Genomic DNA, 115343 nt, shown 5'->3' on the forward strand with positions numbered 1-115343 from the left:
TGGATCGGCGACGCCTACTCCTTCGTCCTCGCCGGCCTGCTGGTCTCGATGGGCTCGCTGAGCGACCGGATCGGCCGCAAGAAGCTGCTGCTCATCGGCTCCACCGCGTTCGGCGCCGCGTCCCTGCTCGCCGCCTACGCGCCCAGCGCCGGCTGGCTGATCGTCGCCCGCGCACTGCTCGGCGTCGCCGGTGCCACCATCATGCCGTCCACGCTGTCGCTGATCCGCTCGCTCTTCCCGGACGACCGCGAGCGGGCCACCGCGATCGGCATCTGGGGCGCGGCCGCCACCGCGGGCGCCGCGCTCGGCCCGGTGGTCGGCGGCGTGCTGCTGGAGCACTTCTGGTGGGGCTCGGTCTTCCTGCTCAACATCCCGGTGCTGCTCCTGCTGCTGGTGCTCGGCGCCTGGCTGCTGCCGGAGTCGAAGGACCCGAACCCCGGCCGCTGGGACGTGCTGAGCGTGCTGCTCTCGCTCGTCGGCGTGATAGGCGTGGTCTACGCGATCAAGGAGGCCGCCGCCCACGGCCTCGCCCGCTGGGACGTGCCGGTCACGGCCGTCCTGGGCGCGGCGGCGCTGACCGTCTTCGTCCGCCGGCAGCTGCGGCTGGACACCCCCCTGCTGGACGTCCGGCTCTTCACCGACCGCCGCTTCACCGCCGCCGTGCTGGCCTCGCTGACCGCGCTGATCGGACTCTCCGGCGTCGTCTTCGTGACCTCGCAGTACCTGCAGCTGGTCCGCGGCTACCCGCCGCTGAAGGCCGGACTGGCCGAGCTGCCGGCCTTCGCCGGCGCGGTGGTCGGCGGCCTGCTGACCGCCAGGCTGGTCCGCCGCACCGGCGCCCGCACGGCGCTGACCGCCGGACTGCTGACGATGGGCGCCGGGATCGGCATGCTCGGCTGGATCCAGCAGGACACCACCTACCTGGTGCTGGCCGCCGCCTTCCTGCTGGTGGGCACGGCCGAGGGCGTGGTCTACACGCTCGGCGCCGACCTGGTGCTGAGCGCCTCCCCCGCCGACAAGGCCGGGGCCGCGTCGGCGGTCTCCGAGACCGCCTACGAGCTGGGCACCGCGCTCGGCATCGCGCTGGTCGGCTCGGTGGTCGGTGCGCTGTACACGGGCCGGCTGGTGGTGCCCGCCGGAGCGGACCCGGCGGCCGCCGCGCAGGCCGGGGAGTCCCTGGGCGGCGCGGTGGAGGCCGCGCACGGGCTGCCGGAGACGCTGGCCGGGCCACTGCTGGCGAGCGCCAGGGGCGCCTTCGTGCACGGCGTCAACGTCGCCGCGATCCTGGCCGGCGTGCTGCTGCTGGGTGCGGCCGTGCTGTCCTGGCGGCTGCTGCGGGGGCTGCCCGGCGCGGCCCCGGCCCCGGCCCCGGAGCAGGACCGGCCGGAGGACCGGAAGGAGCGGACCCTGGAGGAGACCGGGGTGCGGTGACGGCAGACCTGCGGGGCCCGGTCCGGTGCGGACCCGGGCCCCGTCGGGCCGGGGATCGTCCGACGGTTCCCGCCGCACGCGCGGCACCGGCTAGCCTGCGCGCCGGGCCCGTTCGAGCACCACCGCGCGGAGGTCGCGCAGCTCGATCAGGTGCCCGCCGTCCGCGGTGAGCAGCTCCAGGCCCACCCGCCGGACCTCCTGCTCCTCCTCGCGGGTCGTCCACCGGTGCGCCCGCCACCGCAGCTCGGACCAGAGGTAGGGTTCGACGCCGCCGTCCCTGAGGAGCACCGCGCCGCGCTCGTAGCAGTACAGCGAGGGCTTCCGGCCGCCCGCCCGGTGGCGCCAGAGCACCAGCGAGACGAGCAGGGCCGGTCCGGCGACCAGGACGGACCCGACCCCGAGGACGCCGTGGGCCAGCTGGAGCACCCCGGGCGGCGACAGCAGGAGCGTCGGCGCCGTCACCACCAGCGCCGAACCGCGCTCGGAACCGCGGTCGGTCTCGCAGGAGAGGAAGCGGCCGTAGCCGCCGCACCAGGCGCGGTCGGCGACCGCGTGCGGAACCCTCGCCATACCCCGCCCCTCCCCCGCCCCGATCCCATCGTGCCCGGCCCAGGCCCCGGCCCCGGCCCAGGCCTGGGCCCCGGCGGCGCCCCGGCCCGCGTCAGACCGTCCCGAACGGGAGCTCCAGCTCCGCCCAGACCACCTTGCCGTCCCTGGTCAGCCGGCTCCCCCAGCGCTGGGCCAGCTCGCTCACCAGGAACATCCCGCGCCCGCCCTCGTCCTGCTCGGCGAAGGGGCGCAGCTGGGGCGTCTGGCCGCCGGCGTCGGCCACCTCCAGGGTGAGCACCCGGTCCCGGAAGAGCCGGAGCCTGCGCGGGGCGTCCGCGTGCAGCAGGGCGTTGGTGACCAGTTCGCTGACCAGCAGCTCGGCGTAGTCGGAGAGGCCGGACAGGCCCCAGGCGTCGAGCGTGGCGCGGGTGAAGCGGCGGGCCTTGCCGGGGAGCCGTCCGCCGCCGGTGAGCGGCAGGGTGGCGACCCGGTCGGCGGGCAGCGGCAGCACCCGGGCCATGATCATCGCGATGTCGTCGTCGGTGCCGTCGGTGACCAGCGCGGCGAGGACGGCGTCGCAGCTCTCCTCCAGGGTGCGCCCGGGGCCGGAGAGGGTGCTGGCGAACAGGTCGATGCCGTCGTCGAGGTCCTGGCCGCGCCGCTCGACCAGGCCGTCGGTGTAGAGCGCGACCATGGCGCCCTCGGGGAGGCTGAACCCGACCGACTCGAAGGCCACGCCGCCGACCCCGAGCGGCACGCCCGGGGGCACCTCGACGCGGCGGGCGGTGCCGTCGGGGCCGACCCAGACGGGCGGCAGGTGGCCCGCCGAGGCGACCTGCACGGTGCGCTCCAGCGGGTCGTAGACGGCGCAGATGCAGGTGGCGAACTGGCCCTCGCCGATGCCGGAGGCGGTCTCGTCCAGCCGGGTGAGCACCTGCTCGGGCGGCATGTCCAGGGTGGCGAGGGTGCGGGCGACGGTGCGCAGCTGGCCCATCGTGGCGGCGGCCCGGATCCCGTGGCCCATCACGTCGCCGACGACCAGGGCGACCCGCCCGCAGGAGAGCGGCACCACGTCGAACCAGTCGCCGCCGACCTCGCTGGTGACGCTGGAGGGCAGGTAGCGGTAGGCGATCTCCAGGCCCAGCGTGCGGTGGATCTCCTGGGGCAGCAGGCTGCGCTGGAGGGTGAGCGCGGTCTCGCGTTCGCGCCGGTAGAGGCGGGCGTTGTCGATGGCGAGCGCGGTGCGGGCGATCAGTTCCTCGGCGAGCGCGAGGTCCGCGGCGGTGAACGGCTCGGGGTTGCGCATCCGGATGAACTCGGCGCCGCCCAGCACCATGCCCCGGGCGATGAGCGGGAGCATCAGGTACGAGTGGATGCCGGCCTCGATGCCGGGGGCGACGCGGTCCTCGGAGGCGACCAGTCCGCGCAGCACCTCCTCGTCGACGTGGGAGCGCAGCAGCGGGCGGCCGCTGCGCAGGGTCTGGTTGTAGCTGCGGCCGGGGGCGTACTCGGTGACCTCGCCGACCGTGTCGACGGCGTGCACCAGGCCCGTCTCGTAGGACTCCCCGACGGCGACGGCGCGCAGCTGGACGGAGCGGTCCTCCGGGATGGGGGTGGGTTCGGCGCCGCGCAGCACCGTTTCGAGCAGGTCCACGGTGGCGAAGTCGGCGAACCGCGGGACGACGGCCTCGATCAGTTCCTCGGCGGTGCGCTGGAGGTCGAGGGTGGTGCCGATCCGGGCGGTGGCCTCGGCGATGGTGGTGAGGCGTTCCTGCGCGCGGGCGGCGCGGGCCTCGGCCTGGAAGCGTTCGGTGACGTCGATGATCGAGGAACAGACGCCGAAGACCCGGCCGGTGGAGTCCTCCAGCCGGAAGTAGGAGGCGGACCAGGCCCGGTCGCGGCGCGGGTCGCCGGGGACGCGGCCGTGCGAGCGGGCGTCGACCACGGGGCGGCCGGTGGCGAGCACCTGGCGCATGATCTGTTCGATCTCGGAGCTGTTGATGCCGGGCAGGACGCTGCTGATCCGGCGTCCGAGGTGGGCGGCGACGGGGACGCCGTTCATCCGGGCCAGCGACTCGTTCAGCCGTACGTACCGCAGATCGGTGTCGTAGACGGCCATCCCGATCGGGGACTGGCCGAAGATGCCGTCGAGGACGGCGAGGTCGGCCTCGACCCGGTGCAGGGCCGTGGTGTCGGAGGCGGTGGCGAGCAGCAGCAGGGTGCCGCCGGGGCCGGCGATCGGGTAGGTGCGGAACTCCAGCTCGACGGTGCGGCCGTCGCGGTGGCGGACCGCGAAGACGCCCGACCAGCCCTTGCCGCCCATGATGCGCTGGAAGAGCTCCAGCACCTCGGGGCGGTCGTCGGCGGCGGTGAGCAGCTGGGCGGCGTAACGGCCGACGGCCTCCTCGGCGGAGTAGCCGAGCAGTTCCTCGGCGTCCTCGCTCCAGTGCAGGATCAGACCGTCGTCCTGGAGCAGGGCGGTGGCGAGCGGAACGAGCCGATGGCCGTCCAGACGTGCGGAGGTGCCGCCCGGATCGTGGCCGGTGGCGTCGGTCGCGTCCCACTCGTGTCTCCGCATTCAGGCAGCACCCCGGTTCGGCTCGTGCCCGGCCGGGCGGGCCTCGCGGTCCGTGCCGGCCGGGGTTCTTCTCCAGACTGCACGGACATCGGCCGCCCGGCGACCCCTTGGTAAGGGGTTCGTCGGTCGATCTGGTGTACGGGCGTCATGGGCGTACCGGCCGCAGCGTACTCTCCAGAACGCCCGCCCACTGCCGGATCACTCCGGATCGTCGTGCACTGTCGTCGGTGAGCAGGTTGGCCAGGCCGAGGCCGCGCGCCATGTCGAGCGTCGCCTGGACGGTCTCGCGGACGCCGGGGACGCTCTCGTCGGCTCCCAGGAACTCGACGGCGGCGCGGTGCGCCTCGCGTCCGACGTGCCCTTCGAGGCCGATGATCCGGTCGCGCAGCGGTTCCTCGGTGGCGGCCGCGACCCACAGGTGGAGGGCGGCGCGGAACAGCGGGCCGGTGTAGAGGCGGACGATCATCCCGACGACGGCCTCGGTGCGGGCCGGGCCGTCGGCGGGCAGCTCGTCCGCGTGGGCGCGGACGGCGGCCAGCCGCTCGGCGGTGACGTGCTCGACGGCCGCGGTGAAGAGGTCCTCGCGGGTCGGGAAGTGGTGCTGGGCCGCGCCCCTGGAGACGCCGGCCCGTTCGGCGACCACGGCGACGGTGGAGCCGTTCCAGCCGAGTTCGGCGAGGCAGTCGACGGCCGCCGCCAGCAGCCGCGCCCGGGTGGCGCGGCTGCGGTCCTGCTGGGGGGCGCGGGCGGCGGGGTGCGTGGTCATCTGCGGTGGCGGTTCCTGTCCGTGCGGCGGTCCGGCGTCGGGGGTGGGCCAGATCCTGCCAGACGGCCGCCCGGAGCGGGGTGACCGGTGGCGGTCCGGGGCGGGGAGCCGGGGGTGCGGGGTGGCCGGGGCGGGACGGTCGCCGGGGGCTCGGGGCGACCGGGGGCTCGGGGCCGTCAGCGGGCGGCCTCCCGGGCGCGCAGCTCGCGGCGGAGGATCTTGCCCGCCGGGGACTTCGGCACGACCTCCAGGAACTCGACCGCGCGGACCTTCTTGTAGGGGGCGACCTTCCCGGCGACGAAGGCCGCCACCTCCTCCTCGGTGAGCGCGCTGCCGGGGGCCCGCACCACGAACGCCTTCGGGCACTCGGTGCCCTCGGCGTTGCGCACGCCGATCACCGCCGCGTCGGCGATCTGCGGGTGGCTGAGCAGCAGCGCCTCCAGTTCGGCGGGCGCGACCTGGTACCCCTTGTACTTGATGAGCTCCTTCACCCGGTCGACGATGTGCAGGTAGCCGCGTTCGTCGACGAAGCCGACGTCGCCGGTGTGCAGCCAGCCGTCGGCGTCGACGGTGGCGGCGGTGTCCGAGGCGCGGCCGAGGTAGCCCTTCATCACCTGCGGGCCGCGGATCAGCAGCTCGCCGCGCTCGCCGGGTCCGAGGTCCGGGTCGCTGCCGTCGAGGGCGGCGACGCGCAGCTCGGTGGAGGGGACCAGCCGGCCGACCGAGCCCGGCACCGGGTCGGTCTCGGTCGGGGAGACCAGGTGGCTGACCGGGGAGAGCTCGGTCATGCCGTAGCCCTGGAGGATGTGCGGCAGACCGAGCCGGCGGGCACAGGCCTCGGCGAGGTCGCCGTCCAGGGGCGCGGCGGCGCAGAGCAGGTACTCCACCGAGGAGAGGTCGTACCGGTCGACCACCGGGTGCCTGGCCAGGGCGAGGGCGATCGGCGGGGCCACGATCAGGGCCTGGACGCGCTGCTCCTCGATGGTGCGGCAGAACTGTTCCAGGTCGAAGCGGGGCAGCACGACGACGGTGGCCCCGCACCGGAGCGGCTGGTTGAGCAGGGCGGCGAGGCCGTAGATGTGGAAGAAGGGGAGGACGGCGAGTACGCGTTCGCCCTCGGCCGGGCGGTAGAGGGCGTCGGTCTGGGCGAGGTTGGTGGCGATCGAGCGGTGGGTGAGCATGACGCCCTTGGGCAGGCCGGTGGTGCCGCTGGAGTAGGGCAGCACGGCGATGTCGGTGGCCGGGTCCAGGCTGATCTCGGGTTCGGGACCGGTGGAGGCGAGCAGGTCGGCGAGCGAGCGGTGGCCGGGTGCGCCGTCCAGGACGACGATCCCGGCGAGCGGACGGCCCTCGGCGGCGAGCTTCCCGGCGGCGGCGCGCGCGGTGGGCAGGAACGGCGAGACGGTGATCAGCCAGCGGGCCTCGCTGTCGGCGAGCTGTCCGGCCAGGTCGGCGGGGGTGGCGAGGGAGGAGACGGTGGTGACGGTGGCACCGGCCCGGGTCGCGCCGTAGCAGGCCATCGGGTAGCCGACGGAGTTGGGGCTGAACAGGGCCACCACGTCGCCCTGGCGGACGCCCGCCTCGGCGAGTCCGGCCGCGACCCGGCGGACGGCGTGTCCGAGCTGGGCGTGGGTGACGGTCTCCCCGGTGACGCCGTCGACCAGGGCGGGCCGGTCACCGAAGCGCCCGGCGTCGCCGAGGACGGCGTCGTGCAGGGGCAGATCGACGATGCCGACGTCCGGGAACTCGCTGTGGAACACCAAGGCGTGCCTCCTGTGCGGTAGTTGGCGCGGGGCAGGGCGGCCGGCGGGAGGTCCTGGACGACCGGCCGTACGGCGCGCACAGGAGCATACGGACAGTGGCCGGGTGATGCGTCGTAGTGACGAACGTTTGGCGGAGCGCGCGGGGCGCAGGAGACGGCGCGGTCCGTGAACGCCGAGGTCGGAGGGGCGGGGGCGCTGCGGGACGGTCAGATGCCAGAACGATGATGCGACGATCCGTTCGAGGCCTCGCGGTGGCTCCGCGGGTGCGCCGCGGGCGGGCCGCCGCGGGCCGGGCGTAGCGGCCGGGACGCGGCGGCGCAGCACGGCGCGCGGGCGGGCCGTCGGCCGCACCGCACGTCGGCAGGGCCTCGGTGGGGCCTCAGCAGGACATCAGTAGGACTTCGGGAGTCCGAGGGTGTGCTGGGCCACGTAGTTGAGCACCATCTCGCGGCTGACCGGGGCGACCCGGCCGACCCGGGTGGCGGCCAGCAGCGCACCGAGGCCGTACTCCTGGGTGAGGCCGTTGCCGCCGAGGGTCTGCACGGCCTGGTCGACCGTCCGGGCGGCCGCCTCGCCCGCCGCGTACTTGGCCATGTTGGCGGCCTCGCCGGCGGCCTGGTCGTCTCCCCCGTCGTAGAGCAGACCGGCCTTCTGGGTCATCAGCCTGGCCAGCTCGATCTCCACCGCGCACTGCGCGAGCGGATGCGCCAGGCCCTGGTGGGCACCGATCGGGGTCGACCAGACCGTGCGGGTCTTCGCGTACTCGACCGCCTTGCCGAGCGCCTGGCGGGCCAGGCCGAGGGAGAAGGCGGCCGTCATGATCCGCTCGGGGTTGAGACCGGCGAAGAGCTGGAGCAGCCCCGCGCTCTCGTCCCCGACCAGGGCGTCGGCGGGCAGCCGCACGTCGTCCAGGAAGACCTGGAACTGCCGCTCGGGCGCGACCAGCTCCATCGGGATCGGCCGGAACGCGAAGCCGGGGGTCTCGCGCGGCACGACGAACAGGGCGGGCCTGAGCTTGCCGGAGCGGGCGTCCTCGGTGCGGGCGACGAACAGGACGGCGTCGGAGTGGTCGATCCCGGAGACGAACACCTTGCGGCCGGTCAGCAGCCAGTCCCCGCCGTCGCGGCGTGCGACGGTGGAGATCCGGTGCGCGTTGGAGCCGGCGTCCGGCTCGGTGATGCCGAAGGCCATCCGGCGGCTGCCGTCGGCCAGCCCGGGCAGCCACCGGAGCTTCTGCTCCCCGGTGCCGTAGCGGGCGATCACGGTGCCGCAGATCGCCGGGGAGACGATCAGCAGCAGCAGGGGGCACCCGGCGGTCCCGAGTTCCTCCAGGACGATGGCGAGGTCGGTGATCCCGCCGCCGCCCCCGCCGTACTCGGCGGGCAGGTTGACGCCGAGGTAACCGGCCTTGCCGGCGTCGGCCCAGAGCTCGTCGGCGGGTTCGCCGGCGCGGGCCTTGGCCAGGTAGTACGCGGAGCCGTAGCGGGCGCCGAGGTCGGCGACGGCGCGGCGCAGCGCCCGGCGTTCGGGGGTCTCGATGAGCGGGCTGCCGGGGGCGGTGGTGCGCGGTGCGGACATGGCCTGGTCCTTCCGGGCGGGGTCGGGGCGGCGGCTCGGGAAGCGGGGCGGCGGGGCTGGGGGGCGGCGGGGCCGGGCGCGGCGGTGCCGGGCCTTCGAACGTCGGGATCGGGGCCTCGGGCCCGGTGACCGATGACCGGTGGCGGGTGGCGGGTGGCCGGTGGCCGGTGCTCAGGTGGCGGGCTGCACGACGGCGAGCAGGGCGCCCAGTTCCACCTGCTGGCCCGGGACGGCGCGGAGCTCGGCGAGCACGCCGTCGGCCGGTGCGGTGACGCGGTGCTCCATCTTCATCGCCTCCAGCCAGAGCAGCGGCTGCCCGGCCGTGACCGTGTCGCCGACGGCGGCGGCGGTCCGTACGACGGTGCCGGGCATCGGGGCGAGCAGCGCCCCCGGGTCCGTCTGCGCGGCGGGGTCGGGGAAGCGGTCCAGCGCGAGGAGCACGGTGGTGCCGGACGGGGTGTCGACGTACACGCGGTCGCCGTGGCGGGTGACGTCGAAGGTGCGGCGGACCGCGCCGGTGAGCAGCGTGACCCGCTCCGGCGAGGAGTCCAGCAGGACCGTGTCCGGGTGGCCCTCCGCCCGCAGGCCGTCGCGGGTGAACCGGTAGCGGACCTCCGACTCGGCGCCGTCGGACGTCCGGTAGCGCTTCACCTGCGGCTGGGAGGGGAGGTTGCGCCACCCCGACGGCAGGGCCGCCCGGCGGCCCGCCGCGTCGGCGAGGGCGGCGGCGAGGGCGGCGGGCGCCGGGTCCGCGGCCTGCGGTGCGGCCAGTGCGGCCTCGTGCTCGGTGAGGAAGGCGGTGTGCAGCCGCCCCGCCAGGAACTCCGGGTGGCGGAGTGCGCGGACCAGCAACTCCCGGTTGGTGACGGGCCCGTGGATGCGGGCCCGGGTGAGCGCGTCCGCCAGCCGCCGGGCCGCGGCCGCCCGGGTCGGCCCCCAGGCGACCACCTTCGCCAGCATCGCGTCGTAGTGCGCGGTGATCTCGTCGCCGTCACCGGCACCGGAGTCGAGTCGCAGCCCGCGTCCGCCGAACTCGCTGTGCGGGACGGTGAGTTCGAACCGGTGGAGGGTTCCGGTCGACGGCCGCCAGGCATGGCCCGGGTCCTCGGCGTAGAGGCGGGCCTCGATCGCGCAGCCGACCGTCTCCGGGGCCGGTCCGGCCAGCCGCCCGCCCTCGGCGACGGTGAGCTGGAGAGCCACCAGGTCGAGGCCGGTGACGGCCTCGGTCACCGGGTGCTCCACCTGGAGGCGGGTGTTCATCTCCAGGAAGTGGAACCGGCCGTCCGGCGCGAGCAGGAACTCCGCCGTCCCCGCGCCGACGTACCCGGTCGCCCGGGCGGCGGCGACGGCGGCCTCGTGCAGGGCGGCGCGCACCTGCGGGTCCAGGCCTGGTGCGGGCGCCTCCTCGATGACCTTCTGGTGCCGCCGCTGCAGGGAGCAGTCCCGGTCGCCGACCGCCCACACCGTCCCGTGCGCGTCGGCGAGCAGCTGGACCTCGACGTGCCGGCCCTCGGGGAGGTAGCGCTCGCAGAACACCTCGTCCGAACCGAAGGCCTTCGCCGCCTCCGCACCGGCCGCGGCCAACTCCCCTTCCAGGTCGGCGAGTCGGCGCACCACCCGCATGCCGCGGCCGCCGCCGCCCGCGGCCGCCTTCACCAGGAGCGGCAGGTCGGCCTCGGTCGGCTCGGCCAGGGCCTCCAGCACGGGCACACCGGCCTTCGCCACCAGCTCCTTGGCGGTCGTCTTGGAGCCCATCGCGGCGATGGCCTCCGGTCCCGGGCCGACCCAGACGAGGCCGGCCGCCAGCACGGCCCGCGCGAACCCGGCGTCCTCGGAGAGGAACCCGTAGCCGGGGTGGACGGCGTCGGCGCCGGTCGCGTGCGCCGCGGCGATCAGGAGGTCGCCGCGCAGGTAGGTGTCGGCGGGCGCCGCACCGGGCAGCCGGACCGCGGCGTCGGCCTCGCGGACGTACGGGGCTCCGGCGTCCGGGTCGGCGTACACGGCGGTGGTGGCGATGCCCAGCTCCCGGCAGGTGCGCAGGATCCGGCGGGCGATCTCGCCGCGGTTGGCCACCAGCAGGTGGGTGATCAGCACGTTGCCCCGCCTCACATTCGGAAGACGCCGTAGCCGGACGCGCCCTCGACCGGCGCGTTGTGGATCGCCGAGAGGCAGAGCCCGAGCACCGTACGGGTGTCGCGCGGGTCGATCACCCCGTCGTCGTAGAGCCGCCCGGAGAGGAATACCGGCAGCGACTCCGCCTCGATCTGCTGCTCCACCATCGCCCGGACCGCCGCGTCCGTGTCCTCGTCGTAGGGCTGCCCCTTGGCGGCGGCGGACTGCCGGGCGACGATCGACAGCACACCGGCCAGCTGCTGCGGCCCCATCACCGCGGACTTGGCGCTCGGCCAGGCGAACAGGAACCGCGGCTCGTACGCCCGGCCGCACATCCCGTAGTGGCCGGCGCCGTAGGAGGCGCCCATCAGCACGGACAGGTGCGGCACCCGGGAGTTGGCGACCGCGTTGATCATCATCGCGCCGTGCTTGATGATGCCGCCCTGCTCGTACGCCCGGCCGACCATGTAGCCGGTGGTGTTGTGCAGGAAGAGCAGCGGGACCGCGCGCTGGTTGGCCAGCTGGATGAACTGCGCGGCCTTCTGGGACTCCTGGCTGAACAGCACGCCCTGCGCGTTGGCGAGGACGCCGACCGGGAATCCGTGCAGCCGGGCCCAGCCGGTGGCCAGGCTGGTGCCGTAGAGCGGCTTGAACTCGTCGAAGTCGGAGCCGTCGACGATCCTCGCGATCACCTCGCGCGGGTCGAAGGGCACCTTGAGGTCCCCGGGGACGACACCCAGCAGCTCCTCCTCGGCGTACCTCGGCGGCTCGGCCGCCGGGTCCGCGCCGGGGCCCGTCCGGCGGTGGTCGAGCCGGGCGACGATCCGGCGGGCCAGGCGCAGCGCGTCCGGCTCGTCCACCGCGAAGTGGTCGGCCAGTCCGGAGGTGCGGGCGTGCATCTCCGCGCCGCCGAGGGACTCGTCGTCCGCCTCCTCGCCGGTGGCCATCCTCACCAGCGGCGGGCCGCCCAGGAACACCTTGGCCCGTTCCTTCACCATCACGGTGTGGTCGGACATCCCGGGCACGTAGGCGCCGCCGGCCGTCGAGTTGCCGAACACCACGGCCACGGTGGGGATCCCGGCGGCGGACAGCCGGGTGAGGTCGCGGAAGAGGGCGCCGCCGGGGATGAAGATCTCCTTCTGGCTGGGCAGGTCGGCGCCGCCGGACTCGACCAGGTTGACCAGCGGGAGGCGGTTGGCGAGGGCGATCTCGTTGGCGCGCAGGGCCTTGCGCAGCGTCCAGGGGTTGGAGGCGCCGCCGCGCACGGTCGGGTCGTTGGCGGTGACCACGCACTCGACGCCCTCGACCACGCCGATCCCGGTGACCAGCGCGGCGCCGACCGGGTGGTCGCTGCCCCACGCGGCGAGCGGGGAGAGCTCCAGGAACGGCGAGTCCTGGTCGACCAGCAGCTCGATCCGCTCGCGCGGCAGCAACTTGCCGCGCCCGCGGTGGCGTTCGACGTACTTGGGTCCGCCGCCGGCCAGCGCCTTGGCGTGTTCGGCGTCCAGGTCGGCGAGCTTGGCGACCATCGCGGCGCGGTGCTCCGCGAAGTCGGCGCCGCCCGGGTCGAGACGGGTGGGCAGGACGGTCACAGCAGTGCCTCCGGGATGTCGAGGTGGCGCGAGCGCAGCCACTCCCCCAGCGCCTTCGCCTGCGGATCGAAGCGGTGCTGGGCCGCCACGCCCTCGCCGAGCAGGCCGGCGATGGTGAAGTTGAGCGCGCGGAGGTTCGGCAGCAGATGCCTGGTGACGACCGACTCGGCTGTCTCGGGGAGGAGTTCGCGCAGCAGGTCGACCGTGAGGGTGTGCGCGAGCCAGCGCCAGCCGGGCTCGTCGCGGGCCCAGACGCCGAGGTTGGCGTCGCCGCCCTTGTCGCCGCTCCGGGCGCCCGCCACCAGGCCGAGCGGCGCCCTGCGGGTGGGACCGCCGGGGAGCGGCTCCGGGAGCGCGGGACCCGGCCCTCCGCCCGGACCGGACGCCGCGGCGGGCGGTGCGGAGGCGGGCGGCGCGGAGGCGGGCCGCTCCTCGGCGGGCAGCGGCGCACCGGGCGGACGGGCACCAGGCGGCGCCGTGGCGGACGGCGCCGTGGCGGACGCGGCCGTGGCCGACGGGGCCGTGGACGTGACGGCCACTCGGCGGCCGTCCGGCAGGACGGCGGTGTGCTCGACCGCCCCCGCCGCCACGGACACGGCCGTGAAAACCCCGTACGGCGCTCCCGGCCCGGGCAGCGCGGCCAGGTGGAAGCCCGGGTAGCCGGCCAGCGCCAGCTCCACCGCCGCCCTGCCGAGGTCCCGGCCGACCCGGCGGGCGTCCTGGTCCCGGGCGGTGAGCCGGAGCAGCGCCGAGGCGGTCTCCTCGGTCGCCGCGTCCGGGTGGTCGGTGCGGGCCAGGGTCCAACGCAGCTCGGCCGGACGGTCCGCGGGCGGCAGCGCGTCCTCCAACTGCCGCCGCGTCAGGGCCGCCTTGGCCTCGACGTCCAGCCCGGTGAGGACGAAGACCACCTCGTTGCGGAACCCGCCCAGCCGGTTGAGCCCGACCTTGAGCGTGGGCGGCGGGGCCTCGCCGCGCACCCCGTCGATCCGGACCCTGTCCGCCCCCTGCCGGGTGAGCCGGACGGTGTCCAGGCGGGCCGTCACGTCCGGCCCCGGGTAGCGCGATCCGGCCGTCTCGTAGAGGAGCTGGGCGGTGACGGTGCCCACGGTGACGGCGCCTCCCGTCCCCGGGTGCTTGGTGATGACGCTGGATCCGTCGGCGTGCAGCTCGGCGATCGGGAATCCGGGCCGGGTGACGTCGTGCTCGCGGAAGAACGCGTAGTTGCCGCCGGTGGCCTGCGCCCCGCACTCCAGCACGTGACCGGCCACGACGGCGCCCGCGAGCGCGTCCAAGTCGCCCGCGCCCCAGCCGAAGTGGGCCGCCGCCGGGCCGACGACCAGTGCGGCGTCGGTGATCCGGCCGGTGACCACCACGTCGGCACCGGCCGTCAGGCACTCCGCGACGCCGAACCCGCCGAGGTAGGCGTTGGCGGCCAGCAGCCCCTCCGGGAGGCCGAGTTCGGCGCGGCGCGCCAGCAGGTCGTCCCCCTCGACGTGCGCGACGGCCGGGTCAAGCCCCTGCTGTTTCGCCAACTCCCTGATCGCGTCGGCCAGTCGGGCCGGATTGAGGCCACCCGCGTTGGTCACGATCCTCACCCCGCGCTCCAGTGCGAGACCGAGGCACTCCTCCATCTGCCGAAGGAAGGTCCTGGCGTAGCCGAGCGAGGGGTCCTTGAGCCGATCGCGGGCCAGGATCAGCATGGTCAGCTCGGCCAGGTAGTCCCCGGTGAGCACGTCCAGCGGCCCGTCGGCGAGCATCTCCCGCACGGCCGAGAAGCGGTCCCCGTAGAACCCCGACGCGTTGCCTATCCGCAGCACCGGACGCTCCGCCGGCCCCGATTCCACCCTCGACTCCACGCGCGCGCCTCCCGACCGGTGGGCCCGATGTTCGCCGTCGGTGAGCAGGTTGGCACCGTGGGACAGAAAAAGCAATCACGCCTGCTTGTTTTCACCGCCTTCGATCCGCCTTCGATCCGCCTTCACTCCCCCATGGGCCGACCGGCGCCGGGTGTCCGTTCGCAGGTGACGTGGCGGATGCACCGCCGGCCTCGACGCCCTGGACCGCTACGGCTCCACTCCGTCCGCTCCGCCTCGGGGGGCTGCGCCCGCCGCGTGACCCGAACGCCCCGAGCTCGACGACCTCGACGAGGACGACGAGGAGTGGACGGCACCGGAAGCCGGACGGCCCCGGCGCCGTCCCGCCGGGGTCCTCCGGGCGGTCCGGCGCCGGAGGGTGGCGCCTCCACCCCCTGGAGCCGCCGCTCGGACCGGGCGGCATCCGGGCCGGTGGCGATCACGCGGTCCGTGTCGCGCGTCAGCCGGTGGATCCCGGCACCACCAGACCCGATTCGTAGGCGATCACCACCGCGTGGGTCCGGTTCTGCGCACCGAGCTTCGTCAGCACGTTCCCGACGTGCGTCTTCACCGTCTCCAGGCCCACCATGAGCGACTGCGCGATCTCCGGGTTGGACAGGCCGGTGGCCACCAGCCGCAGCACCTCCTCCTCCCGCTCCGTCAGCGCCGCGCTCGGCAGCGCCTCGGCGGAGCCCATCGGACGGGCGGCGACCATCCGGCGCAGGGCGGCCGGGAAGAGGATCGCCTCCCCGGCCGCCACCACGCGCACCGCCTCGGCGATCTGCCGGACCGGAAGCCGCTTGAGCACGAACCCGCTGGCCCCCGCGCTGAGCGCCGCCGTGACGTACCCGTCGTTCTCGAAGGTGGTGATCACCACGACCTTCGGCGGTCCGGCCGTCTCGGCCGGCTCGGCAAGGAGCCGACGGGTGGCCTCGATCCCGTTGCACCTCGGCATCCGCACATCCATCAGGACCACGTCCGGCCGCAGTCGCCGCGCCTGCTCGACGGCCTCGACGCCGTCGGCAGCCTCTCCGACCACCGCGATCCCCGGCTGCGCCGCGAGCAGGGTGCGCAGACCACTACGGGTCACCTCGTCGTCGTCCGCGATCAGGAGGGTGACGGGGGCGTGGTCGGGGCCCGCGACGGGGGCACGGTCAGGGCTGGTGGCGGCGGGGCGGGAGCCCGCGCCCGTCACCGCGGCCGTCACCGCGGCCGAGCTCGCGTCGGAGCCGGTCACGCCGGGCCCCGCAGCGGCAGCCGGACCGCCAGCCGCCAGTGCCGCGGCCCGTCCGGACCGACCTCGATCTCACCGTGCAGCAGGCGCACGCGCTCGGCGAGTCCGGGCAGGCCGTGCCCGGACGTCCGGAAGACACCCGCGCCCGTGGGCACGTCGGCGCCCGCCCCGTTGACCACACCGAGTTCGAGGCAGTCCGGCGCCACCGCCACCCGGACGCCGATCGGACCGCCCGCCCCGTGCCGCAGCGCGTTCGTCAGCCCTTCCTGAAGGATCCGGTACGCGGCCCGGGAGAGCGTCCCCTGCACCTGCGCCGGATCGCCGGACAGCTCCACTTCGAGGACCGCGCCCGCGTGCCGCAACCGGTCGAGCAGCTCGGGCAGATCGGCCAGGGTCCGGGTCGGCGCCGTCTCCGCCTTCTCCTCGCGCAGTACGCCCAGGACGTAGTCCAGATCCTCCAGCGCGGCCCTGGACGACTCCTCGATGTTCCGCAGCGCGGCCCGCGCCGCCCCCGGGTCGGCGGAGAGCACCTCGCCCGCGACCGCCGCCTGGATCGTGGTCGCGGTCAGCGTGTGCCCGATCGAGTCGTGCAACTCGTGGGCCAGCCTGTTGCGTTCGGCCAGGCGCTGCTCCCGCTCGGCCAGCAGCGCGAGCCGCTCGGCCGACGAAGGCCCCAGGAGCCCGGGCGCCAGCCGCCGCAGCACGCCCGTCACCAGCACGCACACGACCGCCGCGAGCAGCAGGCAGCAGAACGCCGCCACCCAGCTCTGCCATCCGCCGTCGGACCGCAGCGACCGGCCGAACAGGCTCAGCGCGGCGTCGGCACCGAGCCAGTCCCCGGGGAGGGCGATCCCCATGAGGAGCAGCACGCCGCTCGTCAGCGCCCCCGCCCACCCCAGTGCCACGTGCAGCACCAGCCAGAGGGGGGTCCGCCAGCGGTCGGCGCCGGACGGCACGGCGGCGGGGGTCGGCAACGGCACCCTCAGGAGCGGGCGGGCGAACGCGATCAGCGCCCGCCGCACGGAACGGGCGAGACCGACCGAGCCGATCAGCGCCGCCCAGGCCAGGAGGACCAGGGCGGCCTGCACCCCGAAGGGAGCGGACGGCCGCGCCAGTGTCGGCAGCAGGGCGAAAGGCAGCAGCGGGAGGCTCGCCAACGCGCCGCAATAGGCGAACAGCATGCCCGAATACGTGGAGCCGCGCAGCAGCGGCCGGAGTCCTCTGATCATGGTCGGCCCAGTATGACCGGGCAGGTCACCGGCAACCTCCCCCGATCGGGGGAGCACCGTCTCCCGCCTTTCCGCGATGCGCGTGCGCGGCCCCGGGAGCCAGGATCGTGCCCTCGACAGTCGACCGGAGGACCTTCGATGAACACGCAGGGAACGGAAGTACCGCCGCTTCACACGGCACCGACCAACGGCCTGGCCGGGGCCGCCATGGCGCTCGGGGTCATCGGCTTGAGCACGTCGGTCCTCTTCATCGGCGGCCTGGTCGGCGTCGTCGGCCTGATCCTGGGCATCGCCGCCCTGACGACGGCCAAGCGGACCGGTACCGGCCGGGGCAGGGCCCTCACCGGCGTGGTGACGTCGGCCATCGCGATCGTGGTGTCCGTCCTGGCCGCCGTCCTCCTCGCCTGGTACGCCGACGCGACGCAGGAGTGCTACCAGCCCGACAGCCTCCGGCAGTACACGGAATGCGTCCACCGGGAGCTCACCGGGAACTGACCGGCGACGGGTGATTCCCCTCGACGAGGACGGGAATCACCGTGCGAACGCGTCAATTGCCTCAGGGCGGGGCGGGTGCTCGGATTGCTCGGGGGTGCGGGCTGCCGCGGTGGTGCGCCCCGGGGCCCGGCCTCACGGGCGGACGGTGAGGCCGTCGAGGGTGAGGTCGAGCAGGCGCTCCGCCCGCTGCCGGTGTTCGGCCCCCGCCGAGGTGAGGGCGATGCCTTCGAGGGCGGCGGCGACGTCGGCGGGCCCGATGTCGGTGCGGATCCCCCCGGCCGCCGCGCACGCGTCCATGAGGAGGGCGAGCGCGGCCCGGATCATCTCCCGGCTGTGGCCGTAGGGGCTCGCGCCCGTCGCGGCGATGGAGCGAAGGGCGTCGATCATGCCGTACTTGGCGGTGACGTAGTCCAGGAAGAGGCGCGTCCACGCGCGCAGGGCTTCGGCGGGCGGCTTCTGCGCGAGCAGCGCGGGCGCGGCTTCGCACAACCGGGCCACCTCGTCGCGGTAGACCGCCTCGACCAGGGCCTCCCGGGTGGGGAAGTTGCGGTACAGGGTCGCGCTGCCGACGCCCGCCTCCTTGGCGATGCGTTCCATCTGCGCGTCCAGCCCCTGTGTGGCGAACATCCGCACGGCGGCGGCGAGGATCTTCTCCCTGTTGCGTCGCGCGTCGGCCCGCAGCGGTCGGTTCGCTCCGTCGGCCATCAGTACCCGCCTGCCCTTCCCGGTGCTCTGTCCCGGTGCTCTGTCCCGATGCCCTGTCGGCTTGCCAAGCGGGGGAGTCCCCACTTAGCTTGAAAGAAGTGGGGACTCCCCCGCTTTCACTCTAGGTCAACGCACCGACCGGCGCGCACACCTGCGAAAGGAAGCTGATCATGTCGGGCATCGAGGGCAAGGTCATCGCGATCACGGGCGCCGGGAGCGGCATCGGCGAAGCGACCGCGATCCACCTCGCCGAACGGGGCGCCCGGCTCGTGCTCTGCGCCCGCCGGGAGGACCGGCTGAACGCCGTCGTGGACCGCATCACGGCCGGGGGCGGCACCGCCGTCGGCGTCGTCGTCGACGTCACGCGCCGTGAGGACCTCCGGCGACTGACGGACACGGCCGTCGACCGGTTCGGCCGGCTCGACGTGCTCGTCTCCAACGCGGGCACGATGGCCGTCTCGCCGTTCGACGACCTGCGCCAGGACGACTGGGACGCCATGGTCGCCACCCACATCACCGGTCTGCTCAACGGCATCGGGGCGGCGCTGCCGGTCTTCCGCCGGCAGCGCTCCGGCCAGTTCGTCAACGTCGGCTCCACCGCGGCCTACACCGTCAAGCCCCCGCAGGCCGTGTACGCGGCCACCAAGACGGCGGTGAAGGTGCTCACCGAGGGCCTGCGCCAGGAATCGGGACCGGACCTGCGCGTGACCCTCGTCTCGCCCGGCTTCACCGACACCGAGGGCGTGGGCAAGGGCGCCGCCCCCGAGGTCGCGGCCGCGATGGTCCGCCGGCGCGACGAGATCGCCATGCCGCCCTCCGCCGTCGCCGCCGCCATCGGCTACGCGATCGAGCAGCCCGACGGCGTCGACGTCAGCGAGATCGTCGTCCGCCCCACCGCCCAGGCCTGAGGGCGCAGGACCCGACGGCACCGGAAGCGGCCCGCAGGCCTCCACGGCCCGGACCGTCCGCGCCCGGACCGTCGACGGGCGATCGGCGGTACGGGCGCGGTCATGCGGTCGGCCACGCGGTCAGTCGCGCAGCCGGCCACGCACGTCCGGCCACACACGTCCGGTCACACACGTCCGGTCACACGCAGGCGGTCACGCGACCAGGCGCAGCCAGGCCGAGGCCAGCGCGGCGTGACCGGCCGGGGTCGGGTGGACCCCGTCGGCGGACCAGTGCCCCGCCCCGGACGGCCCGGCCGCAGCGGCGAGTTCGGCGAACATGCCGTCCGCGGCGAGCAGGTGCGCACCGTACGCGCGGGCGAGCTCGCGCACGGCCTGGATCTTAGGGTCTAGATCGGCCCGCCACTCCTTCCGGACCGCGTCGTCGACGACGGTGTCACCGGCCTCGACGGTGCCGCCGACCGGCAGCAGGAACGGTTCGACGAGGATCAGCTCCGTTCCCGCCGCGGCCAGCGGCGCGAGCAGGCGGTCGTAGCCCGCCGCGAAGTCCTCGGCGGGGATCACGTGGCCGTCCGGCGCGAGGGTGTGCCAGCCCGCGTCGTTGACGCCGACGAGGATCGACACCACGTCCGGCCGGGCGTCGAGCACATCCGTCTGCCACCGGGCCTCCAGGTCCATCACCTTGTGGCCCGCGATCCCGGTGTTCAGCCAGGTCACCGGCCGGTCGGGGTGCCGCAGGCCCCACTCGCCCGCGACCCGCAGGGGGTAGCCGAAGCCGAGGCCGTCCGCGCTGTCCAGCCGCAGCCCGTCGGTGATCGAGTCGCCGGTGAACATCACCGTGGCTCCCGGGCGGAGGGTGATCGTCATGTCTGCTCCTCGGGGTGTCCGGACGGGGAGGGGCGGCGGCCGCCGGGGAAGCGGACGGCGGCCCGGGGCCGTCGTCGCCGACCGCCCCGGGTGGGCGGCCGCGCGGGTGCCGGGTCAAGGCGGGCGCACGGGTCAAGCGGGTCAAGCGGGTCGAGCGGGTGGGCCGGGCGCTCACGCCTCATGCCTCGGAGGTCACGTCTGCCCCGGCCGCGCCCACGGATGCCACCGGTTCGGACCGCTCGGACCGCTCGGACCGGCCGGGTGATCCGGCCCCGTCGGTCCGACCGGGCGGGCCGGACCGCCCGGGACGGCCGGGCAGGAACAGGCAGAGCGGGACGGCCGCGGCGGCGAGGACCGCCGACCACCGGAACGCCGTGCCGAAGCCGTCGGCCAGGGCGCCCGGGGTCCGGGCACCGGCGGTGGCGTGCTGGAGGAGCACGGCGAGCAGGGCGATGCCCAGGGAACCGCCGACCTGCTGGGCGACCCGGGTGATGATGCTGGCATCGGGGATCTCCTCCCGTCCCAGCCCGGCGTAGGCGGCGCCGGCGGGCGCGATCATGGCGGCGCCCAGGGCGAGGCCGCGGACGAACAGCGCGGCCGTGAGCGGGACTTCGCCGGATCCGGCGGTGACGAAGGCGAACGGCACGGTGGACACGGCGACGAGCGCGAATGCCGCGAGGGCGACCCTGCGGGGTCCGACGCGGTCGACGTACCCGCCTGCCAGACCGCGCGCGAGGAGCGCGCCGAGACCCTGCGGGACGAGCAGCAGCCCGGCGCCGAGCGCGTCCTCGCCACGGACCTGCTGGAAGTACAGCGGCAGCAGCATCATCGACCCGTACAGCGAGACGCCGCCCAGGAGGAGCAGCGCGGACGAGGAGGCCACCGCGCGGTGGCGGAGGAGCCGCAGGTCGACCAGGGCTCCGGCGGGCCGGCGCAGTGCCCGGGCGGTGAAGCCGCCGACCAGGGCGAGTCCGCCGACCAGGGGGACGAGGACACCGGGGGCGGCGAACCCGGCGGCGCCCCCGACCCGGGAGAGGCCGTAGACGAGGGCCGCGAAGCCCGGGGAGAGCAGGAGCAGTCCGACGACGTCCAGGGCGGCGCGGGGGCGGTCGGGGGCGGGGCGGTCGTCGGGCAGGTTGCGCAGGGCGAGGACGCCGCCGACGGCGCAGAAGGGGATGTTGACGAGGAACAGCCAGCGCCAGTCGGCCAGGTGCAGGATGAGGCCGCCCAGGACGGGGCCGAGGATCGGCCCGAGTGCGGTGGGCACGGTGATGACGGCCATGACCTTGCCGGTGTTGCGGCCCTGCGAGGCCTGCATGAGCAGCGTGGCCATCAGCGGCATCATGATCCCGGCGGCGGCTCCCTGGACGACGCGGAAGGCGATGAGTCCGGCCGTGTCCCACGCCAGCGCGCTGAGGACCGATCCGAGCAGGAACACGCCGAGGGCCGCGATCCACAGCCGCCGGCCGCCGAACCGCGCCTGGGCCCATCCGGCGAGCGGGACGGTGACGAAGACCGCCAGCAGGTAGCCGGTGCCCACCCACTGGACGGTGGACAGCGGGGCGTCGAACTCCTTCGCCAGGCCGTCGAGCGCGACGCTGACGATGGTGGTGTCGAAGACGACGGCGAGGGCGCCCACGATGAGGGTGACCGCCACCTGCCGGACGGCGGGATCCACGCGGTCGGGGTCCGGGGCCGCGCCCACGGGACCGGCTCGGTCGGGAGTACTCACGAACAGCCACCTTAAGATACGGAGGTCTATCTTACGGCCGTCACAGTAGGGCGCTAGGATAAGAAAGACAAGCCTTTCCAATGGAGGACGCGCATGGCCGAGCGACGACGCGGGGCGGCACTGGAGAAGGCACTCCTCGACGCGGCCTGGCAGGAACTCGCGGAGAACGGCTACGCCAGGTTCACCGTGGACGCCGTCGTCAGGCGCGCGGGCACCAGCCCCCCCGTCCTCTACCGGCGCTGGTCCGGTCGCGACGACCTCGTCCGGGCCGCCATCGTCCACACCCTGCAGGAGTCCCGCCTCGATCCCCCCGACACGGGAAGCCTGCGGGAGGACGTCCTCACCCTCATGCGGGAGATCAACTCCACCCGCGTCCCGCTCATCACCGTCATGCACACGCACCTGGCCGACTACCACCGGGCGACCGGCACCAGCCCCGGCGACCTGCGCGACCCCCTGCTGACGGGACGCGCGGAAGCCCTCGACGTACTCTTCGGCCGCGCCGTCGACCGCGGCGAGATCGCACCGGACGCCCTCACCCCGCGTATCAAGTCGCTCCCCTTCGACCTGCTGCGCCACGAGATCCTCACGACGTTCACCCCCGCGCCCGACCACGTCCTGGAGGAGATCGTCGACACGGTCCTCCTCCCCCTGGTGCGCAGGCCGCGCCAGGACTGAGACACCGTCGAACGGTCGGCGCGGGGCCGGGGGTGACCCGCAGGGCGGGAGGCAGGCGGGCGGCGGGCGGCGGGCCGACCTCCCGGGGCGACCCGGCGGGGCGCTCCGGCGCGACGCCCTGGTGAGGACCGGACGCAGAATGTAGTGTCCACGACATGACGACCGCCGGGCGCCGTGCCGCCCTCGCCGTGACCCTCATCGGCGCCCTCGCCGCCGCCGTCCTCCCCGCCGCCACCGCCACCGCGCAGCAGGCCCGCCCCGCCTGCCGGACCGTCGACTCCGCGCCGACGGACCGGGAGCAGGCCCGCACCTCGGACCCGCGGACCGCCGCCCTCACCGAACGCGGCGGCTTCGGCGACTTCGTCCGCCGGTTCCCCGCAGCGCTCTGCACCACCCGCACCGCTGCACAGGCCGAACGGCTGGTCGACGCCTGGGGCGAGGCACTCTGGCGGGCCGGCGTCGACCGCGCCCAGGGCCACCGCCCCGGCGGCGACCTGCCGGCCGCCGACGACCGGCCGCTGTACTGGACCAGGGTCGCCATGACCGTGCAACTCGGCCGCTGGCAGCCGGACTTCACCGTCGACCCGGCCGCCCTGCGGCAGCGCTTCGAGGACGCCTCGCGCGGACTCGCCGACAGCGGGTTCGGCGGCCGCCCGGGCGTGCGCCGGATCTTCGTGAGCGGGTTCGACCCGTTCGGCCTGGACGCCGAGCTGCGCCGCGCCAATCCCTCCGGCTCGGCGGCCCTGCAGCTGGACGGGCGGCGGATCACCCTGGCCGACGGCACCCCCGCCGAGATCCAGGCGGTGCTGTTCCCGGTCCGCTACGGCGACTTCGACCGCGGCATCGTCGAGCGCGCCTTCGCCCCGCGGCTCGCCCCCGGCCACCGCTCCGCGGACCTCGTCACCACGATCAGCCAGGGGTACCCAGGCCTGTTCACGCTGGAGGCCTGGGCCGGACGCTCCCGCTCCGCCGACCCCTACCCCGACAACACGGGCACGCTCTCCGGCGGCACCCGCGAGCACCCCGTCACCGCCCCCGGCCTCGGCCCCGGCGCGGAGTTCATCGCCACCAGCCTGCCCACCGGGCCGATGACCGCCGTCCAGCAGCCGTACCCGCTCAAGGTCAACACCACCGTCACCGAGATCCCGGCCGGGGCCGACCGTCCGGTCGACCGGGCGGACGGCCCGACCCCCGGCTCCCGCGCGGTCGCGGGCGGCGGCGGGGGCTACCTCTCCAACGAGGTCGCCTACCGCACCAACCGGCTGCGGCTGGAACTCGCCCCGCAGCTGCCCGGCGGCCACCTCCACACGCCCGTGCTCACCGGCCTCCCGGAGCAGACCGGGCAGCTCACCGGGCCGGTGTTCGAGCAGAACGAGGCCGCGATCACCGGCGAGGTCCTCGACGTCCTGCGGCACACCGCCGGCTGAGCGTCGTCCGGAACCCCCACGGCCACCGCGCCGGGGCCGGGACCGGACCCCGTGTCCCCCGTACCGGCCGTACCGGCCGCCGGGTGGCCACCGCCCGCCGTCGGCGAGGCCTGGCCACACCCGGCGGCCGGGCTCACTGACCCACGCGGCCGTCGACGCACTCGCGCAGGAGGTCGGCGTGCCCGCAGTGGCGGGCGTACTCGTCGATCCGGTGCACCATCAGCTCCCGCACCGGGATCCCGCCCTCCTTCAGACGCAGGCCCAGGTCCGGGTACGCCGCCAGCGCGGCGTCGGTCCCGGCCTGCTCGCGCTCCAGGTCCGCGTACGCGGCGTCGACCACGGCCCGGTCGGCGACGGCTCCGTCGAAGTCCGCGTCACGCCTGCCGTAGAGCTTCGGGAGCGGCTCGTCGTCGGTCATCCAGTTGCGCCAGTCCCGTTCCACCTCGGCGAGGTGCCGGATCAGGCCGAGCAGCGACATCGTCGACGGCGGGACCGACCGACGGGCCAGCTGCTCCGGGTCCAGGCCCTCGCACTTCATCCGCAGGGTCATGCGGTAGCCCGTCAGGAAGTCCAGCAGCGTCGCGAGCTCGCCCTCGGGACTGGCTCCGCCGAGGTCGCGGGGGTCGTCGTCGGGGTCGGCCCACATGTCGGGGTGGACGGTCGCCTGGGTCCATCGTGCGGGCTCGCCGCTCACGGATGCGTCACTCATGCGTCCGATGATCATGTACAGGCCCCCGGGCCCGCCAGCGGGTTTCTCCGCGGTGATCACGTGCGGGCCGCCGTCGGCGCGGGCACCCGGGCTCGTCGGCTCGTCGCCCCATCAGCCCATCGGCTCATCGGCTCATCGGCTCCTCAGCCCATCGGCTCATCGGCTCATCGCGCTCATCGGCTCGTCAGCCCATCAGCTCCGGTGCGAAGTAGTCGCGCAGCCGCGCGATCCTCCCGTCCCGGATGCGGAAGATCTGCACCAGCGACACGGTCACGTCGTCCCCGTCCCCCTCCCCGTCGAAGACGGTGTCGATCTCGGCGATGAACACGTCCGGGTCGGCGGTCGTGTGCAGGACGTACCCGGACTTCGCCAGGTTCGGCGGACGGACGGCGGCCTCCGCCTGTCGCTCGTAGTACGCCGCCAGCGTGCTGCGGATCTCCTCGCGTCCCACCAGCCGCCCGGGGAAGGCGGCACCGGCGGGCATGAGCGGGGCCTCCAGGACGCCGTCCTCGGTGAAGTTCTCGGCGAGGGCGTCGGCGTTCCGGGTCAGGGACCCCGCGTGGACGTAACTCTCGAAGATCTGCTGGGGCGTTCGGGACACGGCTGCCTCCCTGGACTCGGGCACGGAGGACCACACAATCACAGTGCCGCGCCCGGGCGGACCACTTCCGGTCCGACGCCCGAGCCGGGGCCCGGGCCGCGTCCGACACCGCTCGCGGCGCGGGCTCCGTGGAGGCGCTCCGGAGCCGGCCGGTGCAGGATGGCCCTGTCACGGCCGCACTCGGAGCGGCCGCCGTCGCCCGGGAGAGCGCCATGCCCGTCCGCCGCTCACGGGCCGTCGCCCGCACCGTCGCCCGCGCCGCGACCACGGCCGCACTGACCGCCGCCGCGACCGCCGTGAGCGTCACGTCGGCCCTCGCACACGTCGAGGTCGAGGCGGACGACGCCCGGGCCCTGGCCACGAACGTCACGGTCACCTTCACCGGCGAGGCCGAGTCGGCCACCGCGGGCCTCGCAAAGGTGCAGGTCGTCCTCCCGGAGGGCATCGGGCCCGGCGACGTGGTGCTCGCCGGCGCCCCCGCCGGCTGGACCCTCGCCACCACCGCCGACGGCTACACGGTGGGCGGCCCCGCGCTCCCGGTGGGTCAGGACGCCGTGCACAAGGTCACCATCAGGCAGTTGCCCGATACGGACGCCCTGGTCTTCAGGATCCTGGAGACCTACGGGGACGGGCATGTCGACCGCTGGATCGAGCTCCCGCGGAGCGGCGCCGAGCCCGCCCACCCTGCGCCCGTCCTACGGCTCGCTGCGGCGTCGCCCGGAGCCACGCCGCTCTCCCCCTCCGGCGCCCCGACGAGCGGCGGCCCGGCCGATTCGACCCCCACCGCGACACCGACGGCCACGGCCACCGTCTCCGCCACGGCCACGGCCACGGCCACGGCCACCGCGACAGCCTCCGCGAGCACCGGCGGCGCACCGGCCGCCTCCACCGACGACGGGAGCGGTTCCTCGTCCGCCGTCCCCATCGCCATCGGCGCCGTCATCGGCGCCGGTGTGCTCGCCGCCGCCGTCGTCGGGTGGCGGCGGGCACACCGCCCCGGCCGCTGACCCACTGCCCGCCGCGCCCAACGGCCGTGGCCCGACGGCCCGCCCGGTCGGGGGCGGAGGCGAACGGTGACCGGACCCGCCGCACCGGGAGGCCTCCGTGGACGGCCTCCCCGCGCGTCCACCGGCGGCCCGTCCTACCGTGGAGAGGAACCCGTACGACGCCCACACCGGGTGCGGCGACCGAGCGGAGCAGCCGGGCGCCGGGGCCCGGCCGGGATCGGGCCGTCGACCGGCCGCGCCTGCCAAGGCCGCCGGGACCGCCGCCTCCCGTCCGAACGTCCCGCCGCAGGCGGCCGTCCGGCCGTCCGCCCGGCGGCTCCGCCGGGGCCGGGGTACGGCCGTGGAACGGGGGTTCCCGTGCAAGAGCCCGTGATCGCCACCGCGCTCCTGATCGCCCTGACCGGCTGGTGCGCGGCCCACTGCGCCCTCGTCGTCGGGCGCCGCTGCCCCGACCGCCGGCTGGAACCGACCGAGATCGTGATGGCGCTCGCCATGGTCGCGATGATGGCGCCGGCCTTCGACCCGCTGCCGCGCGTCTCGTGGGCGTGCCTGCTCGCCGCGGCCGCGGCCTGGCCGGCCCTCCTCCTGGCACGACGGGTGGCCCACCGCCCCCGCGCGGCGCTCAACGGCGGCTGGTTCCACTACCCCCACCACATCCTCGGTGCGGCCGCGATGGCCGTCCTGATGGCGGCCACCGCACCGGCGCACCACCACTCCGCCGGCGGCTCCGCCCACAGCGGTGCCCATGCCGCGGTGCCGGAATGGGCCCTGCTCGCCCTGGCCGCGTACTTCCTGGGCCACGCCGTCTGCGGCACCGGTGCGCTGCTGCCGCGCGCGGCCTCCGGCTTCGGGCCCGCAGGGGCGGGGCCCCACGGCGCCCGGTCGGCCCGCGCCCGCGGACCGGCCGCACTCCGCGCGCCCGCGCCTGACCGGACCGGACCGTCCTCGCCCGGCCTGGTCGCCTCGCGGCGCACGGTGATGTCGATCGGCATGGTCTACATGCTGCTCGGCATGAGCTGACGGCGGGCCGTCCGTCGTCCGGGCCATGCGCCTGCGGGCCACCCGCCTTCGGGTCACGCGCCGTGGGGTTCCGCCCTCCTGCGGCCGCCCCGCACCGACACCCCTACACGTCCGGATGGTGCGCGCCGTTCACTCCCCCGAATGTTTGTAGACGAAACACCGTTGGGCTGGGCGTCGCCGCCGGTAGGAATCCGGGGCGCCCGACGAGGGCGTCCCGCCCGAACCGAGGAGAGACATGGCGAACGGTACGTTCGTGCGAAAAGACGCGAGCAGGATGACCGGTTGGGATCCGGTGCTGTACTGGTACGCCCGGGCCGTGGGGCGGATGCAGCAGCGGCCCGCCACCGACCCCACCAGCTGGGTGTTCCAGGGGTGCATCCACGGCATCCCGCCCACCGTCACGGCCACGCACGAGGCCTTCAGCCAGTGTCCGCACGGCGGCTGGTTCTTCCTGCCGTGGCACCGGGGCTACCTCTGGTACTTCGAGCGGATCGTGCGGGCCGCCATCAGCGAGATCGCCGCCGAGGAGGGGATCACCCCCGACCCCTCGCTCACCTGGGCCCTGCCGTACTGGAACTACGCGCTGGACGCGCCCACCGGCACCCCGCCCACGACCTTCACCTCGCGCGCCCTGCCCGCCGCCTTCCGGAGCCCGAAGATGCCGGACCTCCCGGGCGGCAGCACCCTCACGGTCGACAACCCGCTCTTCCTGCGGGACGACCTGGAACCGGCGAACGAGACGGAGTTCTGGCAGACGCCGCACCGCTTCAAGGGGAAGAACCAGGCACAGGAGGTCCTCCCCTACGTCGACCTCAACCCCTTCACCGCGATGAGCCAGACGGTCTTCGCCGCCACGAAGAGCAGGTCGACGGTCCAGCCGACCTTCGGCAGCGAGATCACCTACACCTCCATGCCCCACTTCCAGCGCGCCTTCGGCGACCTGGAGAACGTCCCGCACAACCAGATCCACGGCGGCGTGGGCGGCTGGATGGGCCAGGTCGAGGGATCGGCCCGCGATCCGATCTTCTGGCTGCACCACTCCAACATCGACCGGCTCTGGTCCGCCTGGCTGGCCAAGGGCAACCACAACCCGAACCACACGTCCTGGCTGGACCACACGTTCGTCTTCTTCGACGAGGACGGGCAGGAGCACCAGCCCTCCAGCCAGGTGGTCCTGGACAACGCGCTCGACTACAGGTACCAGTCGCTGACCGACGGGGCGGGCACCCGCCCGTTGATCGTGCCGCCGGCCGAGGCCCCGCTGGCGGGCGAACTGGTCCTGGCTGCGTCCGCCGCCAACCCCCGGCAACCGCTCGACGTCCGGGCGGCGACCACGGTGTCCCTGGAGCCGAGCGGCGTCCGGGGAGCACTGAGCTCGCTCGCCGCCAGGGAGGAGCCGCAGACCAACCTCATCCTCACCGTGCACGACGTGCACACCGACATGCCGCCCGGGACTCCGTTCCACGTCTTCCTCAACGGCCCCAGCGGCGACCTCGACCCGGAAGGCCCCTACTTCGTGGGCTGGATCTCCTTCTTCGGGATGTCCGGTGCCGAAGGCCACGACGCCAGGTACGACGTCACCGAGCAGGTCCAGCGGCTGACGGAACAGGGGCTGCTGCCGGACGGCCCGCTCACCGTCTCGATCGTGCCGTCCATCCCGCAGCCGGCGACGGCCGGCTCGCAGCCCAGTTTCGAGAGCGTCAGCCTCACCAGCATCTGAGGCGCGCCCGGCGCGTCACGGCCCGCCCGGCCGGTCCGGACCGTGCGGAGGCCGGTCCGGGCCGTGCGGCCGGTACGCGAGGCCGGATCCTCCGTCGGCGGAGGCGGCTCCCGGGCCGGACGGCGGCCGACACCCGGCGGACGCGCGTCCGCCCCGCCCACCGGGTGCGGTGGGCGGGGCGGACGGGCACGGCAGGGCACGGCCGGTCAGGGCGCAGATCGGCTCGGGTCAGCACAGGTCAGCGCAGGCCCGGTCGCCGGACTGCCGGGCGGCCGGTTGACCGGGCGACCGGGCGACCGGCCTCGCGGGGTCAGGCGCCGGCGGAGGCCAGGCCCTTGATGTCGTCGTAGCCGAGGCCCAGCTTGTTGTACAGGCGCACCTGGTCCTCGCTCAGCACACCGCCCTTGGTCAGCTCCTTCACCTGGGCGTCGGTGAGCGGCTCGGCGTCGGCGTCCAGGTCGGACGAGTCCGCCGCACCACCGAGGCCGCCGCCACCGAGGCCGCCGCCGACGAGGCCGCCGAAGATGCCCTCGATGTCGGCCGAGGTGATCTCGGCGGCATCGGCGGGCGCCTGGACCGCCGGGGCGTCCTTGCCGAACGCGATCTTCACCGGCAGGGTGGCACCCTCGACCGGCTTCTCCTCCAACTGGGCGAGGTCGAAGCCCACGGCGGAGAGAGCGCCGCCCTCAAGGTAGATGTCCACCGACACCTTGCGGTCCGGCACGTCGGCCGGGAGGGACTTGGGCAGCTTGCCGGCGTTCGGGATCTCCTTGGCCAGCGGCTCGACGGCCTTCAGCAGGTCGTCCGCCAGCTTGCGGCCGGGAGCGCTGAGGGTGATCAGCTCCTTGCCGTCCTTCTTGCCCTTGTCCTCGAAGGAGACGTCGTTGGTGAAGATGTTCTTCAGCGACGAGGCGAGGTTCTCGGACACCTTCGGGTCCAGCGAGGGCACGGCGGAGGGCGAGGCGCCGGCCTTGCCGTCCGCCGACTTTCCGGAGCTCTTCAGCAGCTCCGGGTCGAACGAGACCCACTTGCCGGTCAACCCGCCCTGCACGGCCGGGGGCAGGCCCTCCGTCATCTCCTTGACCTGGGACGGGTCCTCGCCGACCAGCGTGGCGAACCCGGCCAGGTCGGCCTGCGCGTAGGTCTTGCCGCCGACCTGGCGGAGCTCCACGAGCGACTTGCCGCCCTTGCCGGTCAACGCGTACGAGAAGGAGAGCGACTTGTCCGTCAGCGCGTCGGCGGCCTTGCCGTCCGCGCCCTTGCTCGGCGAGATGTCCTTGAGCGGCTTGTCCGCGCTGTAGGAGACCGCCAGGCTCACGGCGGAGAGCGCGGCCGCGGACTCCGCGTCGATCTTCTCGCCGGTGGCGGTGCCGAAGGCCTCGATCTGCGCGGGGGTGGCGTCGACCGAGAGCTTCGCGCTGAACGACTTGCTCGCGCCGATCTTCCCGAAGGCGTCGGAGACCTTCTCGGCGGCAGTGAGCTGCTGGACGGTACCGCACGCGGCGAGCCCGGCGGCGAGAACTGTGCTGCAGGCGGCGGCGGCCAGGGTGGTGCGGACAGTCCTGCGTATCACGGCGTTGATGTGGATCCTCCTGTGGTGCGGCATCGGAATCGTGGAAGCAACCGGTCCGCTGCCTGTGTTCGACAGGACACAGGCAAGCACAGGACCCCTCGCGCGGGCACCTGATTTCCCGGCGGCCTCCCCGGAGCGAGCACAAACTATCGCACCCCTGCGACAGTCCCGGCGCCGTCCGGCCCGGGAACCGGGGGAAGGGCGGCGGGACGGCCGACCTGGAGGACGGCGGGAGGGCGGTGGGAGGGCGGTGGGAGGGCGGTGGAGCCGACGACCGGACGGGCCGCTTCCAGGAGCGGCGGCCCGATCCGGGTGGTCGGTGCCAGGGTGGTCCGCGTCCGGTGGTCAGCGGTAGTACGGCTCGACGACGCTCCGCACCTCGTCGAGCAGTGCGGGCCCCTCCTGCGGGACGGGGAGCCGGCCGCTCCCCGGCCTGATCTCCAGCAGCTGCTCGCCGGACAGGGCGAACACCACCCGCCGCAGGCCCGCCTGGCGGATGACGGCCTCGCACATCCCGCACGGCTCGCAGCTGGTGTACAGGGTGGTCCGCGCCGCCACGGCCGGGTCCAGCTCGCGCGCGGCCCACCGGGCCAGCTTCAGCTCCGGGTGTGCGGTGATGTCCCGGTCGGTGAGGGTCGTGTTGCGTTCCTCGGCGAGGACCGTGCCGTCCGGTAGCGCGAGCAGCGAGCCGAACGGCGGGTTCCCGCCGTCGCGCGCCTCGGCCGCGAGCGCGATGGCGCGTCGGAGGAGGGTGAGGGTGAGGGGGGTGGGGTCGACGGGTGCGGTCATGACGGGTCCGTTCGGTCGCCGTGGTTGGTCGGGTGGTCGTGGTCGCCACGGCGGCGGTGGTCGCCGTCGCCGTGGCCGTCGTGACTGCTCCGGTCCCGGCGGGGGCGGACGTGCGCGGCCACCGCGGCCAGCGCCTGCCAGCCCGTCTCCGGGTGACGGGTCGTCCGGGGGTCGTGGTCGTAGGGGTCGAGGACGACGGTCCCGGCGCCCAGCAGCCGCAGTTCGTCGAGATCCGCCGTGATCTGCTCGATCGTGCCCTCGCCCGCGAGCCGGTCCGGCCCGCCGACGGGTGCCGCGGTCAGCCGGAGGGCGATCCGGGGCGCGAAGGCGGGCACCGGGACCCGCTGCTCGTCGGCGGCGGCCTTCAGCCTGACCGCCGCTTCGCGCAGCCACGGCATGGTGGGGCGCAGCGGATGCCAGGCGTCCCCGAACCGCACGGCGCGCCGCACCCCGGCGTCGCTGTTGCCGCCGACCCAGACCGGGATCCTCCGGCCGCCGGGGCCCTCGGTGCCGGCCGCCCAGGCCTCGCGGACGGCCCGGAGGTGGTCGTCGGTCAGCCGTCCGCGGCGTTCGAACGGGATCCCGAGGGCGGCGAACTCCTGCCGCGCCCAGCCCACCCCCACCCCGAGGACCAGCCGGCCCCCGCTCAGCTGGTCCAGGTTGGCCGCCATCCGGGCGGTGAGCAACGGGTGCCGGTAGGGGGCGATGAGGACGGTGGTGCCGAGCCTGACCCGGGTGGTGACTCCGGCCAGCCAGGACAGGGTGGTGAAGGGCTCGTAGAAGGGTTCCGGGTACCGCACGGCGACGTCGGGCGTGATGGCGATGTGGTCCGAGACCATGAGCAGGTCGAAGCCCAGCCCCTCCACTGTCTGGGCCCAGCTCCGCAGGGCTCCCGGGTCGGTGCCGGGGCCGAAGTTGACGATGTTGACTCCGATCTTCACGACTCGAAGCCTAGCCAGGCGGGACCCTCCGTCAGAAGGGATTCCTGCCTGTTCAGGGGCGGTCCGGCCGTGGATTCAACGGCAGTCCGGGCAGCTGACCGGGAGTCCTGCCGCCGGGGCCCGCACGGTGCCGCGGGAGCCCCGGCGGCCCGCCCGGCAGCCGGGCTGATCACGGTCGCGACGGCGGTCGGCGGCTGCAGCGCGGCGGCGACGGTGAGCAGGCGGTCGGCCGCCCGGGGCCGGTCGCCGGTGGCGGCGGGCCCCGGGGCGGGGCGGTCAGCCCTGCGGGCCCACGGCGAGGGCCATCTCCAGCTCGCGGGCCGCCGGGTCGAGCGCGTACGGCTTGGTGCCGCCGGTGAACTCGAAGCCGCGGCGGCGGTAGAAGGCCGCCGCGCGGTCGTTCTCCTCGTGCACGCTGAGCAGGAGCCGCTCCGCCCCGGCCTCCGCGCGGACCCAGCCGACGACGGCGTCCAGCAGGGCGTCCGTCACACCGCGCTCGCGGCCCCGGTGGTCCGGGTGCACCCAGACGCCGACCAGCTGGGCGGAGCCGGGCTCGGGGGTGAAGCCGATCATCGTGCCGACCCACTCCCCCGACTCGGCGACGGCCGCCAGCCCGACGCTCCCCGGCTCGTTCACCCGCCGCACCCGGGCGTGCCACTCCTCCTCGCCGTGGGCGAGCGCCGTCTCGTAGGTCTCCAGGAAGGCCATCGGGGTGTCGAGCAGTTGCGTCAGGCGCACCTCCCGCAGCCGCTCCCAGTCCGCGAGACCGATCCGTTCGATCCGGTAGGCCATGCCGTCGCCCCTCTCCCGTCGATGATCACCCGTGCGCCCCGGCAGCATAGGACGCCCGCCGAGCCCGACGGCGGGCAGGCCGTGCACGAGGCCCGTCCGGGCCGCCCGCAGGTCGTGCGCGCGCCCTGCACGACCTGTGCGGGAGGCGGCTCCGCTCCGGGTCGGCGCTGGTCAGAGGCGGTCCGTCCGGTGACGGCGGTTAGGGTTCGGTACGGGCCCGGCGTCCTGCCGCCGCCCGCCGCGACCGCCGAAGGAGCCCCGCCATGCCGACCGCACCCGCCGCCTCCGCCGCCTCCGGACCGCCGGTCACCCGGTTCGGCCTGGGCACGGCCGCGGTCGGACGGCCCGGCTACATCACGCTCGGCCGCGACCTCGACCTGCCCGCCGAGCGCACCGTCGAGGCCCTGCGGGCCCGGACCCACGCCCTCCTCGACGCCGCCTACGCGGCGGGCGTCCGGTACTTCGACACCGCCCGCTCCTACGGCCGCGCGGAGGAGTTCCTCGGCGAGTGGCTGGCCGCCCGCCCCCGGGAGGCCCGCGAGGTGACGGTCGGCAGCAAGTGGGGCTACACCTACACCGCCGGCTGGCGGACCTCCGGGGTGCCCGCGCACGAGGTCAAGGAGCACTCGACGGCGGTGTTCGACCGTCAGGTCGAGGAGACCCGGGCCATGCTGGGAACGCGCCCGGACGTCTACCTGGTGCACTCCGTCACCCCCGGGAGCCCGGCCCTCACCGACCCCGCGCTGCACGCGCGGCTGGCGGGACCGGCCGCCGCCGGCGTCCGGGTGGGCCTGTCCACCAGCGGCCCGGCGCAGGCCGCGACCATCCGGGCGGCGCTGGAGGTCCGGGTGGACGGACGGCCGCTGTTCACCGCCGTCCAGTCCACCTGGAACGTCCTGGAGCCGTCCGCCGGACCGGCGCTCGCCGAGGCCCACGCGGCGGGCCTGCTGGTGGTGGTCAAGGAGGGCATGGCCAACGGCCGCCTCGCCGACCGCAACGCCACCGGTCCCGACACCGCCGCACTGCGCGCCCTCGCCGCCGACACCGGCGCGTCCTCGCCGCCGACACCGGCGCGTCCTGCGACGCGCTCGCGCTGGCCGCGGCCGCCGCCCAGCCCTGGGCGGACACCGTGCTCTCCGGCGCGGCCACCTCCGAACAGCTGGCGTCGAACCTCACCGCCGTCGGCCTCGGCCTCACGGAGGCGCAGCTCGCCGGACTGGCCCCGCTCGCCGAGCCGGCCGAGGAGTACTGGCGCACCCGCGCGGCGCTGCCCTGGGCGTGAGGCCTGCGCGCGGCTCGGCGGGGACGGCGGCGGCTTGTGGCAGCGGCTCGGCGGCAGCGGCTCGGCGGCAGGGGCGTCCGGTCCGAATATCGGACCGGACGCCGGCCCGGCCTCTGATACGGTCGACGGGCCGGCCGCGGGACTCCGGTGCGACTTCCGGAACGCGCCTCTACAGCATTGATTCGCAGTTCGTGCCCCCATTCCCCGGCCGGCACCCCCGGGTCCGTGACAAGCCGGATTCCGGGACAGGGGCAGGGGCGGGAACGAGCAGCAGGAGCGGGGGCGGCACGGTGGAGACGTACGGCGACCTCGTCGCCGCCGAGGACGTCCTGCTCTTCGTCAACGCCGCGATCACCGGCACCGGCCAGCACGAGTTCCACGGCGGAGCGGACGAGCAGCGGCTCTCGCTCGACTTCCTGCACGAGTACATGCTCGTCAACTACCGCGAGCCGTACGCCGCCGCGCTCGCCCTCGACATCAACGACCACAACGCCGCGCTGATCGTCCGACGCCTGCTGGAGAACGCCCGCGAGGCCACCCCCGAGCAGCGGGACACCGAGGGCCGGCTGATCGCACGCCGGCTGGCGCTGCTGCCCCCGCAGCGGGTGTACCGGCTGATCGCGGAGCTGCGCCGGGCCAAGGTCAACAACCGCCGCACCCGCGCGATCCTGCGCGACTGGCTCGCCGCGCGCCCGGACCAGGCCTTCGACGCCGTGAAGTACCGCAGCGGCCTCAAGCTCGCACTGCGCCACACCCATCTGCGGCCGCTGGCGGAGGAGACCGGCGACTTCCTGTACGCGCCGCGCCGCCGCGGACGCTTCGAGTCGCCGCTGCTCGACGCCTGGCGCCGCGCCCACCACCAGCAGGCGGCCCTCTACGAACTCCCGTACACCGTCGCCGAGGGCTTCGCCCAGCGGCACGGCATCCCCCGCGCGACCTTCCTGGAGCGCATCGCACCCCGGATGACCACACTGGAGCGGCTGCGCCTCCAGGAGTCCGCCCGCGGCCACGGCGCCACCGCCGTCGGCGCCGACCTGGCCCGGATGCCGCTCACCAGGCTCGCCTCGTACGTCCTCGGCCTGCCGCCCGCCGACCGGACGGCCCGGCGCGCGGAGCTCACCGCGGCCCTGCGCGCCGCCGCCCGCCGGGCGGCGCTCTCCGCCGGTGCGCGGGAGGGCGGTTGGGGACGGGTCACGGCCGTCCTCGACGACAGCTTCTCCTCGTACGGATCGGGCCGCAAGCGACGGCGCCCGCTCGCCACCGCACTGGCGAGCCACTTCCTGCTGGAGGTGCTCGCCGACGAGTACACGGCGCTGTGGACCTCCGGCCGCACCGACGCGCTGCTCGCCCGGCCGACCGGCCCGACCCCGCTCGGCCGGCGGATCCTCGACGCGCTCGACACCGCGCCGCAGCGGCTGCTGATCGTCTCGGACGGCTGGGACAACGCGCCTCCCGGACTGGCCGCCGAGGTGCTGCGGGTGTGGCGCACCCGGCTCGACCCCGACCGGCGGACCAGCGTCGTGCACCTCAACCCGGTGTACGACGCCGAGGACTTCGACGTCCGGCGACTGGCCCCGACGGTGCCCACCGCCGGGCTGCGCGACGCCGAGGACCTGCCCTCGCTGGTCGAGTTCGCCCGGTTCGCGGAGGGCCGCACCGACCTCGCCGAGCTGACGGCACACCTGGCGGCCCGTACGGAGAGCTTCCTGGCAGCCGCCGACACGACCCGGGCCACCGGCACGGCTCAGGCCACCGGCACGGCCCGGGCCGCCGGACACGCGGAGGAGACAGGATGACCGCCGCAGCGCCGACGTTCCGTCCCGACCTGGCCGGCCTCACCGTGCGGCCCGCCCAGGTGTGGGGCGGGGTCCGGCTGGTGCCGCTGGTCCGCGACGAGCCGTTCCACGACCTCCGGCTCCACCAGGAGCTCCACGCGGACGAGTTCGCCGAGCCCACCGCCGTCCAGGCCGACCGCCGGACCACCTACCACGCGTACGTCCCGCACGGCTTCGTCGCCGACTGGAACCGCGACGGCACCCCCGCGGCCGCCTACGGCACCCGGCTCGGCCCCTCCCCGACCGGAACGGGGCCTGGCGGCGGTCCGGCAGCGGGGAACGGGACGGCACCCGGGAGCGGGACCGAGCACGTCCGGCTCCGGATGCCGCACCGGATGGCCAAGCGCGAGAACCGCACCAGGCTGCGCTTCCTCCCCCTCCACCTCGCCCTGGAGGGCTACCTCGCACTGCACTTCGGCGGCCCGTCGATCGCCTGGGAGCAGTGGTCCGAGCTGGCCCTGCGCCGCGGTCTGTCACCACGCGCCGAGGAGGCGTACAGCGGCGCCCAGGTCCGCGGACTGGCCGACGCCCTCCGGGTGTTCGAACTCCACCCCGGCCAGTGCGGCCTCCTGGTGTACGTCGCCGACGCCCTCGCGGCCACCTTCGTGGTGCCGCACCCCGACGACTACCTGGCCCTGCACCGGAGCCTGCTCCTCGACCTCTACGGCGAACTCATCCACCACTACGGCACCCTGTCGGCCCCGGTGCCCGACTTCCGTGCCGACCTGCGCCCCGCCGGGCCGATCCGCTCGCTCGCCGGGCTCCGCGCCGCCGTCGAGGAGGAGGAACGCGCCTGGGCGCGGTTCCACGACCTGACGATGGCCGGCGGCCTGCTGGGCGTGGAGCACCGCCGACAGGTGGTGTACCGGCTCGACCGGTTCACCCTCTCCCGCTTCCTGCCGGACTTCCGCCCCAAGCAGGAGAACCACATCGGCGAGACCATCACCGACGAGACCGGGCGGGTCGCCTACCTCAAGACGTTCCGCCTCTCCGAGAGCCAGGTCCGCCGCGGCCACCTCCTCGACCGTCTCGCCGCCCACGACTGGCACCTCCCGGCCACCGCCGCGTCCCTGGGGATCACCGAGGCCCAGCTCGGCCTCCGTCTGGAGTCCGCCGGATTCGGCGGCCTGCTGCGCCAGGACGTCCTCGACCACTACCGCCGCCAGGCCCGCCGGGGCAACGGGTAGGAGGGGCGTCCCGGCGCCGGCCGGGGCCGTCGCCCAGCGCCGGCGCACCTACGACCTGCGCGGCGCGGTGCGGCTGCGCCGAGGGATCCGCCTGCTGCCCGACGAGCCGGATGCGACCGAGCCGCCACCACGGGGGGCGCGGGTTCCGCCGATGCCCCCGGCACCATCCCGGCCGCCTGTTCCGCCTGTTCCGCCACCCCCGCCCGCGCCACCGGACGCGGGCCGACGCACCCCGTGACACGGCCACGGCGCGCCGCCCGCGGCGGGCCGCACCCCCGCACAAGTCCAGCGCCCGTCGGCGCTCGCCCGGCGAAAAGGGGTGGTGGTTCCCAAGGGTGACGCAGTAGGGTCGCCGCGATGATGACTTCTCCTGACAGATCGGGGGTCCCGTCCGCGCAAGGTGAGTGCTGATGCTCACTCAGGACGCGAACGGGGATTCCCGGCTTTCCTTCTGGCGGCGCGTGCGCGAGTTCGCCGTGCCGCCCACCGTGATCGAGACTGCGACCGCTCGCCGCCGGGTCGGTGACTGGGCGGGGGCCTGTGCTGCCGCAGGTGTCGACGTCGATCTCGACCTGCGGTCCGTCTCCCGTGCCTACGGCCGAGATCTCGCGGCACAAGTCCGCGACGACCTACGGCACTTGGCACCCGATCTGCTGCGCTGGCACCTTCCGAGGACCGCACCCGACGGGCTGCTGCGGCCCGGGCTGACCGTGCCGTTGGCACGGTACGGCTCTGGACCGGTGCAGCTCGTGGTCCGGACGACTCCGGCCTGGGCGGATGCCGGTCAGCGGATCAGCCTCGCGCTGTGGGACGCGTCCCGCGACGACGGGCGCCCGCGTCGGCATCCGCATCCGCATCCGCACCCCGCCCGGCGGTTCCGCCTCGACCTGCACCGCCACCTGTGGGACGCCCGCAGGGCAGGTGAGTTGGGGGTGCGGGCCGGGACCGGCCGACCGTCGGCAGAGGGGTTCCCGGTTCCGCCGGGGTTCAGCTGCGCCGTGGACCGGTGGGCGGCCGAGGCAGGGATCCTGCTCGGTGCCGAGGGCCGGTCCGCCGGGGCCGTGGTGGTCCGGCTCGGGTCCCGCCAGCGGCTGCTCCTCGACGTGCCAACGGACCGGGACGGGGCCGCCGTCACGCGCACGACGGCCGACCGGTCCGCCGGCCTGCCCGTCCTGCCGGACGCGGCGACCTGGGTACTGCCGGACCTGGAACTGCTCCGCGCCGGGCTGATCCGGCCCGACCAGCTCCATCCGCTGGTCGCCTCGGCCTTGGTGCCCGACCACTGGCAGGCCGACCCGGCGAGGGTGCCCGGCCCAGCGGTGGCGGCCGACCCGACAGGGCGGCACCGTGTGGTCGACTGCCGGGGTGAGCTGCACCGGATCGGCTTGGTCGACGGGGTGCTGGCCCCGCTGGACCACGACCCGGCGGAACTCCGGCGCGAGGAGCTGCTGGTCGCCCTGACCGGTACGCCGTTGCCCTGCCTGCAGGTCATCGACGAGGCACACCGCCGTCCGGAGAACCTCGCCGACGTCCGCGCGCGCCTCGACCACGGCGACACCGCCGGAGCGCTGGCCGCCGTCGAGGCCCTGCTGGGTCCCGAGGCGATGCTGCGCGAGGGTGCCTTGCGGGACGACCTGGAGGCGGCCGCCCGACAACGCGTCACCTACGGGCTGTTCAGGGCCGGCCTGGTCGGGCCGCGGATCGAGCACGTCGGCCGACCGGTCCGCCACCGGCGTCCCGCCCGCCGATCACGCCCCCGCCACGCCGACTCCCGCTGACCCGCGCACAGACGCCCTCCCACGCCTGCCACACCGGCCACACACCGACTCGCACCGGCCACACACCGACCCGCACCGAATCGCACCCGAAACGCCGACGGGTGCAGGGGCCACGCCCCGCCCCGAGCGATTCCCCCCGTGACCCACCGAGAACCCGAAGGTGATCCCGCCATGCCCCCGAGCCTTGCCATGCCCACTCGACTCGACGTCGCCGCCGACCTGTTGACCCTCCTGAACGACACCGCCACCGAACCGCGCCCGAACGCCCAGCTGGAGGCCCTGACCCTGGCCGTCGCCGCCGACCTGCCCGTCCTGCTCTGGGGCGAGCCCGGGATCGGCAAGACCGCCGCCCTGAACCAGCTCGCCGAGGCCCTGGACCTGCCGCTGACCACGGTGATCGCCAGCGTGCACGAGCCGTCCGACTTCTCGGGGCTGCCCGTCGTCGGGGACGACCCCGCCGTGCAGGGTGTCCCGATGGCCCCGCCGGACTGGGCGGTGCGCCTGGTCCGGGCCGGCCGGGGGCTGCTCTTCCTGGACGAGCTGTCCACCGCCCCGCCGGCCGTCCAGGCCGCCCTGCTGCGCGTGGTCCTGGAACGGCGGATCGGCGCCCTCCGGCTCCCGCCCGGGGTGCGGATCGTGGCCGCCGCCAATCCGCGTTCCTCGGCGGCGGACGGCTGGGAGCTGAGCCCGCCGCTCGCCAACCGGTTCGTCCATCTCCAGTGGACCCACGACCCCGAGGTGGTGGTCCGCGGCCTCGGCGGGACCTGGCCCCGTGCCACTCTGCCCCTCCTCGATCCGCAACTCCTGACCGGGGCCGTGGACTTCGCCCGCCGCGCGGTGTGCGGGCTGCTGACCGCCCGCCCCACGCTGGTGCACCGGCTGCCCGAGGGCGAGGTTCGGCGGGGCGGTGCCTGGCCGTCGCCCCGGAGCTGGGAGATGGCGCTGCGCCTGATCGCCTTCGCGACCGCCGCGGGCTCCGACCGGGAGGTGCTCTCCCAGTTGGTCCGGGGCACGGTGGGCGACGGTCCGGGGCTGGAGCTGCTGGCCGGCCTGGACCGGATGGACCTCCCCGACCCCGAGGTGCTGCTCGCCGATCCGGCGTCCGCCGTGCTGCCCGAGCGCGGGGACCTCCGGCAGGCCGTGCTGGACGGCGTGGTCGCGGCGGTCCGACGGCGTCCGGAGCGGGCGCGCTGGGACGCCGCCTGGGCCCTGCTGGTCCGGGCGGTGGAGACCGGGGCGCCGGACCTGGTGGTGGTGCCCGCCACCACGCTCGCCACGCTGCGCCGGGAGGACTGGGACGTACCGGCGTCCATCGAGGGGCTCGCCGGGGCGGTGGCCCTGTCCCGGCGGGCGGACCGTGCGGCCGTCATGGCCTCCGCCCGCACCACGAAGGCGGGCCGATGAGCACGCCCATGCGGACCGACGCGCCTGCCGCCGCCGGTGACGGCGACCCCGACACCGCGTGGGACACGGCACCGGACACCGCGTGGGACGGCGACCCCGACACCGCGTGGAGCGCCGCCCCCGGCACCGCACCTCAGGCACCCGCGGCCCGAGTACCCGTCCCCCGGCCCCACCCACCGGCGGCACCCGCACCGGCGGCACCCGCGCCGCTGGACCTCGACAAGCTGTTCGCCGCCCGCCTGCACGCGGCCCGGATCCGCCCCTACCTGGCGACGGCGCTGTTCGCCCTGCACGTCGTCGAGTCACGGCTGGTCCCGACGATGGCCGTCGACCGGCACTGGCGCTGCTACGCCTCCCCCGCGTTCGTGGCCCTCACCCCGGTCGAGGAGCTGGCCGGTGTCTGGGTGCACGAGGTCTCGCACCTGCTGCGCGACCACCACGGGCGCAGCGACCGGGTCGCGCGGGAGCGCGGGCTGACCGGTCCGGGCGAGCGGCTGCGGATGAACATCGCCGCGGACTGCGAGATCAACGACGACGTGTTCGGGGACGGGCTGGTCCGGCCGGAGGGGGCGGTCGAGCCGGCGGCCCTCGGGCTGCCCGAGGGTGAGCTGCTGGAGGACTACCTGCGCCGGTTCCGGCTGGGGCCGCTGACGCAGGGCCTGGTGTGGCTGGACTGCGGGAGCGGCGCGGACGGACTGGAGCGGGGTTGGGACCTCGGCCCGGACGGCGCGCACGGTCTCAGTGCGCAGGAGCGGGACGCGGTGCGGTTCCGGGTGGCACAGGGCATCAACGGCCGTCCGGGGCATGCCCCGAAGGGGTGGGAGCGGTGGGCGGAGGAGGCGTTCCATCCGCCGCGGGCGTGGCGGGAGCTGCTGGGGGCGGCGGTCCGCTCGGCGGTCTGCGGGTCCGGTTCGGGCGACGACTACAGCTACGGGCGGCCGTCGCGGCGTTCGGCGTCGGTGCCCGGTGCCGTGCTGCCGAGCCTGCGGCGCAGGCCGCCCCGGGTCTCGGTGGTGGTCGACACCTCCGGTTCGGTCGCCGACGCCGAGTTGGGCAGCGCGCTCCTGGAGGTGGCGGCGATCTCCCGGGCGGTGGGCGGGCGGCGTGACCTGGTCACGGTGGTGTCGTGTGACGCGGCGGCCCAGGCGGTGCACCCGTTGTGCCGGGCCGAGGGGATCGCGTTGGTGGGCGGTGGGGGGACGGATCTGCGGACGGGTTTCGCGGCGGCGCTGGGGAGGCGGCCGCGTCCGGACGTCGTGGTGGTCCTGACCGACGGGCAGACGGCGTGGCCCGCCGCCCGGCCGCCGTGCCGGACGGTGGTGGGCCTGTTCGGCCGGCCGTGGGCGGGGAGTTCGTGGCGTGAGGACGATCCGGACTACCGGCCGGACGTCCCGCCCGCCTGGGCGCGCGTGGTGGAGATCGGTTCGACCGCCACCGGGTGAAGCGAGCCGGGTGAGGTGAGTCGGATGAGGTGAGCCGGATGAGGTGAGCCGGATGAGGTGAGCCGAGTGAACGGCGGTCGGGCGCCGGCCGGATTCCTCGACACACCCAACTCCTTGACGAATCCATGACATTGACGGACCATCATGCTGGCGCGCGCCGCAGTTCCTCCCCTGTTCCGTCCCTACGGATCCCCCACAGGAGGACAGTCATGCGACTGCCCCGCCGAGGGAAGCCCGCCGCGGTCACCGCCGTCCTGCTGGCCCTCGCACTCGCCTCCCCGCTCACCCTCCAGGCCGCCTCGCACCCGGCCTCGGCCGCCGACACCACCACGGCCGCCGGCGCCACGGCCGACACCGTCCGGCAGTACCGCCTCGACGGGCCCCGCACCGTCGCCGAACGCACGGCCGTCGCCGCCACCGGCGCCTCCGTCGACGCCGTCCTGCCCGACTCGGTCGTCGTCACCGCCACCCCCGCCGAGGCCGCCCGGCTGCGGGCGCTCGGCTGGTCCCCCACCCTGCTGCCCGGCCCCCGGTACGGCGCGGGGGCCGGGGAGGAGGCGGTGGGCGCGTCGGTGTACGACTTCCCGTCCGCCGACTCCGGCTACCACAACTACGCGGAGGCCGCCGCCGACATCGACGCCGTGGTCGCCGCGCACCCCGCCATCATGAGCAAGCGCGTCATCGGCACCTCCTACGAGGGCCGGCCGATCGTCGCCGTCAAGATCAGCGACAACGTCGGCACCGACGAGAACGAACCCGAGGTGCTGTTCACCGCCCACCAGCACGCCCGCGAGCACCTCACCGTCGAGATGGCCCTCTACCTGCTGCACGAGTTCGGCGACAAGTACGCCACCGACAGCAGGATCGCCGGCGCCGTCAACGGGCGCGAGATCTGGGTGATCCCGGACCTCAACCCGGACGGCGGCGAGTACGACATCGCGACCGGCCGCTACCGGAGCTGGCGCAAGGACCGCCAGCCGAACTCCGGCAGCAGCAGCGTCGGCACCGACCTCAACCGCAACTGGAACTACAAGTGGGGCTGCTGCGGCGGTTCCTCCGGATCCACCTCCAGCGAGACCTACCGGGGCAGCGCGCCGGAGTCCGCCAAGGAGACCAAGGTGGTCGCCGACTTCGTCCGCACCCGGGTGGTGGGCGGCAAGCAGCAGATCACCGCCGCCATCGACTTCCACACCTACAGCGAACTGGTGCTCTGGCCGTTCGGCTGGACGACCGCCAACACCGCCACCGGCATGACGGCAGACGAGTACAACACCTTCGCCACCCTGGGCCGGACGATGGCCGGCACCAACGGCTACACGCCCGAGCAGTCGAGCGACCTCTACATCACCGACGGCTCGATCGACGACTGGCTGTGGGGTGCGCAGCGGGTGTTCGCCTACACCTTCGAGATGTACCCCGGGCCGAACGGCGGCAGCGGCTTCTACCCGCCCGACGAGGTCATCGGGCGGGAGACCAGCCGCAACCGCGAGGCGGTGCTGCGGCTGGTCGAGACGGCCGACTGCGTCTACCGCGCGATCGGCAAGCAGCAGCAGTACTGCGGTATCGCGAGCTGACGGCGGTCCGCGCCGGGCGGGATCCCGGGTCGGGCGGGATCCCGAGCCGGGTCCCGCCCGGCGCGGCCGCTCCGGCCGTACGCCGGGGAGCCGGCCGCACGGGGGGCGGACGGTCCGGCGGCGGCGTCGGGCCGGAGCTCGGGGCCTGGTGTCAGGCCGAGGCTCGGGGCCTGGCGTCAGGCCGGGGCCGGGGTGTCGGGCCGGAGCTCGGGGCCTGGCGTCAGGCCGGAGCCGGCAGCGGGGGCCGGGCCGTCAGGCGAGGGCCGTCGCCCCGGGGCGCGCGAACCGCGGGGCCGCCGCACCGGCGGGGGTGCCCACCGGGTCGGTGCCGCAGAACCGGTCGCGCCCGGGCAGGACGCCGTCGGCCAGGAAGCGGTTGGCCGCGGTGACGGCGCAGGACGGGGTGCCGGGGTCGTAGGCCCCGTGGTTGCCGCCGTCGACCGTGACCATCCTGGCGCGCCGGCCGAGCGTGGACCGCATGGCGAGGGCGCCCTCGTACGGGGTCACCGAGTCGCGGGCGGTCTGCAGCAGGAGGACGTTGGCCGGTCCCCGGTCGGTGATCCGGACCTGCGGTTCGAGCGGCTCCGTCCAGAACGCGCAGGGCCAGATGTTGGCGCCCAGGCCGTCCAGGATCGGGTACTCGGCCCGGCCGGCGGTCACGTTCCGCTGGTAGCGGGCGGTGTTGCGCGGGGCCGGGCTGTCGTTGCAGACGACCGCGAAGAGCGCGGCCACGTCGTTGTCGGCGGGGATCCCCGGCGTCGTCCGGTTCAGCCACCAGTACGGGACGGGGGCGTTGCCGTCGGCGGCGAGGTAGGTCCACCAGTCGGCGATCTCCTGGAAGAACATCGTGTGGTAGGCGTCGAAGCGGTAGATCGCGCGCCACAGACCGCCGTTGACCGGCCCGGCCACCGGGTGCACCACCGGGGTGCGGTCGAGCTTCGCGGCGAGGTCGAGGTAGTTCCGGCGCACGGCGGCGGGCGTCGCGCCGAGGTGCAGGTCGGCGTCGCGCGCGGCCGCCCAGGCGGCGAAGTCGCCGAAGCGCGCCTCACTGGCCGGGTCCAGGAGGGCGAAGCGTTCCTGCCAGGTGACGTTGGGGCTGACGTTGGAGTCGAGGACGACCCGGTCGGTGCGCCCGGGGAACAGCTCCGCGTACACGGTGCCCAGGTAGGTGCCGTAGGACGCGCTCAGGTAGGAGATCCGCGGTTCGCCGAGGGCGGCGCGGATCCGGTCGAGGTCGCGCGCCGTGTTGGCCGTGTTCAGGTGCCGGATCAGCTCGCCGCCGTTGGCCAGGCAGTCCCGGGCGACCTCGCGGGCGAACCGCACGTTCGGGGCGATGGAGCCGTCGGGGCCGGGGAACGGGAAGACGAGTTCGTTGGGCAGCTGTGCGGGCGTGAGCCCGCAGGTGACCGGGGTGCTGTAGCCGACGCCGCGCGGGTCGAAGCTGACCAGGTCGTAGCGGTCCAGCACGTCCTGGGGGTAGTCGTTCACGCGGCTGCTCGGGATGTGCAGGCTGGCCGCTCCGGGGCCGCCGCCGTTGTGCACCAGGACGCCCCGGCGCAGTCCCGGCTTGGCGGTGGACAGCCGGGACACCACGATCTCGATGGTCTTCCCGGACGGCGCACGGTAGTCCAGCGGGACACGGAGCCTGGCGCAGCGCAGCCGCGGGTCCACCGGTGCGGAGGAGGGGTCGGGCGGGCAGTCCGTCCAGGTCAGCCGCGGGGTGGACGGGCCGGGTGCGGCCTCGGCCGGCCCTGCGGCGGCGAGGGCGGCGGCGAGCGCCAGGGCCACCGCGCCGCAGACGGATCTCAGTGAATGCTTCAACATGGACTAGACCATAGGGAGACGAGGTCGCCACGTCATCCCCCTGACGGGGTGCGGGATCCGCGTCTCACGATGCGTCAGTCATGCGTGTGCGTCGTAGTCTTGACCCACCTCACCGGCCGGTGGGCGGGCGTCGGAGACCGGATGCCGGAGTCCGGATGCGGCCCCCTCGGCCGTGGGGCCTCGTCTCAGTCCCCGGCCGTCGGCCGTCGGTGGCCGCCGGACGCCACCGGTCACCCGGCGGCGAGCAGTTCGCGGGCCAGGCGGACCAGGGCCGGGATCGCCGGGTGCTCCGGGACGCCGCGCCGCCAGGCGAGCAGCAGGGGCACCGGCGGGGCGTCGGCCAGCGGCCGGTAGGCGAGGGCGGGATGCCGGTGGAGACGGGGTGTCGCCGACGTCGAGACGCCCACCGCCCGGCCCACGGCGATGGCCGTCAGCCACTCGTCCGTGTTGGTGACCTCGATCGTCACCGTCGGGCGCGTGGCGGCGGGCCAGAGGTCCAGGGTGGTGGTGCCCGCCACGGTGTTCAGCACGACCGGCCACGCCGCGAGGTCCGCCAGCGTGAGGACGTCACGGTCGGCCAGGTCGCTGCCGGCCGGCACCACCGCCACCCGGTCCTCCTCCAGCAGGAGTTCCGTCACCAGGTCGGGCGCGGCGACGTCCCCGCGCAGCAGCGCGACGTCGACGCTGCCCCGGGAGAGCCCGGCCGTGCGGTCGTCGATGCGGCGCAGCTCCAGCGGCACGTCGGGGTGCTCTTCGTCCCAGCGGCGCAGCAGCGGGATGGTGTGGTCGCCGAGGGCGGCCCAGGGGTGGCCGAGGCGCAGCGGGAGGACCGTCAGGGAGCGCGGGTCGAGGGCCTCCTCGACGGCGGCGACCGCGGCGGCGGCCCTGTCGCGGAAGGCCCGGCCGGCCGCCGTGAGCTCCAGGTGGTGGGTGGACCTGTCGACCAGCCGCACGCCGAGGTGGTCCTCCAGCCGGCGCAGCGTCCGGGAGAGCGCGGGCTGGCCGACGTGCAGCCGGGCCGCGGCGCGCGTGATGGTGCCCTCCTCGGCGATGGCGAGGAAGGCCCGCAGGTGGCGCAGCTCCATGGTCATGCCCGGAGAGCATAACCACCGCCGGATCGGCATTTCACGCGGAGCACGCGGGTTCCTAGCGTGGAGCCATGACGAACACGAGGTCCCACGCGGTGATGACGGGTGCACGGTCCGGGGCTCCGGCCTGGGCGGGAGCGGCGGCCGGGGCGGCCGCACCCACGACGACGGCGCCCACGGCGACGGCGCCCGGCACGCCCCCGACGCCCGCGTCGGGCGCGGCTCCCTTACCCGGGACGGGGACGGGGACGGCCGCCGCCGGCCGCGGCAGCCTCGGCGGGATCGGGCTGGTGGTGGCCGCCGGCCTCTCCGTCCACTTCGGCTCCGCCGTCGCCGCCCTGCTCTTCCCGCGCGTCGGGGCCCTGGGCGTGGTGACCCTGCGGGTGACGATCGCGGCCGTCCTGCTGCTCGCCGTCTGCCGCCCCCGGCTGCGCGGCCACAGCCGTTCGGACTGGGCGGTCATCGGGGCCTTCGGGGTCGCGCTCGGCGGGATGAACATCCTCTTCTACCAGGCGATCGACCGGATCCCGCTCGGTCCGGCGGTGACCCTGGAGGTCCTCGGCCCGCTCCTGCTGTCGGTGCTCACCGCCCGCCGGGCGGTGAGCCTGCTCTGGGCCGGGCTCGCGCTGGCCGGTGTCTTCCTGCTCGGGCGGGACGGCTTCGACGGGCTCGACCCGGCGGGTGCCGGGTTCGCGCTCGGGGCGGGCGCCCTGTGCGCGGTGTACATCGTCTGCAACGCCCGGGCCGGTGCGCGGTTCCCGCGACTGGACGGACTGGCCCTGGCGATGGCGGTGGCCGCCCTGGTCAGCCTGCCGCTCGGGGTCGGTTCCGCGGGCGGCGCGCTGCTCGACCCGCGGGTGCTGGGGCCCGGGCTCGCGGTGGCGCTGCTGTCCTCGGGGCTGCCGTACACGCTGGAACTGCTGGCCCTGCGCCGGCTCCCCTCCGCGACGTTCGCGGTGCTGATGAGCCTGTCCCCGGCGATCGCGGCGCTGGCCGGGTTCCTGGTCCTGGGCCAGTCGCTGTCGACCGGGCAGTGCCTGGCGGTCGCCCTGGTGGTGGCGGCGGGCGCGGGGGCCGTGCGGACGGGCTCCGCGGGGCGGCGGGAACGCTGAGCGGTGGGTGGTGTCCGAGCATCGGACAAGATCTTCTACACTACTGATCGGTCATCAGTTCGACGGATGGCCGAATCATCAGTGAACACCAGGAAAATCAGGGGGAACCATGCGTCGCCGCATGTCCGCGCTCGCCGCCACCGCCGTGCTCGCGGGAGGCCTGCTCCTCTCCGTCGCACCCGCCCAGTCCGCCTCGGCCGCCGGCTCGATCTCGGTCAACGTCGAGGAGCTCCGGGTCCAGGCGCAGAAGCTCCACACCCAGGCCAACAAGCTGCGCCAGCAGGGTCACTACCAGGAGGCCAACGTCGCCGAGGCCCGGGCGCGGTCGCTGGACGCCTACATCCAGCGGCTCCTCGACTGCGAGCGCAACGTCCGCTGCTGACCGCCTCCGGGTGGGGCCGCCGGACGCCGGGCGGCCCCACCCGGCTCACGTGACGCCGCACCGGTTCCGCGAGGGCCCCGACCGTGTCGGGGCCCTCGTCGCGTTCCCGGGGAGAGCCCCCGGCCCCGGCCCCCGCCTGAGACCGGCCGACCCCGTCCCCGACCCCGCCCCGCCCCGAAGCGTCCCGTTCCACCGTTCCAGGCGGACGCGTTTCCGCAGGCCGGAGGCCCTGAGACGTCCCAGCGTCCCGGATCGGCGACCGGCCCTGGCGGTCGGGACGCGTCGCGGGCCATGGTCGTCCCGGTCCCACCGGACCATGCGTCACCACACCACCGACAGCGGGGATCCAGCATGCGCACCGTCCACCACCGCACCACCGCCCTGGCCGCCGCCGGCACCGCCGTACTCGCCCTCGCGCTGACCGCCTGCGGCGGGAACGGCTCCGGCAGCACGCCCACGGGGGCGGCCGCCGCGCCGACGCGGTCCGCGGCGGGCCCGGGCGGCGGGGCGGCCGCCGGCAGCGGCGACACCGGCGGAAGCGGAAACACGGCGGGCGCCGCCCAGGCCCCCGCCACCGGCACGGGCGGGGGCCCGGACACGGGCGGGACCCCCGGCCCCGCGAAGAGCACCGGCGCGGGGAACGGCCCCGGCCCGACGACCCCCGGCGCGGCCGCACCCGCCTGCACGACGAAGGACGTCGCCGTCACCGCCGCGCTCCAGGGCGGACCGCCCCACACCCACATCGTCCTGACGGCGAGGAACACCTCCGGTCACGGCTGCCGGCTCGTCGACTTCCCGCAGGTCCGGTTCCTCGACGACCGCCGCGGCAACGTCCCCGCCGTCGCCGGGAGCAAGCCCGCCGCACCCGTCACCCTCGACGCCGGCGCCCCCGCCTACGCGGTCGTGAAGCTGTCCGACGGCCGGGCCCACGAGGACACCGAGGCCGTGACGTCGTTCTCCGTCACCCTCGCCGGAGGCGGCGGCCAGGTCACCGTCAAGGCCCCGGGCCCGGCCGGTATCGCCGTCGACCCGGCCGCCTGGGCCACCGGCTACTGGACCCCCGAACTGCGCAACGGCGCCGACGAGTTCTAGATAGGGCGTGTCGGCAAGGTCGCGTCGGACCAGGGCGCGGCGTCGGGCGCCCGGCCGGGCGTGCGCCCAGCAGGGATGCCCGGCGTCGCGGCCCCGGCGGGACTCTGCAGACACGCCCGAGGACTGTCGGCTTCCAGGGCTGTCGGCCCCAGCGCCGGGCCGCGACGCCGAGGGTGCCCGCGGGTGGCCGGGCGGGCGCTCCCCGGCGGCGCCGACGCGGACTCAGCCCTACGGCGTGACCGGGGACGGTGCGCGCCGGCCGAGCCACTGCTCGGCGCCCCAGGCCTCGAACCGCTCCACCTCGACGAACCCCAGCTTCGCCGCGAGACGCATCGAGCCGGCGTTGGCACTCTGGGTGGTGAGCACCACCGGCTCGCCGGGAAGCGCACCGGCCAGCCAGCCGAGTGCCGCCGCGCACGCCTCGGCCGCGTACCCGGCCCCCCACGCCCGGGGCAGGAACAGGTAGCCGAGGTCGAGCCTCCCCGCGGCGGCCGGGCGGCGGTGCCCCGTGGCCCGCCTCAGCAGGACCTGGCCGATCATCTCCCCGTCGAGATCGACGGCGAAGCTCCCGGGCCACCGCTCGGGCACCGCGGGCAGATCGCCCTCGACCTCGTCACGGGGCCGGGGGCCGCCGAGGTAGGTGTGGACCTCCGGTGAGGCGAGCAGCTCGACGAACGCCGCACGGTCCCCGGCCTCGGGCTCGCGGAGCACGAGCCTCTCGGTCCTGATCGGCTCGGGTGGCCAGGGCACTGATCCCAGATCTTCCATCTCCGCAGGCTAACAGTTGGTCAAACCAACCGAATCGCCCGCGCCTGACTCCGCGGGAGTCGTCCGGCGGAGTTCGGAGCCGCCGCGCACCGGCCGGCCGGCGCGCACCGCCCGGTCCGTCCCCGCGTGCGGACCGGGTGAGACCGCGGACCGCCCGGCGGCCACGCGACGCGGCCCCTGCGACGGCGGCCTTGGCGCCCCGGCCACCGGGGCGGCGGTGCACCCCGGCTCCGGCGGTGGACGGCGACCGGAGCGGGGCGGACCGGACCAGGTCAGAGCGAACCGGTCCCGGATCTCGCGCCCACCCGGGAGCCCGTCGCCCCGGGGCGTGAAGGCGGCCCGGGGCGACGGAGATCGTGGGCCGGCCGTGCAAGGCCGGCCGAGACGGACGGGTGGGCGGGTGGGAGGATCAGCAGGTGACGACGGTGGAGGCCGTGGCCGTCGACGGCGGCCAGCCGAACTGGTCGACGCTGAACTCGGCGTTCACCGTGGTGCCGCAGGGCACCGTGAGGGTGATGTCGCCGACGGAGCGGCCACCGACGGGCACCAGGACGGTCGGGGTGATGGGCGGCAGCGGGGGCAGGCCGACGGCGTTGCCGGACAGCCGGAACCCGACGTTCTGGGCCACCCAGCCCGGGTTGGTCGAGTAGGCGGTGCCGTAGAGGCGGACCTGGGTCCCGGTGACCTCGATACAGGCCCTGGTCTGGAGGAATCCGGGCGCACCCGGGCTCCCGCAGGTGATGACGGCCCCGACCGGACCGGCCGGACCTGCGGGGGTGGTGGCGGCCACGGCCTGGGTGCCGGTGAGTGCGGCCAGGGCCGCTACGCCGGCCAGGACGGCGGAAAGACGCTTCATCAGGGGTTCCCTCCCTCGATCGGGGCCCTCGGCGCACGCCGGGAGCACCCTGTGACATGTCACATCGTTCTGGGAGGCAGCATGGCAGTCCTGAGCGGGCCGAGTGCCGGGATCGGGGAAGAAAAGACCACGATCCGCCCTTCCCGGTACCGATTGACCGGCGGGTGACCTTCCGGTGGCCGGAACGGTCTGTCATGTATCCCCGGCATGTGCCACATCGGCCCGCGGCCCGGCGACCTGGCCCGGCCCGCGGCAGGGGGTCGGGCCCGGACCGGCACGACGCATCCGGACCCGGCCGCACACACCGGCCGCACACACCGGCGGCGGGCCCGGAGCGGGGAGCACGGGCACTCCTCGACGGAGCCGGGGCGACGGAGCCGGGGCGACGGGCCCGGGGCAGAGCCGCCGCCCCGGGCTCAGCGACCGCCCTTGGCCTCGAAGCGGACGAAGTCGCGCCCGGCCGGCCCCGCCTGGAGGCCGAGCGACTGACCGACCACCACCGAGGGAGCGCCGACCAGCTCGCAGATCCGGCGCAGGATCTCCTCGGGCCCGATGCGGGTGCCGTCCGGGCCCGGGTCGTTGCGGACCTCGGCGAGAGCGTCCGGCTCGGCCAGGCCCGCCTTGCGGGCGACCTTCCCGCAGAACCCGTCCCACGCCGCCCGGTCGGCGGCCGCCTGGGCCGGGTCGGCCGGCGGCGTCCAGTCGGCCGCCCAGCCCAGCTCGTCGAACCCGCCGCCGGGGAAGCACGCGGTGACGGAGACCCCCCAGTCAGAGCCCTCCAGCAGCCAGACGGCGGTCTTGGTGTCGACGGCGAGCGCCCACGCCGGGTCCATGATCCGGCTGCGGCTGATCCGCCCGAACCGGGGCTTGGGCGGGTCGAAGAGCAGCCCGGTGCCCTGCGGGCCGGGGTAGAGGTAGCCACCGCGCTTCGAACGCTTCAGGGCGTCCAGGACCTGGTCGGACGGGGCAGAGGTGACGGCGGCGTACGTGGGCATGACGGTCTTTCGGTGAGGTGAGGTGAGACGAAGCGCGGTGAGGCGAGGTGAGGCGAGGTGACGCGGGACGGGGCGCCCGGCGGGCGGTCCCGGTCAGTCCGCGGGGCGCAGCGCCGAGGCGTGGTAGACCAGTTCGGCCGGAACGGCGGCGTCGATGGCCCGGACGGCCGGCCCCAGTCCGGCGAACAGGTCGGGCAGGACGGGCACGAAGCAGGTGTCCCGCCCGAAGACCACCCGGCCCGGGCCACGGACCTCCACGGCGACGACCTCGTCGAACGGCACGTGGTGCAGGGCTCCGTCGGGCTCGCGCGCCCACACCCCGGTCCCGGTGACCACGAGGCGGGCGCGGCGGGCCGCCGAGAAGCGCAGCCGGTCGGCCAGCCCGGGCCGGAACACCTGCCCGTCGGAGGGCAGCTCGGTGTGCGCGACGCACCGGTGGCGGGGCAGCGGCGAGCCGTCCGGCTGCACCAGGGCGGCCTCGACGTCGCAGGGCACCACCAGCAGTGCGGTGCGCAGCGCGTCCGCCACGGCCTGCCGGGCCTGTTCCGGCGTCACGGCGGCCAGCGCCGCCGTGCGGGCCGCGACGTCCTGGTACTCCTCGCCGAAGAGGAGCGCGGCGGCGGCGTGCGAGAGCTCGTGGACGACGGCGCGGGGATCGGTCCAGATCTCGCGGAGGCCCTCGCGCTCCTCGGCGAGCTCCTCCTCGGTGACGCCTTCGCGGGCCAGCCGGAGCGCCTCCTCCCAGAGCAGTTCGGTGACGCGCTGCTCCTGGCCCTCGCGGGCGTCGAGGCCGATGACGCGCTCTCCGCTGCTGCGGCCGGCGAGGGCGGCACCCTCGGAGACGTCGTAGGAGAGGCCGTGGCGGTGGCGGGCGGTCTCCCGCAGGCGGTGCACGAGCACCTTGACGGCGAGGAACAGGGCGAAGTCGTTCACGTCCCCGTGCAGGGCGAGTCCGGGGCCGGGCACGTCCTCCTCCCGCCAGGACGGGGTGTCGAGCAGGACGGGCTGGGCGGTGCTGCGGTCGGGCCGCGTCCCGGCGGGCAGCGGCAGCCGGAGCCCCTCGGGCGGCGGGCCGGTGAGGACCAGGACGGCGTTGCCGGCGTGGAAGTGGCGGGCGGCGGCGTCCCGGACGGCCTCGACGGTGATCCGGTCCGCGCCGGGGCCGCTGTAGGAGGCCAGGCCGAGGCCCTGGACGCCGTAGCGATGGGAGAGCAGTTCGGCGGTCTGCGGGTCGGCGGCCCGGCCGCCCTCGGCCGCCAGGACCCCGGCCTCCTGGTCGATCCGGTCGAGCGGGAGGTCGCCGAGGGCGGCGCAGACGCCCGCCAGGTACTCGACGACCTGCTCGGGCCGTCCGGAGCAGGTGAACTCGGTGACGGTCAGGTCGACCGAGGCGTTGTGGTCGTGGTGCAGCCGGGGCAGGGTGCTCATCGCCAGGTGCTCGACGAGGTGGGTCACCCCGAGCGTCCGGAACGTCTCGTCCCGCGCGCCGCAGCCGAAGACCAGGGCTGCCTCCAGTGGGCCGGGCGCGGGGGCCCACAGGACAGGGATTCCATCGATGACCTCGTGATTCACCTGGCGATCATAGGTGCGTTTTCGGCCATTCCCGCAATCGGTTTCAGCCGACGGCCCGTTCCGTGACCCCTCTTCCGCACGCGCCCGACCGGAGGCGGCACCGACACCCCCCGGCACTGGCCCCTCGGCACTGCCCGGCCCGACGCGAACCGGCCACCGGCCACCGGCCACCCGGAAGCCGGCACCCGGTAGCCGGTTCGGCGGTACCCCGCTGCCGCCCCGCCGCAGGTTCGTGCACGCTGGATCCAGGATGCGGACGGGCGGCCCCCGCCGGACCACCGGCAGGCCCCCGCACTGACGGGAGCACAGCATGATCGGAACCCCCGGCACCCCTGGCACCCCCGACGGGGTCCCCGGCCCCGGGCGGCCGGACCTGCCCGACTGCACCGACGACCCCGTCGCCGCGCTCCGGGACATGTTCGTGGACATGACCCAGGGCGCACGCATCACCCGCGGTCAGGACCCCGCCCGGCGGCCGGTGTTCCTCAAGCCGCACGGCGTCGCCCGCGGCGTGCTCACCGTCGCCCCCGACCTCCCGCCCGAGCTGCGCGTCGGCTTCCTGCAGACCGCCCACGAGCGGGCCGACGGCCTGGACGCCTGGGTCCGGTTCTCCAGCGACACCGTGCCCGCCCGGCCCGACCTGCGCACCACCGTCGGCATCGGCGTCAAGCTGTTCGGGGTCCCCGGCCCCAAGCTGCTGGAGGGCGCGACCGAGGCCGGGACCCAGGACCTGCTGCTGCAGAACCACGACGTCTTCTTCGTCGACACCGCGCAGGACATGTGCGAGTTCACCCGGGCCGGCGTCGTCGACGGCGACTACGAGACGTACCTGCGGGCGCACCCCGTCACCCGGGAGGTCCTCGACGCGATGGCCAAGGTCGAGGAGAGCGCCCTGACCGCCACGTACTGGAGCGTCCTGCCCTACTCCTTCGGCCCCGAGCGCTTCGTCAAGTACAAGCTGGTCCCCGCCGGCTGCGAGCCGGGCGACCCGGCGGCGGTCCCGGCCGACGAGGACCCCGGCTACCTGGGTGTCGACCTGCACCACCGGCTCGCGGCCGGCCCGGCCGCCTTCGACCTGCTGCTCCAGTTCCGCGACGACCCGCCGAACATGCCGCTGGACCGCGCCACCGTCCGCTGGGAGGAGTCCGCCGGCGCACCGGTGCGGGTGGCCCGGCTGACCCTCCGCAAGCAGGACGTCCGCGCCCGCGGCCAGGCCGCCTACGGGGAGAACCTCGCCTTCAACCCCTGGCACGGCCTCGCCGAGCACCGCCCGGTCGGCAGCATCTCCGACGCCCGCAGGGCCGTCTACCTCGCCTCGGCCGCGCAGCGACGCGACGTGAACGGCGTCCCCGCGACCGAGCCCGGCCCCGCCCGGCCGCAGATCACCCCGCCGCCCGGCCGCGACACCCGGATCGTCCGGGCCGCCGTGCACCCGGCGATCGGCGTGGCGCGGGTCGGCGACAGCACCGACGGGTTCTTCCTCGCCCCGGAGACCGAGGACGAGCCCGCGCTGCCCGCCGGCAGCTACAAGGACGCCACCGGCGCCCTCAAGCGCCAGGCCGTCCGCTTCCGCGTCTACGGCTACAACGCCGCCGGCGAGCCGGTCGCCGAACTGACCGCGGACAACGCGGACCTGCGGTGGACGGTCCACGTCGTCAACTCGAAGGCCGCCTGGTACCAGTTCCAGCTGGCCCTCGACATCCCGGAGGCGGAGCGGACCGACGACAGCCTGCTGCGCAACCCGAAGGTCCCGGCCGCCCAGCGCGACCGGCTCGTCATCGACCCCGGGGAGCGCTCGGTGCGCGGCCGCGACCGCTCCGACCGGCCCGAGTACCGCTTCGACACCGGCACCTTCCTGGACCGGCCCGTCTACCTCGGCGAGCTGCGCACCGACGGGAGCGGACGGCTGATCTTCCTCGGCGGGCGGGGCGTCTCCGCCTCGATCACCGACACCCCCGCCGACACCTTCGCCAACAACGACGGCTGGCACGACGACGTCTCCGACGGCCCGGTCACCGCCGAGGTCCGCATCGACGGGCGGGCGGTACCGGTCGAACCCGCCTGGGTGGTCACCACGCCGCCCAACTACGCGCCCGAGCTCACCTCGGTCCGCACCATGTACGACCTGGTGCGCGACTCCTTCGTCACCGCCGGTCTGGTCCCCGCACCGCAGGAGGTGTCGTTCACCCGCGAGGTGCTGCCCGTGCTGCGCCGCCTCTGCGGCCTGCAGTGGGTCAACCACGGGCTGGCCGCCCAGTTCGGGCACGGCGGGCGGGTGGACTTCCTCGACCCCGGCCTGCTCGCCCGGCTCGCCGACCCCTCACCCGTCCACCGCGAGCTGCGCCGGCAGGTCTGGGCCACCATGCGCGACTACGAACGGGACGGCATGTCGCCCGTGCCGTGGCCGGCGATCTACGGCGACGCGATGAACCTGCCGCCCGACTCCGCGCGCCAGCACGTGACGCTCTCCGCGCTCCAGTACCGCCTGCTGGACCGCTGGGCCGACGGGGACTTCACCGCCGACCACGACCCGCAGGCGCCGCCGCCGCCGTCCCTCGACGCGCTCCCGCTCGCCCGGCGCCCCGAGGCCCTCGACCGGGCGGCCCTGTCGTTCTGCCTCGCCGACGCCTTCCACCCCGGCTGCGAACTGACCTGGCCGATGCGGCACACCACCCTGTACAGCCGCCCGTTCCGGGTGCGCCGCCGCGATCCGAAGGGGCCGCGGCCGCCGTCCTACGGCCCGAAGCTCACCCCGGAGATCGCGCTCTCCTTCGACGGGCCGCTCTACGGGCAGTGCCCGGGCGACCTGACGCGCTGGATGGCGGTGCCGTGGCAGACCGACACGGCCAGCTGCCTCTCCGGCTACGGCTACGGCCTGCCGGGCTACGGCCCCAAGTACGACCCGTTCCTGCCCACCTTCTGGCCGGCCCGGGTGCCCAACCACGTGCTGGCCGAGGAGGACTACGACGTCGTCGTCGACACCTCGCGTCCGGTCGAGGAGCGCCTGGCGGCCTTCGAGAAGCGGCGCACCTGGCTCCGCTGGCTGCCCTCCGGCTACCTCAACACCATCAACGCCATGGTGAAGGACTTCGGCAGGCTCGGGCTCGTCGAACGCCGGCCCGGTGTCGAGGACGACCCACGGTTCCCGGCGGAGATGCTGGTCGAGTCGGAGGTCTCGTTCCCCCGCGAGCCCGCGCCGCCGGCCTCCCGCAACCTGGTCACCCTGCACGTGCCGCTGGGCGCCGATCCCGTCCTCGGCGAGTCCGCGCTGGCCACCGCCGTCACCATGGCGGAGCAGCCCGACGAGGAGGTGTCGGCGGGCTTCATCGACAAGGTCGTACGCCTGCACCGCCGGTGACCGCGGCGCCGGGCGGTTCCGGGGACGGCGGTTCGCGGGAGGACGGTTCGCGGGGCGGCGCACCCCGGGGAGTCGAGGCCCCGGAGGTCGACGCGGCCGTGGCCGGCGGCGGCCCGGCGGGCGCGGTGGCCGCGCTGGTCCTGGCCTGCGCCGGCCACCGGGTCCTGCTCCTCGACGACGGCGGGGGCGCGGGTGCGGGTGCGGCCGGCGGCACCGGCGGGCCCCGGAACGACGCGTCCAGGACCGACACCTCCAGGACCGACGCGCCCCGGATCGGTGGGTTCCGGATCGGCGAGTTCCTGCCGCCCGCCGCGCGTCCGCTGCTGCGCGACCTCGGACTGCTCGACGCCTTCCTGGCCGCCGGGCACCCGCGATCCACCGGGACCCTCACCGCCTGGGGCTCGGCGGCGCTGCACGGCCGCAGCCACCTCTTCGACCCGTACGGCCACGGCTGGCACCTCGACCGGGTCCGCTTCGACGCGTTCCTCCGCGACGCGGCCGTCGCGGCCGGCGCCGAACTCCGGCCGTCCACCGTGCTGCGTAGGCACGCCGACGGCCGCCTGGTCGTCCGCGACCGCGCCACCGGCGCCGTGCGGGAACTGCGCAGCCGCTGGACGGTGGACGCCACCGGCCGCCGCTGCGTCATCGGCCGCCGGCACGGCCTGCGCCACCGGCAGGACCGCCTGGTCGCCGCCTACGCCGTCTTCGACGTCCGCCGCCCCGGCGACGGCACGGACGGCAGGGCGGACGGCGGCACGGACGGCGGGGCGGCGCAGGAGGCGGACGGCGGCGGCGGGGACCGGGAGGCGCGGACGCTCGTCGAGGCGGTGCCCCACGGCTGGTGGTACACCACCCTGGTCCCGGCCGGACGCCTCGTCGCCCATCTGACCGACCCCGACCTGGCGGACCCCGCGCTCCGGACCCCCGAGGGCTTCTGGCACGGCATCACCCGCACCGGCCACGTGCGCCGGCGGCTGGCCGGGTACGACCCCGCCGCCACCCCGCTCCCCCGGTGGACGCCGGCCCACGGCCTGCGGCTGGACCCGGTCGCCGGCCCGGGCTGGGTGGCCGCGGGGGACGCCGCGCTCGCCTTCGACCCGCTCTCCTCGCAGGGCATCCTCACCGCCCTGCACACCGGCGCCCGGGCCGGACGGGCGGTGGCCGCCTGCCTGGCCGCGCCGGGCCGGACGGTGGCCGCACTCGCGGACTACACCGCGTTCCTGGACGGCATCGCCGCCGCGTACGCGGGGAACCACGCGCTCTCCTACCGGCAGGAGCAGCGCTGGCCGGACCACCCCTTCTGGCGGCGGCGCCACACGCCCCGGCCCCCGGCCCTGACCGCTGACCGCTGACCACTGACCACTGACCACTGACCGCGACGGTCCTCCGCCGGCCCGGCGACTGCGGCGCGCACCCGGCCGGACACCCACCGCGTCGCCGCGTCACCCACCGCGGCACTCACCGCGTCACCGTGCCGTCACCCGTGACGGCACGAAGGTGCACGCCGGCCGGAATGCTCCTAGGGTCGAACTACAGGGGGCACGATACGGCGGAAATCGCGTACTCCCCACGACCGCCCGCGTCGGCTCCCGATCCCCCAGGAGATGACCCGGCATGACGACATCCTCCGAAACCCCCGTCCTGGACACCCTCGCCGCGATGACCCTCGACTCGATCGAGCGCTGCGGGCTGCCCACCGAGACGCTCATCCTCACCCGCATCGCCGCGCTCGTCGCCATGGACGCGCCGCCGATGTCCTACCTCGCCCACCTCGGCCCGGCCATGGAGTCCGACGTGACCCCCGACCAGGTCCAGGACGTCCTGGTGGCCATCGCCCCGGTGGTGGGCACCGCACGGGTGATGTCGGCGGCCACCCACATCACCGAGGCACTGGGCTTCGCCATCGCGGTGGCCGAGATCGACGCCGCCTCCTCGGGCTGACCCCCGGCCGGCCCGACCGCCCGGCTGCTTCGGCACCGGCCACCGGCCACCGACCGACCCCGACACCGACCCCGATCCCGATCCCGGTCCCCGTCCGCATCCACCCGGCTCCCCGGCCACGGGCGCGGCACCGCCACCCGGCTCCCGCGGCAGCCCGCCCGGGCCCGGACGGCGCGTCCCCCGGACCCGTCACCGGCTCCACACCGCCGGATCCCTCCGCAACCGCCCGCGGAGGACCGGAAGGCACGAATCGAGGCACCTCATGTCCTCAGCCACCAGAAGCGCTCCCGCCGGCACCGGCGGCCCGTCCGGCTTCGCGGGCGGCGTCACCGCCTTCGCCGCCGTGATGCTCCTGCTCGCAGGCTGTCTGAGCATCTTCCGAGGGATCATGGCGATCGCCGAGGACGACGTCTTCGTGCGGACCCCCAACTACATCTTCAAGTTCGACCTGACCAGTTGGGGCTGGATCCACCTGATCCTCGGCATCATCGCCATCTGCATCGGCCTCGGACTGTTCAGGGTCTCGCTCTGGGCCCGGATCCTCGGTGTGGCCCTGGCGGCGCTGCTCATCATCGCCAACTTCCTCTCCCTCCCCTACTACCCGCTGTGGTCCGTCGTCGTGATCGCCATCAGCGGCTTCGTGATCTGGGGCCTCTGCGCGGTCCACCGCGACGACGCCCCGATCGTCTGAACAACAGGGTGGCCACCGGGGCGCCCGAGGCCGGCACGGCCGAGGAGCCCCGGACGCCCCGTGAGGCACCAGAGGCCGGTCGGAGGAGGTGAGGGCGATGGCGGCACCTCCCCCGACCGTGCTCCGGCGCGCCCGGCGGTCGGCCCGGCTGGCCGTGCTCTGCGCCCTCGGCGCCCTGGTGGTGCTGGTGGCCGGGAGCGGCCCCGGCGGGCTGCTGATCCTCGCCACCGCGCTGATCGGCTCGGCACTCACCGCGGCCGGCACCTGGTGGGCGGTGTCCCACCGCGGGGCCGTCCGCGCACTCGGGTTCCTGCTGATGGTGGGCGCGCCCGCGGCCGTCGTGGTGCTCTACGCCCGGGCCGGGCTCTGGCCGGAGGCGCTGGCCGCCACCGTGCTGTGGGCGGCCGCGGCGGCGAGCGCGCGGTCGGCGGTGCGCCTGGTGCGCCGGCCGGACGGCATGCGCGCGGTCGCCGGGCAGCGCCCCAGCCGGCCGTTCCTGATCATGAATCCGAAGTCGGGCGGCGGCAAGGTCGGCCGGTTCGGTCTGGTCGAGAAGGCCGAGGCGCTGGGCGCCCGGGTGGCGCTCCTGGACACGTCGGCCACGGTGGACGTCGCCGCGCTGGCCCGGCAGGCGGTGGCCGAGGGGGCGGACCTGCTCGGGGTGGCGGGCGGGGACGGCACCCAGGCCAGGGTGGCCGAGGTGGCCGCCGAGCACGACCTGCCGTTCCTGGTGATCTCGGCGGGGACTCGGAACCACTTCGCGATGGACCTCGGCCTGGACCGCACGGACCCGGCCCGCTGCCTCGACGCGCTGACCGACGGGGAGGAACTGCGCGTCGACCTGGGCACGGTGGGCGGCCTCACCTTCGTCAACACGGCGTCCTTCGGGGTGTACGCGCAGATCGTGCAGCGCCCCGAGTACCGCGACGCCAAGGCGGGCGCCGCCCTCGACGCGCTGCCCGACCTGCTGCTCGGCTACGGCGGGCACCTCGTCGACGCCCGCACGGAGGAGGAGGACGCCCGGCTGGACGCCCAGCAGGCGCTCCTGATCAGCAACAACCCCTACACCGGCACCGAACCGGTCTCCGGGGGCGGCCGCCGGCCGCGGCTGGACCTCGGTGTGCTGGGCGTGGTCGGGATCCGGGTGACCAACGCGGCCCAGGCCACCCGGCTGGCGCTCCGCGGCGGCAGGGCGGCGGGCCTGCGGGTGCTGACCTGCCGCCAGGTCGTGGTCGGGTCGGACACGGACCGCATCCCGGTCGCCGTGGACGGGGAGGCGCTGTACCTGCCCGCGCCCGTCGTCTGCGGCATCCGCCCGGGCGCCCTGCGCGTCCTGGTGCCCCGGGGCCGCCCCGGTCCCCCGCCCGTCCGGCCGACCCCGGAGTGGCGCGAGATCCTCTCGCTGGCCTTCACCCGCTCCGGCTCCGGGGCCGTGGCCGGAGCCAGGGCCGCCGAGCAGGCACCGGCACAGGCACCGGGACCGGGCGCAGCGCCGCCCACGGACCGGACGGGGTGACCCGGACCGCCCGAGGTGGCACGGGCGGGCCGGGGCGCGCAGGCTGGAGGGAGGAGGTGCCTCCTCGGACGCCGTGACCGGCGCTTGCCGCCGGTCCGACGGCCCCGTGTCCGAGGGCGGCGCCTGCCCCGGCACCTCCGGTCCGTCGCACCGGATGGGAGAGACCCGTGAAGGACCTCAAGTTCGAGCAGAAGCGTTCGCTGACCCGCCTGGAAGCCGCCGATCTGCTCTCCGCCCTCGCGGCCGCGCTGCGGCACGGCGGCAACGCCGAGATCGAACTCGGCCCCGGGACGATGACCCTGCGCGTCCCCGACGAGCTCCGCAGCGAGGTCGAGGTCGAGGTGGGCGACGGCGAGATCGAGATCGAGGTCGAGCTCAAGTGGCCGACCGCGCAGAACCGTCCGGCGCCCTCGCAGCCGTCGGCCGGGAGCGACGGCGGCTGACGCGCGCGTCCGGTACGCCCGACCCGGCCGGTGCACCGGTCCCGGCCGCACCGCCCTGGGACCTGCCGTCCCGTCAGGTCCCCTTCGGCGGGCCCGCGGGACCGGACGAGGCCGACGAGCCCGGTTGGGTCGCCGGGCCCGGTGAACCCGGTTGGGTCGCCGGGATCCGCCGGGTGAAGAACAGTGCGAGGAGCGCGGTGAGCGCCAGGACCGCCAGCGCGGCGCGCAGGCCGTCCAGCCGGGCGGCGGCGTTCGCGTCCAGCGCCGCCTGGGTGGCCTCCGAGTCCGCCCCCGCGGTGTCGAGGGCCTCCGTGAGCTGGGCGTCCGACAGGAACGGCACGCCGCTCTCCAGTTTCACCACCGCCTGGCTCTGGACCTCGTCCGGGAAGGCCGGGTTCCCCTCGACGTGGGCCAGGAACGACGAGGTGAGCGCGCCGATCAGGATCGACCCGGCCAGGGCCGTCCCGATCGAGGCGCCCAGGTTGGTGACGGCGTTCTGGACGCCGCCGACCTCCGCGCTCTTCTCGTCCGGCACCGCGGACACCGTGACGGCCCCGAGCTGGGAGGCCAGCGCGCCCATGCCGAGCCCGATCAGCAGGAGCGGCAGGGTGACGATCTCCGCGCCGGCGTCGGCGTCGAGCGCGGCCAGCAGCGCCACCGCGCCCGCGAACAGCGCGAGGACGCCGAGCCGCACCACCCGGCGCGGTGAGACGTCCGGGAGCAGCCGCGGGATCAGGATCGCGGCGGCCAGCAGGGTCAGCGACAGCGGCAGGATGCGGGCGCCGGTCTGGAGCGCGGACAGGCCCAGCGCGACCGAGAGGTAGAGCGGGACGACGAAGAACACGCCCATCTGGACGAGGTACTGGAAGAAGAACATCGTCAGGCCGCCGGTGAGCTGCCGGTTGCGCAGCAGGGCCGGGTCCACCAGCGGCTCCCCGCCGCGCTCGACCAGCCGGTTCTCCCAGGCGAGGAAGACCCGGATCAGGAGCAGGCCGGCGAGGATCAGCCACACCACCAGGGAGACCCCCAGCCAGGCGGGGGCGTCGGGCTTGGGCAGGAACCAGCCCCACGCGCCCGAGCGGAGCACGCCGTAGACGAACACGCCGAGCCCGAGGGCGCAGAGCGCGGCCCCGACGAGGTCGATCGGCGGGCTCTGGTCGGCGGGGGCGTCGGCGATGCGGCGGGCGAGGACGAGGATGCCGAGCACGATGACGACCTCGCCGGCGAAGACCCAGCGCCAGGAGAAGTAGGTGGTGGCGATGCCGCCGATCAGCGGCCCGACGGCGATCGCGGCGGCGCCCGCGGCCGCGACGAGCCCGTAGGCGGCGGAGCGGCGTTCGACTCCGAAGTTCCCGGCGACCAGTGCCACGATCGCGGGCAGGATGAGGGCCGCGCCGATGCCTTCGAGGAAGGACCAGCCGACCAGGAGCACCGGCAGGTTCGGGGCGAGGGCGGTCGTCAGGGAGCCGCAGCCGTAGATGACGCAGCCGACCAGGAAGGCGCGTTTGCGGCCGATCAGCGCGCCGACCTTGCCCCCGGGGATCATGAACATCGCCATGACGAGGGTGTAGGCGGTGATGGCGCCCTGGATCCCGCTCACCGTCGTGCCGACGTCCTCGGCGACCGTCGCGATCGAGACGTTCATGACGGAGCTGTCCAGCGTCATCAGGAACTGCCCGGACGCGAGCGTCAGCAGGACGAGCCCGGCCTTCGACGACCTGCCGGACGCGCCCGCCCCCGAAGTCCCGGGTGTCCCGGATGTTCCCGACGTACCGGATGCCCTGGATGCCATGGGCGTCATGGTCCCAGCGGGCCCGGTGGGCGGCGCCCCGACCCGCCACGGATGTCAGCCGGTCGGCGGCGCCGCCGTGCCGGGCCGACCGGTCCGGCCGTCACGGCCCGTCAGCGGGGCCGGTGGTGTGCGGGTCGGCCCGGCGTCCTCAGGAGCGCAGTTCGAGGGTGCAGCACTTGACGCTGCCGCCCGCGTGGAGGAGTTCGGTCAGGTCGACGCCGATCGGCTCGAAGCCGCGGTCGCGGAGCTTGCGCTGGAGCCCGGCGGCCGCCTCGGGGAGCAGCACGTGGCGCCCGTCCGAGAGCGCGTTGAGGCCGAACACCGCGGCGTCCCGGTCGTCCGCGAGGATCGCGTCGGGGAACAGCTCCCGCAGGACGGCCCGGCTGCCCGCGCTGAAGGCGGCCGGGTAGTACATGACCTCGTCGTCGGAGAGGACGGCGAGCGCGGTGTCGAGGTGGTAGAACCTCGGGTCCACGAGGGTCAGGCCGATGACCGGCAGTCCGAAGAACTCCTGCGCCTCCGCGTGGGAGCGCGGGTCGGTGCGGAAGCCGGTGCCCGCCAGGATCGTGCGCCCCACCACCAGGTAGTCGCCCTCGCCCTCGTTGATGTGCTCGGGCCAGTGCACGTCGCGGTACCCCCGGGAGGTGAACCAGGAGAGGTAGGCCGGTCCTTCGGCGGTCCGCTCGACGTGCCGGAACCGGGCGCCGAGGACGCGGCCGTCCACGACGGTGGCCCCGTTGGCGGCGAAGACCATGTCGGGCAGGCCGGGGACGGGGGTGATGACGTCGACGGTGTGGCCCAGGCTCCGGTACAGGTCGCGCAGCGCGGTCCACTGGGCGAGGGCGAGTTCGGCGTCGACCGGCTTGCCGGGGTCCATCCACGGGTTGATGGAGTACGTGACGTCGAAGTGGCGCGGCTCGCACATCAGGAAGCGTCGCGGTGTGGCGACGCGGGCCCGACGGGAGGGGAAGTGGTCCGGCATGGGGATGGTGTCCGTGGCAGGCATGGAGTCCTCTGGTCGAACGTGGCGGGCCCGCGGGCGTGGTGGCACCGCGCGGCGGGATGGCTGGGCGGACGGGGTCGCCGTCGGCCCGGACGGGAGCCGGAAGAGCAGCGGAGCGGGGGCCGGGGAGCAGCGGAGCAGAGGCCGGGGGGAGGATCCCGGGACGTGTGGGACGGTCCCTGACGTACCCCCGATGCGGTTAGGCTAACCTTACCTCACCGCTTCGCAAGCCTGTCCGACAGCCGCTTCGCTCCGACCCCAGGGAGAAGGTCCATGCCGCCCACCACCAGCCGTGTTCCCAGACCGCGCCGCACCGGCCGGGACACCGGCAAGTCGGCCGCCACGGCGGTGCGCTGACCGATGGCACCGATATCCACCGACGAGTTCGCAGGCCGGACCGCCCTGGTCACCGGCGCCGCCCAGGGCATCGGAGCCGCCGTCGCCCGCCTGCTCACCGCGAGCGGCGCCCGGGTCGTCGCCTGCGACCGCTCCCCGTCCGACCCCTCGGTGCACCGGCTCGACGTCACGGACGCCGCCGCGGTCGAGGAGCTGGTCGACCGGGCCGAGGACGAGTACGGGCCGATCGACGTCCTGGTCAACGTCGCGGGGGTGCTCCACGCCGGTCCGGTCCTGAGCACGAGCGACGAGGACTGGCAGCACACCTTCGCCGTCAACACCACCGGGGTGTTCCACACCTGCCGTTCCGTCGGCCGCCGGATGGCCGACCGCGGGCGGGGCAGCATCGTCACGGTCGGCTCCAACGCCGCCGGCGTGCCCCGGATGAACATGGCGGCGTACGCGGCCTCCAAGGCGGCCACCACGATGTTCATGCGCTGCCTGGGCCTGGAACTGGCCGGCTCCGGCGTGCGCTGCAACCTGGTCTCGCCCGGATCGACCGACACCCCCATGCAGCGCGCGCTGTGGACCGACGACGAGGACGAGAGCGAGCGCCGGGTCATCGAGGGCGACCTCGCCAGCTTCCGGGCCGGGATCCCGCTCGGCCGGATCGCCGCCCCCGAGGACGTCGCCGAGGCCGTCCTCTTCCTCGCCGGGGACCGCGCGCGGCACATCACGATGCACGACCTCTACGTCGACGGCGGCGCCACGCTGCGGGCCTGACGCCGAACCGGGCGGTCCCGGAACCGCCCGTCCCCTTCGAGTCCCACCCCCGGTGCCCCCGGCACCGGCAGAACGGAGCACCATGACCACGGCTTCCGAAGCCCGGTCCCCCGTCGTGACCCCGGTGGACGGCAGCGAGCTCCTGGCCGCCTACCGGCCGGGCCCCGACCGCGCCTTCCTCGCCGGCCCCACCCGGACCCTGCTCGCCGAAGGCGTGCACCGGACCGTGCCCGACCCGGCCGACGCCGGCCGGCTGCTGGCGGCGGCCCGGGCCGAGGGCCGCGACCCGGTGGTCGTCGGGGCGATCCCCTTCTCCCCGGGCCGGCCCGCCGAACTGTTCATCCCCGAGCGGGTGCACCGCGCCGCGCCGCTGCGCGCCGGCCTCCCCGCCGCGGCCGCGCCCGCCCGGCCCGCGGAGACCGCGTGGACCCGGCGGCCCGTCCCCGCACCCGAGGGCTACCGCGACGCGGTCGCCCGGGCCGTCCGGCTCATGAACGAGGACCCGACCCTCGCCAAGGTCGTGCTCGCCCGCACCCTGGAGCTCACCGCCCCCGGCGGCACCGACATCCCCGCCATGGTCGGCCGGCTGCTCGACCGGGACCCGCACGGCTACACCTTCGCCGTGCCGGCCGGCGGGACCGCCACCCTGGTCGGGGCCAGCCCCGAACTGCTGCTCTCCCGCCGGGGTCCGCACGTGGTGTCGAACCCGCTCGCCGGGTCCGCCGCCCGCAGCGCCGACCCGGTGGAGGACCGGCGCCGGGCCGAGGCGCTGACCCGCTCCCCCAAGGACCTCGCCGAGCACGCCTTCGTGGTCGACGCCGTCCGCCGGGCGCTCGCGCCCCACTGCGAGGACCTCGTCGTCCCCGAGCGCCCGTCGCTGATCCGCACCGCGGCCATGTGGCACCTGTCCACCACCGTCACCGGGACGCTGCGCGACCCGTCCACCAGCGCGCTGGACCTCGCGCTGGCCCTGCACCCCACCCCGGCCGTCTGCGGCACCCCGACCGACCGGGCCCGGGACCTGATCGGCACACTGGAGCCGTTCGACCGCGGCCTCTACACGGGCGTGGTCGGCTGGGGCGACGCCTCGGGCGACGGCGAATGGGTCGTCACCCTCCGCTGCGCCGAGGCCGACGGAGACCTGCTGCGGCTGTTCGCCGGAGCCGGTGTGGTCGCCGCCTCCGTCCCGGAACACGAACTGGCCGAGACGGCCGCGAAGTTCCGGACCTTCCTGCACGCCGTCGGACTGGAGAACGCCGAATGAGCCTCTACCCCGAGGACGCCGCCGCCCGCTACCGGGCGGCCGGCCACTGGACCGGCGAGACCCTCGACGCCATGATCCGCCGGCACGCCGCCTCGGCCCCGGAGCGGATCGCCGTCACCGACGGGGACCGGCACTGGAGCTACGCCGAACTCGACGCGCGCGCCGACCGGCTCGCCGCCGGGATGCTCGCCCGCGGGCTGCGCAAGGGCGACCGCGTCGTCCTCCAGCTCCCCAACGTGGCCGAGTTCTTCGAGGTGTTCTTCGGCGCGATGCGGGCCGGCGTCGTCCCGGTGATGGGCCTCCCGGCGCACCGCCGGGCCGAGATCTCGTACTTCTGCGAGTTCGCCGAGGCCAAGGCCCTGTTCATCGCCGACCGCCACGAGGGCTTCGACCACCGCGAGCTGGCCGCCGAGGTGTGCGCGGCCGTCCCCGGCCTCGGGGAGGTCTTCGTCGTCGGCGACCCCGGGCGGTTCACCCCGCTCGCCGAGCTGCGCGCCGACGCGCCCGTCCCGCCGGCCGACCCGCCGCACTCCGGCGACCTGGCCTTCCTCCAGCTGTCCGGCGGCAGCACCGGGCTGCCCAAGCTCATCCCCCGCAGCCACGACGACTACCTGTACAGCGTGCGCGAGTCGGCCGTCATCTGCGAACTGTCGCCCGCGACGGTGTACCTGTGCGCGCTGCCCGCGGCCCACAACTTCCCGCTCAGCTCGCCGGGCACCCTCGGCGCCTTCCACGCCGGCGGCCGCGTCGTGCTGGCGCCCGAGCCGAGCCCGGGCACCGCGCTCGCCCTGATCGCCCGCGAGGGCGTCACCATCACCGGTGTGGTGCCGCCGCTGGCCCTCGCCTGGGCGCAGGCCGCCCCCGGCAGCGGCCACGATCTGTCCAGCCTCGAACTGATCCAGGTCGGCGGCGCCAAGCTCAGCGAGCAGGCCGCCCGCCGGCTGGGCCCGGCGCTCGGCTGCCGGCTCCAGCAGGTCTTCGGGATGGCCGAGGGGCTGGTCAACTACACCCGCCCCGAGGACTCGGAGGAGACCGTCCTCACCACGCAGGGCCGTCCGATCTCGCCCGACGACGAGATCCGGATCGTCGACGACGAGGACGTCGACCTGCCCGAGGGGACCACGGGCCACCTGCTGACCCGCGGGCCCTACACCATCCGCGGCTACTGGCGGGCGCCCGAGCACAACGCGCGCTCCTTCACCGCCGACGGCTTCTACCGCACCGGCGACCTCGTCCGCCGCACGCCCACCGGCCACCTGGTCGTCGAGGGCCGGGCCAAGGACCAGATCAACCGGGGCGGCGAGAAGGTCGCCGCCGAGGAGGTCGAGAACGTCCTGCTCGCCCACCCCGCGGTGCACGACGTGTCGGTCGTCGCCGTCCCGGACGAGTACCTGGGCGAGCGCAGCTGCGCGTACGTGATCCTGCGGCCCGACGCCGAGCGGCCCCGCGCGCTCGACCTGAAGGCGTTCGTCCGCGCGGCCGGGCTCGCCGGCTACAAGGTCCCGGACCGCGTCGAGTTCGTCGACGCCTTCCCCAGCACCGGCGTCGGCAAGGTCAGCAAGAAGGACCTCCGCACCACCTCCCGCTAGCCCAGAAAGGCCCCCCTCGAATGGCACTGCCTGCCATCGCCCCCTACGAACTGCCCGGCCCCGCGGACCTCCCGCCGCGCAAGGTGCCGTGGCAGGTCGACCCGGCGCGGGCCGCGGTACTCGTCCACGACCTGCAGAACTACTTCCTCGGCGCGTTCCCGGCCGAGGGCCCCCCGCTGGCCCCCGCCCTGGCCAACACCGCGCGGATCCTGGAGCGGGCCCGGGCGCAGGGCGTGCCGGTGATCTACTCCCACCAGCGCGGCGGCCAGACCCCCGGGGAACGCGGCCTCCAGCTCGACTTCTGGGGGCCGGGGCTGCCCGCCGACGCGCAGGCCCAGGGCGTGCCGGACGTCGTCGCACCCGCCGAGCAGGACGTCATGCTGCTCAAGTGGAAGTACAGCGCGTTCGCCCGCACCGAGCTCGCCGGGCTGCTGGAGGAGTCCGGCCGCGACCAGCTGGTGATCGTCGGCGTCTACGCCCACATCGGCGTCATGATGACCGCGGCCGACGCGTGGTCGCGCGACGTCCAGGCCTTCGTGGTGGGCGACGCCGTCGCCGACTTCTCCGCCGAGAAGCACGCCGAGGCGCTGCGCTGGGCCGCCGAGAAGTGCGCCGTCGTCCTCAGCACCGCCGAACTCCTGGAGGAGAAGTGACCACCACCGGCGAGCGGCTGCACACCGAGAAGGTGACGCTGCGGTACGGCGACCGCGCCATCGCCACCGACCTGTCGGTGGCGGTGCCGGACGACTCGTTCACCGTGATCGTCGGCCCCAACGCCTGCGGCAAGTCGACCCTGCTGCGGGCGTTCGCCCGGCTGCTCAAGCCCGCCTCGGGGCGGGTGCTCCTGGACGGCGAGCAGATCGGGGCGCTGCCCGCCAAGGAGCTGGCCCGCCGGCTCGGCCTGCTCCCGCAGAGCTCCACCGCCCCGGACGGCATCACCGTCGCCGACCTCGTCGCCCGCGGCCGGTACCCCCACCAGGGCCTGTTCCGGCAGTGGTCGCAGGAGGACGAGCGGATCGTCGCCGAGTCGATGGCGGCCACCAACGTCGACGCCCTCGCCGACCGCTTCGTGGACGAGCTCTCCGGCGGCCAGCGCCAGCGGGTGTGGCTCGCCATGGCGATCGCGCAGCAGACCCCGCTGCTGCTGCTCGACGAGCCGACCACCTTCCTGGACATCGCGCACCAGGTCGAGGTGCTCGACCTCTGCGCGCGCCTGCACCAGGAGCAGGGCCGCACCCTGGTCGCCGTCCTGCACGACCTCAACCAGGCCACCCGGTACGCCACCCACCTGATCGCCATGCGCGACGGCGCGGTGGTCGCGGAGGGCGTGCCCTCCGAGATCATCACCGCCGACCTGGTCGAGCGGGTCTTCGACCTGCCCTGCCAGATCATCGAGGACCCGCAGACCGGCACCCCGCTGGTCGTCCCGCTGGCCCCCGTACGCCGCGGCCCGGTCCGGTGACAGCGGCGCTGAGGCCGTCCGCGGTCCTGCGGGCGGTCCGCGCCGCGGGGGCGGACGCACCGGCGCTGTACGCGCTGTCCGCCCCGTTCATGCGCTCCGGCGCGCTGCGCGAGCGCGCGCCGGAGGCGTACCGGAGGCCCGGCGACACCTTCCTGATGGTCCGCGCCGAGGACGACGGGCCCGGCGCGGGCGCGCACGGCCGGCTCGACGCCTGTGTCGCGCTGCGCGCGCTGGCGCCCGAGGCCGGCCGGCCCTCGACCGGGCTGCTGCACAACCTCTGCGTCCGGACCGGCCGTCAGGGCGCGGGCCTCGGCTCGCTCCTGGTGACGGCCGTCCTCGCCGAGGCCCGCCGCCGGGGCCTGCGCGCCCTGGTGACCGCCACCACCGGCGGCGGCGAGCTGTTCCTCCGGCACGGCTTCACGGAGATCCCGGCCTCGGCCGCCCCGCGCGAGTGGGCGGCCGGCCTCGACCCGGCCCGCAACTCCCGGGTCTTCACCCGGGAGCTCTGAGCCCGGCACGACCACGACGGCGGGCCCGGTGGACACTCCACCGGGCCCGCCGCGTTCGTTCAGATCAGCTCGCTTCGAGACGTTCCAGGAACTCCGGCACTCCGTCCACCTGTCGGTAGGCCTCGAAAGCAGGCGCGAGGTCACGGACGAGAGTGACACACCGTTCGGCACCGATACGGGTAGCGAGGTCGAGGGATTCATTGGTGACAGCGAGGGCCCGTTCGACCTCTCGGGCCTTGAGGAGGCTACGGGCCTCGTAGGTGAGGAAGATCCCACGCGTCTTGTCCCGGGCGCGCGGCAGGAGGCTCATTCCCTCCGTGATGCGAGCGTGCGCGAGGCTGGTCTGTCCAAGGTCCAGCATGCACTGCCCGGAGTCGACGGCGAGGTCCGCCGGACTCATCCACGCACACCAGCCAGGGGGCGAATCCGAGGTAGCGACCGATAGCACGTTCTCGGCAGCCGTCAAGTCGCGATAGCAGGCGGAACCTCTACCGAGCGCCGCATGCGCCCGAGCACGGCGGAGGAACAGGAGGGACCGGGCGGTGGGATGCTCAGTGCGGGAAAGTGCGTTACCCAGGAGATTCACGGAGATGTCGGGCTTGCCGAGCCAGGTCGCCTGATACGCGATGTCGGAGAGGATTCCGGCTCCGAAGTCGCGTGCGCCTGCCGCGTGCGCACTGTGCAGGGCCGACGTCCACAATCGACCCGCCGCCGAGTGCCGGCCCTGGTCGAAGCGATACCAGCCGCACGTGGTGGCCAGCGAGGCGGCGAGGAGGTACAGGCGCTTGCCGTTCGGCTCGGTGTACCGACCGTCGGCGATCAGGTCGGTGACGGTGGCGAGGTGGGCGTCCATCAACCGGGCGGCATGCTGGCGCTGCTCGGTCGGCAGGGCCGTCAGCCTCGCGCTGGTGTCCTCCAGCCAGTCGACCAACTCCGTGTCCACGCGCTTGCCGTGCAGAGCTGTGGTCAGGCGGTCAGGCTCGATGCGGGCCCACTGTGCCGCGAGGCCGGCCAGCGACACCGCGCTGAGAGTCATGAAGTTGCGGCGGTCCATCGCGGTTCTCTGGGCCTCTCGAAGAGCTTGGACGGCGTATGCGGAGCCCAACGGCAGAGGGATGTCGTGACCAGGTAGCCAGTCCGGCCAGCCGAACGCTTCCAGCTCCTCCGACGGGACTTCAAAGGCCGCGGCGATCCAGACCTGGGTCTCCGCACTCGGGCCCTTACGCCAGTTCTCCCACTTGCTGACAGCGGCCTTGTCCGCGCCGGACCGCAGCCCGTGCCTCCTAGCCGCCCGGTCCATATGCAGGGCGAGATCTGACTGCGACCAACCACGCAGGTCGCGCGCGTAAGCGAGGGGGTGCCGGATCGCGTCGTCCACGGGCCCAATTCCATCATCGACAGTGACGGCAAGCCTACTGCCAGCGAACGCGAGACCACCCCCGGACTACAGACAGCGCCTTTCCGGTGACCTTCCGTTCAGCTCTACTCGACGTGCATCGACAAGTTCCCGCACGAAGCGGAAGGAGTCTGCTCATGAAACGTCGAGCCGCCGTCATCGGTCTCGGCCACCAAGCGACCGAGGACCACCTGCCCGGCCTGCTCGGGTCCGGCAGGGCCGAGCTGGTCGCGGTCTGCGACAGCGACCCGAATGCTCTGCGGGCCCGACAGGACACCCTGCAGGTGCCCGGGTTCACCCGCGCCGCCGACCTCCTGGACTCGGTCGAGCCGGACTTCGCGATTGTCGCGGTCCCGCACCACGCAGGGCGGACCGTGATCCGGGAGTGCGCGGCCAGAGGCGTGCACGTCCTCAAGGAGAAGCCGTTCGCCACCTCCCCGTCCGAAGCCCGCGAACTCGCGGGAATCTGCGAGGCAGGCCGGGTGGAGCTGATGGTGACCCTCCAGCGGCGCTTCAACCCGCTCTACACGTCGGTACCGCAGCTGCTGGACCAGATCGGTACCCCGTTCCTGATCGACGGCCAGTACACCTTTCACACCGATGATCCCGGCGGCGGGTGGCGGGGGAACGTCAGCCAGGCCGGTGGCGGCTGCATCATCGACATGGGCTACCACCTGGTCGACCTGCTGCTCTGGTACTTCGGCATGCCCGCCCGGGTACTCGCCGAACTCTCGGCCTCCGCCGTACCGGGGGGTGGCTACGACGCCGAGGACACCGCCGTCATCCAGCTCGGCTACGAGTCCGACCTCTACGGCTCCGTTCTGCTCTCGCGCTGGATGGCTCCCAAGACCGAGAGGTTGCACGTCGTCGGCACGCGCGGGTCGGTCCTCCTGACCAGGGGCCAGGTCCAGCGTCTGGCACTGGACGGTTCGGTGGTCGAGGAGTTGTCCCGGCCTCAAGCCCCGGCGAGCGCCGCCACCGCCCAGATCGACCACTTCTGCCGAGTCCTGGACGGTGAGCGTCCCAACACCTCCGGGCCCGACCAGCACCTCGCCCATGCCGCCTTCATCGCGTCCTGCTACGCGTCGAAGAAGGCAGGGCGCTACATCGACCCGAAGGAGATGCTGTGAGCGCCCTCGCCCTACTCGGCGGCGACGCCGTCCTGACCGGCTCCGCCCCGCACTTCGTGTGGCCGCCCGTCGACGACGTCACCCGTGCCAGGGTCGCCGCCCAGCTCGACACCGCTGTCTCCGTTCCCGGTAGGTCCGGCATCGTGGCCGAGCTGGAGGACGCCCTCCAGGAGTACTTCGGGGTCCGGCACGCGATCACCCTCAGCTCCGGCACGGCCGCTCTGCACGCCGTCTACTGGGCCGCGCGTGTCAACGCCGGGGACGAGGTGATCGTCCCTGCCTGGACCTTCCACGCCACCGCCTCCCCGTTGTTCCACCTTCGCGCCGTTCCGGTGCTCTGTGAGACCGGCCCGGACGGAAACATCGACCCGACTCGCGTGGAGGAGTTGATCACGCCCAGGACCCGGGCCATCATGGTCACCCATCTGTGGGGCAGACCGGCGGCGATGCTCGCGCTGCAGGCCATCGCCAAGAGCCACGAGCTGGCTTTGCTGGAGGACGGCTCCCACGCCCACGGCGCTTCGCACGGCGGGCAGAAGGTCGGCACGTTCGGGCTCGCCGGAGCGTTCTCCCTCAACGGCCCCAAGCCGCTGTCCGGCGGAGAGGGCGGCTTCGTCCTCACGGACGACGACGACACGTACTACCGGGTGCTGACCTTCGCGCACTACAACAAGCGCGCCGAGTCGGAGATCCCGAAGAGTCATCCTCTCGCGCGGTACGCGGTGACGGGCTCCGGCCTCAAGCTCCGCATCCACCCGTTGGCAGCCGCCCTCGCCCTCGACCAGCTCGGCCGCCTCGACGGCTACCTCGCCGGCCGGGCCGAAGTCGCCCATCACCTCAGTGAACAGTTCGCCGGCATGCCCGGCTTGGACGTCATCCCCATGCCCGACGGTGTGATCCCGTCGTGGTACGGGTTGACGATCACCTACCGGCCGGAGGAGTTCGGCGGGCTGAGCATCGAGCGATTCCACCAGGCGCTCGTGGCGGAAGGCGCCACCGGGTTCGACCGGCCCGGCTCGACCCGCCCGATGAACCAGCTGCCGCTGTACCGACAGCCCGGCCCCCTCTTTCCCGGTCATCCGCACTCCCACCGTCGTTATGCGGACGGAGACTTCCCCGTCGCCGAGCACACCTACCGGCACACAATCAAGCTGCCGGTCTGGCATCGTGGGGAGGATCTTCCCCTGGCCGGGCGGTACGTCCGTGCGGCCCGCAAGGTGATCGACCACCACAAGGAGCTGCTGTGACCTCCCTCTTCGTCACCGAACCCGGCCTCGCCCCCGGTCTCCTGGCCGAGGCGGCGGAGGCGGGTGTCGCGAAGTTCGTGGTCGGTGCGCTGATCCACGACCGGGACGGCCGGGTGCTGCTGCTGCGGCGGAGGCCCGAGGACTTCCTCGGCGGCCTGTGGGAGCTGCCCGGCGGCGGTGTGGAGCCGGGCGAGGAGCTGGGGCAGGCGCTGGAGCGGGAGGTCCTGGAGGAGACCGGCCTCACCGTCGACGAGGTCACCGGCTACGTCGGAGCCTTCGACTACACGTCCGGCAGCGGCCGGCCAACCCGGCAGTTCACCTTCGCGGTCACGGTCGGGCGGCACGGGCCGGTCGTCCTCTCCGAGCACGGCGACTGGACCTGGGCGGACCGGGGCCGGCTGCCCGAGGTGAGCGACGAGACACGGGCGCTGCTCGGCGGCTGACATCCGGAGTGCCGCCTCGTCCCGCCGAGCTGCTCCTCGGCGGGACGAGGGACGGAAGTCCTGAGCGGTGGTGCATCCGGTCCGCGCGGGCCTCAGCGTGCGGCGGCCACGGCGTCGGTGTACTGCTCCGTCGTCAGATCGTCCTCCGCGATCCCGAGACCGGCCAGCACCGTGCGGACGACACGGAGGGCGGGAAGCAGGTCGTCGTCCGCCTTCGCGATGGTCTCCAACTCGATGAATGTGCCGTCGATCTCGGGTACTCGGACGAGGGTGGCGAGGAGCTGCCGTCCGTCAGCGGTGAACGAGTAGTTCCTGCACCGCTTCTCGAACGCGATGCGCGGGACGAATCCGAGGCCACGAACGATCTCGTGGGCGGCCTCCGCGTCCTCCACCCTCGTCTCGGCCTCGGGTTTCGAGGCGGACGCCTCATCCACCCGGGCGCTCTTGTAGGTCAGGACGGTCCGGGTGTCGTCCGGGCTGTGCACGGTACGGATCCGCAGTTCCCGGTCCGCTCCCATGAGCGATCCGTCGGGTGCGTCGAAATAGGTGTCGCGATAGACCTCCGCACGCCCGGGCCCGTACCGGTCTTCGAGCAGCCGGAGAATCCCCTCGGGGTCCCGCACTACGGCCTTCAGCTCCGCCTCGATCACCACCGTCGTCCCTCCGTCAGATCACGCGCTCGGCGTCGGCCACCATAGCGTCGAACATCCGGCGCCACCCTCGGTACAGCGGACCGTACGGCGTAGCCAGCACCTTGTAGGTCGCCGACTCGTGGCCCTCCCAGTCCGCGTCGAACGCGCTGACGTAGAGCGTCCTGTCCAGCCGGATCACGCGCCACACCGGCAGGGACCGGTAGTGGTAGACCTCGACGTGGCCGACCTCCGCGAGCTCACGAAGACGGGCCTCGGCGAGCCGGACACCACTGGCCAGCGACTCCGGGGACTCTCCGATCTCGGCCGCCCTGCGGACGAGGGCCGGTGACTCCGGGTCCAGCAGGAGCACACGGAGACGGGGCGGCAGGTCGCCGTCACGGTCGAGGTGCGGACGGAGCAGCGAGTCCCGAAGGCCCAGGAGACCCAGGCCGCGGACGGCAAGGACGTCGAGTTCACCGGCGGACCGGGCGGACCGCCCGATCTCCGCAGCGGCGGACGACTGGTCGGAGTAGACGCGGACGATCTCGGGGAACGCGGCGAGGTCGAATGCCGCTCCGGGTGCCCGTCTCTCCCTGCGCGGGGCCAGACCGAGCTGACGACGGGCGTCGTCCGGCATGTTCAAGCCGTCCGCGATGCGCTCGAAGACGTCCAGACGGACGACCTCACGGCGCCCGTTGATGATCTCGTTGACCCGGGCCTGCGTCATATCGACCTGGACGGCGATGCGGGCCTGGCTGGCCCCGCTGTGGTGCTGCACGTACCGGAACAGACTTCCGACGTCGCGGTCGCGGAGTGCAGCGCTGATCTGGCCGGTCTGCCACGAGGCGTCGGGCAGCATGATCGGTTCGAGTGCGGTGGCCATGGCAATCCCGTCCTCGGGAGCTATCTCACCGTGAGATTACCCTCTGGATATCGCCCTTGACCGCCGGTCACCGGGACGCTGTGAGAATGGAAGACCCTCCAACGCCGAAGCCGCCTCCGTCAGGAGCCCAACTCCAGGGCAGAGCCTGCATCCGCTGCAACCTCGGTGGTGGCGAGCTCGTGCGAGCCGGCCACGTCTACACCCCGACCGGCCCCGACCTGGCTCCTCTGGGCTGGGCAGTCGTCGCGCACACCTTCCCGTGTCCGGCTCCCGGGGAGACCCGGTGATCACCGTCGCCGCACGGCCTGACGAACCCGCCGACATCGTGGTCCGTCTCGACACCAGGCAGGGGGGCCGCTACATCTCGGCGGAATGCCTGTTCGGTGCCCACCACGGGTGCCCCGGTGGGATTCGGGACGAGGCGCGTGCGGTGGTGCTGGTGTGCCTCTGCGGTGACACCTCATGCGTGTGCAGCCGTCACCTACCGGGAGGGAACCGGTGAGCGCCGCCGATCGGGGGCCGGGCCTTCACCGGCGGACCGGGCCGCTGCGGGAGCGGGCCCGGTGGATCGTCCACCGGGCCCGTCGCAATTCACCGCGTGTTCCGCGGTCCCTTGGGGGTCAGCCGCGTTTGGCGCGCCACTGGCCGAGGATCAGCCAGACCAGGTAGCAGCCGCCGACGACGCCGGTGAGGACGCCGACGGGCAGCTGGGTGGGGGCCAGCAGGCGCTGGGCCGAGACGTCGCTGACGGCCAGCAGGAGGGCGCCGAGGAGGGTGGAGCCGAGCAGGTTGGGGCCGGTGGCCCGGGTGAGGCGGCGGACGGCCTGCGGGGCGATCAGGGCGACGAAGGGGATCGGGCCGGCGGCGGCGGTGGCCGCGGCGGTCAGGCCGACGCCGATCAGGACCAGCCAGACCCGGGCGCCCTCGGTCCGGACGCCGAGCGAGGAGGCGGCGTCGTCGCCCATCTCCAGCATCCGCAGCGGGCGGCCGAGCAGCACGGCGGCGGGCAGCAGCACGGCGACGGCGACGGCCATCGGGACGACGTGCTCCCAGCCGCGGGCGTTGAGGCTGCCGGTGAGCCAGACCGCGGCGCTCTGGGCGTCGCTGAAGGAGGCGCGGGCGATCAGGTAGGCGTTGAGCGAGGACAGCAGCGAGCTGACGCCGATGCCGACCAGCACCAGCCGGTAGCCCTGGGTCCCACCGCGCCGGGCGAGCAGGTAGACGGCGACGGAGGTGAGCATGCCGCCGACCACCGCTCCGCCGGCCACCGTGGCGGCGCTGCCGCCGATCACCAGGATGACGGCGAGGGCCCCGGTGGCGGAGCCGACGGTGAAGCCGATGACGTCCGGGCTGCCGAGCGGGTTGCGGGCGAGGGTCTGGAAGAGGGCGCCCGCGAGCCCCAGGGCGGCGCCGACCAGCAGGGCGGTGAGCAGCCGCGGCAGCCGGACCTCCATCACGATGTAGCGGTCGGCGCGCCGGCCGCCGCCGGTGAGCACCTCGACCACGTCGGAGACGGGCAGCGGGTAGTCACCGGCGGTCAGGGACCAGACGACCGCTCCGCACAGCGCGGCGAGGACGAGCAGGCCGACGACGGTGGCGCGGGCGTGCCAGCGCAGCGAGAGGCCGCCGGGGAGCCGGACCGCGCGCAGCGGGACGGCGGTGCGGGGGGCGGGCGGTGCGGGTGCGGGCGCGGCGTCGGCGGGCCGCTCGACCGTGGTGGGGCTTTTCACAGTTGGGCGATCCTCCGGCCGCGTACCAGGGCGATGAAGAGCGGGGCCCCGATGAACGCGGTGACGACACCGACCTGGAGTTCGGCGGGGTGCAGGGCGAGCCGGCCGACGATGTCCGAGCCGAGCAGCAGCACCGGGGCGAGGACGGCCGACAGCAGCATGATCCAGCGCTGGTCCGGTCCGCAGATGTGGCGGGCGAGGTGCGGGACGGCGAGGCCGATGAAGGCGATCGGGCCGACCGCGGCGGTCGCGGCCCCGCAGAGCAGGGTGATCGCGAGCAGGCTGAGGATCCGGGTGCGGGTGGGGTTGGCGCCGAGGGCGTGCCCGGCGTCGTCGCCGAGGGCGAGGGCGTTCAGCGGCCGGCCGAGGAAGAGGGCGAGGACGGCGCCGGCCGCGAGGAACGGGATGACCTGGCCGAGTACCGCGGAGTCGACGCCGGCGAGGGTGCCGACCTGCCAGAACCGGAAGCGGTTGAGGGTGAGCGGGTCGAGCAGGATGAGCCCGTTGACGAAGGCGGTGAGCACGGCCGTGACGGCGGTGCCGGCGAGGGCGAGCCTGGCCGGGGTGGCCGAGGCGCGTCCTCCGCCGCCGAGGATCTGGACGACGAGGGCGGCGACGGCGGCGCCCGCGAGGGCGAACCAGACGAAGGAGCCGAAGGTGCGCAGGTCGAACAGCGCGGTGCCGGCGGCGACGGCCGCCGCGGCGCCGCCGTTGATGCCGAGCAGGCCGGGGTCGGCGAGCGGGTTGCGGGTGAGCGCCTGCATCATGGCCCCGGAGATGCCGAGGGCGGCGCCGACGGCGATGCCCAGCAGGGTGCGGGGGATGCGGGAGTGGTGGACCACGATCCAGTCCTCGGACGTGGGTTCGCGGTTGAGCAGGACGTGCAGGACCTGGCCGGGGGCGATCGAGCGGGCGCCGATCGCGATGCCGGCGACGGCGAGGACCGCGAGCAGGGCGAGCGCCCCGAGCAGCCAGGCGGTCCGGCGGGCGGTGCCGGCCCGGCCGCGCGGCGCGGGCGCCTTGCGGGCCGGGGCCGGCTTGCGGAGGGTGTCGGTGCTCATGCGTGCGGCTGGTGGTCGTCCTCGTGGTGGTCGTGGTTGGCCACCCCGCGCTTCCAGTAGCCGTCCACGTCGACCTGGTTCTTGGTCAGGCCGCACTCGTTGCGCAGGTAGCGGCGGATCGGCTTGAGGGTGTTGGCCTCGCCGGCGACCCAGGCGAAGCCCATGCCCTCGGGCAGTTCCGCGGCGCGGATGGCCTGCTCCAGCAGGTCGGTGCCGCCGGATCCGGCGTCGCCGCGGTGCACCCAGGTGACGGTGGCGTCGGTGGCGGTGGCCAGGACCTGCTCGTGCTCGGGGCCGGGGACCTCGGCGAAGGCGAGGACCTTGACGCCGGCGGGGAGCATCTCCAGCCAGCGGGCGAGGGCGGGCAGGGCGGTCTCGTCGGCGCCGAGGAGGTACCAGTCGTGGACGAAGGGGATCTCCTCGGAGCCGCGGGGGCCGAAGACGCCGAGCTTCATGCCGGGTTCGGCCGCGGCGGCCCAGCTGGAGCCGACGCCGGTCCCGTGCAGGACCATGTCGATGTCCAGCTCCTTGGCCTCCCGCCGGTAGTGGCGGATGGTGTAGTCGCGGGTCAGCGGCTCGGACATGCCCTCGGGGGCGTCCATCCAGGTGTCGTTCTCGACGATGGGCTCGACCGGGAGCTCGTCGCCGGGGAAGGCGAAGCAGAGCTTGACGTGGTCGGTGGGGGCCTGCTCGCAGAAGCCGTCGAGGGCGTCGCCGGCGAAGGTCACCCGTACCGTGCCCGGGGTGACCCGGACGACCTGCTTGACCTCCAGCAGGCGGTACTTGAGCGGGTGGCGGACGATCCGCATGCGCGGCGGTGCCGTGTCGGTGTTCATCGGTCAGCCCATTCCGTGGAGGTGTCTGCAGGCCCGGACAGTCCCGTGCCGCCGTCCCGGAGCGGTTCCGGGGCGGCGGCACGGGGCGATCGTTCGATTAGGTTAGCCTAACCTCGGACTTCAAGACCAGCCGGGGTGCCGGATCCACGGCTCCCACCTGCCGTTTCGTCACCGGCCAGCCGTCCGCCGTCCAGTCGGACCACCCGGGGCAGCCGGGCGATGGTGGCCGGCCGGTGGGCGATGACCACCAGGGTGCAGTCGGAGCGCAGCTCGTCGAGCGCGTGCTCCAGCCGGGCCGCCGTCACCGGGTCGATGTCCGCGGTCGCCTCGTCCAGCACCAGGACGGCCGGGTCCGCCAGCACCGCCCGGACGACGCCGAGGATCTGGCGCTCCCCCGCGGACAGGTTGCCGCCGCGCTGGCCCACCTCGGCGTCCAGGCCGCCGGGGAGGTCCTCCAGCCATTCCCGCAGGCCGAGTTCGTCGACGGTCTTCTCGATCCGCGCCCGGTCGGGCGCGCCCTGGACGAGGGCGAGGTTGTCGGCGATCGTGCCGGAGACCAGGCGGACCTCCTGCGGCACCAGGACGATCCGGCGGCGCAGCTGCTCCTCCGGGATGTCCGCGAGGTCGGTGCCGGCGAAGGTCACCGCGCCGCCGTCGGGCCGGTAGAGGCCGCAGAGCAGCTTGGAGAGCGTGGTCTTGCCGGAGCCGGTCTCGCCGACGACGCCGGTGCGGCTGCCCTCGGGGAAGTCCAGCGTCAGGCCGTGCAGGTCGAGGCCCTCGGCGCGGTAGCCGAAGTCGACGGCGGTGCAGCGCAGGTCGCCGCGGGCGGGCAGGCCCTCCGCGCGGGCGGGGCGGCGCTCCGGGGTGGTGGCGGCCAGCAGGTCGAGCAGCCGGGCGAGGCCGGTGCGGGCGGTCTGCACCTCGCCGACGAGCTGGGAGATGTCGGCGAAGGAGTCGAAGAGGTTGCGGCTGGCGACGACGAAGACGACGACGGTGCCGACGCTGACGCTGTCCCGGGTGACGAGCCAGCCGCCGACCAGCAGCAGCACCACGAGGGCGGCGCCTTCGATCAGGCTGACCAGGTCGATCCGGTTCTCGACCCGCAGGGCGCGGCGGGCGGCGTGCACCGCGTGCCGGTTCTCGCGGTCGAAGCGCCTGGTCCAGCCGGCGAGGCCGCGGGAGGTCTGCAGGGCCTCACGGGCGGTCAGCGTCTCGGAGAAGGTGGCGGCGACCGTCGCCTCGGCGGTGGCCTTGCCGCCGAACGCCGAGGCGGCGTCCCGCTGGAACCAGCGGGTCACCAGCAGGGTGAGCGGCAGGAAGACGGCGAGCTGGACGAGCAGCAGCAGCCAGGAGTAGCCGGCGAGCACGACCAGGGTGAACGCCAGTGTGGCGACCGAGGAGACCAGGTTGCGCAGGTGCATGCGGACGAACGCGGCGAGCGCGGCGACCTCGCCGGTGGCGCGGCGCAGCAGTTCGCCGCTCCGGTGGGTCTCCAGGAAGCGCAGCGGGGCGGTGGCGAGGTTCTCCACGGCCTGCTCGCGCAGGGTGCGGACGACGGACTCGCCGCCCTTGATGAGCAGCAGTTCGCCGACCCGGGCGAGCACCAGCTGGGCGATCGCGAGGACTGCCAGCAGGGCGACGGCGAGGCCGAGGCCGCCGCGGTCGCCGCTGTTCAGGGAGTTGGCGGCGAGGCCGATCAGGGGGGCGACGGCGACGAGGGCGGCGGAGTCGGCGAGGCCGACGCCGAGTGCGACGCCGAGGCGGGCGCGGTGCGGGCGCAGGTAGGGCCAGGCGCGGCGGAGCACCGCGCGCTCGTCGGCCTCGTCCTTGAGCAGGGGCTGCTCAGCCACGGGCCACCTCCATGGCGTCCGGGGTGGTCACGGCGTCGGGCCCTTCGGGAGTGGCGGTGCTGTCGCCCGTGGTGCCGCCGCGCGGGGATTCCAGCGTCACGACGCGGTCGGCGGTGTCCAGGACGGCGGAGCGGTGGGTGGTGAACAGGACGGTGCGGTCGGGGCCGGCCCAGGTGCGCAGCCGGTCGAGGACGAGCTTCTCGGTGGTGGTGTCCAGCGCGGAGGTGGAGTCGTCGAGCAGCAGGACGGCGGGGTCGCCGAGCAGGGCGCGGGCGATGGCGAGGCGCTGGACCTGGCCGCCGGACAGGGCGGTGCCGCCCTCGCCGAGTTCGGTGTCGTAGCCGTCGGGCATGGCGGCCAGCTGGTCGTGGATGCCGGCGGTGCGGCACACCTCGTGCAGGGTCTCCTGGTCGATGTCGCGGCCGAGGCGCAGGTTGTCGGCGACGGTGCCGGAGAGCAGGACGGGTCGCTGGGCGACGTAGGCGATGCGCTCGCGGACCTGGTCGAGGCGGGCCTCGCGCAGGTCGGTGCCGCCGTAGGTGACGGCGCCGCCGTCGGGGTCGTCCAGGCGGACGGCGAGGCGCAGCAGGGTGCTCTTGCCGGAGCCGGTGGCGCCGGAGACGGCGACGAACTCGCCGTGCCGGACGGTGAGGTCGACCGGTCCGAGGACGGTGCGGCCGTCGCGGACGGCGGTGACGCCGGTGAACGCCAGTTCGCCGTGCGCGGGGAGGGCCCGGGCCTTGTCGGCGGGCGGTTCGGCGACGACGGGGCTGATGGAGAGGGCCTCGTCGATGCGGGCGGCGGCGACGTCGGCCTGGCCGCGTTCCAGGAGGCGGTCGACCAGGACGCGGGTGGCGAGGGTGACGATGGCCATCCAGGAGGTGAAGGCGGTGAGTCCGCCGATGGTCAGCCGGCCGTCGAGGACGGCGAGGCCGCCGAAGCCGACGCCGGCGGCGACCGCGAGGCGGGGGACGAACGGTCCGACGGCGGCCCAGCCGGCCTCGATGCGGGCGGCGACGACCGTCCGGACGGTGACCTCGGCGCTGGCGCCGTGGTGGCGGTCGACCAGCGGCCGGTGGCCGCCGGTGCCGCGCAGGCCGGTGCCGATCTGGAGGAGGTCGGCGACGGCGTCGGCGCGGTCGCCGTGGGCCTTGGCGAGTTCGCCGCTGGCGGCGGCGAAGCGGCGCGGGAAGTGCACGTTGACCCAGACCAGGAAGGGCAGGGTGCCGAGGGCGACCAGCAGCAGGCTGAGGTCGAGGGCGGCGATGAGGGGCAGCACGGTGAGGAAGGTGACGCCGAGGACGACCCAGACGGCGAGGCCGTGCACCCACTCGCGGACCAGGTCGGTGTCGCGGGTGGCGCGCATGGCGAGGTCGCCGTGGCCGCGGGAGGCGAGGGCGGCCCGGTCGAGGCCGGAGAGCCGGTGCAGCAGGCGGGCGCGGAGGTCGGCGCCGACCTTGGCGTCGGCGTAGCCGGCCCAGTACTGCCAGCCGTAGAGGCCGGCGAACTGGACGAGGGCGGCGAGCGCGGTGGCGCCGGCCCAGGTGAGGACGGCGCCGCTGTCGTGCTTCTGGATGCCGTCGTCGAGTGCCTTCTGGACGCACCAGGGTACGGCGAGCAGGGCGAGCTGGCGGATCGCCGCGGCGGTCATGGCGGCGGCCACGGTGGCCCGGTGGGGCCGGAGCGAGCCGCGGAGCAGGGCGCGGGCCCGGCGGCGGCGTTCGGCCGAGAGGGCACCGGGCTCCAGTTCCTCGTCGGCGAGTTGCTCGGCGGTCAGGCCGTCGGACGGGCCGGCGGCGGGTTCTGGCTGATGGGTGCTCACGCGATGGCCATCCGTCGGGTGTGTGCGGGGGGAGACAGGACGGGAGGGGACGGCGCGCGGCCGTCCCCTCCCGGGGCGGTCAGGAGGAGGCGGCCTCGGTCCGGGCGATCAGGCTGGCCGGGCGGAGGTCCGTCCAGTTGGCGTCGATGTACTCGGTGCACGCCTGGCGGGTGTCCTCACCGAAGACGGTGGTCCAGCCGGCCGGGACCTCGGCGAACGCGGGCCACAGGGAGTGCTGGTTCTCCTCGTTGACGAGCACGAGGTAGCGGGCGTCGTCGTCCTCGAAGGGGTTGGTGGCGCTCATCTGGTTCTCCTTGTGATTCGTGGGGAAGGGGACGGTGACGGTCAGCCGGAGCAGGCGGTGCCGTCGCCCGGTTCCGTTCCGAGGGCGTCGTGGACCAGCCGGTCCACCAGGAAGTCGGCCAGGGCCGCGACGGTCGGCCTGGCGAGCAGGTCGGCCAGGCAGATGTCGCCCTCGAACTCCGCGCGCAGCCGCTGGAGCAGCGACATCGCGAGCAGCGAGTGGCCGCCGAGGTCGAAGAAGTTCTCGTCGATGCCGAGCGCCGGCATGCCCAGCACCTGTGCGAACGCCGCGTGCACCGCCTTCTCGCTCGGGTACCGGGGTTCGCGCTGTGATCCCGAGGACGTGTAGTCCTCGGCACCGGGCTCCGGCAGGGCCTTGCGGTCGAGCTTGCCGTTGACGGTCAGCGGCAGCGCGTCGAGGACGACGAACGCCGACGGCACCATGTACTCGGGCAGCCGGGACGCCAGCATACGCCGGATCTCGGTGGCCTCGATAAGGGTACCCTCACCTGGCACCAGGTAGGCGGCGAGTCGCTTGACCCCGGGGGTGTCCTCACGGACCACCACGGCCGCCTGGGCGACGTCCTGGTGGGCGGCGACGGCGTCCTCGATCTCGCCGGGCTCGACCCGGTAGCCGCGGATCTTCACCTGGTCGTCGGCCCGGCCGAGGAAGTCGAGCAGGCCGTCGGCCCGCCAGCGGACCACGTCACCGGTGCGGTACATCCGCCCGCCGGGCTCGCCGAACGGGTCGGCGACGAACCGCTCGGCCGTCAGGCCGGGGCGCTTCAGGTAGCCGCGGGCCAGACCCACCCCGGAGACGTACAGCTCGCCGGGGACGCCGACCGGGACCGGGCGCAGGTGGCCGTCCAGGACGTGCGCGACGGTGTTCCAGATCGGCCGGCCGACGGTGGCGGTGTCCGAGTCCAGGGTGCCGCCGCCGAGGGTGTTGATGGTGTACTCGGTCGGCCCGTACAGGTTGTAGCCCATCACACCGGGGGTGTCGCGGAGCCTGGACCAGAGGGTCTCGGCGACGGCCTCGCCGCCGAGCAGGACCAGCACCGGGCGGTGCCGGCCCTCGTCCAGCAGGCCCCGGTCGACGAGCGCCTGGGCGTAGGAGGGCGTCACGTTGATGACGTCCACGGCGTGCTCGGCGCAGTAGGCCGCGAGGGCCTCGGCGTCGCGGCGCAGGGCCTCGTCCAGGACGTGCACCTCGTGGCCCTCGACCAGCCAGAGCAGTTCCTCCCACGACATGTCGAAGGAGAACGACACGGTGTGGGCGATCCGCAGCCTGCGCCCGCCGGCGGAGGCCACCACCGGGTCGAAGATCTCCTGCCGGTGGTTCAGCTGCATGTTGGTCAGACCGCGGTACGGCGTCACCACGCCCTTCGGACGCCCGGTGGACCCCGAGGTGAAGATCACGTACGCGGCCGCGTCCATGTCGACGGTGAGGCCGAGCGGGGTGGCGGGCAGGGCGGCGAGTTCGGCCTCGGTCTCCGGGGAGTCCAGCAGCAGTCGCTCGACGCCGGGCGCCTCGGGCATCCGGTCCACGGCGGCGGAGCTGGTCACCAGGCAGACCGGGGCGGTGTCCTCGACCATGAAGGCCAGCCGCTCGACCGGGTAGTCCAGCTCCAGCGGCAGGTACGCCGCACCGGAGCGCAGCACCGCGAACAGCGACGCCACCATCTCCAGCGAACGCGGCAGACCCAGCGCCACCACCTTCTCCGGACCGGCACCGCGCGCCGTGAACAGCCGCGCCAGCCGGTTCACCCGCGCGTCCAGCTCCGCGTACGTCCACGACGACGCACCGAACACCAGCGCCACCTCGTCCGGCACCGACGCCGCACGCTCCGCCAACAGGTCCGCCACCGACGCCGCCGGCAGCTCACGACCCGTCGCCGCCCACTCCCCCAGCAGCCCCCGCTCACCCGACGTCAGCACGTCCAGCGCGCCGATCCGGCGGTGCGGGTCCGCGGCGACCTGCTCCAGGACGGCGAGCAGGCGCTCGACCAGGCCCTCGGCGGTGGTCCGCTCGTAGAGGTCGGTGGCGTACTCGAAGGCGATGTCGATCTCCTCGGCCGAGGAGGTCTCCTCGAAGTTGAAGTCGAGTTCGAACTTCGCGGCGCCCAGCTCGAACGGCAGGATGCGGCTCTCCAGGCCGAGCAGCCGGCCGCCCTGTCCGTCGTTGTGCTGGTAGCCGAGCATCACCTGGAAGAGCGGGTGGCGGCCGGGCACGCGCGGCGGGTTGACCGCCTCGACCAGCCGGTCGAAGGGCAGGTCCTGGTGGGCGAAGGCGGCCAGGTCGGTGTCCCGGGTGCGGACCAGCAGGTCGGCGAAGGTCGGGTCGCCGGAGAGGTCGTTGCGCAGCACCAGGGTGTTGACGAAGAAGCCGACCAGGGCGTCGAGCCCGGCGTCGGAGCGGCCGGCCACCGGGGCGCCGAGCGGGATGTCGGTGCCGGCGCCGAGGCGGTGCAGCAGGGTCGCGACGGCGGCCTGGAGCACCATGAAGGTGGTGGTGCCGGTCGCCCGGGCGGCCTCCCGCAGCCCCCGGTAGACGGCGGGCGGCACCTGGGCGTGCACGGTGTCGCCGCGGTGGCCGGCCACCGGCAGGCGCGGGTGGTCGGTCGGCAGCGGCAGTTCCTCGGGCAGCCCGGCCAGCGCCTGGCGCCAGTAGGCGACCTGGCGGGTGTGCAGGCTCTGCGGGTCGTCGGCGTCGCCGAGCAGCTCCTGCTGCCACAGGGTGTAGTCGGCGTACTGGACCGGCAGCGGCGCCCAGGCCGGGGAGGTGCCGGCGGCGTGCGCGGTGTAGGCGGCCGTCAGGTCGTCGATGAAGGGGAGCATCGACCACTCGTCACCGGCGATGTGGTGGAAGAGCAGGACCACCGCGTGGTCGCCGGGGGCGATCTCCAGCAGGGTGACGCGCAGCGGCGCCTCGGCCGAGAGGTCGAAGCCGTAGCGGACGGCGGCCTCGACGTCGGCGGCGAGGGTCTGCTCGCCGGAGCGGACGACGTGGACGGCGTCCGCGAGGGCGGGGGCGTCCAGGACCCGCTGGAAGACGGAGCCGTCGCGCTCGGTGAAGACGGTGCGCAGGCTCTCGTGGCGGTCGGTCACCGAGCGGACGGCGGCGCGCAGGGCGTCGGTGTCCAGGGCGCCGGTGACCCGGACGACGAGCGGCACGTTGTAGGTGGCCCCGGAGTCGTCGAGGTTCTGCAGGAACCACATCCGGCGCTGGGCGTGCGAGAGCGGCAGGTCCCGGGGCCGCTCGCGGCGGCCGAGGGCCGGGCGCTGCTCGCCGTCGCCGCCGGCCCGGTGGGCCAGGCCGGCCGGGGTGGGCGCCTCGAAGAGGTCGCGGACCGTGAGGCGGCCGCCGAGCAGGGTGCGGATCCGGGTGACCAGGCGGGTGGCGAGCAGGGAGTGGCCGCCGAGGTCGAAGAAGTGGTCCTCGGGGCCGACCTCGCCGAGGCCGAGCACCTCGCCGAAGGCGCCGCAGAGGATCTCCTCGCGGGCGTCGCGCGGGGCGCGGCCAGCGGAGGCGGTGTCGGGGACGGGCAGGGCGGCCCGGTCGAGCTTGCCGTTGACGGTCAGCGGCAGGGCGTCCAGGACGACGAACGCCGAGGGGACCATGTACTCGGGCAGGCGCTGGGCGAGGCCGTTGCGCACCTCGGCGACGTCGATGCCGGAGCCGGCGGGGACGAGGTAGGCGGCGAGTCGCTTGACTCCGGGGGCGTCCTCACGGACCACCACGGCCGCCTGGGCGACGTCCTGGTGGGCGGCGACGGCGTCCTCGATCTCGCCGGGCTCGACCCGGTAGCCGCGGATCTTCACCTGGTCGTCGGCCCGGCCCAGGAAGTCGAGCAGGCCGTCGGCCCGCCAGCGGACCACGTCACCGGTGCGGTACATCCGCCCGCCGGGCTCGCCGAACGGGTCGGCGACGAACCGCTCGGCCGTCAGGCCGGGGCGCTTCAGGTAGCCGCGGGCCAGACCCACGCCGGAGACGTACAGCTCGCCGGGGACGCCGACCGGGACCGGGCGCAGGTGGCCGTCCAGGACGTGCGCGACGGTGTTCCAGATCGGCCGGCCGACGGTGGCGGTGTCCGAGTCCAGGGTGCCGCCGCCGAGGGTGTTGATGGTGTACTCGGTCGGCCCGTACAGGTTGTAGCCCATCACACCGGGGGTGTCGCGGAGCTTGGACCAGAGGGTCTCGGCGACGGCCTCGCCGCCGAGCAGGACCAGCACCGGGCGGTGCCGCCCCTCGTCCAGCAGGCCGCACTCCACCAGGGCCTGCGCGTAGGACGGGGTGACGTTGACGACGTCGACGGCGTGCTCGGCGCAGTAGTCGGCCAGGCGCTGGGTGTCGCGGCGCAGGGCCTCGTCCAGGACGTGCACCTCGTGGCCCTCGACCAGCCAGAGCAGTTCCTCCCACGACATGTCGAAGGAGAACGACACGGTGTGGGCGATCCGCAGCCTGCGTCCGCCGGCGGAGGCGACCACCGGGTCGAAGATCTCCTGCCGGTGGTTCAGCTGCATGTTGGTCAGACCGCGGTAGGGCGTCACCACGCCCTTCGGACGCCCGGTGGACCCCGAGGTGAAGATCACGTACGCGGCCGCGTCCGGGTCGTAGGGGGTCCGGTACGGCTCGCCGGAGAGGCCGGCCAGTTCGGCCCGGACGGACTCGTCGTCGAGGAGGACGGTGTTGTCGTGGGCCGGCATCAGGGCGGCCGCGGTGGAGTCGGTGATCAGGCAGGCCGGGGCGGTGTCCTCGACCATGAAGGCGAGCCGCTCGACCGGGTAGTCCAGCTCCAGCGGCAGGTACGCCGCACCGGAGCGCAGCACCGCGAACAGCGACGCCACCATCTCCAGCGAACGCGGCAGACCCAGCGCCACCACCTTCTCCGGACCGGCACCGCGCGCCGTGAACAGCCGCGCCAGCCGGTTCACCCGCGCGTCCAGCTCCGCGTACGTCCACGACGACGCACCGAACACCAGCGCCACCTCGTCCGGCACCGACGCCGCACGCTCCGCCAGCAGGTCCGCCACCGACGCCGCCGGCAGCTCACGACCCGTCGCCGCCCACTCCCCCAGCAGCCCCCGCTCACCCGACGTCAGCACGTCCAGCGCGCGGACGGGGCGGTCGGGGTGGTCGACGATCTGGTGCAGCAGGGCGACCAGGCGCTCGGCGTGCGCCTCGACGGTGGCGCGCTCGAAGACGTCCGGGCGGAACTTCCACTCGAAGGAGAGCGCCTCGCCCGGGTTGGTGATGAAGATCAGCGGGAAGTGCGTGGCGTCGACGTCGACGACGTCCTGGACGCCGAGGCTCTCCCGGATGCGGTCGCGGACGCCCTGGTCGGCGGGCGTGTTGCGGAGCACCTGGAGGGTGTCGAAGAGCCGGCCGAACCCGGTGCCGCGCTGGATCTCGCCGAGACCGATCTGGTGGTGCGCCAGCAGGCCGGTCTGCTCCTCCTGGAGGCGGCCGAGGAAGGCCGCGACGCTCTCGGCGCCGTCCAGCCGCGCCCGGACGGGCACGGTGTTGAGGAACATGCCGATGGTGGCGTCGATGCCGGCCAGCTCGGCCGGGCGGCCGGAGACGGTCGCGCCGAACACGACGTCCTCGCGGGCGGTCAGGCCGGACAGCAGCAGGCCCCACGCGCCGGAGAGCACGGTGTTGAGGGTCAGGCCGCGCTCACGGGCGAAGGCGGCGATCCGCGCGGTCAGCTCGGCGGAGATCCCGGCGGTGACCTCCTGCGGGAGCAGCGCGGCCCGCTCGCGGGCCTGCGGCGCCAGCAGGGTGGGCTCGGCCAGGCCGGCCAGCGCCTCGCGCCAGGCGGTCCGGCCCTGCTCGGCGTCCTGGGCGGTCAGCCAGCGCAGGAAGTCCCGGTAGGGCAGGCCGAGTTCGGGGGCGGGGGCGCCCGCGCAGCCGGTCAGCAGCTCCTGCAGGAACAGGCCGGCCGACCAGCCGTCCCAGAGCAGGGCGTGGTTGGTGATCAGGATGCGCTGCCCGCCGCCCGGGGCGAGCACCGAGACCAGGCGCAGCAGCGGCGGGGCGGCCAGGTCGAAGCGGGTGGCGGCCTCGCGCTCGGTCAGCCGGCCCAGCTCGGCGTCGAACTCGGCCGGGGTGAGCGCGGAGAGGTCGGTCTCGGTCAGCGGCACGTCGACGGCGCGCGGCACGAACTGCACCGGGTGCTGCGGGCCGTCCTGGAGGAAGCCGGCCCGCAGGTTGGGGTGGCGCTCCAGCACGGCGGCGACGGCGGCGCGCAGCGTCTCCAGCGGCACCCGGCGGGTCAGCGTGACGAGGTCGCGGGAGGTGTAGACGTCCAGCGCCTGGTCGTCGTAGCCGGCCTCGAAGAGCAGGCCCTCCTGGAGCGGGGAGACCGGCCAGACCTCCTCGATCTCCAGCTTGGGGGCGGCGGCGCGGACGGCGGCGAGCTCGGCCTCGGTGGCGGCCGGGAGCTCGGGCAGGGCGGGGGCCCCGGCGGCGGCGTCGCGGCCGTCGGCGAGGGCGGCCAGGGCGGCGGGGGTGCGGCCCTCGAAGACGTCGCGCGGGCTGAGCGAGAGGCCCTCGGCGCGGGCGGCGCCGATCAGGCGGATGGAGGAGATGGAGTCGCCGCCGAGGCGGAAGAAGTCGTCCTCGGCGCCGGTCGCGGGCAGGCCGAGGACCTCGGCGTACAGCTCGCAGAGCAGCTGCTCGGTCTCGGTCTCGGCGTCCCGGCCGGCGGACACCCCGGTGTAGTCGAGGGCGTCGTCGGGCAGGGCGCCCCGGTCGAGCTTGCCGTTGACGGTGAGCGGCAGGGCGTCCAGGACGGCGAACGCCGAGGGGACCATGTACTCGGGCAGGCGGGCCGAGACGGCCTCGTGCAGGGCGGCGGTGTCCAGGATCGCGCCGGCGGCGGGCACCAGGTAGGCGACCACCCGGTCGACGGCGCCGGAGCGCACCAGCACCGCGCTGTGGGCGACGCCGGGCTGCTCGGCGAGCACGGCCTCGATCTCGCCGGGCTCGATCCGGTAGCCGCGGATCTTGATCTGGTCGTCGACCCGGCCCAGGTAGTCGATGGTGCCGTCGGGGCGGCGGCGCACCAGGTCGCCGGTGCGGTACATCCGGGTGCCGGGCGCGCCGAACGGGTCGGCGACGAACCGCTCGGCGGTCAGGCCGGGGCGGTCCAGGTAGCCGCGGGCCAGCTGGACGCCGGCCAGGTAGAGCTCGCCGGGCGAGCCGGCCGGGGCGTGCCGCAGCAGCGCGTCCAGGACGTAGGCGCGGCCGCCGGCGAGCGGGCGGCCGACGCTCGGGGTGTCGCTGTCGGCGAGGTCGGCGAGCAGCGCGTCGACGGTGAACTCGGTCGGGCCGTAGTAGTTGAGGGCGCGCAGGCCGGGGGTGGCGCGCAGCCGGCTCCACAGCGGCTGCGGGAGGGCCTCGCCGCCGAGCAGCAGCAGGGAGGGGCGGTGGGCGCCGTCGAGCAGGCCGCAGTCCAGCAGCTGCTGGGCGTGGGTCGGGGTGAGGTCGAGGACGTCGACGCGCTGCTCGCGGGCGTAGCCGACGACGGTCTCCGCGTCGCGGCGCTCGGCGTCGCCGAGGACGTGCAGTTCGTGGCCGCCGAGCAGCCAGAGCAGCTGGTCCCAGGAGGAGTCGAAGGAGAAGGAGGCGACGCTGAGGGCGCGCAGCCGGCGGCCGGCGGCGGCCTCGGCGAAGGCCCCGGTCAGGTGGTCGTCGGCGAGGTTGGCGAGCGCGGCGTGCGGGATGACGACGCCCTTGGGGCGGCCGGTGGAGCCGGAGGTGTGGATGACGTAGGCGGCCTGGGCGGGGTCGACGGGGCCGCCGCGCTCGGCGTCGCCCAGCGGGCCGCCGGGCAGGGCGGCCAGGGCGGCGGCGGTGGCCGGGTCGTCCAGCAGCAGGGTGGCCGCGCCGGGGGCGGCGGGCAGCCGGCCGGCCACCTCGCGGGTGGTCAGCACGACGGCCGGGCGCACGTCGTCGAGGAGCGCGGCGAGGCGCTCGTCCGGGTGGTCCAGGTCGAGCGGCAGGTAGGCGCCGCCGGCCCGGAGCACGGCCAGGATCGCCACGACGGAGTCGGCGGAGCGGGGCAGGGCCAGTGCGGCGACCCGCTCGGCGCCGAGGCCGCGGTCGAGCAGCAGGCGGGCCAGCCGGTCGGCGCGCCCGGTCAGTTCGGCGAAGGTGAGGGCGGCGGTGCCGCCCCCGAGGGCCGGGCCGACCAGGGCGGTGGCGTCCGGGGTGCGGGCGGCGAGGCCGGTGAGCAGCTCGGGCACCAGGGCGGGGGCCGGGGCGGCGGCGCGGCCGGCCACGGTGGTGCCGAGGGCGGCCTGCTCGGCGTCGTCCAGCAGGGCGAGCCGGGCGAGCGGGGTGTCGGGGTCGGCGGCGAAGGCGGTCAGCAGCGCGAGGAAGCGGTCGGTGAGCCGCTCCGCCTCGGCCTGCTCGAACAGGTCGGGCCGGTACTCCAGCTCGACGCGCAGCTCGGCGCCGGGCAGCACGGTGACGCCGAGCGGGTAGTGGGTGGCGTCGCGGGCGCCGAGGGCGGTGATGGCGAGGCCGTCGGTCCCGCCCAGGTTGTCGCGCAGCGCGTCGCCGCCGCCCTGGTAGTTCTCGACCACGAGCAGGGTGTCGAAGAGGTCGCCCTCGACCGCGCTGCGGCGCTGGATGGCGCCCAGGCCCAGGTGCTGGTGGGCCAGCAGCTCGGCCTGCTCGCGCTGCACCCGGGCGGCTGCGCCGGCCAGGGTGTCGCCGGCGGCGAGCCGGACCCGGACCGGCACGGTGTTGATGAACAGGCCGACCATCGACTCGGCGCCCGGCAGGTCGTCGGGGCGGCCGGAGACGGTGGTGCCGAACACCACGTCGGTGGTGCCGGTGAGGGAGCCGACCAGGACGCCCCACAGGGTGTGGGCGACGTTGCCGAGGGTCAGGCCGCGGCCGCGCGCGGCGGCGGCGATCCGCCCCGACAGGTCGGCGTCGGCGTACCGGGTGACCAGGCCCGGCTCGGCGGCGGTGGCGGCCGCGGCGCCCGGCGCCACCGGGTGGGCCTGCTCGAAGCCGGCCAGCGCCGCGCTCCAGGCGGCCTCGGCGGCGGCGGTGTCACGGGTGGCCAGCAGCGCCAGGTGGTCCTTGTAGGGGCGGACGGCCGGGAGCACCGAGAGGTCGCCGGCCGAGCCGTACAGGGCCAGCAGCTCGCGGAAGACGATCGGCATGGACCAGCCGTCGAGCAGCAGGTGGTGGCAGGTCAGCACGAGCCGGGAGCGGTCCCCGCCGAGGCGCAGCAGGGCGAGGCGCAGCAGCGGCGGGGTGTCCAGGTCGAAGCGGCGCTGCCAGTCCTCGTCCATGGCGGCGAGGGCGGCGGCGTCCTGGGCCGCGCCGGCGAGGGCGGTCAGGTCGACCTCGCGCAGCGGGGTGTCGACCGTGCGCTGGACGAACTGGACGACGGCCTCCGGGTCCTCGTACCAGAAGCCGGCCCGCAGGTTGGCGTGGCGGGTGAGCAGGGCGTCCAGGGCGGCGGAGAGGCGGGCCGTGGCGAGCGGGCCCGCGAGGTCCAGGTGGGACTGGACGACGTAGACGTCACGGGCCCCGTCGTCGTAGAGCGAGTGGAAGAGCAGGCCCTCCTGGAGCGAGGACAGCGGGTAGACGTCCTCCAGGTCCGATACGGCCGCGCCCTCGGCCTGGGGGTCGTCGATCGGTGCGGTGGAGTCGTTCATCACGGTGTTCTCGGTCCTGGTGGTGGTGGGGACGTGGTGGTCGGTCGGGTCGGGGAGCGGGGTCCGCGGCGGGGCCGCCCCGGGCCCGGGCCGCTGGGGCCCGGGCTCCTGGGGCGGTGCCGGCCGGGGCTGCGCCGGCGGGGTGCTGCTCATCGGCGGCGGCGCCCGCGCAGCCGGGACTCCAGCCGGTCGATCTGCGCCTGCTTCAGCGAGACCAGGCTCAGGTCGGACGGGGTGACCCCGCCGGCCTCGCCGCCCGCGGTGTGCCGGGCGAGCGCGTCCAGCGCGGCGAACCAGGCGTCGGCGAGCTCGGCGACCTCGGCCTCCGTCAGCAGGGCCTGCGGCCAGCTCCACTCGACCGCCAGCTCGGGCCGGCCGTCGGCGCCGGCCCGGACGACCGCGTCGATCTCCAGCGGGTAGCCGGCCGCCATCAGCGGGTCGGGCGCGGCGCCGGCCGCGACGGCGTCCCGCTCGGGCTGCGGGGCCAGCGGCCAGCCGCCCAGCGGCGCGGCGGCGCCGTCGGCACGGCCCCGGTAGTTGAACAGCACCTGCGAGCGCGGCGCGCCGGCCAGCACGGCCGCGGTCTGCGGGTTGAGGTGGCGCAGCAGGCCGAAGCCGAGTCCCTTGTCGGGGGCGGCCCGCAGCTGCTCCTTGACCTGCTTGAGCACCTGTCCGGCGGGCGCGCCGCCGGCCAGCGCGGCGGCCGGGTCGATCCCGTCGAGGTCCAGCCGGACGGGGTGGACGGTGGTGAACCAGCCGACGGTGCCCGCGAGGTCGGGGGTGAGCCCGTCGTGGCCGCCGCGGCCGTGCCCCTCCAGGTCGACCTGGAGGGCCGGGGCGGTGCCCGGGCGGGCGGTGGCCGCGCCGAGCACCAGTCCGGCGAGCAGCACGTCGTCGACGCCCGCGCCGAAGGCCTTGGGCACGTCGGTGACGAGCGGCGCGGTGCGGTCCGCGGACAGCGTGCGGCGCAGGGTGCGCACGGTGGTGACGGTGTCGCGCGCCGGGTCGGCGGCGAGGTGGGCCAGCGGCCCGGCCGGACCGGCCAGCGCGGTGCGCCAGTGGGCGGCCTCGGCGACCCGGGCCCGCTCCTGGGCGTGCGCCAGCAGGTGCTCGGACCAGGCGCGCAGCCCGTACGCCTCGGGTTCGAGGACGGGCTCCGTACCCCCGGCGAGGGCCTGGTAGGCGGTGGCCAGGTTGGGCAGCAGGGTCCGCCAGGAGACGCCGTCCACCGCCAGGTGGTGGACGGTCAGCAGCAGGCGGCCGTCGCGGCCCTCGCCGGCGTCGAGCCAGACGGCGCGCAGGACCCGGCCGGCGGCGGGGTCGAGCGCGGCGGCGCTCGCGTCGGCCTCCCGGGTCAGCAGCGCGGCGAGGTCGCCCTCGCGGGCGTCGACCCGGCGCAGGGTGTCCGGCTCGGTCGTGGCCGGGGCCTGGCCGGTGGGCAGGATCTCCTGGGTCCACAGGCCGTCGGTCCGGTCGAGGCGCAGCCGCAGCGCCGGGTGGTGGGCGGCGAGCGCGGCCAGGGCGGCGCGCAGCGGCTCCTCCCGGAGCCCGGCCGGGACGGTGACGAGCACCGACTGGTTGAACCGGTCGACGGGGCCGCCGCGCTCACGCAGCCAGTGCACGACCGGCAGGGCGGGCAGCTCGCCGTCGGCGGGGCGGGCGGCGGGCGTGGCGGCGGGGGCGGCCTGCCCGGCGGGGCGGGCGGTCATCAGGCCCTTGGCCTCGGCCAGCGCGGCCGGCGTCGGGTACTGGAAGACGTCCTTCGCGGCGAGGTCGTAACCGGCCTTGCGGGCGCGGCTGATCAGCTGGATCGAGACGATGCTGTCCCCGCCGAGGGCGAAGAAGTTCTCGTCCTCGCCGACCTCGGCCAGGCCGAGCACCTCGGCGAACACCCGGGCCAGGGCGGCGGCCGGGGACGGCCCGGACGCCGCGGGGGCGGCCGGCTCGGCCCGCCGGCCGGGGGCCGGCAGGGCCTTGCGGTCGAGCTTGCCGTTGACGCTCAGCGGCAGCGCGTCCAGGACGGTCACCACCACCGGCACCATGTGCTCGGGCAGCACCGCGGCGACGGCCGCGCGGACGGCGTCGCCGCCCACGCCCGCCCCGGCCTGCGGGACGACGTAGCCGAGCAGCTGGCGCGCGCCGCCCTCGGTGAGGGCGCGGGCGGTGACGGCGGCCTGGCCGACGCCGGGCACGGCGGCGAGCGCGGACTCGATCTCGCCGAGCTCGATCCGGAAGCCGCGGACCTTCACCTGGTCGTCGGTGCGGCCCAGGTACTCGACCTCGCCGTCGACCCGGCGACGCACCAGGTCCCCGGTGCGGTACATCCGGGTGCCGGGCCCGCCGTGCGGGTCGGCGACGAAGCGGCCGGCGGTCAGGCCCGGGCGGCCCAGGTAGCCGCGGGCCAGCTGGACGCCGGCCAGGTACAGCTCGCCGGGCACGCCGACCGGGACCGGCCGCAGCCGGGCGTCGAGGACGTGCAGGCGGGTGTTCCAGACCGGGCGGCCGATCGGGACGACGCCGGAGCCGGCCCACGCGCGGTGGTAGGTGACGTCGACGGCGGCCTCGGTGGGCCCGTACAGGTTGTGCAGTTCGATCTGCGGCCACAGGGCGAGGAAGCGGTCGACCGCGGCGGCGGGCAGGGCCTCGCCGGAGCAGAACACCCGGGTCACCCCCGCGAAGCCCTCCCGGACGGCGCCGTCCTGCTCGGCGGCGCCGGTGAACGCGGCGAGCATCGACGGCACGAAGTGGCAGGCGGTCACGGACTCGCGGGCGGCCAGCGCCGCCAGGTACTCGGGCTCGCGGTGGCCGCCGGGCCGGGCCAGCACCACGCGGGCGCCGCTGACCAGGGGCAGGAAGAACTCCCAGACCGACACGTCGAAGCTGGCCGGGGTCTTCTGCAGGACGCGGTCGGCCGCGGTGACGCCGTAGACCTCGCGCATCCAGTCGAGCCGGTTCACGATCGCCCGGTGGGTGACCACGACGCCCTTCGGCCGGCCGGTGGAGCCGGAGGTGAAGATGACGTACGCGGCGTGGTCGGCGTCCGGGGCGGCGGGCGTCACGGGCCGCTGCGCCCGGGCGTCGACGGTGAGCACCGGGACGCCCGGCACGGCGGGCAGGCCGTCCTCCAGGCCGGCGACGGTGAGCACGCACACCGGGGCGGCGTCCTCGACCATGGCGGTGAGGCGGTCGAGCGGGTACTCGGTGTCGAGCGGCAGGTAGGCGGCGCCGGACTTGAGGACGGCCAGCAGGGCGACCATCAGTTCGGCGGAGCGCGGGACGGCGACGGCGACGATCCGGTCGGGCCCGGCGCCGGCGGCGGTCAGCGCGCCGGCGAGCAGTGCGGCCCGCTCGTCCAGCTGCCGGTAGGTCAGCTCGGTGCCCTCGAAGACGACGGCGACGGCGTCCGGGGCGGCGGCGGTGCGCTCGGCGATCCGGTCGAGCAGGGTGCCCTCGCGCACCGGGATCGCGGTGGCGTTCCACTCCCCCGCGAGGCCGCGGCGCTCCTGGGCGGCGGTCGGCTCGATCCGGCCGACCGGCCGCTCGGGGGCGGCGAAGGCCTGCTCCATGACCCGCATCAGCCGGGCCCCGAACAGCCGCGCGGTGGCGCGGTCGAACAGGTCGTCGGCGTGGATGACGGTCAGGTCGGTGCGGCTGCCGTCGGCGGACTCCACGAAGGTGAAGGCGAGGTCGAAGCGGGCCGCGTGGACCGGGTCGGGCAGCAGCGCGGTGGCGGCGCCGAGCAGCTGGTCGAGGCCGTCGGCCTCCCGGCGGTGCTGGACCATCACCTGGAACAGCGGGTGGCGGCCGAGCGAGCGCTCGGGGTTGACGATCTCCACCAGGCGGTCGAAGGGCAGGTCCTGGTGGGCGAGCGCGCCGAGCACGGTCTCCCGGGAGCGGGCCACCAGCTCGTCGAAGCTCGGGTCGCCGGCCAGGTCGTGGCGCAGCACCAGGGTGTTGACGAAGAACCCGACCACGGACTCCAGCACCTCGTCGGTGCGGCCCGCCACCGGGGTGCCGAGCGCGACGTCGGTGGTGCCGGCCAGCTTGCCGAGCAGCAGCGCGGCGGCGGCCTGGGTGACCATGAACGGGGTCGCGCCGGTGCGCCGCGCGTAGCCGCGCAGGGCGGTGTGCAGCCCGTCGGGCAGGCGGAGCCGGACGGCGCCGCCGCGGCCGCTCGCCTCGGCCGGGCGGGCCCGGTCGGCGGGCAGCGCCAGCTCGGCGGGCAGCGCGGCGAGCCGCTCGGTCCAGTAGCGGGTCTGGTCGGCGCCCGGTCCCTCGGCCGCGGCGAGCAGCTCGGCCTGCCACAGCGCGTGGTCGGCGTACTGCAGCGGCAGCGGCGCGAACTCCGGGGCGGCGCCGGTGCGGCGGGCGGCGTAGGCGAGGTCGAGGTCGCGCAGCAGCACGCCCTCGGACCACTCGTCACCGGCGATGTGGTGCAGCGCGATGCTGAGCACGTGGCGGGCCGGGCCGGCGGTCACCAGGGTCGCCCGGACGGGGATCTCGGTGGCCAGGTCGAAGGCGTACGCGCCGGCGGCGGCGACCTCGGTGTCCAGGCGGTGCCGGGAGGCCTCGGTGACGGTGAACGGGACCCCGGCGCTCTGCGCGTCGAGGATCCGCTGGAACGGCCGGCCCTCGTGGTCGGGGAAGACCGTGCGCAGCGCCTCGTGGCGGGCCAGCACGTCGGCGAAGGCGGCGCGCAGCGCGTCCGTGTCCAGCTCGCCGTCGATCCGCAGCGCGCACGGGATGGTGTACGCGGTGCTGGGGCCCTGGAGGCGGTACAGGAACCAGAGCCGGGCCTGGGCGGCGGACAGCGGGATCCGCTCGGGGCGCGGGCGGGCGGCGGGGGCGGTGCGGCCGGTCACCGCGCCGTCGAGGCGGGCGGCGAAGCCGGCGGGGGTGCGGGTCTCGAACAGGTCGCGGACGGCGACCTCGGTGCCGAGCGCGGCCCGCAGCCGGCCGATCACCCGGGTGGCGAGCAGCGAGTGGCCGCCGAGGGCGAAGAAGTCGTCGTCGGTGCCGACCGCGGGCAGGCCGAGCACGTCGGCGTAGACGCCGCAGATCACGGCCTCACGCTCGGTGCGCGGGGCGCGGCCGGCCGGGGCGGCGAAGGCGTCGGCACCGGGCTCGGGCAGGGCCTGCCGGTCGAGCTTGCCGTTGACGTTCAGCGGCAGCACGGGCAGCGGGACGATGGCGGCCGGGACCATGTACTCGGGCAGCTCCCCGGCGAGGGCGGCGCACAGGGCGGCGGGGTCGGCGACGGCCCCGGGGGCCGCGACGACGTAGCCGACCAGGCGCTTGACGCCGCCTCCGCCGGTCCGGGCCAGGACGGCGGCCTGGGCGACGCCGGGCTGGGCGGCGAGCGCCGCCTCGACCTCGCCGGGCTCGACGCGGAAGCCGCGGATCTTCACCTGGTCGTCGTCGCGGCCGAGGAAGTCGAGGCTGCCGTCGGGGCGGTGGCGCACGACGTCGCCGGTGCGGTACATCCGGGTGCCGGGCGCGCCGTACGGGTCGGCGACGAAGCGGCTCGCGGTGAGCGCGGGGCGGTTGCCGTAGCCGCGGGCCAGGCCGGGGCCGGCGATGTACAGCTCGCCGGGGACGCCCGCCGGGACCGGCCGCAGCCGGCCGTCCAGGACGTACGCCCGGGTGTTGCCGATCGGGCGGCCGACGAACGGGGTGGGGCTGTCGTCGAGGGCGGCGCCGAGGGTGTCGACGGTGTACTCGGTCGGGCCGTAGAAGTTGTGGCCGAGCACGCCCTCGGTCTCCCGGATGCGGGTCCACAGGGCGTCGTCGACGGCCTCGCCGCCGACCAGGAAGAGCAGCGGGCGGTGCCGCTCGGAGTCCAGCAGGCCCCACTCGACGAGCTGGCGGCCGAACGACGGGGTGACGTCCAGGGTGTCGATGCGGTCGGCGAGCAGCCGCTCGACCAGCGCCTGCGGGTCGCGGCGCAGGTCCTCGCCGTAGACGTGCAGCTCGTGTCCCCCGACGAGCCAGAGCAGCTGCTCCCAGGAGGAGTCGAAGGAGAACGAGGCGGTGTGCGCGGCGCGCAGGCGGCGTCCGCCGGCCTGCTCGACGGCCCGGGCGAAGACGGTGCCGCCGTGGTGCTCCAGCATGTTGGCCAGGCCGCGGTGCGGCACCTGGACGCCCTTGGGGCGGCCGGTGGAGCCGGAGGTGTGGATGACGTACGCCAGGTCGTCGGCGTGCGGGCGGACCGGTTCGGCGCTCAGCGTGCCGAGTTCGGCGACGGTGACGACGCCCTTGCCGTGGGCGGCCAGCACCGGGTGGCGGTCGGCGACCTCGGGCGTGCTCAGGGTGAGCAGCGGGTCGGCGTCCTCCAGCATCAGCGCGATCCGCTCGTCCGGGTGGTCGAGGTCGATCGGCAGGTAGGCGGCGCCGGCGGCCAGGACGCCGAGCAGCGCGGCGACCAGGTCGGCGGAGCGCGGCAGGGCGAGCGCCACGACCCGGCCGGGTCCGGCGCCGAGCGCCGCGAGGTGGCGGGCCGTGCGGTCCACCCGGGAGGCGAGCTCGGCGTAGTCGAGGCGCTGGTCGCCGAAGACGACGGCGGTCTGCTCGGGCACGGCGGCCGCGCGGGCGGCGAAGGCGTCCACGACGGTGCCCGCGGGCACCGGGCGGCCGGTCGCGTTCCAGTCCTCCAGGACGGTGCGGCGCTCGTCCGCGGAGAGGACGTCCAGCGCGCCGACGGCGGTGTCCGGCGCGGTGGCGATGACGGTGAGCACGCGCAGCAGGCGCTCGCCGACGGCGGCGGCCTGCGCGGCGGTGAACACGTCGGGCCGGTACTCGACGGTGAGCTGCGGGGCCTCGCCGGGGAGGGTGAGGACGGTGAGCGGGTAGTGGGTGGCGCCCCGGTTGCCGATGCCGGCGACCCGCAGGCCGCGGGCGGTCAGGTGGTCGGGGTCGACCGGGTAGTTCTCGAAGACCAGCAGGGTGTCGAAGAGCGTGCCGTGGCCGGCGAGCGCCTGGATGTCGGCGAGGCCGAGGTACTGGTGGTCGAGCAGGGCGGACTGCTGCGCCTGGAGGCGGACCAGCATCCGGCCGACGGTCTCGTCCTCGTCCGGTGCGAAGCGCACCGGGACGGTGTTGCTGAACAGGCCGACCATCGACTCCACGCCGGGCAGGTCGCCGGGGCGGCCGGAGACGGTGGCGCCGAAGACCACGTCGGTGCGGCCGGTGAGGCGGCCGAGGAGGACCGCCCAGGCGCCCTGGACCAGGGTGTTGAGGGTCAGGCCGTGCTCGCGGGCGGTCGCGGTGAGGGCGGCGGACAGCTCGGCGGGGATCGGCAGGTCGATCTCGTGGCCGGCGGCGGCCGGGCCGTCCGCCGGGGTGCCGAGGCCGTCGGCGAGCAGGGTCGGCGCGGCGAGGCCGGCCAGGGCCTGCCGCCAGGCGGCGGTGTCGGCGCCGGTGTCGCGGGCGGCGAGCCAGCCGAGGTGGTCGGCGTAGGGGGCGGCGGCGGGCAGTGCGGCGGCGTCGCCGCCGGCTCCGTAGGCGGTGATCAGCTCGCGCAGCAGGACGGGCGTGGACCAGCCGTCCATGACGATGTGGTGGCGGGTCAGGACCAGCCGGTGGTGGTCGGCGCCGAGGGCGACCAGGGCGCAGCGCACCAGCGGCGGCCGGGCCAGGTCGAAGCGGCGGGAGGCCTCGTCGTCCTCGATGCGGGCGGTCTCGGCGTCCTGCCGGTCGGCGGGCAGCGCGGTGAGGTCGTGCTCGGTCCACGGCACCCGGACGCGGCCGGCGACCAGCTGGAGCGGCTCGGGCAGGCCGTCGCCGAGGAATCCGGCGCGCAGGGCGGTGTGCCGGTTGACCACGGCGTCGACGGCGTCGACCAGGGCGGTGCGGTCGAGCGGGCCGCGCAGGTCGAGGGAGGTGAGCGAGGTGTAGAGGTCGTCGGCGCCCTTCTCGTCCTGGAGGAGGGTGTGGAAGAGCAGGCCCTCCTGGAGCGGGGAGAGCGGCAGGACGTCCTCGGTGTCCGGGTGCTCCTCGGCGAGGCGGTCCAGGACGGCCTGGGTGACCGGGGCGAGCGGCACGTCGGAGGGGGTCAGGCCGCCGGCGCCGGGGCGTTCGGCGTAGCGGGTGAGCGCGTCGAGGTGGGCGAACCAGCCGTCGGCGATCTCGCGGACGGCGTCCTCGCCGAACACGCCGTGCGGCCAGGTCAGCTGGACGCTCAGCTCGGGGCCGTCGGGGCCGTCGTGGACGAAGGCGCCGATCTCCAGCGCGTGGGCGCAGGGCAGGCCGGGGTCGGCGGAGGCGGTGACGGCGTCCCCGGTCTGCGGGGCGGCCGTCCACTCCTCGCCGGTGGCGGCGAAGCGGCCCAGGTAGTTGAAGAGCAGCTGGGGCTCGGCGAGGTCGGCGAGGGCCGCGGTGGACGGCGCGTCGAGGCGGCGCAGCAGGCCGTAGCCGGCGCCCGCGTCGGGCAGGGCGCGCAGCTGCTCCTTGACCAGGGCGAGGGCGCGGCCGGCGGCCGGGCCGCCGGCGAGCGCGGCGTCGGCGTCGACGCCCGCGAGGTCGAGGCGGACGGGGAACTCGCTGGTGAGCCAGCCGACGGTGCGGGCGGTGTCGGCGCCGGGGACGAGGTGGTCCTCGCGGCCGTGGCCCTCCAGGCGCAGCAGCAGGTCGGGGCGGGCGTCGGCGCCGAGGCGGGCGCGGCGGCGGGCCAGCAGGGCGAGGGCGAGGGCGGTGAGCAGGACGTGGTCGACGCCGGCCCGGTGGGTGGCGGGGACCGCGCCGAGCAGCGGCGCGGTGCGGGCGGCGGGCAGGGTGAGCCGCAGCCGGCGGGTGGTGGCGGCGGTGTCGCGGCCCGGGTCGAGCGGGCGGTCGCCGAGCAGCGGTCCGCTGCCGTCGGCCAGGACGGCCTGCCACAGGGGCAGCTGGGCGCGGACGCGGTCGCCGGCGGCGGCGTCGGCGAGGCCGCGGGTCCAGGCGCGCAGCGGGGTGGTGACGGGCTCCAGGGCGCGGCCCTCGTAGGCGGCGCGCAGGTCGGGCAGCAGGATGCGCCAGGAGACGCCGTCGACGGCGAGGTGGTGGGCGGCGAGGACGAGCAGGCCCGGGGTGTCGGCGCCGGCGTCGAGGTGGACGGCCTGGAGGACGACGCCCTGCTCGGGGTCGAGGCGGTCGGCGGCGGCCTCGCGCTCGGCGGCGGCGGCGGTGGCCAGGTCCGCGGCGGTGACGTCGAGGTGGCGCAGCCGTTCGGCGGCCGGGGCGCTGCCGGGGGGCCGGACCTCCTGGGTCCAGGTGCCGTCGGCGGCGACGTGCAGGCGCAGGCGCAGGGCGTCGTGGCGGTCGGTCAGGGTGTCCAGGGCGGCGGCGAGCCGCTGCCGGTCGAGGCCGGCGGGGACGGTGACGACGGTCTGCTGGCCGAAGCGGGCGACGGGGCCGCCGCGCTCGCGCAGCCACTCGCTGATCGGGGTGGTGGGCAGCGGGCCGGTCGCGGCGACGGCGGTGGCGGCCGGGGCGTCGGCGGTGCGGGTGGACTCGGCGACGGCGGCGATGCGGGCGACGGTGCGCCGTTCGAACACCACGCGCGGGGTGATCTGGAAGCCGGCGCGGCGGGCGCGGCTGCCGAGCTGGATGGCGGAGATGCTGTCGCCGCCGAGGGAGAAGAAGTTGTCGTCGACGCCGACCTGGTCGCCGGTCAGGCCGAGGACCTCGGCGACCAGCGAGGCGAGGACGCGCTCGGCCTCGGTGCGCGGGGCGCCGCCGCCGTCGCCGCCGCCGGTGGCGGGTGCGGGCAGGGCCTTGCGGTCGAGCTTGCCGTTGAGGCTCAGCGGCAGGGCGTCGAGGCCGACCAGGACGGCGGGGACCATGTGCTCGGGCAGGGTGCGGGCGAGTCCGGTGCGCAGCGCCTCGGCGTCGGCGGGTGCGGGCACCAGGTAGCCGACGAGCTGACGGGCGCCGCCGGGGGTGAGCTCACGGGCGGTCACGGCGGCCTGGACGACGCCGGGCAGCGCCTCCAGGGCGGCCTCGATCTCGCCGAGCTCGATCCGGAAGCCGCGGACCTTGACCTGGTCGTCGGTGCGGCCGAGGTACTCGACGGTGCCGTCGGGCGCCCAGCGCACGAGGTCGCCGGTGCGGTACATGCGCTCGCCGGGCGCGCCGTGCGGGTCGGCGACGAAGCGGCCGGCGGTGAGGCCGGGGCGGCCGAGGTAGCCGCGGGCCAGCTGGACGCCGGCGAGGTACAGCTCGCCGGGCACGCCGACCGGGGCGGGGCGCAGTTCGGCGTCCAGCACGTACAGGCGGGTGTTCCAGACCGGGCGGCCGATGGGGACGACGCCGGCGGCCGGGGCGGTGTGGTGGAAGGTGACGTCGACGGCGGCCTCGGTGGGGCCGTACAGGTTGTGCAGCGGCACCTCGGGGAGGGTCGCGTACCAGCGGTCGACGACGTCGCCGGGCAGGGCCTCGCCGGAGCAGAAGGCGCGGCGCAGTCCGGCGCAGCGGTCGGCGACGGAGGCCTCCTCCAGGAAGGCGCGCAGCATGGAGGGGACGAAGTGCAGGGTGGTGACGCGCTCCTCGGCGATCAGCGCGGCGAGGTAGGCGGGGTCCTTGTGGCCCTCGGGGCGGGCGAGGACGACGGTGGCGCCTTCGCACAGGGCCCAGAAGAACTCCCAGACGGAGACGTCGAAGCTGGCCGGGGTCTTCTGGAGGACGCGGTCGTCGGCGTCGAGGCGGTAGGCGTGCTGCATCCAGGCGAGCCGGTTGACGATGGCGCGGTGGGTGACGACGACGCCCTTGGGGCGGCCGGTGGAGCCGGAGGTGTAGATCAGGTAGGCGGCGTGGTCGGGGCCGGGCCCGGGGAGCCCGGTGGTGTCGCCGCCGGTCGCGGGGGCGCCGGTGTCGGCGGGGTCGTCGACCAGGAGGGCGGCGGCGCGGGCGGCTTCGGGGAGCCGCTCCAGCAGTGCGCCGACGGTGACGACGCGGACGGGGGCGGCGTCCTCGACCATGTGGGCGAGCCGGTCGGCCGGGTAGTCGGCGTCCAGCGGCAGGTAGGCGGCGCCGGACTTGAGGACGCCGAGCAGGGCGACCATGAGTTCGGCGGAGCGGGGCACGGCGACGCCGACCACCCGGTCGGGGCCGGCGCCGGCGGCGCGCAGCGCGTGGGCGAGCGCGGTGGCGCGGGCGTCGAGTTCGGCGTAGGTGAGGCTGCGGCCCTCGGCGACCACGGCGGTGGCCCCGGGGGTGGCGGCGGCGCGCTCGGCGATGCGGCTGACCAGGGTGCCCTCGCGGACCTCGCGGGCGGTGTCGTTCCAGTCGTGCAGGACGGCCGCGCGCTCGGCGTCGGCGAGCAGCGGCAGGCCGGCCAGCGGCTGGTCGGGGGCGGCCGCGAGGCGGTTCAGCAGGGCGGCGAAGCGCTCGGCGTGGCGGGTGAGTTCGCCCTCGCCGTAGAGCTCGGGGTTGGCGTCGAACTCCAGGACCAGGCGGTCGTCGGGGGTCTTGTGGACGGAGAGCGCGAAGTCCTCGACGGGGCCGGAGGCCAGGTTGACGGTGGTGCCGGGGCTGCCCGCGAAGTCGAGGTCGAGGTCGAAGGGCTTGATGTTGAGCATGGGCCCGTGCAGGCGGCCGTCGGTGCCGACCAGGCCGAGGTCGCGGCGGATGTCCTCGCCGCGGTGGAGCTGGTGGCGGCGGACGCTCTTGAGCTCCTCGGCGGAGCGGCGCAGCAGGGTGGTGAAGGTGTCGGCGCCGGTGACGGGGAGCCGGACGGGGAGGATGTTGACGGCCATGCCGGGGACCCGCAGGGTGCCGGGGGCGGTGCGGGCCATGAAGTGCATGCCGAGGACGGCGTCGGCCGCGCCGGTCATCCGGTGCAGGTAGGCGGCGAAGGCGGCGTTGGCGGCCTCGGCCCAGGTGGTGCGGGCGCTCCGGGCGGCGGCGAGCACGGTCGCGGACCGGTCGGCGGGCAGCTCGATGCGGTGGCGCAGGGCGGCGGGGGCGGCCGCGGCGGTGGCCTCGGTGAGGCCGGCGACGGCGGGCCGGTCGGCGAAGCGCTCGCGCCAGTAGGCGCGGTCGGCCTCGGGCCGGTCGGAGGCGAGGTAGTCGCGTTCGGCCTCGGCGAGGAGTTCGGCGGGGCGGAAGGGGCTCTCGGGGACGTCGGCCCCGGTGGCGAGCGCGGTGTAGACCTCGGCGACCCGGCGGCTGAACAGGGCGACGCTGTAGCCGTCGACGACCAGGTGGTGGAACCACTGGAACCACAGGTGGTCGGCCGGGCCGACGCGCACCAGCAGCGCGCCGGTGAGCGGGCCCGCGTCGGGGCCCTCCAGCACGGTGGGGACGGCCAGCTGGTCGTGGACGAGGGCCGCGGCCGCGGCGACCGGGTCGGTGGCGCCGCTGGTGTCGAGGCGGTGCAGGGTCCAGGCCGCGGCGTCGAACGCGCCGGGGAGGCGGACGGTGCGGCCCTCGTGCTCGGCGAGGCGCAGGTGCAGCCCGTCGGCCTCGGTGAGGGTGCGGCGCAGCGCGGCTTCGAGCAGCCGCTCGTCCAGTTCGCCGGCGATCCGCACGTACTGGCCGACGTTGTAGGCCGGGTTGTCCGGGTCGATCCGTTGGGCCGCGAGGATGCCCGCCTGGGCGGCTGTCAGCTCCCGCGGAGCGTCCTGGTCGGCGTGCGTGGTCGTCGTGCCAGCCACTGGCATGGGGGTCGGCCCTTCCCGGTTCGCCGCCCCGCCGACCGTGCCAGCCCGGGGCGCTCGTGCGCTTGGTGCGATGTGGTGGTGTCCGTCCGGGTGGCCGCGCGGGGCGGCGGCCACCCGGACGGGGGTGGGCTAGAGGCCCTTGAGGATGGTCTCGATCTGGTCGAGGACGTTGAGCGAGGTGCCGTAGCGGTCGCTGGTGGCGTAGGTGACCGGGATGACCTTGCCGGCCTGGACGGCCTTCAGGTTCTTCCAGGACGGCTGCTTGTCGAGGTCCTTGGTGTCCTGCGGGACCTCGCCGGTGGCGGCCATCTTCGGGACGAGGATGACGTCGGCGTCGGCGAGGACGTCGAGCTTCTCGACCGAGTAGGTGGTCTCGTGCTCCTTGGTCTCCGAGGAGGCCTGGGAGAACTTGGCGCCCGCGTCGTTGAGGACCCGGCCGACCCACGAGGTGCTGGTGTCGACCAGGAACTCGCCGCCGCCGTAGGAGGAGGCGATGGTCCACTTGACGGAGTTGAGCTTGGTCGCGTAGTCCGTCTTGATCTTCGCGGCCTTGGCCTCGTAGTCGGACTTCAGCTTCTTGAACTCGGCGTCCTTGCCGACGGCGGTGGCGATCTTCTCCTGCGCGTTCAGCAGGTCGACCGGGGTGTCGACGCCGAAGTACAGGGTGGGGGCGATGCCTTCGAGCTTCTTGATGCCCCAGTCGAAGGCGGTGGCGCCCTCGACCACGATCAGGTCGGGCTTGAGGGAGGCGACCTTCTCGATGTTGATCTCGATGCCGGAGCCGATCGGCTCGATCTTCTTGGCGGCCTCGGTCTGCGTGGGCAGCAGCTCCATCGGGTTGTTCTCGTCGATGGTGCTGGTGCCGACCGGCTGCACGCCGAGGTCGAGCAGCGCGCCGGTGGCGTAGGAGACGCTGACGATGCGCTTGACACCCGCCGGGACGGTGATCTTGCCGTTGGTGGCCTCGACCACGACCGGGCCGGAGGCGGCGCTGCCGGCCGAGGGCGTGCCCGCGGCGTCCTTGCTCCCACCGTCGGAGCCGCAGGCCGCGAGGGTGAGCGCGGCGGTGGCGGCGACGGCGGCGAGTCTGACGCTGCGGGACGTCAGGGCACGGGTGTTCATGGTTCTCCTTGGGGTGATACGCGGGGCACGGCGGGTTCGGTGGTGAGGGGCGAGCCCGCCGGGGTCCGGGACCGGTGCCCGCCGGCGCGGGCGGTTCCAGCGGTTCCGGTACGGCTGGGTGGGGCTCGGGTCGCCGCCCGGGGCGGGGCCCCGGGTGCGGCTCGGGTGGTGCTCGGGCGTGGTCCGGGCGCTCGGCCCGGACGCGGCCCGGTCGGGCGTCAGACCCGGCTCAGGTAGGCCGACCAGGTGGCGACGGTGGGCTCGGCGCCGAGGTCGGCCAGGTCGGCGAACTCGGCCCGGGCGCCGCGGCCGCGCCAGACCTCGACGAGGTGCATCACCCGCATCGAGTCGAGGCCGAGGTCGCGCAGGTCGTCGTCGTCACCGATGTCCTCCGGGCGCTCGCCGAGGACGTCGGCGATGTCCGCCCGGATGGCGTCCGGGTCGAAGCCCGTCGGGCCCGGTGCGGTGCTGGCGCTCATGCTGAAGGTCCGTTCGGTTGCGGGTGCGGGTGAGGGTGGGGGGTGCGGGTCGTCCGGTGCGGGCCCGGGCCGGCGGCCCGGGGGCCGTCGTCAGCCGGCGACGCCGAGGCGGCTGTTCTGGTCCCGCAGCTGGCGGCCGGTCTGGCGCAGCAGCAGGGAGTCGCAGATCTCGCCGGAGCGGATGGCGAGGGTCGAGAGCAGCGCGGAGGTGATCCCGTGGGTGTGCTCGGTGCCGCCCTGGAGGTAGATCCCCACCTCGACGTGGTCCTCGGTCAGCACCCGGTGGTCGCGGTCGACGCGGAGCCGGCCCTGCTCGTCGGTGAGGCAGGCGGACGCGAGGTCGCCGAGCAGGTCGCGCGGGTCCACGTGGGTGTAGCCGGTGGCGAGGACGACGGCGTCGCAGTCCAGGGCCTGCTCCTCGCCGGTGGTCAGCGAGCGGACCTCGGCGCGGACGCCGTCCGCGGTCTGCCCGACGCCGGTCAGGCGGTTGGCGTTGAGGATGCGCAGCCGCTCCCGGCCGGCGACCTTCTCCTGGTAGACGGTCCGGTACAGCTGCTCGATCAGGTCGCCGTCGACCACGGAGTAGTTGGTGTTCGCGTGGTAGCGCAGCAGGGCTTCCTTGGCGTCCTCGGACGCGCCGTAGAACTCGTCCACCGCGGAGGGGTCGAAGATCCGGTTGGCGAAGGGGCTGTCGTCCGCCGGGCTGTAGCCGTAGCGGGAGAGGACGGCGCAGATCTCGGCCTCGGGGAAGGAGCGGTGCAGGTACTCGACCGCCTCGGCGGCCGACTGCCCGGCGCCGACCACGGCGATCCGGCGGTGGCGCAGCTCCTGGCCGGCCAGCGAGGGCGCCTTGAGCAGGAGGTCCCGGGCGTGCCAGACGCGCTCGCCGAGGGTGACGCCGGCGGGGACGCGCGGCGTCAGGCCGGTGCCGACGGCGATGTTGCGGGCGCGGCGGACCTCGCGGTCGCCGCCGCCGACCGCCTCGGAGACGACCTCGACGCTGTCGATCCGGCCGTCGGACTCCACCGGGCGGACGGCGGTGACCTGGCGGCCGTAGGCGGTCTGGCCGGCGAACTCGGCGGCGCACCACTCGAAGTAGTCGTGGAACTCCAGCCGGGTCGGGTAGAAGGACTTCAGGTTGATGAAGTCGACCAGCCGGTCCCGCTCCTGGAGGTAGGACAGGAAGGTGAAGCGGCTGCGCGGGTCACGCAGGGTCACCAGGTCCTTGAGGAAGGACACCTGCATGGTCGCGCCGTCCAGCAGCATCCCGCGGTGCCAGCCGAAACGTTCCTGCTTCTCCAGGAAGCGGACGTCGAGCGACTGCTCGGGGTTGCTGCGGTTGTGGTCGTCGATCGCGATCGCCAGGGCCAGGTTGGCCGGGCCGAAGCCTATGCCGACGAGGTCGTCGACGCCGCCACCTCCGTAGATTGCGCCGTTCTCGCGCGACATGACTCAATCCTTCCTTCTACTGCTCGTTCAGGGACCGGGAGTGGAGCTCCGGACCTGTCAACCCCGGCGTGACCACCGAGTACCTAAGGCAAGGCTTGCCTAAGTTCCCTTATCGGAGCCATGGAGTCAAGTTCGCCGACCCGACCCCATCCGGGCTCCGATCAGCGATTTCTCCGAATCGGGCGTGCCCATGCCCGGATTTTCCGGACAGGGCGTCTCAATCGGGACGTTCAAGCCCCGTTCACGGGCTCACCTCGGCACGGGAGCACCCTGCACGGACGCCGGCGGACCGCCCGCCGGGGCGCCGGCCCCGGCCTCCACCCGGCTCTCCGGGCGGCTCTCCGCCCGTGCGACGATCTCCGTCCCCGGGGAGGAGTCCCCGAAGGAGCGCAGCAGGGCGTACGGCACCCGTCCGTCGAGGACCCGCACCACGCCCACACCCGCGCGCAGCGCGTCGAGACAGGCCTCCATCTTGGGCACCATCCCGCCGGTCAGCCCCGGCAGCAGGTCCTCCAGTTCGCCCGCGGTGAGCCGCGGGACCACCTCGGTGTCCGTGGGCCACGACCGGTAGAGGCCGGGGACGTCGGTCAGCATCAGCAGCACGTCCGCGCGCAGCGCCCCGGCCACCGCGGCGGCGGCCGTGTCGGCGTTGACGTTGTAGACGTTCCCGTCCTCGCCCCGCGCCACCGAGGACACCACCGGGATCCGGCCGTCGGCCAGCAGGACCGACAGCAGCGACGGGCTGACCGACGAGACCTCGCCGACCAGGCCGATGTCGACCCGCTCGCCGTCCACCACCGCGTAGCGCTTGCGGGCGGTCATGGTGTGCGCGTCCTCGCCGGTCAGTCCGACCGCGAACGGGCCGTGGGCGTTGATCAGGCCGACCAGCTCCCGCTGGACCTGACCCGCCAGCACCATCCGAACGGCCTCCATGGCCTCGGGCGTGGTGACCCGCAGGCCGGCCGTGAAGGAGGAGGTCAGTCCGAGCCGCTGGAGCTGCGCCCCGATCTGCGGACCGCCCCCGTGCACGACCACCGGGCGCAGGCCCGCGTAGCGGAGGAGGACGACGTCCCGGGCGAAGGCCGCCTTGCGGGCCTCGTCCACCATGGCGTTGCCGCCGAACTTCACCACGACCGTGGAGCCGCGGAAGCGCCTCAGGTCGGACAGGCACTCCTGGAGACCGGGCGGACGCCGCTCGGATCCGACTCCGCCGGACCTGCCTGGACTCACACTGCCTCTGCCCACCAGTCCCACGCGTCCTTCGTCTCAACTCGGCCGTTCCGGCTGCCCTGTGTCCCACCAGTTCTCGCGGTCGCGGCGGGGGAGGCGAGTCCCCCGGCTCGGCGCTGGTTAGGCAAGGTTGACCTTACATCGCCCGGTCAGCGCCGTCACGACCGCGGCACCGGGCGTGGGCGAGGTTCCGCCACCCCTCCCGCACCCCCGGGACCGGGTCCGGCCGCGCACTGACGGACCGCCAACAACCGCGCCCCGCACGCCTCCCGGGGCCTCCCGCGACCCCTCGCGCAAGCCTCCGGACGGTCATCGAAATCGGCCAATTAGGATAGGCTCACCTAACTAAAAATCGTGGCGGGGAGTCCTCCGCCCCAGCCCGGCCGAGGAGTGCACGAGTGAGTCTCGTCCAGCAAGGCGTCCACCCGGGCGGCCCTGCCGACCCCCGCCCGTCCGAACGGGCCGCGCCCCGACTACGCGCCGCAGGGCTGATCGCCGCGCTCCTGCTGCTGCTCGTCGTCATGGTGCTCAGCATCTCGGTGGGCGCCCGGTCCATCCCGTTCGGCACCGTCCTGCGCGGACTGTTCTCGCCCGACGGCACCGAGAACGCCGTCATCGTCCGGGACTACCGGCTCACCAGGACCCTGCTCGGACTCGCGGTGGGAGCGGGCCTCGGCCTGGCCGGCGCGCTCATGCAGGCGCTCACCCGCAACCCGCTCGCCGACCCGGGGCTCCTCGGCATCGAGTCCGGCGCCTCCGCCGCCGTCGTCGCCGGCATCGGCCTCTTCCACGTCACCACCCTGGCCGGCTACGTCTGGTTCGCCCTCGCGGGCGCCGCCCTCACCGCGGCCGCCGTCTACACCCTGGGCACCGCCGGGCGCAGCGCCGCCTCCCCGATCCGGCTCGTCCTCGCCGGAACCGCGGTCAACGCCTCGCTGATCGCGGGCATCTCCACCCTCACCTTCCTCGACCGCGACTCCTTCGCCACCCTGCGCACCTGGTCGGTCGGCACCCTCGCCGGGCGCAGCGACACCGTCCTCGTCCAGGTGACGCCGTTCCTGCTGGCCGGCGTCGTGCTCGCGCTCGCCCTGGCCGGCCCGCTCAACGCGCTCGCCCTCGGCGACGACATCGGCAGCGCGCTCGGCGCCCGGCCGGTCCGCACCAGGGCGCTCGGCGCGGTCGCGGTCGCCCTGCTCTGCGGCGCCGCGACCGCCGCCGTCGGCCCGATCGGGTTCGTCGGCCTCATCGTGCCGCACGCCGTACGGCTCGTCACCGGCCCTGACCAGCGCTGGCTGTTCGCCTACTGCCTGGTCCTCTCCCCCGTGCTGCTGCTCGGCGCCGACGTGCTCGGCCGGATCCTGGTCCGCCCCGACGAACTGGCCGTCGGCATCGTCACCGCGGCCCTGGGCGCCCCCGTCCTCGTCGCCCTGGTCCGCCGCCGGAAGGTGCCCCAGCTGTGAACCACGCCCCCGACACCCGGTCAGGCGCCCTGCTCCCCCAGCCCGCCGGCCCCGGCCCCGCCGGTCCCGGCAAGGACGGCCCCGGCAAGGACGGCCCCGGCAGGAACGGCTCCGGCAAGGACGGGCCCGTGCCGCCGGACCCGGCCCGGCTCGTCCCCGGACTGCGCATCCGGTTCGGCCCGGTGCGGCTGCGGGTCGCCCGGCGCCCGCTGGCCGCCGGCTGCGGCCTGGCCGTCGCCCTGCTCGCGGTCGCCGTCGCCACGCTCGGCACCGGCGACTTCCAGGTCTCCCCCGCCGACGTGCTCAAGGCACTGGCCGGACAGGGCACCCCGGCCACCGACTACGTGGTGAACAGCCTGCGGCTGCCCCGGCTCGCGGTCGGCGTCATCGTCGGCGCGGCCCTCGGGCTGAGCGGCGCCGTGTTCCAGAGCCTCGCCCGCAACCCGCTGGGCAGCCCCGACCTGATCGGCTTCGAGACCGGCGCGGCGACCGGGGCACTGCTCCAGATCCTCGTGTTCGGCGGAGGGCCCTTCGCCGTCGCGCTCGGCGCGGTCGGCGGCGGCTTCGCCACCGCCCTGACGGTCTACCTGCTCGCCTACCGGCGCGGTGTGCAGGGCTACCGGCTGATCGTGGTCGGGATCGCCGCCGGGGCACTGCTGAGTTCGGTGAACGCCTACCTGATGGTCGAGGCGTCGATCGACGAGGCGCAGGCCGCGGCCGTCTGGCTCACCGGCTCGCTGAACGGACGCGGCTGGGACCAGTTCGGCCCCGCGGCACTGGCGATCGGACTGCTGCTGCCCGCCGTCCTGCTGCTGGGCCGCCACCTGCGGCTGATGGAGGCGGGCGACGACGCGGCGAAGGCGCTCGGTGTGCCGGTGGAGCGCTCGCGGGCGCTGCTGGTGGTCTGCGCCGTGCTGCTCTCGGCCGTCGCCACCGCCTCGGCCGGGCCGATCTCCTTCGTCGCACTGGCCGCGCCCCAGCTCGCCCGCCGCCTCGGCCGGGCCGCCGGCGTCAGCCTGCTGCCCTCCGCGCTGATGGGGGCGCTGCTGCTCTGCCTCAGCGACCTCGCCGCGCAGCGGGTGGTGGCCCCGATCCAGCTGCCGGTCGGCATCATGACGGCGGCGATCGGCGGGCTCTACCTCGTCTGGCTGCTGCTGCACGAGTGGCGGTCCGGCCGCCGCTGAGCCGCCCCGTCCCGCCGTGAACGCGGAAGGCGCGGGACCTCCCCTCGGTGGGGGAGGTCCCGCGCCTTCCGCGTCGGGGACCGGTCAGGAGGCGTCGGCGGCCGGCTCCTCGTCGTCCTCGTCCGCCAGGTGGTGGTCCAGGTTGACGGTGCCGCGCTTCCAGTAGCCGTCGACGTCGGTGTAGTCCCGGTCGAAGTCGGCGGCGCGCAGGTGGCGGCGGATCGGCTTCAGCTCGCCGGCCTCCCCGGTGATCCACACGTACGGCCGCCCGGGCGGGAACTCCAGGGCGCTGATCGCCTGGTGGAGCAGGTCGCCCTCGCCGTGGGCCACGCCGTCGCGGTGCACCCAGGTGATCTCGGCGTCCGCCCTGGTCTCCAGGTGGTGCTCCTCGCCGGCGTCGTCCACCAGGATGAACACCTTGGCGGGCGCACCCTCCGGCAGGATCTCCAGCCACCGGCTCAGGCCCGGCAGGCCGGTCTCGTCGGAGGCCAGCAGGTACCAGTCGAACTCCAGCGGGACCATCACCGAGCCGCGCGGCCCGGCCAGGCCGAGCTTCTGGCCGGGGGCGGCCTGCGCGGCCCACACCGAGGCGACGCCGCTGCCGTGCAGGACGAAGTCGAGGTCCAGCTCGCCGGCCACCGGGTCGAAGCGGCGGGTGGTGTAGTCGCGGGAGATCGGGAACGGCGGGACGTCGGGGAAGATCAGGCCCTCGTCGTCGTCACCGAGCAGGGGCAGCACGGGCTCCGTCTCGCCGGGCGCCGGGAAGAAGGCCTTGACGTGGTCGGCGGGCGCCTGGTCGATGAACCCGGCCAGCTCGGGGCCGCCGAGGGTGACCCGGACCAGCCGGGGGGTGACCCGGGTGACCCGGACCACCTCCAGCGTGCGCAGGGCCAGGTCGTGGTAGACGGTGTCGATCAGGGGGGCGTTGCTGGTCATGGGGGTGTCCTCTGCTCGGGTCCCGGGGGCCGCGGTGCGGTCCCCGGAGTCTGCGGTGGTGCGGTGGTCGGCCCGTGCGGCCACCGGGTCGTCGGTCGGTCCGGCGGACGGGCGGGCGGAAGGCGCGCCCGCGGGAGGGCCGCGGGCCGGGCGCGGGCCCCGGCTCACACCCCCTCCGCCAGCGCCCGCTGCACCAGCGGGCCGATCAGCGCCAGTGCCTGCTCGTCCATCAGTTCGTCGTGGCCGACGTCCAGCACGTGCTCGTCCAGCCGGCCGCGCAGGTAGGGCGGCCAGACCTTCGCGGGGGCGTCCTCGGGGGCGGTGGTGCGGGCGGCGGTGACGAACAGGGCGTCACCGGTCCAGAGCGGGGTGCGGCTGCGGGCCAGCAGGCCGACGCAGTGCACGTTGGTGTCGACGATGGCGTTCAGCAGCTCCTCGTCGAATCCGGCCAGCACGCCCTGGCTGGCCCGGATCGCGGCGATCGCCTCCTCGCGGCCGACCGCCCGGGCGGTCACCGCCCCCGCGTCCCCGTCCGGCCCGGCGTCCCGGTCCTGCCCTGAGCCCGCTCCCGCGTCCGGCCCGGCGGGGCTCTGCGGCGCCTCGACGCCGAGGCCGGCCACCCCGGCCAGGAACCCCGCCTCCTCCTCCGCGAGCCGCTCGCGGAACGCCGGGTCGGCCGCGAAGGACCAGTCCTCGGTCTCCGGCGGGTAGGCGTCCAGCAGGCCGAGGAAGGCCACCTCCTCGCCGCCCTCCTGGAGCAGCGCCGCCATCGCGTGCGCGACCGTCCCGCCGAAGGAGTAGCCGAGCAGGTGGTACGGGCCCTGCGGCTGCACCGCCCGCACCTCCGCGAGGTACAGCGCGGCCAGCTCCCGGACGTCCGCGACCTGCGGGAGCTCCCCGCGCAGGCCCGGTGACTGGAGGCCGTACAGCGGGCGCTCCCGGTCGAGGTGGCGCAGCAGACCCGCGTACTGCCAGCCGAACCCTGAGGCCGGGTGCACGCAGAACAGCGGCAGCAGCGCGCCCGCCTCCCGCAGCGGCAGCAGGGTGCGCAGCGCGTCCCGGCGGGCGTCGGTCCCGATCCGGGCCGCCACCCCGGCCACCGTCGGAGCGGCCATCAGGGTGGCGACCTGGACCGGGGTGTTGAGCTCGGCCCGGATCCGGCCGGCCAGCCGCATGGCGAGCAGCGAGTGGCCGCCCAGTTCGAAGAAGTTGTCGTCGACGCCGATCCCGGGCAGGCCGAGGACCTCCGCGAAGAGTTCGCGGAGCAGGGCCTCGCGGGCGTCGGCGGGCGGCCGGGAGGTGCCCTGCCCGGCGGGGGCGGGCACCGGCAGCGCGGCGCGGTCGACCTTGCCGTTGACCGTGAGCGGCAGCGCGTCGAGGGCGACGAACGCGGCCGGGACGAGGTACTCGGGCAGGGTGGCGGCGAGTGCGGCGCGCAGCCCGGTGGAGTCCGCCGGGCTGCCGGGGGCGGGCACGGTGTAGGCGACCAGGCGGGTGCCGCCCGGGCCCCGCTGCGGGACGACGGCGGCCGCGGCGACGGCGTCCAGCGCGAGCAGCGCGGACTCGACCTCGCCGGGCTCGACCCGGAACCCGCGGATCTTCACCTGCTGGTCGGTCCGGCCCAGGTAGTCCAGCCGGCCGTCCGGCCGGAACCGCACCTGGTCGCCGGTGCGGTACATCCGCCCGCCGGCCGGGCCGTACGGGTCGGCGACGAACCGGCCGGCGGTCAGGCCGGGGCGGTCGTGGTAGCCGCGGGCCAGGCCGTCGCCGGCCAGGTACAGCTCGCCGGGCACGCCCACCGGGACCGGGCGCAGGGCGTGGTCCAGCACCCGGGCCCGGGTGTTCATGACGGGGCGTCCGACGGTGGCGGTGGCGCTCTCGTCGACACCGGCGCCGAGCGCGTTGACGGTGTACTCGGTGGGTCCGTACAGGTTGTAGCCGGTGGTGCCGCCGGTGCGGTCGAGCAGCTGCCAGAGCGACTCGGGGACGGCCTCGCCGCCGAGCAGGACGAGCAGCGGCCGGTGCCGGCCGTCGGCGAGGAGTCCGGCCTCGATCAGCTGCTGGGCGTAGGACGGGGTGACGTTGACGACGTCGACGCGCTCGCGGTGGTAGTGCGCGACCAGGGCGTCCGGGTCCAGCCGCAGCGCTTCGCCGATGACGTGCACCTCGTGGCCGTCGACCAGCCAGAAGAACTCCTCCCACGACATGTCGAAGGCGAAGGAGACGGTGTGGGCGATCCGCAGCCGCCGGCCGCCGGCCCGGTCCACGGCGGGGCCGAAGATCCTGGCGCGGTGGTTGACCAGCATGGTG

General features: G+C 75.1%; 78 protein-coding genes and 1 pseudogene (2 of these 79 running past the window's edge). 35 read left to right on the top strand and 44 right to left on the bottom strand.

Translation table 11 applies throughout. The features are described 5' to 3' along the window. Positions 1–1431, top strand: partial view of an MFS transporter gene (locus OG550_RS02385; RefSeq protein ID WP_327673955.1) — the 3' portion only. The gene continues 156 nt to the left of window position 1, outside the view; only the last 1431 of its 1587 coding nucleotides appear in the window; the start codon falls outside the window, past its left edge; the stop codon is at positions 1429–1431. Positions 1432–1521: 90 nt separating this feature from the next. On the opposite strand, the gene OG550_RS02390 is transcribed toward OG550_RS02385, so the two are convergent. From OG550_RS02390 to OG550_RS02435, 10 genes are all read right to left on the bottom strand, one after another. Next, complete coding sequence (locus OG550_RS02390; protein WP_327673957.1) at positions 1522–2001, bottom strand: hypothetical protein; 480 nt, start codon at positions 1999–2001, stop codon at positions 1522–1524. Between the two features lie 91 nt (positions 2002–2092). After that, positions 2093–4558, bottom strand: coding sequence for a SpoIIE family protein phosphatase (locus tag OG550_RS02395; RefSeq protein WP_327673959.1), 2466 nt, complete (start codon positions 4556–4558; stop codon positions 2093–2095). A 145-nt stretch (positions 4559–4703) separates the two neighbouring features. Beyond that, on the bottom strand, positions 4704–5324 hold the full coding sequence (locus tag OG550_RS02400; protein ID WP_327673961.1) for a TetR/AcrR family transcriptional regulator: 621 nt from the start codon (positions 5322–5324) through the stop codon (positions 4704–4706). A gap of 176 nt (positions 5325–5500) precedes the next feature. After that, positions 5501–7087 (bottom strand): 4-coumarate--CoA ligase family protein, encoded by a 1587-nt coding sequence (locus tag OG550_RS02405; RefSeq protein WP_327673963.1) that lies wholly within the window; start codon positions 7085–7087, stop codon positions 5501–5503. Between the two features lie 390 nt (positions 7088–7477). After that, complete coding sequence (locus OG550_RS02410) at positions 7478–8665, bottom strand: acyl-CoA dehydrogenase family protein (RefSeq protein ID WP_327673965.1); 1188 nt, start codon at positions 8663–8665, stop codon at positions 7478–7480. Positions 8666–8836: 171 nt separating this feature from the next. Then, positions 8837–10756, bottom strand: a complete 1920-nt coding sequence (locus tag OG550_RS02415; protein WP_327683656.1) for an ATP-binding protein — start codon at positions 10754–10756, stop codon at positions 8837–8839. Between the two features lie 14 nt (positions 10757–10770). Next, complete coding sequence (locus tag OG550_RS02420) at positions 10771–12369, bottom strand: acyl-CoA carboxylase subunit beta (protein WP_327673966.1); 1599 nt, start codon at positions 12367–12369, stop codon at positions 10771–10773. Then, entirely contained in the window at positions 12366–14126 is a 1761-nt protein-coding gene (locus tag OG550_RS02425; protein WP_442906126.1) for an acyclic terpene utilization AtuA family protein, read from the bottom strand. Before OG550_RS02425 ends, OG550_RS02420 begins: the two co-directional genes overlap by 4 nt. Before the next feature lie 556 nt (positions 14127–14682). Then, a complete protein-coding gene (locus OG550_RS02430; RefSeq protein ID WP_327683658.1) occupies positions 14683–15333 on the bottom strand; it encodes a response regulator transcription factor in 651 nt (216 codons plus the stop codon). Between the two features lie 122 nt (positions 15334–15455). Then, positions 15456–16685: a sensor histidine kinase gene (locus OG550_RS02435; protein ID WP_327673970.1), complete on the bottom strand. Its 1230-nt coding sequence runs from the start codon at positions 16683–16685 to the stop codon at positions 15456–15458. A 138-nt stretch (positions 16686–16823) separates the two neighbouring features. On the opposite strand from OG550_RS02435, the gene OG550_RS02440 reads away from it, so the two are divergent. After that, positions 16824–17180 (top strand): DUF4190 domain-containing protein, encoded by a 357-nt coding sequence (locus OG550_RS02440; protein WP_327673972.1) that lies wholly within the window; start codon positions 16824–16826, stop codon positions 17178–17180. Positions 17181–17312: 132 nt separating this feature from the next. Here the strand turns inward: OG550_RS02440 and OG550_RS02445 are convergent, their stop codons facing one another. After that, a complete protein-coding gene (locus tag OG550_RS02445; protein ID WP_327673974.1) occupies positions 17313–17885 on the bottom strand; it encodes a TetR/AcrR family transcriptional regulator in 573 nt (190 codons plus the stop codon). Positions 17886–18055: 170 nt separating this feature from the next. On the opposite strand from OG550_RS02445, the gene OG550_RS02450 reads away from it, so the two are divergent. After that, entirely contained in the window at positions 18056–18793 is a 738-nt protein-coding gene (locus tag OG550_RS02450; protein WP_327673976.1) for an SDR family oxidoreductase, read from the top strand. Between the two features lie 192 nt (positions 18794–18985). Here the strand turns inward: OG550_RS02450 and OG550_RS02455 are convergent, their stop codons facing one another. Both OG550_RS02455 and OG550_RS02460 read right to left on the bottom strand, forming a co-directional pair. Then, on the bottom strand, positions 18986–19657 hold the full coding sequence (locus OG550_RS02455; protein WP_327673978.1) for an SGNH/GDSL hydrolase family protein: 672 nt from the start codon (positions 19655–19657) through the stop codon (positions 18986–18988). 178 nt (positions 19658–19835) lie between these two features. Then, positions 19836–21389, bottom strand: a complete 1554-nt coding sequence (locus tag OG550_RS02460; protein WP_327673980.1) for an MDR family MFS transporter — start codon at positions 21387–21389, stop codon at positions 19836–19838. 93 nt (positions 21390–21482) lie between these two features. On the opposite strand from OG550_RS02460, the gene OG550_RS02465 reads away from it, so the two are divergent. Beyond that, complete coding sequence (locus OG550_RS02465; RefSeq protein WP_327673981.1) at positions 21483–22067, top strand: TetR/AcrR family transcriptional regulator; 585 nt, start codon at positions 21483–21485, stop codon at positions 22065–22067. A gap of 155 nt (positions 22068–22222) precedes the next feature. Then, positions 22223–23494 carry a pyroglutamyl peptidase gene (locus tag OG550_RS02470; protein ID WP_327673983.1) on the top strand — a complete coding sequence of 424 codons (1272 nt, stop codon included), beginning with the start codon at positions 22223–22225 and terminating at the stop codon, positions 23492–23494. Positions 23495–23627: 133 nt separating this feature from the next. Here the strand turns inward: OG550_RS02470 and OG550_RS02475 are convergent, their stop codons facing one another. Further along, on the bottom strand, positions 23628–24203 hold the full coding sequence (locus OG550_RS02475; protein WP_327673985.1) for a DinB family protein: 576 nt from the start codon (positions 24201–24203) through the stop codon (positions 23628–23630). Positions 24204–24387: 184 nt separating this feature from the next. Continuing rightward, positions 24388–24804, bottom strand: coding sequence for a nuclear transport factor 2 family protein (locus OG550_RS02480; protein WP_327673987.1), 417 nt, complete (start codon positions 24802–24804; stop codon positions 24388–24390). Positions 24805–24956: 152 nt separating this feature from the next. Here OG550_RS02480 and OG550_RS02485 point away from each other — a divergent pair, with 152 nt between their 5' ends. The 3 genes from OG550_RS02485 (at position 24957) to OG550_RS02495 (ending at position 28551) form a co-directional block, all read left to right on the top strand. Beyond that, positions 24957–25811 carry a DUF1775 domain-containing protein gene (locus tag OG550_RS02485; RefSeq protein ID WP_327673989.1) on the top strand — a complete coding sequence of 285 codons (855 nt, stop codon included), beginning with the start codon at positions 24957–24959 and terminating at the stop codon, positions 25809–25811. 357 nt (positions 25812–26168) lie between these two features. After that, on the top strand, positions 26169–26831 hold the full coding sequence (locus tag OG550_RS02490) for a DUF5134 domain-containing protein (RefSeq protein ID WP_327673991.1): 663 nt from the start codon (positions 26169–26171) through the stop codon (positions 26829–26831). A gap of 235 nt (positions 26832–27066) precedes the next feature. Further along, positions 27067–28551 (top strand): tyrosinase family protein, encoded by a 1485-nt coding sequence (locus OG550_RS02495; RefSeq protein ID WP_327673993.1) that lies wholly within the window; start codon positions 27067–27069, stop codon positions 28549–28551. A gap of 310 nt (positions 28552–28861) precedes the next feature. Here OG550_RS02495 and OG550_RS02500 read toward each other — a convergent pair whose 3' ends face one another. From OG550_RS02500 to OG550_RS02515, 4 genes are all read right to left on the bottom strand, one after another. Continuing rightward, on the bottom strand, positions 28862–30124 hold the full coding sequence (locus OG550_RS02500) for a hypothetical protein (protein WP_327673995.1): 1263 nt from the start codon (positions 30122–30124) through the stop codon (positions 28862–28864). Between the two features lie 345 nt (positions 30125–30469). Next, positions 30470–30913 (bottom strand): nucleoside deaminase, encoded by a 444-nt coding sequence (locus OG550_RS02505; RefSeq protein WP_327673997.1) that lies wholly within the window; start codon positions 30911–30913, stop codon positions 30470–30472. Continuing rightward, a complete protein-coding gene (locus OG550_RS02510; protein ID WP_327673999.1) occupies positions 30910–31854 on the bottom strand; it encodes an LLM class flavin-dependent oxidoreductase in 945 nt (314 codons plus the stop codon). The genes OG550_RS02505 and OG550_RS02510 overlap by 4 nt, the downstream gene beginning before the upstream one ends. A 276-nt stretch (positions 31855–32130) precedes the next feature. Next, positions 32131–32646: a GNAT family N-acetyltransferase gene (locus OG550_RS02515; RefSeq protein ID WP_327674001.1), complete on the bottom strand. Its 516-nt coding sequence runs from the start codon at positions 32644–32646 to the stop codon at positions 32131–32133. Positions 32647–32909: 263 nt separating this feature from the next. Here OG550_RS02515 and OG550_RS02520 point away from each other — a divergent pair. The 7 genes and pseudogenes from OG550_RS02520 to OG550_RS02550 all read left to right on the top strand — a co-directional run bounded on the left by OG550_RS02520 (position 32910) and on the right by OG550_RS02550 (position 43148). Beyond that, positions 32910–33928, top strand: a pseudogene (locus OG550_RS02520) (aldo/keto reductase). 290 nt (positions 33929–34218) lie between these two features. Beyond that, entirely contained in the window at positions 34219–35724 is a 1506-nt protein-coding gene (locus tag OG550_RS02525) for a hypothetical protein (RefSeq protein ID WP_327674003.1), read from the top strand. Next, positions 35721–36950 carry an ARPP-2 domain-containing protein gene (locus OG550_RS02530; protein ID WP_327674005.1) on the top strand — a complete coding sequence of 410 codons (1230 nt, stop codon included), beginning with the start codon at positions 35721–35723 and terminating at the stop codon, positions 36948–36950. The genes OG550_RS02525 and OG550_RS02530 overlap by 4 nt, the downstream gene beginning before the upstream one ends. A gap of 410 nt (positions 36951–37360) precedes the next feature. Then, positions 37361–38728, top strand: a complete 1368-nt coding sequence (locus tag OG550_RS02535; RefSeq protein ID WP_327674007.1) for a hypothetical protein — start codon at positions 37361–37363, stop codon at positions 38726–38728. Positions 38729–38899: 171 nt separating this feature from the next. Next, the gene (locus OG550_RS02540) at positions 38900–40132 is read left to right on the top strand and encodes an AAA family ATPase (RefSeq protein ID WP_327674009.1); all 1233 of its coding nucleotides are present in this window, start codon (positions 38900–38902) and stop codon (positions 40130–40132) included. Further along, on the top strand, positions 40129–41574 hold the full coding sequence (locus OG550_RS02545; protein WP_327674011.1) for a vWA domain-containing protein: 1446 nt from the start codon (positions 40129–40131) through the stop codon (positions 41572–41574). Before OG550_RS02540 ends, OG550_RS02545 begins: the two co-directional genes overlap by 4 nt. Positions 41575–41783: 209 nt before the next feature. Continuing rightward, positions 41784–43148: a M14 family metallopeptidase gene (locus OG550_RS02550; RefSeq protein ID WP_327674013.1), complete on the top strand. Its 1365-nt coding sequence runs from the start codon at positions 41784–41786 to the stop codon at positions 43146–43148. Between the two features lie 252 nt (positions 43149–43400). On the opposite strand, the gene OG550_RS02555 is transcribed toward OG550_RS02550, so the two are convergent. Both OG550_RS02555 and OG550_RS02560 read right to left on the bottom strand, forming a co-directional pair. Then, positions 43401–44972 (bottom strand): alpha/beta hydrolase, encoded by a 1572-nt coding sequence (locus OG550_RS02555; protein WP_327674015.1) that lies wholly within the window; start codon positions 44970–44972, stop codon positions 43401–43403. A gap of 230 nt (positions 44973–45202) precedes the next feature. Further along, positions 45203–46063, bottom strand: a complete 861-nt coding sequence (locus OG550_RS02560) for a LysR family transcriptional regulator (RefSeq protein WP_327674017.1) — start codon at positions 46061–46063, stop codon at positions 45203–45205. A 68-nt stretch (positions 46064–46131) separates the two neighbouring features. Between OG550_RS02560 and OG550_RS02565 the strand changes: the two genes are divergently transcribed. The 3 genes from OG550_RS02565 to OG550_RS02575 all read left to right on the top strand — a co-directional run bounded on the left by OG550_RS02565 (position 46132) and on the right by OG550_RS02575 (position 48646). Continuing rightward, positions 46132–47172 carry an EamA family transporter gene (locus tag OG550_RS02565; RefSeq protein ID WP_327674019.1) on the top strand — a complete coding sequence of 347 codons (1041 nt, stop codon included), beginning with the start codon at positions 46132–46134 and terminating at the stop codon, positions 47170–47172. 109 nt (positions 47173–47281) lie between these two features. Beyond that, a complete protein-coding gene (locus OG550_RS02570) occupies positions 47282–47554 on the top strand; it encodes a hypothetical protein (protein WP_327674021.1) in 273 nt (90 codons plus the stop codon). A gap of 351 nt (positions 47555–47905) precedes the next feature. After that, positions 47906–48646 carry a DUF4232 domain-containing protein gene (locus tag OG550_RS02575; protein ID WP_327674023.1) on the top strand — a complete coding sequence of 247 codons (741 nt, stop codon included), beginning with the start codon at positions 47906–47908 and terminating at the stop codon, positions 48644–48646. 228 nt (positions 48647–48874) lie between these two features. Here the strand turns inward: OG550_RS02575 and OG550_RS02580 are convergent, their stop codons facing one another. The 4 genes from OG550_RS02580 to OG550_RS02595 all read right to left on the bottom strand — a co-directional run bounded on the left by OG550_RS02580 (position 48875) and on the right by OG550_RS02595 (position 52837). Beyond that, on the bottom strand, positions 48875–49414 hold the full coding sequence (locus OG550_RS02580) for a GNAT family N-acetyltransferase (protein WP_327674025.1): 540 nt from the start codon (positions 49412–49414) through the stop codon (positions 48875–48877). Between the two features lie 409 nt (positions 49415–49823). Continuing rightward, positions 49824–50270, bottom strand: coding sequence for a hypothetical protein (locus tag OG550_RS02585; protein WP_327674027.1), 447 nt, complete (start codon positions 50268–50270; stop codon positions 49824–49826). A 416-nt stretch (positions 50271–50686) separates the two neighbouring features. Continuing rightward, a complete protein-coding gene (locus OG550_RS02590; protein ID WP_327674029.1) occupies positions 50687–51265 on the bottom strand; it encodes a hypothetical protein in 579 nt (192 codons plus the stop codon). 93 nt (positions 51266–51358) lie between these two features. Continuing rightward, complete coding sequence (locus OG550_RS02595; protein ID WP_327674031.1) at positions 51359–52837, bottom strand: insulinase family protein; 1479 nt, start codon at positions 52835–52837, stop codon at positions 51359–51361. A gap of 310 nt (positions 52838–53147) precedes the next feature. On the opposite strand from OG550_RS02595, the gene OG550_RS02600 reads away from it, so the two are divergent. The 6 genes from OG550_RS02600 to OG550_RS02625 all read left to right on the top strand — a co-directional run bounded on the left by OG550_RS02600 (position 53148) and on the right by OG550_RS02625 (position 60786). Beyond that, the gene (locus tag OG550_RS02600) at positions 53148–56195 is read left to right on the top strand and encodes a LodA/GoxA family CTQ-dependent oxidase (RefSeq protein ID WP_327674033.1); all 3048 of its coding nucleotides are present in this window, start codon (positions 53148–53150) and stop codon (positions 56193–56195) included. Further along, on the top strand, positions 56192–57547 hold the full coding sequence (locus tag OG550_RS02605; protein ID WP_327674035.1) for an FAD-dependent monooxygenase: 1356 nt from the start codon (positions 56192–56194) through the stop codon (positions 57545–57547). The genes OG550_RS02600 and OG550_RS02605 overlap by 4 nt, the downstream gene beginning before the upstream one ends. A gap of 262 nt (positions 57548–57809) precedes the next feature. Continuing rightward, on the top strand, positions 57810–58136 hold the full coding sequence (locus OG550_RS02610) for a carboxymuconolactone decarboxylase family protein (protein WP_327674037.1): 327 nt from the start codon (positions 57810–57812) through the stop codon (positions 58134–58136). Between the two features lie 262 nt (positions 58137–58398). Beyond that, positions 58399–58827: a DUF7144 family membrane protein gene (locus OG550_RS02615; RefSeq protein ID WP_327674039.1), complete on the top strand. Its 429-nt coding sequence runs from the start codon at positions 58399–58401 to the stop codon at positions 58825–58827. Positions 58828–58924: 97 nt separating this feature from the next. Next, a complete protein-coding gene (locus tag OG550_RS02620; protein WP_327674041.1) occupies positions 58925–60343 on the top strand; it encodes a diacylglycerol/lipid kinase family protein in 1419 nt (472 codons plus the stop codon). A 167-nt stretch (positions 60344–60510) separates the two neighbouring features. Then, positions 60511–60786 carry an amphi-Trp domain-containing protein gene (locus tag OG550_RS02625; protein ID WP_327674043.1) on the top strand — a complete coding sequence of 92 codons (276 nt, stop codon included), beginning with the start codon at positions 60511–60513 and terminating at the stop codon, positions 60784–60786. A gap of 73 nt (positions 60787–60859) precedes the next feature. Here the strand turns inward: OG550_RS02625 and OG550_RS02630 are convergent, their stop codons facing one another. Both OG550_RS02630 and ddaH read right to left on the bottom strand, forming a co-directional pair. After that, complete coding sequence (locus tag OG550_RS02630; protein WP_327674045.1) at positions 60860–62578, bottom strand: MFS transporter; 1719 nt, start codon at positions 62576–62578, stop codon at positions 60860–60862. Between the two features lie 148 nt (positions 62579–62726). Continuing rightward, positions 62727–63584 carry a dimethylargininase gene (gene ddaH / locus OG550_RS02635; protein ID WP_327674046.1) on the bottom strand — a complete coding sequence of 286 codons (858 nt, stop codon included), beginning with the start codon at positions 63582–63584 and terminating at the stop codon, positions 62727–62729. A 357-nt stretch (positions 63585–63941) separates the two neighbouring features. Here ddaH and dhbA point away from each other — a divergent pair, with 357 nt between their 5' ends. From dhbA to OG550_RS02665, 6 genes are all read left to right on the top strand, one after another. Continuing rightward, a complete protein-coding gene (gene dhbA / locus OG550_RS02640) occupies positions 63942–64700 on the top strand; it encodes a 2,3-dihydro-2,3-dihydroxybenzoate dehydrogenase (RefSeq protein WP_327674048.1) in 759 nt (252 codons plus the stop codon). Between the two features lie 82 nt (positions 64701–64782). After that, the gene (locus tag OG550_RS02645) at positions 64783–65964 is read left to right on the top strand and encodes an isochorismate synthase (RefSeq protein ID WP_327674050.1); all 1182 of its coding nucleotides are present in this window, start codon (positions 64783–64785) and stop codon (positions 65962–65964) included. Beyond that, positions 65961–67553: a (2,3-dihydroxybenzoyl)adenylate synthase gene (locus tag OG550_RS02650; RefSeq protein WP_327674052.1), complete on the top strand. Its 1593-nt coding sequence runs from the start codon at positions 65961–65963 to the stop codon at positions 67551–67553. Before OG550_RS02645 ends, OG550_RS02650 begins: the two co-directional genes overlap by 4 nt. Before the next feature lie 20 nt (positions 67554–67573). Then, entirely contained in the window at positions 67574–68206 is a 633-nt protein-coding gene (locus OG550_RS02655) for an isochorismatase family protein (RefSeq protein WP_327674054.1), read from the top strand. Continuing rightward, the gene (locus OG550_RS02660; RefSeq protein WP_327674056.1) at positions 68203–69015 is read left to right on the top strand and encodes an ABC transporter ATP-binding protein; all 813 of its coding nucleotides are present in this window, start codon (positions 68203–68205) and stop codon (positions 69013–69015) included. Before OG550_RS02655 ends, OG550_RS02660 begins: the two co-directional genes overlap by 4 nt. Beyond that, positions 69012–69524, top strand: a complete 513-nt coding sequence (locus tag OG550_RS02665) for a GNAT family N-acetyltransferase (protein WP_327674058.1) — start codon at positions 69012–69014, stop codon at positions 69522–69524. The genes OG550_RS02660 and OG550_RS02665 overlap by 4 nt, the downstream gene beginning before the upstream one ends. A 64-nt stretch (positions 69525–69588) precedes the next feature. On the opposite strand, the gene OG550_RS02670 is transcribed toward OG550_RS02665, so the two are convergent. Next, positions 69589–70902 carry a helix-turn-helix transcriptional regulator gene (locus OG550_RS02670; protein ID WP_327674060.1) on the bottom strand — a complete coding sequence of 438 codons (1314 nt, stop codon included), beginning with the start codon at positions 70900–70902 and terminating at the stop codon, positions 69589–69591. Between the two features lie 155 nt (positions 70903–71057). Here OG550_RS02670 and OG550_RS02675 point away from each other — a divergent pair, with 155 nt between their 5' ends. From OG550_RS02675 to OG550_RS02685, 3 genes are read left to right on the top strand one after another with little or no spacing between them, the layout of a single operon-like run. After that, positions 71058–72050 carry a Gfo/Idh/MocA family protein gene (locus tag OG550_RS02675; RefSeq protein ID WP_327674062.1) on the top strand — a complete coding sequence of 331 codons (993 nt, stop codon included), beginning with the start codon at positions 71058–71060 and terminating at the stop codon, positions 72048–72050. After that, on the top strand, positions 72047–73297 hold the full coding sequence (locus tag OG550_RS02680; protein WP_327674064.1) for a DegT/DnrJ/EryC1/StrS family aminotransferase: 1251 nt from the start codon (positions 72047–72049) through the stop codon (positions 73295–73297). The genes OG550_RS02675 and OG550_RS02680 overlap by 4 nt, the downstream gene beginning before the upstream one ends. Continuing rightward, positions 73294–73740 (top strand): NUDIX hydrolase, encoded by a 447-nt coding sequence (locus OG550_RS02685; RefSeq protein WP_327674066.1) that lies wholly within the window; start codon positions 73294–73296, stop codon positions 73738–73740. Before OG550_RS02680 ends, OG550_RS02685 begins: the two co-directional genes overlap by 4 nt. Positions 73741–73832: 92 nt before the next feature. Here OG550_RS02685 and cyaB read toward each other — a convergent pair whose 3' ends face one another. The 14 genes from cyaB to argB form a co-directional block, all read right to left on the bottom strand. Beyond that, on the bottom strand, positions 73833–74390 hold the full coding sequence (gene cyaB / locus OG550_RS02690) for a class IV adenylate cyclase (protein ID WP_327683659.1): 558 nt from the start codon (positions 74388–74390) through the stop codon (positions 73833–73835). 16 nt (positions 74391–74406) lie between these two features. After that, positions 74407–75255: a helix-turn-helix domain-containing protein gene (locus OG550_RS02695; RefSeq protein ID WP_327674068.1), complete on the bottom strand. Its 849-nt coding sequence runs from the start codon at positions 75253–75255 to the stop codon at positions 74407–74409. Positions 75256–75875: 620 nt separating this feature from the next. Beyond that, positions 75876–76985 (bottom strand): FecCD family ABC transporter permease, encoded by a 1110-nt coding sequence (locus tag OG550_RS02700; protein WP_327674070.1) that lies wholly within the window; start codon positions 76983–76985, stop codon positions 75876–75878. Further along, positions 76982–78046: a FecCD family ABC transporter permease gene (locus OG550_RS02705; protein ID WP_327674072.1), complete on the bottom strand. Its 1065-nt coding sequence runs from the start codon at positions 78044–78046 to the stop codon at positions 76982–76984. Before OG550_RS02705 ends, OG550_RS02700 begins: the two co-directional genes overlap by 4 nt. Beyond that, positions 78043–78882, bottom strand: a complete 840-nt coding sequence (locus OG550_RS02710; protein ID WP_327674074.1) for a siderophore-interacting protein — start codon at positions 78880–78882, stop codon at positions 78043–78045. The genes OG550_RS02705 and OG550_RS02710 overlap by 4 nt, the downstream gene beginning before the upstream one ends. A 107-nt stretch (positions 78883–78989) precedes the next feature. Then, positions 78990–80732 carry an ABC transporter ATP-binding protein gene (locus OG550_RS02715; RefSeq protein ID WP_327674076.1) on the bottom strand — a complete coding sequence of 581 codons (1743 nt, stop codon included), beginning with the start codon at positions 80730–80732 and terminating at the stop codon, positions 78990–78992. Further along, on the bottom strand, positions 80725–82554 hold the full coding sequence (locus OG550_RS02720) for an ABC transporter ATP-binding protein (RefSeq protein ID WP_327674079.1): 1830 nt from the start codon (positions 82552–82554) through the stop codon (positions 80725–80727). Before OG550_RS02720 ends, OG550_RS02715 begins: the two co-directional genes overlap by 8 nt. A 79-nt stretch (positions 82555–82633) precedes the next feature. Further along, positions 82634–82858 (bottom strand): MbtH family protein, encoded by a 225-nt coding sequence (locus OG550_RS02725; protein WP_327674082.1) that lies wholly within the window; start codon positions 82856–82858, stop codon positions 82634–82636. A gap of 41 nt (positions 82859–82899) precedes the next feature. Next, positions 82900–92694, bottom strand: coding sequence for a non-ribosomal peptide synthetase (locus OG550_RS02730; RefSeq protein WP_327674084.1), 9795 nt, complete (start codon positions 92692–92694; stop codon positions 82900–82902). Next, on the bottom strand, positions 92691–105167 hold the full coding sequence (locus OG550_RS02735; protein ID WP_327674086.1) for a non-ribosomal peptide synthetase: 12477 nt from the start codon (positions 105165–105167) through the stop codon (positions 92691–92693). The genes OG550_RS02730 and OG550_RS02735 overlap by 4 nt, the downstream gene beginning before the upstream one ends. Before the next feature lie 135 nt (positions 105168–105302). Then, positions 105303–106295 carry an ABC transporter substrate-binding protein gene (locus tag OG550_RS02740; protein ID WP_327674088.1) on the bottom strand — a complete coding sequence of 331 codons (993 nt, stop codon included), beginning with the start codon at positions 106293–106295 and terminating at the stop codon, positions 105303–105305. 218 nt (positions 106296–106513) lie between these two features. Beyond that, positions 106514–106774, bottom strand: a complete 261-nt coding sequence (locus OG550_RS02745) for a phosphopantetheine-binding protein (RefSeq protein ID WP_327674090.1) — start codon at positions 106772–106774, stop codon at positions 106514–106516. Positions 106775–106864: 90 nt separating this feature from the next. Continuing rightward, complete coding sequence (locus OG550_RS02750; protein ID WP_327674092.1) at positions 106865–108223, bottom strand: lysine N(6)-hydroxylase/L-ornithine N(5)-oxygenase family protein; 1359 nt, start codon at positions 108221–108223, stop codon at positions 106865–106867. A 249-nt stretch (positions 108224–108472) separates the two neighbouring features. Further along, a complete protein-coding gene (gene argB / locus OG550_RS02755; RefSeq protein ID WP_442905915.1) occupies positions 108473–109453 on the bottom strand; it encodes an acetylglutamate kinase in 981 nt (326 codons plus the stop codon). Between the two features lie 398 nt (positions 109454–109851). Here argB and OG550_RS02760 point away from each other — a divergent pair, with 398 nt between their 5' ends. After that, the gene (locus tag OG550_RS02760; protein WP_327674094.1) at positions 109852–110913 is read left to right on the top strand and encodes a FecCD family ABC transporter permease; all 1062 of its coding nucleotides are present in this window, start codon (positions 109852–109854) and stop codon (positions 110911–110913) included. Then, a complete protein-coding gene (locus OG550_RS02765; RefSeq protein WP_327674096.1) occupies positions 110910–112097 on the top strand; it encodes a FecCD family ABC transporter permease in 1188 nt (395 codons plus the stop codon). The genes OG550_RS02760 and OG550_RS02765 overlap by 4 nt, the downstream gene beginning before the upstream one ends. Positions 112098–112181: 84 nt before the next feature. Here OG550_RS02765 and OG550_RS02770 read toward each other — a convergent pair whose 3' ends face one another. Both OG550_RS02770 and OG550_RS02775 read right to left on the bottom strand, forming a co-directional pair. Further along, positions 112182–113033 carry a siderophore-interacting protein gene (locus OG550_RS02770; protein WP_327674098.1) on the bottom strand — a complete coding sequence of 284 codons (852 nt, stop codon included), beginning with the start codon at positions 113031–113033 and terminating at the stop codon, positions 112182–112184. A 164-nt stretch (positions 113034–113197) separates the two neighbouring features. Continuing rightward, positions 113198–115343, bottom strand: partial view of a non-ribosomal peptide synthetase gene (locus OG550_RS02775; protein ID WP_327674100.1) — the final stretch only. Its footprint extends 5153 nt past the window's final position; only the last 2146 of its 7299 coding nucleotides appear in the window; the start codon falls outside the window, past its right edge — the gene reads right to left on this strand; its stop codon occupies positions 113198–113200.

Source organism: Kitasatospora sp. NBC_00458 (genome assembly GCF_036013975.1).
GTDB lineage: Bacteria > Actinomycetota > Actinomycetes > Streptomycetales > Streptomycetaceae > Kitasatospora.

Excerpts from the sequence above, each read along its gene's own strand:
- OG550_RS02550 (WP_327674013.1), top strand. The coding sequence starts at position 41,784 with ATGCGACTGCCCCGCCGAGGGAAGCCCGCCGCGGTCACCGCCGTCCTG.
- OG550_RS02560 (WP_327674017.1), bottom strand. The coding sequence starts at position 46,063 with ATGACCATGGAGCTGCGCCACCTGCGGGCCTTCCTCGCCATCGCCGAG.
- OG550_RS02565 (WP_327674019.1), top strand. The coding sequence starts at position 46,132 with ATGACGAACACGAGGTCCCACGCGGTGATGACGGGTGCACGGTCCGGG.
- OG550_RS02465 (WP_327673981.1), top strand. The coding sequence starts at position 21,483 with ATGGCCGAGCGACGACGCGGGGCGGCACTGGAGAAGGCACTCCTCGAC.
- OG550_RS02675 (WP_327674062.1), top strand. The coding sequence starts at position 71,058 with ATGAAACGTCGAGCCGCCGTCATCGGTCTCGGCCACCAAGCGACCGAG.
- OG550_RS02475 (WP_327673985.1), bottom strand. The coding sequence starts at position 24,203 with ATGAGTGACGCATCCGTGAGCGGCGAGCCCGCACGATGGACCCAGGCG.
- OG550_RS02630 (WP_327674045.1), bottom strand. The coding sequence starts at position 62,578 with ATGGCATCCAGGGCATCCGGTACGTCGGGAACATCCGGGACACCCGGG.
- OG550_RS02615 (WP_327674039.1), top strand. The coding sequence starts at position 58,399 with ATGTCCTCAGCCACCAGAAGCGCTCCCGCCGGCACCGGCGGCCCGTCC.
- OG550_RS02740 (WP_327674088.1), bottom strand. The coding sequence starts at position 106,295 with ATGAACACCCGTGCCCTGACGTCCCGCAGCGTCAGACTCGCCGCCGTC.
- OG550_RS02575 (WP_327674023.1), top strand. The coding sequence starts at position 47,906 with ATGCGCACCGTCCACCACCGCACCACCGCCCTGGCCGCCGCCGGCACC.
- OG550_RS02445 (WP_327673974.1), bottom strand. The coding sequence starts at position 17,885 with ATGGCCGACGGAGCGAACCGACCGCTGCGGGCCGACGCGCGACGCAAC.
- OG550_RS02395 (WP_327673959.1), bottom strand. The coding sequence starts at position 4,558 with ATGCGGAGACACGAGTGGGACGCGACCGACGCCACCGGCCACGATCCG.
- OG550_RS02545 (WP_327674011.1), top strand. The coding sequence starts at position 40,129 with ATGAGCACGCCCATGCGGACCGACGCGCCTGCCGCCGCCGGTGACGGC.
- OG550_RS02410 (WP_327673965.1), bottom strand. The coding sequence starts at position 8,665 with ATGTCCGCACCGCGCACCACCGCCCCCGGCAGCCCGCTCATCGAGACC.
- OG550_RS02610 (WP_327674037.1), top strand. The coding sequence starts at position 57,810 with ATGACGACATCCTCCGAAACCCCCGTCCTGGACACCCTCGCCGCGATG.
- OG550_RS02645 (WP_327674050.1), top strand. The coding sequence starts at position 64,783 with ATGACCACGGCTTCCGAAGCCCGGTCCCCCGTCGTGACCCCGGTGGAC.
- OG550_RS02390 (WP_327673957.1), bottom strand. The coding sequence starts at position 2,001 with ATGGCGAGGGTTCCGCACGCGGTCGCCGACCGCGCCTGGTGCGGCGGC.
- OG550_RS02450 (WP_327673976.1), top strand. The coding sequence starts at position 18,056 with ATGTCGGGCATCGAGGGCAAGGTCATCGCGATCACGGGCGCCGGGAGC.
- OG550_RS02650 (WP_327674052.1), top strand. The coding sequence starts at position 65,961 with ATGAGCCTCTACCCCGAGGACGCCGCCGCCCGCTACCGGGCGGCCGGC.
- OG550_RS02585 (WP_327674027.1), bottom strand. The coding sequence starts at position 50,270 with ATGAAGCGTCTTTCCGCCGTCCTGGCCGGCGTAGCGGCCCTGGCCGCA.
- OG550_RS02535 (WP_327674007.1), top strand. The coding sequence starts at position 37,361 with ATGCTCACTCAGGACGCGAACGGGGATTCCCGGCTTTCCTTCTGGCGG.
- OG550_RS02600 (WP_327674033.1), top strand. The coding sequence starts at position 53,148 with ATGATCGGAACCCCCGGCACCCCTGGCACCCCCGACGGGGTCCCCGGC.
- OG550_RS02570 (WP_327674021.1), top strand. The coding sequence starts at position 47,282 with ATGCGTCGCCGCATGTCCGCGCTCGCCGCCACCGCCGTGCTCGCGGGA.
- OG550_RS02770 (WP_327674098.1), bottom strand. The coding sequence starts at position 113,033 with ATGACCAGCAACGCCCCCCTGATCGACACCGTCTACCACGACCTGGCC.
- OG550_RS02730 (WP_327674084.1), bottom strand. The coding sequence starts at position 92,694 with ATGAGCAGCACCCCGCCGGCGCAGCCCCGGCCGGCACCGCCCCAGGAG.
- OG550_RS02620 (WP_327674041.1), top strand. The coding sequence starts at position 58,925 with ATGGCGGCACCTCCCCCGACCGTGCTCCGGCGCGCCCGGCGGTCGGCC.
- OG550_RS02695 (WP_327674068.1), bottom strand. The coding sequence starts at position 75,255 with ATGGCCACCGCACTCGAACCGATCATGCTGCCCGACGCCTCGTGGCAG.
- OG550_RS02555 (WP_327674015.1), bottom strand. The coding sequence starts at position 44,972 with ATGTTGAAGCATTCACTGAGATCCGTCTGCGGCGCGGTGGCCCTGGCG.
- OG550_RS02505 (WP_327673997.1), bottom strand. The coding sequence starts at position 30,913 with ATGACCGCACCCGTCGACCCCACCCCCCTCACCCTCACCCTCCTCCGA.
- OG550_RS02725 (WP_327674082.1), bottom strand. The coding sequence starts at position 82,858 with ATGAGCGCCACCAACCCCTTCGAGGACGACGACGCCCGCTACCTCGTG.
- OG550_RS02425 (WP_442906126.1), bottom strand. The coding sequence starts at position 14,126 with ATGCTCGCCGACGGGCCGCTGGACGTGCTCACCGGGGACTACCTGGCC.
- OG550_RS02530 (WP_327674005.1), top strand. The coding sequence starts at position 35,721 with ATGACCGCCGCAGCGCCGACGTTCCGTCCCGACCTGGCCGGCCTCACC.
- OG550_RS02655 (WP_327674054.1), top strand. The coding sequence starts at position 67,574 with ATGGCACTGCCTGCCATCGCCCCCTACGAACTGCCCGGCCCCGCGGAC.
- OG550_RS02750 (WP_327674092.1), bottom strand. The coding sequence starts at position 108,223 with ATGTCGCGCGAGAACGGCGCAATCTACGGAGGTGGCGGCGTCGACGAC.
- OG550_RS02495 (WP_327673993.1), top strand. The coding sequence starts at position 27,067 with ATGGCGAACGGTACGTTCGTGCGAAAAGACGCGAGCAGGATGACCGGT.
- OG550_RS02435 (WP_327673970.1), bottom strand. The coding sequence starts at position 16,685 with ATGATCAGAGGACTCCGGCCGCTGCTGCGCGGCTCCACGTATTCGGGC.
- OG550_RS02540 (WP_327674009.1), top strand. The coding sequence starts at position 38,900 with ATGCCCCCGAGCCTTGCCATGCCCACTCGACTCGACGTCGCCGCCGAC.
- OG550_RS02470 (WP_327673983.1), top strand. The coding sequence starts at position 22,223 with ATGACGACCGCCGGGCGCCGTGCCGCCCTCGCCGTGACCCTCATCGGC.
- ddaH (WP_327674046.1), bottom strand. The coding sequence starts at position 63,584 with ATGCCTGCCACGGACACCATCCCCATGCCGGACCACTTCCCCTCCCGT.
- OG550_RS02400 (WP_327673961.1), bottom strand. The coding sequence starts at position 5,324 with ATGACCACGCACCCCGCCGCCCGCGCCCCCCAGCAGGACCGCAGCCGC.
- OG550_RS02590 (WP_327674029.1), bottom strand. The coding sequence starts at position 51,265 with ATGCCCACGTACGCCGCCGTCACCTCTGCCCCGTCCGACCAGGTCCTG.
- OG550_RS02580 (WP_327674025.1), bottom strand. The coding sequence starts at position 49,414 with ATGGAAGATCTGGGATCAGTGCCCTGGCCACCCGAGCCGATCAGGACC.
- dhbA (WP_327674048.1), top strand. The coding sequence starts at position 63,942 with ATGGCACCGATATCCACCGACGAGTTCGCAGGCCGGACCGCCCTGGTC.
- OG550_RS02745 (WP_327674090.1), bottom strand. The coding sequence starts at position 106,774 with ATGAGCGCCAGCACCGCACCGGGCCCGACGGGCTTCGACCCGGACGCC.
- OG550_RS02705 (WP_327674072.1), bottom strand. The coding sequence starts at position 78,046 with ATGAGCACCGACACCCTCCGCAAGCCGGCCCCGGCCCGCAAGGCGCCC.
- OG550_RS02440 (WP_327673972.1), top strand. The coding sequence starts at position 16,824 with ATGAACACGCAGGGAACGGAAGTACCGCCGCTTCACACGGCACCGACC.
- OG550_RS02455 (WP_327673978.1), bottom strand. The coding sequence starts at position 19,657 with ATGACGATCACCCTCCGCCCGGGAGCCACGGTGATGTTCACCGGCGAC.
- OG550_RS02515 (WP_327674001.1), bottom strand. The coding sequence starts at position 32,646 with ATGGCCTACCGGATCGAACGGATCGGTCTCGCGGACTGGGAGCGGCTG.
- OG550_RS02710 (WP_327674074.1), bottom strand. The coding sequence starts at position 78,882 with ATGAACACCGACACGGCACCGCCGCGCATGCGGATCGTCCGCCACCCG.